Raw genomic sequence first — 115,343 nt, 5'->3', positions numbered from 1 at the left:
CGACCAGACCATCGTCTACGCCGTGCATGACAGCATCGGCCACCTTGGCATTTTCGTGTCGGCCAAGGTGGGGCACAAGGAACATCAGAAATTCGCCAGCAATATCGACCTGATCAACCTGCTGCCGGTCGGCATCTACGAAGCGCGGATCGTCGACAAGACGCCCGATACGCCGAACGCGGACCTGGCCAGCGGCGACTACGTGCTGCAGGTCGAGCACCGCGGCATCGACGACGTGCGCGCCATCGTGCAACCGAGCGTGGAAAACGACCGCAAGTTTGCCGCCGCCGCGCGCGTGTCCGAAGTGAACCTGGCCCTGTACCGCACGTTTGCGCAGCCGTGGGTGCGCGCCATGGTCACGCCGCAGACGGCGCGCTTCCTGCAGCTGGCACACCCGCTGCGCGTGTCGTACGAGCGCTGGACCGACCATAATCCGCTGGCCAGGCTGGTGGCCAGGGAGGCGGAAAAAGTGCGCGCCCAACGCCAGCCGGTAGCGCCCGACAACCCGCTGCTGGCCATGCAGGAAGCGATCTCCGGCGCCATCACGGCCGGCTTGAACGGCTGGCGCGACTGGCGCGATACGGTACAGGAAACCACCTTCGACCTGGTGTACGGTTCGCCGCTGGTGCAGGCGCTGACGGGACAAGCGATCGGCGATACGACACCGCCGCGCCCCCATCCCGGCATCTCGCCCGAGCATTGCGAATACGTGCGCTGCGAAACGCGCAAGATGGACGAGGACATGCAGCGGGGCGGCCTGGTGGAAGCGGCCGTGCGCGCGCTGTTCTATATCTACCGCTTCCGCATGATCGCCGACGAGCGCAGGGTCAACCTGGCCCTCAAACTGATCAAGCCGCAATACCGGCAGGACGTCGGCATGGAGGAGTTCCGCGGTATCGTGCGCCAGCAGGCGCGCTTGATGCTGCATGATTTCGACGCGGCCATCGCCGCCTTGCCGGCCTTGCTGTCGCGCGCCGACCCGGACGACATCGGTGCACTGGCCGGGTGGCTGCAACAGGTGCTGCAAGTGCCCGAGGCGCCGACGCCGGACGAGGAAGCGAGCCTGCAGCAGATGCTGGACGTCTTCGACCGGGCGGTCAAGGCGCAAACGAAGGCGCTGCCGCCGGACGCGCGCACATCCGCTCCCGGCCCCAAAGCCAAACCGGCCAAACACATTACCCCTGTATAGAAGACCACGATGACTACTTCCCAAGACGATGAGCTGAATATCGTACGCAACCGCACCTTCGACCAGATCGCCATCGGCGACACGGCCAGTATCACGCGCACCCTGAGCATGGACGATATCGCCCTGTTCGCTGTGATGTCGGGCGATGACAACCCGCAGCACCTCGATACGGAATTTGCCGCCGCCACCCGCTACCAGGGCGTGATCGCGCACGGCATGTGGGGCGCGTCCCTCATTTCCGCCGTGCTGGGCACACGCCTGCCCGGCGCCGGCACCGTCTACACGGGCCAGACCCTGCGCTTTTTGCAACCGGTGCGCGTGGGCGATACGCTGGCCATCAGCGTCACCGTCACGGCGCTGGAACCGCGCAGCCGCCACGTGACCCTGGCTTGCCGCTGCGTCAACCAGCATGGCGCCGTGGTGCTAGAAGGCGAGGCGCAGGTGATCGCGCCCGCCGAGCAGATCGAGCGGGCGCGCGCCACCTTGCCCGAAGTACGCCTGCATAACGGCGACGGTACGCGGCGCCTGCTCGAGCACGCGCGCACTCTGGGACCGATCAGGGTGGCCGTGATCCATCCTTGCGATGAACTGAGCCTGTCCGGCGCGCTCGACGCGCATGCGGCCGGCCTGATCACGCCCGTGCTGGTGGCGCCGCGCGCGCGCCTGGAAGCGGTGGCGGCCGAAGCGGGCCTGAGCCTGGACGGCATTGCCATCGAGGACGTCGAGCATAGCCATGCGGCCGCCGCGCGCGGCGCCGAACTGGCGGGCAAGGGCGAAGTGGAAGCCTTGATGAAGGGCAGCCTGCACACGGATGAACTGATGTCGGCCGTGCTGTCGGCCAGTGCCGGCCTGCGCACCAAGCGGCGCATCAGCCACTGCTTCCTGATGCAGACGCCCGCGTATCCGCGTCCCTTCATCATCACGGATGCGGCCATCAATATCGCGCCCAACCTGGCCATGAAGGCCGACATCGTGCGCAACGCCATTGACCTGGCCCACGTGATCGGCGTGGCCTGTCCGCGCGTGGCCATCCTGGCTGCCGTGGAAACGGTGAATGCGGACATGCCCGCCACCCTGGACGCGGCCGCCCTGTGCAAGATGGCCGACCGTGGCCAGATCACGGGCGCCATCCTCGATGGCCCGCTGGCTTTTGACAATGCCGTGTCGATCGCCGCCGCCACCGTCAAGGGCATCGTCTCGGAAGTGGCGGGCCGCGCCGATATCCTGCTGGTGCCCGACCTGGAAAGCGGCAACATGCTGGCCAAGCAGCTCGAATACATGGGCGACGCGGACAGCGCCGGCATCGTGCTGGGCGCGAAAATTCCCGTCATCCTCACCAGCCGCGCCGACTCGCGCGCCAGCCGCATCGCCTCGTGCGCCATCGCCGTGATGCTGGCCAACCATTACCGGAGCACGCCGCCATGAACGCACCAATCACACATGCCGATGGCGCCCTGATCCTCGTGCTCAATTGCGGTTCGTCGAGCATCAAGTTCGCCCTGTTTGAGCAGGCGGGCGGCGTGCTGCCGCAGCAGGCGCAATGGAGCGGCAAGGTCGAAGGCATCGGCCGCGAAAACGCCACCTACCGCGCCGGCGGCCTGCCTGCCGTCGCCCTGCAGCTCGATCCGCAGCAGCCGCATCATGCGGCGCTCGAATACATCCGTGCACAAGTGGTGGCGCAGCTGGACGGGCGCCCCTTGCGCGCCGTGGCGCACCGCGTGGTGCATGGCGGCAGCAAGTATTTCGCCCCCGTGCGCATCGATTTTGCCGTGCTGGCCGACCTGAAAAGTTATGTGCCGCTCGCGCCCCTGCACCAGCCGTTCGCGCTGGAAGCCATCGAAGTGCTGCTCGAATCGCGGCCCGACATCGCCCAGGTGGCGTGCTTCGACACGGCCTTCCACCACACGGTGCCGCAGGTCGAGCAGATGCTGGCCCTGCCTTACGATGCGTGGGAGCGGGGCTTGCGTCGCTACGGTTTCCACGGCCTGTCATACGAATACCAGTCGCTGGTGCTGGAGCAGCGTTTTGGCGCCGTCGCGCGCGGCAAGGTCATCGTGGCCCACTTGGGCAGCGGCGCCAGCCTGTGCGCGATGGAGAATTTGCACAGCGTGGCCACCACCATGGGCTTTTCGGCGCTCGATGGCCTGATGATGGGCACGCGCTGCGGTTCGCTCGATCCGGGCGCCGTGATCTACCTGATGGAGATCGAAAAACTGTCGCTGGAAAAAGTGGCGCACGTGCTGTACCACGAGTCGGGCTTGCTGGGCGTATCGGGCGTGTCGGCCGACCCGCCGGTCTTGCTGGCGCAGCAGGACCGGCAGGATGCCACGGGCGAGCGCATCCGCGCCGCGCTGGCTTTATATATCCGCCGCATCGTGCGCGAGATCGGCGCCCTGACGGCCGTGCTCGGTGGGCTGGACATGCTGGTGTTTACGGCCGGTATCGGCGAGCACAGCGCCGAGCTGCGCCAGCGCATCTGCGACGAGCTGGGGTTTATCGGCCCCGTGCTTGACGGGGAGGCGAATGCGCGCAGTGCCAGCCGTATCTCCACCGATGCCAGCCGCATCGTCGTGGGTGTGGAGCCTGCCAACGAAGAGTGGGTGGCTGCCCGCCACGCGGCCCTGGCCCTGGCCGTGGGCGCATGAGGAACTGAGACCTGCATCGCACCCAATGGGAAATTTGCTGATTTGCACATATTTTCCGTTGAGTGCGCTAACGCACTGTGTGGTTTGCCGGATATCTTTACTATGAAGTCATGCCATTGCGCTACATCAAGAAACAGCGCGATGCCTGGCAAATTTTGAGCATTTTGCCCGCCTTTAGTAAGAATAAAATTAAACCATATTGAAAGGTCTCATCATGAACAAATTACTCGCCACCCTGATCGCTACCCTGTTTGCCACCGCTGCCATCGCGCAAACGGCGCCAACTACCCCAGCCGTTGCCAGCGCCCAGGCGTCTGCGCAGCATGACATCAACAAGGCTGCCAACAAGGAAGCCAAAGTCGATGCCAAAGCTGACGCCAACGTCGCCAAGGCTGAAATGAAGGCCGACGAAAAGAAAGCCGACGCCCAGCACAAGGCAAATAAAACCAAGGCCAAGGCTCACGACAAAGTGGTCGACGCCGATCCGGAAGACAAGATGAAGGCGCAAGCCAAGGCTGACAAGGCCGCCGCCAAGGCCGATGCGAAAGCGGGTAAAACCGCCGTGAAAGCGGACGCCAAGGTCGCCAAGGAAAAAGTGGAAGCGAACCAAGATAAAGCCATCGCCGCCACCAAGACGGAAGAAGTCAAGGCTAAGGCCGACGCTGAAGTCAAGGCCGCCGCCGCCAAGTAATGCACCGTTTGCAGGCCATGGCCTGCAAGCCAAAAAGACAGCTTCGGCTGTCTTTTTTTTCGTCCGCCACTTTTGCCTGGCACCGCTTGCCAGTCTTGATCTCGCGCAAGTGCTCCTCTTTTCGCCGTGCCATAGTGAATTGGCACATAGACGAAGGAGACATCATGAGCACCGCTAAAACGAAAAAAACGCCGGCCACCAGTTCGGCCGAAAGCATGCCAGCCATGCCGGTCGAGGGCGATGTGCAGGCCGATGCCCAGGCGGCGGATGCCATGCCGGGGTCGCGCCTGGGCGTGTCGTACGCGGACCAGGCGGCGCTCACCCAGGGCGCGGCGGCCGTGGATGCCGGCGCCATGCCGGGCGGCGGCATGCAGCAGCCATCGCAGGGCATGGCGGGCGCCAGTTGCATGCAGGTGGGCGTTGGCGGTGACATGGGTGGCGATGGTGGCGGGAGTGGCGGCATGGGCGGTGATGGAGGACAGGGCGGCGGGCAGGGGGGCGGCACTCCGCAGAAGCGCACCTGCGCCACGATGGACGTGCATCGCCGCCTGCTCACCGAAGATCCGTCGTACGCGAACGTGCGCGCCGATATTGAAAACCTGGCGGGACTGTACGAGGGCGACGCCAGCATTGCCGGGCGTTCCGGCGTGACGCACATTCCGGTGGTGGTGCACGTGGTGTGGAATACGGCCGAGCAGAATATCTCGGATGCGCAGATCGCCAGCCAGATCGATGTGCTCAATCGCGACTTCCGGCGTGTGAATCCCGATGTCAACAGCACGCCGGCGCCATTCCTGCCGCTGACGGCTGATGCGCGCGTGGAGTTTGCGCTGGCCACGACCGATCCGCATGGCGCGGCCACCAGCGGCATCGAGCGGCGCCAGACGACGCTAGCCTCGTTTGGCGCGGACGATGCCGTCAAGTCGCAGGCGACGGGTGGCATGGATGCCTGGCCGGCCGACAGTTACCTGAATATCTGGGTATGCCAGTTGGGTGGCGGCTTGCTCGGTTACGCGCAGTTTCCCGGCGGCCCGGCCGCCACCGATGGCGTGGTGATCCTGCAATCGGCCTTTGGCACGACGGGCACGGCGGCGCCGCCGTTTCACCTGGGCCGCACGGCCACGCATGAAATCGGCCACTGGCTGAATTTGAACCATATCTGGGGCGACGACGGCACCGGATGCTCGGGCACGGACAACGTGGCCGACACGCCGAACCAGGGCGGGCCGAACACGGGCCAGCCTTCGTTTCCCCAGGTGTCGTGCAATAACGGACCGAATGGCGACATGTTCATGAACTACATGGATTACGTCGACGATCCCGCCATGTTCATGTTCACGGCGGGCCAGGTGGCGCGCATGCAGGCTTGCCTCGATGGCCCGCGCGCCAGCATCGGCACGGGCGGTACTGGCGCAGGCGCCACGCCGCGCCAAAGCTCCTCTCCCGTCGTGGCCTGGGGGGCAAGCCGCCTCGATGTCTTCGTCGTTGGCATGGACCGCGCCCTGTATCACAAGGCCTGGAATGGCACGGCCTGGGCGCCATCCGTCAGCGGCTATGAAGCCCAGGGCGGCATTTGCACCAGTGCGCCGCAAGTGGTGTCGTGGGGGCCGAACCGGCTCGACGTGTTCGTCACGGGCACCGACAGCGGCTTGTTCCATAAGTGGTGGAACGGCACGGCATGGGGACCGTCACTGACCGGCTATGAAGCGATGGGCGGCCTGTGCGTGGGCGACCCGCGCGCCGTGGCCTGGGGGCCGAACCGCCTCGACGTGTTTGTCGTCGGCACGGACCGCGGCCTGTATCACAAATGGTGGAACGGATCGGCCTGGGGGCCGTCGCTGACCGGGTACGAAGCCATGGGCGGCATCTGCCTGGGCCAGCCGGAAGCTGTGGCCTGGGGGCCGAACCGCCTCGATGTCTTCGTCGTCGGCATGGACCGGGCCCTGTACCACAAGTGGTGGGACGGCACGGCCTGGGGACCGTCGCTGACGGGCTATGAACGGCTGGGCGGCATCTGCACCTCGTCGCCGAAGGCCGTGGCGTGGGGACCGGACCGCCTCGACGTCTTTGTCACGGGTACCGACGGCGCGCTGTACCATAAATGGTGGGATGGCGCGAAATGGGGGCCTTCCAACGATGGTTTCGAGCGCCTGGGCGGTATCTGCGTGGGCGAGGTGGAAGCCGTGTCGTGGGCGCCGGACCGGCTCGACCTGTTCGTCATCGGCACGGACAGCGCCCTGTATCACAAGGCCTGGAATGGCACGGCCTGGTCGCCTTCCCTGAGCGGCTTTGATAACCTGGGCGGCGTGTGTACTTCGCGTCCGCGCGCCACGGCCTGGGCGTCGGACCGCCTCGACGTGTTTGTCACGGGCACGAATGGCGCGCTGTTCCACAAGGCGTGGAACGGCACGGCCTGGTCGCCCTCCGTGACGGGCTATGAAAACCTGGGCGGCGTGGTATCGTGCTTTTGAGGGAGGGATCGCCATGCATGGCATGACAACGGCACTGCCCAGCGGCAGCTGGACGCACTCGTTCGAGGAGGATGCGGACGGCATCGAGGTGTACCGGCCCACGGCCACGTTCGTCTTTCCTCCCAGCCGCAAGGGGCGCAAGGTGCTCGAATTCGGCGCGCCCGCCGGCGCCATGGCGCAAGGGGCGGCGACCTTGACGCCGATGGCGCCCGGCCCCGACGACCGGCCCCGCGCCGGCCCCGTGACCCGGCTTGTACCCCTGGGCATGGGCCGCTATGCGCTCGGTGATGGCGCCGGGGCACAGGACGTGATCGATATCGTCGAAGCGACGCCCGACGTGCTGCGCCTGTCGCGGCGCTAAGGCTGGCCGCGCAGCTTGTGCGCAAGCGCCGTGCGGTTACCCACGTCCAGCTTCTGATAAATCGCGTGCAGCTGGTTGCGCACGGTGGCCGGCGACTTGCCCAGTTCCCTGGCGATGCTTTTGTAGGGCAAGCCTTCGGCCGCCATGGCCGCGACCAGCCGCTCGGCCGGTGTCAAACGCTGCATGGCGGCCTGCCTGAAACGTTGTTTGTCATCGCTGTTCTCCTGTCCGTGGGCGGCATGCCGGTGGCATGCCTGCAGGGATAACGGGAGCACGGGGCGTATCTGTAAAACTATTTTTCCTGCTTCGATACGCTGCGATAGACGAAAAAAAAGACAGGCGAACCTGTCTTTTCGTGTGGCGCGATGGTGATCAGCCGATGGCCGCCATTGACACCGGTTTCAGCTTGGCCGCCAGCGCCTTGCCTTTCTTGGCGCGCTTGCCGAAGTGGTCGGCCAGGGCCGTGGCGCCCAGCGACGCATCCTGCGGTTTCGACGCCCGGCCGATGCCGGAGACGACCACGCCACGCTGGGTGATCGGCTGCACTGCCAGCAGCTTGTCCTTGGCATCGAGGTCGATCAGCTTGACGCCGGTGCCGCCCTTGGACAGGGTTTTCATTTCATCGAGGCCGAACACCAGCAGGCGCGCGCCTTCCGTCAGGCAGGCCAGGGCGCTGGCCGCTTCGGCGATGACCTTCGGTTCGAGCGGCACGTCGCCGTCATCGAGGGTGATGAAGGCCTTGCCGCCTTTCAGACGGCTGACCATGTCGCCCGCCTTGGCGATGAAGCCGTAGCCGGCGCTCGACGCCAGCAGCAAATTGGTGGCGCCATTGCCCGCAAAGTAGTGCAAGATGCGCACGGCATTGCCCGGGGTACCGCCGCTCAGGTCGCACAAGGTCGTGATCGGCACGCCGTCGCCGCGCGCGTTGGGCAGCGCCGAGACGGGAACCGAGTAAATCTTGCCGTTGTTGCCAAAGCCCAGCAGGGTGTCGACCGTGCGGCATTCGAAGGCGCCATGCAGGCTGTCACCGGCCTTGAACGTGAATTGTGCCGCATCGTGGCCGATGCCGGTACGCGCGCGCACCCAGCCTTTTTCCGAAATGATGACGGTGACCGGTTCATCGACCACCTTCTGTTCCGCCACGGCTTTTTGCGCTTCTTCGATCAGGGTGCGGCGCGCGTCGCCGAACTGCTTGGCATCCGCTTCGATTTCGCGGATGATGGCGCGCTTCATCGAGCCCGGATTGTCGAGCAGGTCTTGCAGAGACTTTTCTTCCTTGCGCAGCTCGGCCAGCTCCTGCTGGATCTTGATCGTTTCCAGGCGCGCCAGCTGGCGCAAGCGGATTTCCAGGATGTCGTCGGCCTGGCGCTCGGACAGCTTGAACGCGTCGATCAGCGCCGCCTTCGGTTCATCCGAATTGCGGATGATCTGGATCACCTTGTCGATATTGAGCAGGATCGCTTCGCGCCCTTCCAGGATATGGATGCGGTCCTTGACCTTGCCCAGTTTGTAGCCGGTGCGGCGCGTGACGGTCTCGAAGCGGAAGTCGATCCACTCGCGCAGGATGTCGCCCAGGCCTTTCTGGCGTGGACGGCCGTCGCCGCCTATCATCACCAGGTTGATCGAGGTCGACGATTCCAGCGACGTGTGCGCCAGCAGCATCAGCATGAATTCCGTCTGGTCCTGGTTCTTCGACTTCGGCTCGAACACGAGGCGCACGGGGGCGGCGCGGCCCGATTCGTCGCGGATGGTGTCGAGCGAATTGAGGATCAGCGCTTTCAGGGCCACCTGGTCCGGCGACAGCGCCTTCTTGCCCAGCTTGATCTTCGGATTCGTCAGCTCCTCGATTTCTTCCAGCACCTTTTGCGAGGAAGTACCGGGTGGCAGTTCCGTCACGACGGCTTGCCACTGGCCGCGCGCCAGCTCTTCGATCTTCCAGCGCGCGCGCACCTTCATGCTGCCACGGCCGCTCGCGTACATGTCCTGGATTTGCGATGGCGGCGTGATGATCTGGCCGCCGCCGGGGAAGTCGGGACCGGGAACGATGGCCATCAGCTCGGCGTGCGTCATCTTCGGATCGCGGATCATGGCGACGGCCGCTTTCGCCACTTCGGCCAGGTTGTGCGACGGGATTTCCGTCGCCAGGCCCACGGCGATGCCGGAGGCGCCGTTCAGCAGCACCATCGGCAGGCGCGCCGGCAGCAGCTTCGGTTCTTCCGTCGAACCGTCGTAGTTGGGCTGGAAATCCACCGTGCCCATGCCGATTTCATCCATCAGCAGCTTGGCGATCGGCGTCAGACGCGCTTCCGTGTAACGCATGGCCGCCGCGCCGTCGCCGTCGCGCGAGCCGAAGTTGCCCTGGCCGTCGATCAGCGGGTAGCGCAGCGAGAAATCCTGCGCCATGCGCACCAGCGCGTCGTACACGGACTGGTCGCCGTGCGGATGCAATTTACCGAGCACGTCGCCGACCACGGCCGCCGATTTGCGCGGCTTCGCCGTGGAGTTCAGGCCCAGCTCATTCATCGCATACAGGATGCGGCGCTGCACGGGCTTCTGGCCGTCGCACACGTCGGGCAGGGCGCGGCCCTTGACGACGGAGATGGCGTAATCGAGATAGGCGCGCTCGGCAAAGGTGGACAGGGTCAGCGCTTCGCCGTCGAATACCGGTTCATCCGGCTCGATCGGCTCAGGCTGGGCATCGTCAAATAAATTCGTTTGTGTGGACATGGCGCTTGTTTCGGTGTTGAGTGGTTGCGGTTGAATTCGTGGGGCTGATTATGACAGCCCGGATTTGGAAAAGGACTTGCCGTACGTCAGATACATATAGCGCAAAGTCAGATACAGCACGGCCAGGGCCAGTTCGACGCTGTGATCCATCATCGGCATGGCGCGGATGGCCGGGGCATGGCCGGCCAGCACGACGCTGGCGAGGGACGGTACCAGCACCACCGGCCAGATCGTCTTCCATTTGAAATCGGTGGGGGAAAACAGCAAGCCGGCGCACGACCAGGCATACAGCGCGGCGCCGACGAGGGCGGCCGGCAGCAATTGCAAATACAGTTGCAACAGCAAGCCCGCGCAGCCGATCAGCCATGCGACGCGCAGGCGGGGCAAGAGCGATTCGCGCCAGCCGCAATCGCCATACAGGCCGGTGGCGCAGCGCAGGGCCAGCGCCGCCAGGCAGAACATCATCGGCATGGCATCGCCGATGGCCAGTGCCGACGGGCCTTTGCCGCTCATGAACATGGCCGCGAACAGCGACAGGCCCAGACACAGGAGCAGCAGCATGCCATGCAGCAGCTGGCGGTTCATCGCATACGCGAGCAGGGCCGACGCGCACAAGCCTGCCGCAGTGACTAGGCGCATGGTCTCGCTGCGCTCGGGCAGGAACAGCAGCAAGGCCAGTACAAGGTAGGGCGCGATCCAGCCCAGTTGCCGCAAGCCGGGCCGCTGCCACAGCATGGGCAGGCGTTCCTGCAGCGCTTCCTGCAGCGAGTCGAGCCGCGTGAACAGGGACGCCGACCAGCGCAAGGCATGCATGGCCAGCAGGGAAAAGGCCAGCGCCTGGAAGCCCAGCAGGCTGGCATAGGCCGCCGTGTCGCCGAGCTTGAAGCCGGCCGCATCGAGCACGCCCGCGAGCATGAAGTGCAGCACGAAACCGAGGCCGCCCGAGGCCAGTGCCGTCTGCTTGAAGTAGCGCTTCGCATGGACGGCGTGTTCCCACCGTTCGAACAAGTCCGTATCGAGTTTGTAAGCGAGCATCTCGCCGTGCTGCCAGCGTATCGTTTGCAGCAGTTCGCGCAGCTGCAGCGTAAATTTTTGGTCGAACAGCTGGCGCGCGTAGGCCGAAGGCGGCTGCTGCGACATGATGCAATCGAGGCCCGGGTAGCTGTCGCGGTTGTCGCTGAAGTGGGCGAACGAGCGGTCGGCCCGGTAGCGCTGCACGGCGCTGCGCACCAGATCCCCATGGCTGCGCGCCAGGTAGGAAAAATCGCGGTCCCAGCCCAGTTGCTCGAACAGGGCCTGGCGCAGCGCCAGGTCATAGCCGGCGCTGGCGCAGTAGCGCAGCGCGCACAGGTCGAATTCCTCGCGCACGTCGAGGTTGAGCATGGCGTCGTCCTGCAGGATGCCGGCCAGTACCTCGCTGGCATCCGCATGCCGCGACTGTTCCAGGAATGCCTGCCACAGGCTGGCCGCTTCCTGTGCCGGATCGATGGCGACCACACCCCATAGTTCCTGCGGCGGTGCGGGCTCCTGGGCAATGACGCCCCACAGTTCCGCAGGCGGTTCCTGCGCTTCCTGCGCGGGTTCGTCGATCACGCCCCACAGCTCGGCCGCTTCGATGGCCGGCGCTTCTGGCGCTTCGACCTCTTGCGCTTCCGGAAACTCCTCGGCAAACAGGTGCGCATGGCGCAGCGCGTATTCATATGCGTCGCGCAGCTCCTGGAAGGCGGCAGGATCGTCTTCGGGGCGCGTCACCTTCAGGCGCTTCGCATACGCGCGTTTGAGCGCGCGCTCGTCGCCCGTCGGCTCCGTGCCCAGGATTGTCCACAGGCTGCGCTGTCCCTTGTCCATGCCGCCGTCCATTTACAGGAAGCTCTCGCTCTCGACCTGGCGCAACACGTCATCCAATGCCTGGCGGGCCTTGCGGATGGTGTTCGGGTCCTGCGTTTCCAGCGCGGCCTGGAAGTTGGCCGTGTGCGCAGCCAGATACTGGCGCACGTCGCCCAGCGACTGTTCGTACAGGCGGTCGGCGCGCGTGACCAGGGTGCGGTTTTCCAGCTGCTCGCGCGGGTGGATCTTCAGGTCGGCCAGTTCCGCAAAGCGCTGCTCGATCTGTTCCGGCGTCATCACGCCCGCGTTGTCGCTGATGATCATCTTGTGGCGTTCCTGCGTGGCCAGCACCGTCACTTCCGCTTCCAGCACGCCGCTGATGTCATAGGTGAAGCGCACGTCGATGCCGATCTCGCCCGCTTTTTTCGCGGGGATCGGGAAGCTGATCTTGCCGAGGAAGACGTTGTCGGCCACCAGGCGCGATTCGCCCTGGAAGATCGCCACGTTGATTTCCTTCTGGTTGTCGTAGATGGTGGTGATGTTTTCCGTGCGCGAGACGGGTACCACGGAGTTGCGCTCGATGATGGGCAGGTAATGGCCGCCTTCATACTGGTTCGCACCGACCTGGCGCGAAATGGAAATGCCCAGCGAGTATGGCGCCACGTCCGTCATGACCACTTCGTCGAGGGCCGCGTCGCGCATTTTCAGGCCCGCCTGCACGGCGGCGCCCAGCGCCACGGCTTCGTCCGGGTCCAGGTGGATGGCGGGGAAGCGGCCGAACATGCGCGACACGAGTTTGCGCACCAGCGGCATGCGCGTGGCGCCGCCAGCCAGCACCACTTCATTCAATTCCGCGGCGCGGATGGTGGCGTCGCGCAGCGCCCGTTCCACTGGCAGGCGCAGGCGGGCCAGCAGGGGCTCGCACAATTGCGCCAGCTTGTCTTCGCCGATCTCCCAGCTGTATTCTTTGTCCTGGTAGCGCGTGGCCATGCGCACGGACGGCTGCTCCGACAGCAAACGCTTGACGCGCTCGGCCTCATCGCGCAGCAGCTGTTGCTGGCGCGGGTCGAGCAGGCGGCTGCCGACGGCGTCGCGCAGGCCGCTGCCTTCGAGGAAGGCGTCGACCAGCACGGTGACGAAGTCTTCACCGCCGAGGAAATTGTCGCCGGCCGAGGCGCGCACTTCCATCACGCCTTCGAACAGCTCGAGGATCGACACGTCGAACGTGCCGCCGCCCAGGTCGAAGACGAGGAATTTGCTTTCCTGTTCCTTGTCGCGGATGCCATAGGCCAGCGCGGCGGCCGTCGGCTCGTTGAGCAGGCGTTCCACGCGCAAGCCCGCGAGCTGGCCCGCGATGCGCGTGGCCTTGCGCTGCGCATCGCTGAAATACGCGGGCACGGTGATGATGGCTTCCTCGACTTTGTGGCCTAGGAAGGCTTCGGCATCTTCCTTCAGCGCGCGCAGCACCATCGACGACAGTTCTTCCGGGCGGAATTGCTGCGTGCCGAGGGCGATCTTCTTTTCACTGCCCATGTAGCGCTTGAAGACGGCCGCCGTCAGCTGCGGGTGCGTCTGCAGGCGCTCGCGCGCCGCGCGGCCCACGAGCACAGTGCCGTCGTCATCGATGCTCACGCATGATGGCGTCAGGTGTTCACCGAGCGCATTCGGGATGATGGAAGCCTTGCCGTCGCGCCAGATGGCGACCAGGCTGTTGGTGGTGCCCAGGTCGATGCCGATGATCATCAGATATCCGCCTCCGCCTCATTGCCGTGTTCTTCGATCCAGGCGCGGCGTCCGGCCGCTTCGCCCTTGCCCATCAACATATTGAAGCGCAAGGCCGAAGCCATGTGATCGACTTCACCCAAGGTCACGGGCAGCAAACGGCGCGTGTCCGGGTTCATCGTCGTTTCCCACAGCTGCTCGGCGTTCATCTCGCCCAGGCCCTTGAAGCGCGAGATCGACCAGGCGCCCTGTTTCACGCCTTCCTTGCGCAGCTTGTCTTCGATGGCCACCAGCTCGCCGTCGTCGAGCGCGTAGATTTTCTGGATCGGCTTCTTGCCGCGCGCGGGCGCATCGACCCGGTACAAAGGCGGGCGGGCGATGCAGATGTGGCCCTTGTTGATCAGGACCGGGAAGTGCTTGAAGAACAAGGTCAGCAGCAATACCTGGATGTGCGAGCCATCCACGTCCGCATCGGACAGGATGCAGATCTTGCCGTAGCGCAGGCCGGACAGGTCGGGTGTATCGCCCACGCTGTGCGGATCGACGCCGATGGCCACGGCGATATCGTGGATTTCGTTATTGGCGAACAGGCGGTCGCGGTCCGTCTCCCACGAGTTCAAGACCTTGCCGCGCAGGGGCAGAATCGCCTGGAATTCCTTGTCGCGGCCCATTTTGGCCGAACCGCCCGCCGAGTCACCCTCGACGAGGAACAGTTCATTGCGCGCGATGTCCGACGATTCGCAGTCGGTCAGCTTCCCGGGCAGGACGGCGACGCCCGACGATTTTTTCTTTTCCACTTTTTGCAGCGAACGCTGGCGCGACTGCGCCTGTTTGATCACGAGTTCGGCCAGCTTCTTGCCGTAGTCGACGTGCTGGTTCAGCCACAGTTCCAGCGGCGGCTTGGTGAAGGTCGACACGAGGCGCACGGCGTCGCGCGAGTTCAGGCGTTCCTTGATCTGGCCCTGGAATTGCGGGTCCAGCACCTTGGCCGACAGCACGAACGAAGCGCGCGCGAACACGTCTTCCGGCAGCAGCTTCACGCCTTTCGGCAGCAGCGAGTGCATTTCGACGAAGTTTTTCACGGCGCCGAACAGGCCGTCGCGCAAGCCCGATTCGTGCGTGCCGCCATTCGAGGTGGGGATCAGATTGACGTACGATTCACGCACGATGGCGCCTTCTTCCGTCCACGCCACCACCCAGGCCGCGCCTTCGCCTTCGGCAAAGCCTTCCGAATCCGGGCCCGCGTACTGCGCGCCCTCGAACAGGGGAATCAGGGTTTCGCCATTCGATACCTGCGCCAGCGTTTCGGTCAGGTAGCCGCGCAAGCCTTCCGCGTACTGCCACGTCTGCGTGTCGCCCGTTTTCGCGTTGGTGAGGGTGACGGTGACGCCCGGCAGCAGCACGGCTTTCGAGCGCAGCAGGCGTTGCAGCTCCGTTTGCGAGATGTTCGGCGAATCAAAGTATTTTGCATCGGGCCAGGCCGTGACGCGCGTGCCCGACTTCTTGCCGTCGCGCGGGGCGGGGCGGGAATTCAATGGCTCGATCACGTCGCCATTCGCAAACACCATGTGGTGCAAGCCGTTGCCGTCGCTTTCCTTGCGCCAGACGGTGATCTCCAGGCGCGTCGACAGCGCATTGGTGACGGACACGCCGACACCGTGCAAGCCGCCCGAGAACGCGTAGGCGCCGCCCGAACCCTTGTCGAACTTGCCGCCCGCGTGCAGCCTTGTAAACACGATTTCCACGGTCGGCACGCCTTCTTCCGGGTGCAGGCCGACGGGAATGCCGCGGCCATTGTCTTCCACGGTGATGCTGCCATCCGTGTTTTGCGTGACGGCGATGTGCGTGCAATGACCGCCCAGCGCCTCATCGGAGGCATTGTCGATCACTTCCTGAATGATGTGCAGCGGATTTTCAGTGCGGGTGTACATCCCCGGGCGCTGCTTGACGGGTTCCAGTCCCTTCAGGACACGGATGGATGATTCGCTGTAGTCGGATGCTGGTTTTTTAGTGGCCATACGTGTTCAAGCTAAGTAAAGACAGTGGTTGGAACGCCAGGCCAGGGCACTGCGGGCGCAATGACAGCGGCGGCGATAACTGTATGAATATACAGTATATCCCGTCCAGCGTCACTGGGGGAGGGCAGTGCGGCAGGCCAGGCGTCCTTGTGCGGACGCTCGCGCATTCTATCTTGTCCCGCGAGCAATAGCGCTACTCCAGGGCAACAACAGTGCGCCTCAGGCGTGGTTTTGCGCCAATTGTGCTGGATTTTATGCGGTAAAGCCCCCGTTTTTACATCTTGTTTACATGCACCTCCCCAGTCTTTACGAATTTTTTAGACCCTTTTGGCTAATCTGCTCACTATCAAAACAAACCTGAATGAGGGTGGGAATGGATCTCGTGTATCTCGGCTTGATTGCCGTGTTTTTCGTCCTGGCGGCCGGCTTCGCCGTCGCCTGCGACAAATTAGGGAGCGTCAAATGAACGCGTTTTATGTGCTGGGCGCCATCGTCTCGGCTGGTTTGCTCGTGTACCTGCTGGTGGCGCTGCTGAAGGCGGAGGAACTGTGATGACGACGCAATCGATACTGTTATTGGTGGCTTTCCTGGCCGTGCTGCTGGCCGCCTGCTATCCGCTGGGCCTGTACATGGCCAAGGTGGCCGGCGATGCGCCCGTGCGCGGCCTGGGCTGGCTGCAAAAGCTGGAAAACCTGCTGTACCGCTGGTCCGGCCTGCCCGCCGACAAGGCCATGGGCTGGAAAAGCTATGCCATCGCCCTGATCGTCTTCAATACCGTGGGCGCCGTCTTCGTCTACGGCCTGCAGCGCCTGCAGGGCTTCTTGCCGTTGAATCCACAGGGCCTGGGCGCCGTCAGCCCCGATTCCTCGTTCAATACCACCGTCAGCTTCGTCGCCAATACCAACTGGCAGGGCTACGGCGGCGAACAGACCATGAGCTACCTGACCCAGATGTTGGGCATGGCATGCCAGAACTTCTTTTCGGCTGCCACCGGCATCGCCGTGATCTTCGCGCTGGTGCGCGGCTTCGCCTCGCGCTCGGGCAAATCGATCGGCAATTTCTGGGTCGACCTCGTGCGCTCGACCCTGTACATCCTGCTGCCGCTGTCGCTGGCCCTGTCCGTCGTCTTCATGGGCGAAGGCATGATCCAGAATTTTTCCGCCTACAAGGAAGTGACCCTGCTCGATCACGTGGCGTATGAAACGCCGAAGGTGACAGCCGACGGCCAGCCCGTGCTGGATGCGGCCGGCAAGCCCGTGATGGAAGCGCAAGTGGCGGCGACGCAGACGATCGCAATGGGCCCCGTCGCGTCGCAGGAATCGATCAAGCTGCTGGGCACGAATGGCGGCGGCTTCTTCAACGCCAATTCCTCGCACCCGTATGAAAACCCGACCGTCCTGTCGAACTTCCTGCAGATGCTGGCCATCTTCATCATTCCCGCCGGCCTGTGCTTCACCTTCGGCCGCATGGTGGGCGACCTGCGCCAGGGCTGGGCAGTGCTGGCCGCCATGACTGTGATCTTCGTCCTCATGACGGCCGGCGTGATGAGCGCCGAGCAGCAAGCCAATCCATCCTTGCAAGCGCTGGGCGTGGACCAGCAGGCCAGCAGCCTGCAATCGGGCGGCAATATGGAAGGCAAGGAAACGCGCTTCGGCATCAGCTCCTCGACCCTGTTCGCGGCGGTGACGACGGCCGCATCGTGCGGCGCCGTCAACTCCATGCACGACTCCTACATGCCTTTGGGCGGGATGGTGCCGCTGCTGCTGATGCAGTTCGGCGAAGTGATTTTCGGCGGCGTGGGCACGGGTCTGTACGGCATGCTGATGTTCGCCATCCTGGCCGTCTTCATCGCCGGCCTGATGATAGGCCGCACGCCTGAATACCTGGGCAAGAAAATCCAGGCCTATGAAATGAAGATGGTCTCGCTGGCCATCCTGATCACGCCAGCCCTGGTGCTGACGGGCACGGCGATCGCCGTGATGGTCGAACCGGGCAAGATCGGCGTGGCCAACCCGGGCGCGCATGGTTTTTCCGAAATCCTGTACGCGTTCACATCGGCCGCCAACAACAACGGCAGCGCGTTTGCCGGCCTGTCCGCCAACACGCCGTTCTACAACGTGATGCTGGCGATCGCCATGTGGTTTGGCCGCTTCGGCGTGATCGTGCCCGTGCTGGCGGTGGCCGGTTCGCTGGCAGGCAAGCAGCGCCTGTCGGCCAATGCCGGCACCATGCCCACGCACGGCCCCATGTTCATCGGCCTGCTGATCGGCGTTGTCGTGCTCGTCGGTGTATTGAATTACGTTCCCGCGCTGGCCCTGGGCCCGATCGTCGAACACCTGCAACTTTTCATCAAATAAGAGGCTACCATGTCACGCACAAGCCTGACTTTGTTCGATTCCGCACTGATCGGCCCCGCCGTCGTCGATGCGTTCAAAAAACTCGACCCGCGCACGCAGTGGCGCAGCCCCGTGATGTTCGTCGTCTACGTGGGCAGCATCATCACGACCCTGCTGGCCATCCAGGCCGGGATCAGCGGCGGCCAGGGTGAAGCGCCATTCGGCTTCATCGTCGCCGTCGCCGTGTGGCTGTGGTTTACCGTGCTGTTCGCGAACTTCGCCGAAGCGCTGGCCGAAGGCCGCAGCAAGGCGCAGGCGGCCTCGCTGCGCGCCCTCAAGCAGACGGTGATGGCAAAGAAAATGCAAACGCCGAAATACGGCACCTCCTGGCTGCCCACGCCGGCCACCGACCTGCGCAAGGGCATGACGGTGCTGGTCGAAGCCGGTGACGTGATTCCCGCCGACGGCGAAGTGACGGCCGGCGTGGCTTCCGTCGATGAAAGCGCCATCACGGGCGAATCGGCGCCCGTCATCCGCGAGTCGGGCGGCGACTTTTCCGCCGTGACGGGCGGCACCCGCGTGCTGTCGGACTGGCTGCTGGTGCGCGTTTCCGTCAACCCCGGTGAAGCCTTCATCGACCGCATGATCGCCATGGTCGAAGGAGCCAAGCGCCAGAAGACGCCGAACGAGATCGCCCTGACGATTCTGCTCGTGGCCCTGTCGATTGTCTTCCTGATCGTCACCGTGACCCTGTTGCCATACTCGCTGTTTTCCGTGGCGGCGGCTGGCACTGGCACGCCCGTGACGATCACGGTGCTGATCGCGCTGCTCGTGTGCCTGATTCCGACCACCATCGGCGGTTTGCTGTCCGCCATCGGCGTGGCCGGCATGAGCCGCATGATGCAGGCCAATGTGATCGCCACGTCGGGCCGCGCCGTGGAAGCGGCCGGCGACGTGGACGTGCTGCTGCTCGATAAAACGGGCACCATCACCCTGGGCAACCGCCAGGCGTCGAGCTTCGTGCCTGCGCCCGGCGTGACGGAGCAGCAACTGGCCGACGCGGCGCAACTGGCCTCGCTGGCCGATGAAACGCCGGAAGGGCGCAGCATCGTCGTGCTGGCCAAGCAGAAGTTCAATATCCGCGAACGCGAGATGGCCAGCCTGCACGCAACCTTCGTACCGTTCACGGCGCAAACGCGCATGAGCGGCGTCGATATCGCGGGCGAACAGCAGGTGCGCCAGTTGCGCAAGGGCGCGGCCGATTCCATGAAAAAGTATGTGGAAGCGCTGGGCCAGCCGTATCCCGATGAAGTGGCGCGTGCCGTCGACGACATCGCGCGCCGCGGCAGCACGCCGCTGGTGGTGGTCGACGATGGCAAGGTCATGGGCGCCGTGGAACTCAAGGATATCGTCAAGGGCGGCATCAAGGAGCGCTTCGCGGAATTGCGCCGCATGGGTATCAAGACCGTCATGATCACGGGCGACAACAAGCTGACGGCTGCCGCGATTGCGGCCGAGGCGGGCGTGGACGATTTCCTCGCCGAAGCGACGCCGGAAGACAAGCTCAAACTGATCCGCAGCTACCAGTCCGAAGGCCGCCTGGTGGCGATGACGGGCGACGGCACCAACGATGCGCCAGCGCTGGCGCAGGCCGACGTGGCCGTGGCCATGAATTCGGGCACGCAGGCGGCGAAAGAGGCGGGCAATATGGTCGACCTGGACTCGAATCCGACCAAGCTGCTGGAAATCGTTGAAATCGGCAAGCAGATGCTGATGACGCGCGGCTCGCTGACGACGTTCTCGATTTCGAACGACATCGCCAAGTACTTCGCCATCATCCCGGCCGCCTTCGTGGGCACCTATCCACAGCTGAAGGCGCTGGACATCATGCACCTGGCCAGCCCCGCGTCGGCCATCATGTCGGCCGTGATCTTCAATGCCCTGATCATCGTCGTGCTGATTCCGCTGGCGCTCAAAGGCGTGCAATACCGGGCCATCGGCGCTGCCAGCCTGTTGCGCCGCAATCTGCTGATCTACGGCTTGGGCGGCATCGTCCTGCCCTTCATCGGCATCAAGCTGATCGACATGCTGCTGTCCGCACTCAATTTAGTCTAAAGGAACCATCATGAGCACCATCGTACGTCCCGCCCTGGTCCTGTTTGCCGCGCTGACAGTGATCTGCGGCGTCGTCTATCCATTCGCCACGGCCGGCATCGGCCAGCTGGCTTTCAGCGATGAAGTCAACGGCAGCATCGTCGAACGTGGCGGAAAACCCGTCGGCTCGACCCTGATCGGCCAGTCCTTCACCTCGCCCAAGTATTTCTGGGGCCGTCCATCGGCCACCGCGCCGATGGCCAATAACGGCGCCGGTTCGGGCGGCTCGAACCAGGGGCCGACCAATCCGGCCCTGGCGGACGCCGTCAAGGCGCGCATCGCCGCCCTGAAGGAAGCGGATCCCGGCAACACGCGCGCCATTCCCGTCGACCTGGTAACGGCGTCGGGCAGCGGTCTGGATCCGGAAATCAGCCTGGCCGGCGCCCTGTACCAGGCGCCGCGCGTGGCCCGCGTGCGCGCCATGCCGCTGGCGCAGGTGGAAAACGCCATCGCCAAGGTGCAGAAAACCGCGTATATCGGCTTTTTCGGTGAACCGCGCGTGAATGTGCTGGAACTGAACCTGGCGCTCGATGCGATGGCGAAGTAAGCTGGCGAAGATGCGTAGGTCGGCGTAGGTCGGCTTGGCGCAGCGTAAGCCGACACCACCACCAGCCAGGCCAACAATGTCGTCGGATTACGCGCAAGCGCTAATCCGACCTACGTGCTTACGTCGCCGCTTGACGCCACGGCAAAATAACAAGATAGCATTACGCAAGAAGATTAAAATACAACATGCTCCCCAACGACAGCCAACGCCCCGACCCTGATGCCCTGCTGGCGCAAGTGCAGGCGCAGGAAAAGAAAGCCGCGCGCGGCCGGCTGCGCATCTATTTTGGCGCCTCGGCTGGCGTCGGCAAGACCTATGCGATGCTGGCGGCCGCGCGCAAATTGCTGGCCGATGGCCAGGACTTGCTGGTGGGCGTGGTGGAGACGCATGGGCGCCAGGATACGGCGGCCCAGCTTGACGGGCTGCCCGTGCTGCCCCTGAAGGCCATCGAGTACCGGGGCAAGACCTTGTACGAGTTCGACCTCGACGAAGCGCTGCGCCGCGCGCCGTCTTTGATACTGATGGATGAACTGGCCCACTCGAACGTGGCCGGATCGCGCCATCCGAAGCGCTGGCAGGATGTCGAGGAATTGCTGGCCGCCGGCATCGACGTGCTGTCGACCGTCAACGTGCAGCACCTGGAAAGCCTCAATGACGTGGTGGGGGGGATCACGGGCGTGCGCGTGGCCGAAACCCTGCCCGACACGGTGTTCGACCGCGCCGACGAAGTGGTGCTCGTCGATATCCCCGCCGATGAACTGCTGCGCCGCCTGAAGCAGGGCAAGGTGTATCAGCCGTTGCAGGCCGAGCGGGCGTCGCAGCATTTTTTCCGCAAGGGCAATCTGATCGCCCTGCGCGAACTGGCCTTGCGCCGCACGGCGGACCGGGTGCAGGACGACGTGCAGGCCTACCGCGTCGAGAAATCGATCAACCCCGTATGGAAGACGGGCGCCGCGCTGCTGGCCTGCGTGGGACCGCACGCGGGGGGCGAACACGTAATCCGCAGCACGGCGCGACTGGCAAGCCAGCTGAATGCGGAATGGCATGCGCTGTACGTGGAAACGCCGCGTTTGCAGCGCCTGCCGGCGGGCCAGCGCGAGCGTATTTTGAAAACCCTGAAACTGGCGCAGGACCTGGGCGCGCGCACGGCCATTGTGCCGTCCGCCGACATCGCCGGCGCCGTGGTCGAGTATGCGCGCAGCGCGAATATCTCGAAAGTCATCGTGGGCCGCGGCCGCGCCAATGCGCTGGCGCGCCTGCGGCAGGCGCCGCCGGCCGCGCGCATGGCCAGCCTGGCACCCGATATCGATCTGATCGAAGTGGGCTTGCCGCCAGCCGATGCGGCGCCCCGGCGCGCAAGCTGCGACGATGCGGAAGCGCCGCGCCGGTCCTCGCGCCATTGGCGCTACATCGTGGCCGCCGGCGTCAGCCTGGCCACGGCCCTCGCCTCGGTTCCATTGCAACCGTACCTGGACCTGGCCAATATCGCCATGCTGTCCCTGCTGACGGTGGTGCTGGTGGCCGTGCGCCTGGGGCGCGGGCCTGCGGCGCTGGCCAGCCTGGTGGGCGTGGCCAGCTTCGATTTCATCTTCGTGCCGCCCCGTTTCTCGTTTGCCGTGGGCGATTTCCAGTATGTGATCACGTTTGGCGTGATGCTGGCCGTGGGCCTGATCACGGGCCACCTGACGGCCGGCCTGCGCTTCCAGGCCCGCGTGGCTTCGCACCGCGAGGCGCGCGCCCGCGCCCTGTACGAATTTTCGCGCGAGCTGTCCGGCGTGCTGCAGACGGAGCAGATTTTCGACATCACGAAAAGCGCCATCGAGCGGGCTTTCCGCGCGCGCGCCACCTTGCTGTTGCCCGATGACGAAGGCAGCTTGCAAGTCCCTAACGGCGGCGAGGCGCTCGATATCGGCATCGCCCAGTGGGCCTTCGACCATGCGCAGGCGGCGGGAACGGGCACCGACACCTTGCCGGCGTCGCCCATTTTCTATCTGCCGCTGATCGCGCCGATGCGCACGCGCGGCGTGCTGGCGCTGCTGCCGCTCGAGGGCGCGCAGCGCGGACGCTGGCTGCTGGTGCCGGAACAGCGCCAGCACCTCGATACCTTTGCCGCTCTGGCGGCCATCGCCCTCGAGCGCGTGCACTACATCGACGTGGCCCAGGGCGCGCTGCTGCAGATGGAGTCCGAGCGGCTGCGCAATTCGCTGCTGGCGGCCTTGTCGCACGATTTGCGCACGCCGTTGACGTCGCTGGTGGGCCTGGCAGAATCGCTGGCCTTGTCCCGGCCCGCGCTGTCGCCCGCGCAGCTGGACATGGCGCGCTCGCTGCAGTCCGAAACCGTGCGCATGAGCGCCCTGGTGGCGAACTTGCTGGACATGGCGCGCATCGAGAGCGGCCAGGTGCGGCTGAACCTGCAATGGCAGGCGCTGGAAGAAGTGGTGGGCAGCGCGCTGCGCGCCAGCTGTCCGCAATTGCAGCAGCATGCCGTGCAGACGCAGCTGGCGCCGGACTTGCCGCTGGTGCGCTACGACGCCGTGCTGGTCGAACGCGTGCTGTGCAACCTGCTGGAAAACGCGGCCAAGTACACGCCGCCCGGCAGCACCATCACGGTCGCGGCCGGGGTGCACGGCCAGTTCCTGCAGGTGACGGTGCTGGACGATGGCCCGGGCTTGCCGCCGGGCCGCGAAGAAGCCATCTTTGAAAAATTTACGCGAGGCGAGCGCGAATCGAACAAGCCGGGTGTCGGCCTGGGGCTGGCCATTTGCCGCGCCATCGTCGAAGCCCACGGCGGTACCATCCACGCGCAGCCGCATGTGCCGGGACAGGGTGCCGCCATCGTCTTCAGCCTGCCGCTGGGCACGCCGCCGGCGCCGCCGGAGCTCGAGCTCGAGCTCGATGACGCCAACGATCATGAAACAGGAAAACCAATATGAACGAACCTTCCGCCACCGCCTTGCTGGTCGAGGATGAGCCGCAAATCCGCCGCTTCGTGCGCGCCGCGCTGGAAGACGAGGGCTGGCAGATTTTCGAGTCCGCCACCATGCAGCGGGGCTTGATCGATGCGGGCACGCGCCGGCCCGACCTGATCGTGCTGGACCTGGGACTGCCCGATGGTGACGGCATCGATTTCATCGCCGACATCCGCAAATGGTCGGCCGTGCCCATCATCGTGCTGTCGGCGCGGGTCGACGAGCAGGACAAGATCCGCGCGCTCGACGCGGGCGCCGATGACTACTTGACCAAGCCGTTCGGCGTGGGCGAATTGCTGGCCCGCGTGCGCGCCACCTTGCGCCGCCAGCGCCAGCCCGCCGCCAGCGACGATGGCGTGGTGCAGTTCGGCGACGTGCGCGTCGACCTGAAGGATCGGCTGGTGACGCGCAACAAGCAACTGGTGCACATGACGCCGACGGAATTCCGCTTGCTGTCCGTGCTCGTGAAGAACGCGGGCAGGGTGGTCACCAATCCGCAGCTGCTGCGTGAAGTGTGGGGGCCGTCGAACAGCGAAAACGGCCACTACCTGCGTATCTACATGGGCCATCTGCGCCAGAAGCTGGAAGCCGATCCGGCCCAGCCGCAGTACCTGCTGACGGAAACGGCCGTCGGCTACCGGCTGCTGCTGCCGCTCTAGCCAACTTTATATCCCCTGTTTGAAAACAGGCGCCGCGCGCGCCAGGGGGACGCTTTACTTAAAATTTTTGCAGCGATTTTTTGCAGCGGCGGGCCAGCTGCGCCATGTTGGCAAAGGCCCATACCACCGATGAAGAAGAACAACCATGAACAAAATGCTACTTGCACTTGCCGTCGCCACAGCCTTGACGGGCAGCCTGGCCCACGCGGACGAGGCCAAGCCCGATAATGAAGTGAGCTTCAACGTGGCCGGCGTATCCGACTACCGTTACCGCGGCATCTCGCAGACGCGCTTGAAACCGGCGCTGCAGGGCGGCGTCGACTATGTCAACAACCCCACTGGCCTGTACGCGGGCGCCTGGGCCTCCACCATCAAGTGGACCAAGGACGCGGGCGGCAGCGGCGACGTGGAAGTGGACCTGTATGCGGGCAAGCGCGGCCAGTTGGGCAGCGATGTTGGCTATGACGTGGGCGTGCTCGCCTATGTGTATGCGGACAACGGCTTGAAGCACGTCGCCGGCCTGGCCGACGCGGACACGCAGGAAGTCTACGGCCAGCTGTCGTATGGCCCCGCCTATATCAAGTATTCGCACGCCGTTTCGAACCTGTTCGGCATCGTCAACAGCAAGAACAGCGGCTACCTGGACATCGGCGCGAATATCGACCTGACGAACGGCTGGACCGGCAACCTGCACGCGGGCCACCAGAAGGTCAAGAACAATGATGCATCGAGCTACACGGACTGGAAAGTGGGCGTCACGCGCGACTTCGGCATTGTTTCGGGCGCGCTGGCCGTGATCGGTACGAACGCGGGCAAATCGGCCTATGCCTCGCCCGTGAATGGCAAATTCATGGGCAAGACGGCGCTGCAGCTGACGGTCAGCAAGACGTTTTAATTGACAGAGAAGAGAGGCGGCGCATGCGCCGCCTTTTTTTGCGTGCTTAAGAGCGCCTAACAGAACCGTAGCGAGCGGCAGTGAGGCTCGGCGCCCCCGTTGGCCTGAGACGCGCAGCTGTGCAAATGCACAGTGAGCATCGGAGGCCGCAAATCGCGACGCGCAGTAGCTTATGTTAGGTGCTCTAGGCGGGCAGGTTGAAAACGGCGCAGTACAACTGCCCCAGGCTGACCACGCGGGCGGCCGGGATCTGCGCGGCCAGGGCATGGGCGGGCGCCGCTTGCGTGTCCGTTGCCAGCAGCACGCGCAGGCCCGGATTGATGCTGCGCGCATGTGCGATGCGGCGCGCCAGGCCCGATTGCGCGGCGGCGTTGACGACACCGTCGAGCGGCACCACCAGTACGCGCGCGGCGGCCAGGGCCGAACGGCTGCCCATGGAGTCGCGGCCTTCGCTGTCGATGACGATGTCGTGGTAGCAGTGCACCAGGTGTTCCAGCTCCGGCTGCAAACCCTTGGCGCTGATGGCGCGCGCCATCAGGCGCGGCCGCGTCAGGCTGCCGTGCATGGCGCCGTCGTGCATATTCCTCGCCTGCGCCATGGCGCCCTGGCGCGGATCGGCGTCGAGCAGCAATACCTTGCGCCCGGCCAGCGCGCGCGACGCGGCCAGCCGCCCGGCCAGGATGGATTTCTCCATCCCTCCGCGTTCATCCGTGATGGCGATGATCATCTTGGCGCACGGCTGGCATGATGTTGGCAGGGGAAACCAGCTGCAGCAGGCAGCCTTCGCGCGGCGCATCCCTGTCGCTGGCCGTCCATACGGGCAGTTCCAGCAGGGGCTCGAGTGCCGCGGCCAGGGCGGCCTGGCCGGCGGCCGACATCGGCGTCATCGGCAGGCGCAAGGCGTTGCGCACCTTGCCCTGTATGGCCAGCGCTGCTTTGACGGGAGCGGGATTCGGTTCGGCAAACAGCAGGCGGATGACGGGCAGCATGGTCTTGAACAGGGCGCCGGCGGCGCCGTGGCGGCCCTGCCTGACGAGGTGGTACAGCTGCGCATACAGGTCGGGGCGCACCTGGGCGGCGGCCGACATGGCGCCGTGGCCGCCCATGGACAGGCTGGCCAGCAGCAGGGCATCGTCGCCGCACAGCACGTCCAGGCGCGTGTCGAGCAGCAGTTCGCCCAGCTGCTGCAGCTTGCCGCCCGCTTCCTTGATGGCGACGAAGTGCGAGTCGCGCGCCAGCAGGGCGGCCGTCTGCGGTTCGATATTGACGCCGGTGCGGGCCGGCACGTTGTACAGCACGATGGACTGGTCGGTGACGCCGGCGATGGCCTGGAAGTGGCGCACGATGCCCTCCTGCGACGGGCGCACATAGGCGGGGGCGGAGACCAGCAGACCGGCCAGCGGATGGTCGTTGTAGCGCTGAACCGTGGCGACGACATTGCGCGTATCGCTGCCGCCTATTCCCATCACGACGGGGAAGCGTGGACCGACGGCTTCGAGCACGCTGTCTAACAGCATGGTCTGTTCGGCGGCGCTCAGCATGGCCGCTTCGCCCGTGGTGCCGCACACCACGAGGCCGTCGATGCCGCTGGCGGCCAGCTCGCACGCGAGCTGCTGGGCCGCGTCGAAGTCGATGTCGCCGTCGTCATCCCGGAAGGGCGTGACCATCGGCACCCAGATGCCCTGGAAGTGCGTGGTGATGCGCATCGAGGACATCGCCTGCTCGCACGAATACTGGTTCATAGCGATTTCCCCTGGCTGATGCGGCCAAATTCCGCCGCCGGCAGCAGGCGCATGACGGCGTCCATCGTCAGGCGCAGGGCCGGTTCCGTCACGCACAGCCAGACTTTCATGCGCTCGGCGTGGTCGACCGCCTCGACGCGCATGAACGACAGCATGCCGCCGCACGTCCTGACGACCAGGTGGCGCAGCTCGGCCAGGCAGGCTTTGTCGACCGTGATATGCATGAGGAAAGTGGGCAGGCGCGGGTGGCGGTGGGGCAGGGCTTGATGTGCGGACAGGCGTGAATGGGGTTCCATGGTGGCTTTGCAGCGGTGGTTGAGGTACGTTCAAGATTAGCAGCGGGGGCGTAAAGATTCTCTAAAAAGCGGGGCCGCCGGCGTAAACGGGGCGTATGCGTTTGCCGCCGGCGTGTTGCGTGGATGCCCCGCAGGTATGCTTTTGTTACAAAATTGAATCGTGCTTTTGAAGGCAGGGGTTTATATTGAAACCGTTCTCCGCTTTCAGTCAGCCCCGCCATGTCAGACGAAAAAGATCCCCAGCAGCCCCCGTCCACCGACCCAGCGCCGCCAGAGCCAGCACCGGCGCGGCCCGACCGGGTCGGCCGCCGGGCACCCGATGACGAGCACCGCGCGCGCGACGCCGCCCCCCGCTACCTGAAGGATAACGACACGCCGCTGGCGCTGGCCTGGCGGGTGATCTCGTCGCGCTACCGCTCCATGCGCGACAAGGCCAGCCGCGATTTCATGCGGCGCACCCTGCGCATCGGCATCTCGGCGCGCATTTTCCACCCCGAGCCGGGCGCCACTGGGCTGCGCAGCAAGAACCTGCAATACCTGGAAGAGTCGATCGCGCAGTGGGTCATGTCGCGCGACGTGCTGGTGTTTATGATCCCGACCGTCAATACCAACGGCCAGCTACACCCGAGTAACATCACCCTGCGCCACTATGCACGCCACCTGGACGGCCTGGTGCTGCAGGGCGGCGCCGACGTCTCGCCGCAGACGTATTCCGAGGCGGCCACGCGGCCGGAATGGAACGGCGACCGCGCGCGCGACCTGTACGAACTGGAACTGCTGCACGAATTCGTCGACGCGGGCAAACCCGTGCTGGGAATTTGCCGCGGCTGCCAACTGATCAACGTGGGTTTTGGCGGCACCCTGTACCAGGACATCGCTTCGGACGTGGAAGGCGCCACCTCGCACGTCAACGACCTGTATGACCGGCACCGCCACACCATCGTCTTCCCGAAAGGCTCGTCGCTGGCCGGCATGTTCCCGAAGGCGGGGGAGGCGCTCGTCAATTCTATCCACCACCAGTCGGTCAAGGACCTGGGGCGCGACGTCACCGTGGAAGCGTATTCGCAAGGGGACAACATCGTCGAAGCCATCCGCTACCAGCGGGCGCGTTTCGTCATGGGCTTGCAGTGGCACCCGGAATTCCATTCGGCGGGCGGCGTCGAGCTGCTCGATTGCACGCCTATCCTCGATAATTTCTTGCGCGCGGCGCGGGAGACGCGGTTTTGAGTAAGCACCTGATGCGCCGGCGCATGGTACTGGCCGGCCTGCTGGCGCTGCCCCTGGCGGGCTTGCGCGCGGCGCCGCGTCCGCATGACGGCCCGCTGCCGTTTGCGTTGACCTCCGCCGCGCGGGCGCGCATGCTCAAGGCGAAGGTGGCGCCGGCCATCGCGGAACAGGTGCTCAAGGCGGCGCGCAAGGATGCGGCGCGGCCCGTGCATCTGATGGCCGAAGTGCGCACGGGCGGCTTGCTGAAGGGCGAGGGCGGGCGCGAGACCAGCCAGCAGGCGCAGGAAGACTGGCGCCAGGCGCGTTTGCAGGCCCTGGCCTGGCGGCTGTCTGGCGAGATGGCGCATTTCGAGGCGGCGCGCCAGCTGCTGCTGGCCTGGAGCGGCAGTTATCAGCCTTCGTTCAGTCCCGTCGACGAGACGGAGCTGGCCAGCTTGCTGATGGGATTTGACCTGGTGCAGGAACGCTTGAACGGCGTCGAACGCGAACAGGTGCAGGCGTTTTGCCGCACCCTGGCGAACGGGTATCTGAATGACCCCATCAAGGTGGGCGGCCCGTCCACGGCGCGCAATAACTGGCACAGCCACCGCATCAAGATCGGCACGGCCGCCGCGTATGTCACGGGCGACGCCTTGCTGATCGCGCGCGCGAAGGAGCGCTTCCTGGCGCACGTGCCGCGCAATATCGGCGCCGGCGGCGTGCCCTTCGACTTCGAGCAGCGCGACGCCCTCCATTACACCACCTACAGCCTGGAGCCGCTGCTGACGACGGCCCTGATGGCGCAGGCGCATGGCGACGACTGGTATGGCGCGCCGGAAGCGAAGCGCCTTGCCGAGGCGCTGGCCTGGCTGTCACCGTATGCGCAGGGTAGAAAGACGCACGAGGAATTCGCGAAAAGCGCCGTGCCCTTCGACCGCAAGCGCGTGGCGGCCGGCGAAAAGGGCTTTACGGGGAATTGGGAACCGAAGGGCGCCGCCAATGTGTATTTGCTGGCGGCGCGCTTCGATCCCGCTTACCTGTCCCTGGCGCTGGAACTGCGTCCGCCAGCCTGGGCGCTGGCGCTGTACGGCAACTGATTAAAACTTCGTGCGCAAGGTCAGCATGACATTGCGCGGTTCGCCGTAAAAGCCCGTCTGGAACAGGCCCAGGCCCGTGAAGTACTTTTTACCCGTCAGGTTGTTCACGTTCAGGCTGGCCGTTGTGTTCTTGCTGATTTCGTAGCGGGCCAACAGGTTGACCAGGGCAAAGCCGCCTTGTTCAATGCGCGCATAGTCATTGGCGGCCGGGTTCCAGATATGGCCGTAGAAGCCGCTTTGCCAGTTGACGCCACCTCCCACGGTGATTTTATTCAGGCTGGCCGGCAGGCGCCATGTCCCCTGCACGCGCAGCAGGTGCGGCGGCTGCGTCGTTTGCAGCATGGTGGAAAACACTTCCTGTCCATCCTTGTCGCGGATACGCGTATAGGTATAGCCGGCGCTCAGTTTCACATCGTTCAGCACTTCGCCGGTCACTTCCATTTCCAGGCCGCGGCTGCTGATGCCGTCGATGCCTTCATACGCTTCCTCGCCATTGACCTCGCCCACATAGTTGGCCACGTTGCTCTGGCGGATCTGGTACAGCGAGGCGCTGGCGTTGACTTTACCTTCCAGGAATTCGGCTTTCACGCCCGCCTCGAAACCCTTGCCGCGCACGGGGGCGAGGAAGTTGCGGTTCCTGTCGCGGTTGCTTTGCGGCGCGAAGATGCTCGTGTAGCTGCCGAAGAGGGAATAGGTTTTGTCCAGGTCATACACGACGCCCGCATACGGCGTGATGACATTGCTTTCGTCGATACGCGAGGTGATGCGCGCTGTGCCGCTGTCGAAGAAGATACGGTCCTGGTCCTGCTTGTAGTTGCTGACGCGCGCGCCGACGATGACGGACAGCGCCTCCAGGGGACGCAGGCGCAGCGCGCCATACAGGCCGCTCTGGCGTGTCTTGTCGTTGTCGTTGCCCAGGCGCGTGAACGCCGGTTCCGCGTACTGGCCGCGCCAGTCGAAGTAGCTGCCTTCCACCGGCGGGTAGACGGATTCGTAGACGGGACCGTCCTGCTTCGCGCTGGAGTGGGAATAGCCGATCATCGCTTCGTGGCGGCGGCCGAAGGCCGTAAATGGTCCGCTGGCGTCGACGTTGACGGTGGTCTGGCGGCGGTTACCCTTGTATTTTCCCATGAAGAAGTAGGCGCCTTCGCCCGTGACGGGATCGGGATTGCCGCCGCTGGCCGAACCGAGCACGCTGTCATGCTTGCTGCGCAGCTGGTTGGCGCTCAATTTCAGTTTCCACTCGTTGGCGAACGTATGTTCGAGCGACGAGAACAGCGTGGTGTTCTGCATGTCGCGGCGGCTCCAGTCCGTGGCCGGGTTCCACGAGGTGGGGAAATCCGTGCGCGAGCCGTCGGCCAGCAGCACGGGGAAACCGGTCCAGGTCGAGCCGCGCGGCTTGTAGTCCTGGTGCGTGAAGCCGGCCGTCAGCAGGGTGACGGGTGTCAGGTCCGCTTCGATGATGCCGTAGGCGATGGACTTCTGCTGCGTGTAGCGGTCCAGGTGGGAATGCTTGTCCTGGTAGGCGCCCACCAGGCGGCCGCGCACCGTGCGGCTGTCGTTGAGCGGGCCGGAAACATCGGCTTCGCCGCGGTAGTTGTCCCAGGATCCCGCGCCCAGGGTGGCCGAGCCCTCGAAGGCTGCGGTAGGGCGCTTGCGCACCATGTTGACGGTGGCCGACGGGTCGCCCGAGCCGCTCATCAAGCCCGTTGCACCCTTGAGCACTTCGATGCGGTCGTAGATGGCCATGTCGCTGTTCGTCGTGCCCCAGTCGTAGACGCCGTCATAGATGGCCGACACGCCGTCATACTGGAAATTGGTGACGGCAAAGCCGCGCGCCCAGAAGCTCCAGCGGTCGCTGTCATAGTTTTGCACGTTGACGCCATTGACGTTCTTCATGACGTCGGAGACGGCATTGCTGTTCTGGTCATCCATCTGCTGGCGCGTGACGATGGTCAGCGATTGCGGCGTTTCGCGCTGCGTCAGGGCCAGGCCCGTGGCGCCGCTGGCGGGGCCGCCCGTATAGCTGCCCGTGCCGCTGGTGACGGCGCTGCGTTCGGCTGCCGCCACCACGGTGACGCCGCCCATGACGGCCACGCCGCGGCTGTTCGCCGAAGGGGCGCCGGCGCTGGCGGGGATTTTCTGCAGCAGGTAGCCGCCATTCGCCTGCGGCACGGCTTGCAGGCCGCTGCCGGCCAGCAGCACGCGGAAACCATCGTGCACGCCATAGCTGCCTTGCAGGCCGGCGCTGCGCAAGCCTTGCGTGGCATCGCTGGAGAACGACAATAAAATGGCGCTGTCGCTGCCGAAGCGCGTCAGCACGTCGCCCAGCGCACCGGCGGGAATGCTGTAGGTGCGCACTTGCCGGGTTTGCGCCTGGGCCGCTGCCGGCAGGGCCAGGGTCATGCCGATCTGCGACAGGGCGCAGGCGAGGACGGTGCGGGTAAGGAGGGAACGCGAAGCGTGGTGCATGGAATAAAACCTTTCGTGGATGCGCAAGATGGAGACTGCCTATCTTCCAGGTCACGCAAGCACGGCGAAACAGCTCACTTTGCAGAAAATATTTTTCAGCGGGCCGCCAGTTCTATCCTGACGACTTGATGGCCCCAGAAGCGCGTGACGGTATGGCGCCGCAGCTGCAGGCTGGCGCCGACGGCGTCGAGGATGGCATCGACATCGGCCAGCGGGTAGGAGCCGGAGACGCGCAGGCCGGCGATGGCGGGCGCGCAGCTCAATGGATGGTCGCTGTAGCGCGACAGCTCGGCGAGGAAATCGGCCAGGCGCATGTCGCGCGCCACCAGCATGCCATTGAGCCACGCGCCGCCATACGGCGCCAGGGCCTGGCGGTGCACGCCCGTGCCGTCGAAATGGGCGCCTTCGCCGGGACGCAGCACCAGGCGCTGCGCGCCATCATCGGCCAGCACGGCGACGGCCCCTTCGAGCACGCCGGCGCTGGTGTATTGCTCGTGCAGGCGCACGGTGAAACGCGTGCCCAGCGCCTGCAGGCTGCCGTGCGGCGTACCGACGAAGAAGGGGCGCTGCACCGCATCCTTGCCGGTGGCGATGAAGATTTCACCGGCCAGCAGTTCGATGCGGCGCTGTGCGCCGTCGTAAGCGATATTGACTGCGCTATTGGTATTGAGTGTGAGCTGCGTGCCGTCATCGAGGGTCACCACGCGGCGCTGGTTGACGGCCGTGCGGTAGTCGGCCATCCAGCCGCGCCATGGGCTGCGGCGTTCGAACGCATACAGCGAGGCACCGCAGGCCAGCAGCAGTGCCAGGGTCTTGACGGCGTGGCGGCGCGGCGCGTTCGCTTGCACGCAGGCGCGCAGCAGGGTCGCGTGCACGGCGGACGGCAGGTGTTCGTGCTGCGTTTGCAGCTGCTGCCACGCCTGCGTGGCGCTGCCGGCGCGCTGCAGATGGCGTTTCACGGTGGCCAGCGAGATGCCGAGCTGGCGCGCGATGTCTTCCTGCGGCAGTTCGTCGAGCTGGCGTAGCAAAAAAGCCCGTTTCACGGGAGGCGGCAAGCCGTCGAGCATGCGGTCGAGTTCAAACACGGTGGCCAGCAGCAGCGCCCGATCCTCGGGCGACGGCGCATGCAGGGGCGGCAGCTGCGCCAGCACGTCGAGATAAGCCTGTTCCAGTTTCTGGCGGCGGTAATGGTTGAACAGCACGCGCTGGGCGACGGTGGCGAGAAAGGCGCGCGGCTCGCGCGCGGCGACGGCGTCTTCGCGGTCGAGCAGGCGCATGAAGGTGTCCTGCGCCACATCGGCCGCGCACGCCGTGCTGCCCAGTTTCTTGCGCAGCCAGCCCTGCAGCCAGCCGTGGTGGTCGGCATACAGTGTCGCGATGTCCTGGCGTTGTAACGGCTTTGCCAGCGGCATCGCATTCCCCTTGCAAGCGTGACCGGGCCAGCCAGATCAATTTAGTTAATAGGAATCATTCTCAACTATTGTAGCAAGCGGGGGATAAGGTGTAAATGTGGGGTGTGGTTTTTTAGCGCGTTGCTGGCGTTGTTTAAACCCCAGAAGCAAGATCTGGGGTCGGACCCTGCAGGGTCCGACCCCGGAAGTTCAGGTGTTGGGTTGGACGGGCTAGTCCTTAGTAGTTCATCGCTTCGCCACGGAAGCAGCGGATCGCCGAATCGACCATGCCCTCGGCGCTGCCCTGCAAGCTGTGCTGCTTGCGCAGATATTGCGCGTCGCTCCATTGCTTGGCCACGTCCGACAGGTGTTTCAGGGCCGGCGTGCTGCCCAGCGCCTCGGCGTGCGGTTCCATCTTGCGCAGGGTGGTCATGATGTCTTCGCGCAGCGACATCGTCTCGTAGGTTTTCGGATGCGTGATGGCGCCATCGAGGCCGAAGCGGCAAGCCTGGAAGCGGTTGTAGTTATACACGAGGTAATCGTCTTCGACCGGCGGCACCTCCTTGCGTTCGAGCAGGTAGCGGCACAGGGCCTGCAGGTAGGCGGCCAGCGCGGCGGCACGCTCCACCGTCAGCGGCGTGTCGCACACGCGCAGTTCGATGGTGCCGAATTCCGGCTTGGGACGGATATCCCAGTAAAAATCCTTCATGCTCTTGATGATGCCCGTGTTCTCCATCTTGGCGAAATACTCGTTGGAGAACTGGTCCCAGCTCAGGGTGAACGGCGCGCGCCCGCTCATGGGAAACGCGAACACGGAGTTCAGGCGGGCCGAGTCGAACAGGGTGTCGCGCCCCTGCACGTAGGGCGAGGAAGCCGACAGGGCGATGAAGTGGGGGATGTAGCGGTTCAGCGAATGCAGCAAAAACATGGCGTCATCGCCCGAGGCGCAGCCGATGTGCACGTGCTGGCCGAAGATGGTGAACTGCTTGGCCAGGTAGCCGTACAGCTCCGAGATTTCCTGGAAGCGGGGCTTGGAAAAGATCTTTTGCGACGACCATTGCTGGAACGGGTGCGTGCCGCCGCCCGCGATGCCGATATTGAGCTTGTCGCCGGCCGTGATCAAGGTGTCACGGATTTCCTGCAACTGCGCCAGCAGGGGGCCGTGATGCGTGTGCACGCTCGAGTTAATCTCGATCATGCTCTCGGTGATTTCCGGCGTGACGTTGCCGGGGAACGGCTTTTTATTCAGCAGATGCAGCAGGTCGGGGCTGGCGGCCGTCAAGTCATAGTCCGACAGGTTCACCAGTTGCAGTTCGAGTTCGACGCCGAAGGTCAGCGCGGCCGATTGGCCAAAGGGTTCCAGCGGCATTTAGCGCTCCTTGATTTCATGGGTTTCTTTGGCCAGCATCAGCACGCGCTGCACCAGCACGGGGCCGACCAGTTCCAGGCCCAGGGTGATGGCGGCCAGGGCGTTCAATTCGTCGCCGAAGTTCACGCCGTGCTGGCGCGCGTGTTCGAGCAGCAGGATGATGAAGACGGAAACGGGCGTCAGCGCCACGCCCGTCAGCACGCCCTTGCGCCAGGAAATGCCGCTCACGTGCGAAAACGCGGCCACGCCGGCGACCTTCGTCAGCAAGCGTCCGCCGACGACGGCCAGGGCCAGGCCCGCGCCGGCCGTCACGCTGGCCCATTCCAGGGTCGAGGCGGCATACACGAACAGCAGCACCGTCAGCAGCTCGCCCATGGCGCCGAAATTGCGCTGCGCCTGGCTGAAGGCGACACGGCGGTGGCGCGCCACCAGGCCGAAGGTGAGCGTGGCCAGCAGCGGCGACAGGCTGGTGGTGTAGGTCAGGGCGACGAGTAGCATCACCGACAGCGCGAACGCCACGGTGGCGTCCTGCGCCATATTGCCCAGGCGGCGCAGCATGGCCGGCACGACAATGCCGAAGACGGTGCCGGCGGCCACCGAGGCGGCCAGCACGGCGGCGCTGCTGCTGCTCGCCTCGATCAAATCGGTGGAGCTCTGGAACATCCAGAAGCCGACGATGATGTTGAACGTGAAGACGGCCAGCACGCAATTCAAGGCCGTGAGGTGGACGATGCGTTCCGTGACCTGGCCCGAGCTGCGTTCCTCGTTGATGACGCGCATGATGGTGGCCGGCGAGGTGGACATGGCCAGCGACGCAAGCAGCAGCGCCGTCATCGAAGTGCTGCCGAATTCGATGCCGATGAAGTAGACGACGGTAAAGGTCAGCAGGGACTCGACCAAGCCCGTGACGGCGATCCACGGGTTGTTCTTCAGCCACCGCAGGTTGATGCGGTAGCCCACCTCGAACAGGATCAGGCCGAAGGCCACGTCGGCCAGCACCAGCATGGGGCCGGCGTCCGTCTGCGGCAGGATGCCCACCTGCGTCTGCGCGAGGACGAAGCCGATCACGCCGTAAAAACTGATGCGCGGCAGGCCCGTCCAGCGGTGGCCGAATTCGCCCACTACCCAGGCCAGGGTAATGGCGAACGGCCAGGACAGGTCGGCGGCGATCGAGATCAGACTTTGCATGCTCATTCCTTTGAAAATGGCGCTGGCACCGGCCGGCAGCACGGGGGCTGGCGCGGCAATGTCGTGGTGCAGCGATGGTGCATTGTTTGCGCAGAGCGATGCGCCGATTCTACCGGAGCAGAAGGCGCGCACGATGTGCGCAATCGAACAGTGTCGCGGCCATGGCGGCCGCGCACAGGATGCAGCAGGGTAGGGCAGGACTGGTACCAGCGTATGGTACCCGCCCGCGGCGGAGATGCTCCGCACGGTAGTGCCGTGTCGCAGTGTACGGCATGGCGGCCCCCTGCCGCCATGGACTTTTTGTTAGGCGCTTTTATTTACTGAGCAGGCGCATGCCCCGCTCCAGCCCGTCGATCGACAGGGGGAACATGCGGTTGTTCATCAACTGCCGCATCACGCCGATCGACTGGCGGTACTGCCACAAGCCCTCGGACTCGGGATTGAGCCAGATGAATTTCGGGAACGCCTGGGTAAAGCGCGCCAGCCACGTCGACCCCGCTTCCTCGTTGTTGTATTCGACACTGCCGCCCGGCTGCAGGATTTCATAGGGACTCATGGTGGCGTCGCCGACGAAGATCAGCTTGGTGTCGGGCGGGTATTTGCGCAGCACGTCCCAGGTGGGGAAACGCTCGGCGTTGCGGCGCCGGTTGTTCTTCCACAGGTAATCGTAGACGCAGTTATGGAAGTAAAAGAACTCCATGTTCTTGAATTCCGTCTTCGCCGCCGAAAACAGTTCCTCGGTGCGCTCGATATGGTCATCCATGCTGCCGCCCACGTCGAGCAGCATCAGCACCTTGATGCGGTTCTTGCGCTCGGGCCGCATTCTGATGTCGAGGTAGCCCGCGTTGTTCGCCGTGGCGGCGATGGTGGCGTCCAGCGCCAGTTCGTCTTCCGCGCCTTCGCGCGCGAACTTGCGCAGGCGGCGCAGCGCCACCTTGATGTTGCGCGTGCCCAGTTCGCGCTCGCCGTCGTAATCCTTGTAGCTGCGCGCTTCCCATACCTTGACGGCCGTGCGGTTGCCGCCCTTGCCGCCGATGCGGATGCCTTCCGGGTTCGTGCCGCCATTGCCGAACGGCGAGGTGCCACCCGTGCCTATCCACTTGCTGCCGCCCTCGTGGCGCTCCTTCTGCTCCTTCAGCAGTTCATTGAGGCGATCCATCAGCTTGTCGTAGCCGAATTTTTCCAGCTGCGCCTTCTGCTCCTCGGACAGCTCGCGCTGCATGCGCTTGAGCAGCCAGTCGAGCGGTATTGCCGCGTTCGTGTCGAAGGCCGCGTTGACGCCCTTGAAATACTGGGCAAACGCGCGGTCGAACTTGTCGAAATGGGCTTCATCCTTGACCAGGGTCAGGCGCGACAGATAGTAAAAATCATCCATCGAGGCGTCGATGACGTTCTTTTGCAGCGCCTCGAGCAAGGTCAAAAATTCCTTGATCGAGACAGGAATCTTCGCATCCTTGAGCGTGAAGAAGAAATCGATCAGCATGGCGACCGCTCTCCCGCGCGCGGCAGTGCGGCGATGGGGCGCTGCGCCAGCTTGTAGCGCAGATGGGCGGCAATCTCGGGCCACTCGCCGCGCGTGATGCTGTACATGACCGTGTCGCGCACGGTGCCGTCGCGGCGCAGCGCATGGTGGCGCAGCACGCCATCCTTTTTCGCGCCCAGGCGTTCGATGGCCGCCTGCGAGGCGTGGTTGAAATTATCGGTGCGCAGGCCCACCAGCGCGCAGCCCAGCGTGTCGAAGGCGTGCGCCAGCAGCAGCAATTTGCAGGTGGTGTTGACGTGGCTGCGCTGGCAGCGCTTCGCGTACCAGGTGTAGCCGATTTCCAGCCGTTTGATCTCGGGCACCACGTCGTGGTAGCTGGTGGTGCCCAGCACCTCGCCGCTGGCCGCGTCGATGACGGCAAAGGCGAAGCGCGTGGGGCGCATCTCGATGCCCTTGAAAATGTACTGGTCCACCTGATCCGGTTCGGGCACGGAGGTGACGCGCAGATTCCACAGTTCGCCATCCATGGCCGCCGCGCGCAGGCCGGCCGCATGGTGCGGCGCCAGCGCTTCGAGGCGGATGCCGTGCAGTTCCAGGGGGACGAAGACCTTGTCGGGGCTGATGTCGTTCACCGGCGCTCCTTAGCGGTTGGTGCGCGACATGAACATCAGGCGCTCGAACAGGTGCACGTCCTGCTCGTTCTTCAGCAGCGCCCCGTGCAGCGGCGGCACGACGGCCTTGTTGTCCTTGCTGCGCAAGGCTTCGGCCGGGATGTCCTCGGCCAGCAGGAGTTTCAGCCAGTCGAGGAATTCCGACGTCGACGGTTTTTTCTTCAGGCCCGGCACGTCGCGCACTTCATAGAAGGTTTGCAGCGCCTGCGCCAGCAATTCCTGTTTCAGGTGCGGGTAGTGGACGGCGACGATCTGCTCCATCGTGTCCTTGTCCGGGAATTTGATGTAGTGGAAGAAGCAGCGGCGCAAAAAGGCGTCCGGCAATTCCTTCTCGTTGTTCGAGGTGATGATGACGAGCGGGCGGTGGCGCGCCGTGACCATTTCGCGCGTTTCATACACATAGAATTCCATGCGGTCCAGTTCGCGCAGCAGGTCGTTCGGAAATTCAATGTCGGCCTTGTCGATTTCATCGATCAGGAGCACCACCGGTTCGGGCGCCGTGAACGCCTGCCACAGCACGCCCTTGACGATGTAGTTCTGGATGTCGCGCACGCGCTCGTCGCCCAGCTGCGAATCGCGCAGGCGCGACACGGCGTCGTATTCGTACAGGCCCTGCTGCGCCTTGGTGGTCGATTTGATATGCCATTGCATCAGCGGCATGTTCAGCGCGGCGGCCACTTCCTCGGCCAGCATGGTCTTGCCCGTGCCCGGTTCGCCCTTGATCAGCAGCGGGCGTTGCAGGGTCAGCGCCGCATTCACGGCCAGTTTCAGGTCGGCGGTGGCGACGTAGCTGTCGGAACCTTCGAAGCGTTGGCCTTGCTGGGTGTGCTGTGCTTGCATGAGCGGTCTGCCAAAGTGGGGAAATGGTGAGTATAAACAGAACTGTGGCCCAGCGTCACGCGGACGGCCTGTGCCTGCGTGCCTACAATGCGGGTTTTATAGGTGGACTTGCAAGAATATCTTGGCTAGAATCGGCAAGCAGCAGATTAATTGGCAACCTTAATTGTCAACACATAAAATCAAAAAAACCAGCTCTGGCGTTTCTCCGATTACCTTTGTTCACATTGCCACTATGAAAAAAATATTTGCACTTCTCGTGCTTGCCGGCATAGCAAATGCCGTCACAGCGGCTGACATTGTAGGAAACGCCAAGGCAGCCCCTGCCAAGGTGGAAATGTGTATCGGCTGCCACGGCATTCCCGGTTACAAGGCAACCTTTCCTGAAGTATTCCAGGTGCCGATGATCGGCGGCCAGCCGGCAAAATATATCGAGAATGCGCTGCAAGCCTACAAGAAGGGCGACCGCAAGCACCCCAGCATGAAGGGCATCGCCAGCAGCCTGTCGGACCAGGATATCGCCGATGTCGCCGCGTATTATGCGCAACAAGCCAAGACGAACTGAGGACCAGCCTGATGAAAAAACTACTCGCCGCCCTCGTTTGCGCCACCGTCTCGTTTTCCGCCAGCGCCGCCGGCAATATCAATACAGGCAAGGCCCTGGCCGAAAAATACAGCTGCGCCACCTGCCACGGCAAGGATTACAGTTCGCCCATCGACCCGTCGTACCCAAAACTGGCGGGCCAGCACAAGGATTACCTGGAACATGCGTTGACCGCGTATAAACGGGGCGACAAGGCCAACGGCCGCAACAACGCCATCATGACGGGCCAGGTAAAACCGCTGAGCAACCAGGACATCAAGGACCTGGCCGCTTACCTGCACAGCTTGCCGAGCAGCCTGGTCACTCATCGCTGAGCGGTAACGCCGGCTCAGGCTTTCAAGCCGACGCGGCGCGCCAGCTTGTGCAAGTTACTGGCGTCGAGCCCCAACTGGCGCGCCGCAGCGGCCCAGTTATCCTGATGCAGGACCAGCGCTTGCCGGATGGCCTGGCGCTGGCTCGCTTCCACGATCTGATGCATCGATAGCAGCGGCGCCGCCGGCGTGCCGCACGCGGCTGGCGCCAGCGGCGGCGCGTCCGTGCCGGCCGGCGCTTCCAGCGCATCGAGATCGAGCATATCCGTTTCCAGGGTCACGATGTCCTTGCGGTCCGCGCCGCGTATCACGGCTTTCAGCGCGGCCCGGCTGATCACATGTTCCAATTCGCGCACATTGCCCGGCCAACGGTAATGGCACAAGGCGTTTTCCGCCGCGGCGGACAGGCGCAGGCTGCGCAAGCCCAGGCGCGCGCGGTTCAGTTCCAGGAAACCCCCGGCCAGCAGCAGCACGTCATTGCCCCGCTCGCGCAGCGGCGGAATCGGCACGGGATACACGGATAAACGGTGATACAGGTCGGCGCGGAACGAGCCGTCGCGCACATGTTCGCGCAAGCTGCGGTTGGTGGCGGCGATCACGCGTACGTTGACCCGGCGCGGCCGGTCCGCGCCCAGGCGCTGGATTTCGCCATTTTGCAAGGTGCGCAGCAGCTTGGCCTGTATCGACAATGGCAATTCGCCCACTTCATCGAGAAACAGGGTACCCCCTTCGGCCGCCTCGAAACGCCCGGGCCTGTCGCTGACGGCGCCGGAAAACGCACCGCGCACATGGCCGAATAATTCGCTTTCTGCTAAGGATTCCGGCAAGGCCGCGCAATTGACGTGGATCAAAGGCTTGCCCGCGCGGCGCGACAGCCGGTGCAGGCGGTGCGCGCACAATTCCTTGCCCACGCCCGTCTCTCCCAGCAGCAGCACGGGCAGTTCGGAATCGGCCACCACCTGCAATTCGTGCAGCAAGTGCGTGATGGCGCTGCTCTGGCCCACGAAATCGTGTTCCTCGCGCGGCGCTTGGGCATCGGCCAGCATGGCGCCGCCCGACAGGCGCAGGGCGCGGATTTCCGTTTCCAGCCGCGTGACGCGCACGGCCGCCTCAATGGCGCAGGCCAGTTCGCCCAGGTCGCGCTGCGCCTGCGTATCGAAGGTGCCCACCTGCAGCGCGTCGAGCGTGATCACGCCCCAGCGTTCGCCTTCCAGGTCCAGCGCCATGCCCATGCAGTCGTGCACGGGCAGCGGCTCGCCGGCCCGCTCGGCGATCAGGCCATCGTAGGGATCGGGCAGCGAGCTGTCGTGATGGAAGCACAGCACGCCGCGCCGCTGCAGGATGGCGGCCAGGCGCGGATGGTCGGCGACGGCGAAGCGGCGTCCCAGCGCGTCGTTGGCCAGGCCGGCCATCGCCACGGGGCGCAAATGCTCGCCATCGAGCTTGAGCAAGGCCACGGCCTCGCAGCCGAAGTGGGCGCGCAGGCTGCCGACGAGGCGCTGCAGGCGCACGGCCACGGGCAGGTCGGCGACCAGGTCGGTGAGTAACAGCAGGTGGATGGCGGTGGTGGTCATAAGTACCATGCAGGGTACAACGGACCATGCTTGAACAGGGTCATATCGACCCTGCATTTTTCAAATCGTTGATTTAAAACAAGTTTTTCCTGGCACACGGATTGCCTAGGTAAGGGTGCCGAACCGGCATACAAGACCAAGGAAAGCTTGATGAAAACGACTCCCTCCCTCCGCGCCATCGCCGCCGCCGTCTGCGTACTGGCCATGCCCCTGTCCGTGCAAGCCCAGGTGAGCCTCCCTGCCAGCGCCGCCGCCACCGCCGCCAAACCGGCCGCCGCCGCGGTCAAGCGCTATGAACTGCAAACCAATATCGTCGACGGCAAGATGGTGTTCATCGACGCCAAGGGCCAGGTCAACCCCGTGCTGTCGGCCAAGGTGGGCGACACGGTGGAACTGGTGCTGAAAAGCGGCGAAGGCGCCGAGCACGATCTGCTGATCCCGGAACTGAACGTCGCATCGGCCAAGTTCAGCGCCAACAGCGGCAGCACCACCGTGCGCTTCAAGGTCACGCGCGCCGGCACGTTCACCTATTACTGCTCGATCCCCGGCCACCGCCAGATCGGCATGGAAGGCAAGCTGGAAGTGAGCGGCACTTCGCTGGCCGAGACGGCGGCACCGAAGGCCGCTGGCGCCGGCAGCGCTGCCAGCGAATCGAGCCAGGCCGCCGCGCTGGCCCTGTACACGCCCGCGCCATCGCCGATGCGCGGTCCCGATCCCTCGGCCGTCAGCGTGGCGGCCAATCCGGCCTCCGTGCCGACCGCCATCGGCGCGCGCGCGCCGCAAACCCTGAAATACCGGATGGAGACGGTGGAATTGCCGGGCAAGCTCGATGACGGCACCAGTTTTACCTACTGGACCTTCAACCGGCAAGTGCCCGGCCCCATGCTGCGCGCGAAGGTGGGCGACACGGTGGAACTGACCCTGTTCAACGCCAAGGACAGCAAGATGATCCACTCGATCGACTTGCATGCCGTGACGGGTGGCCATGGCGGCGGACAGCACACGCAGGTGGCGCCTGGCCAGGAAAAAACCGTCACCTTCAAGGCGCTCAATCCCGGCCTGTTCGTGTACCACTGCGCCACGCCGCTGGTGCCGCAGCATATCGCGGCCGGCATGTACGGCATGATCCTGGTCGAACCGGAAGGCGGCTTGTCAAAAGTCGACCGCGAGTATTACGTGATGCAGGGCGAGATGTACACGGGCCGTCCGCACGGCGCACCCGTGCACCAGGAAGCGAACCTGGAAAAAATGGCCAATGAGCTGCCTGACTACTACGTCTTCAACGGCGAAGTGGGCGCCCTGAGCAAAACGCACAAACTGCAGGCGAAAGTCGGCGAGACGGTGCGCATCTATTTCGGCGTCGGCGGCCCGAACAAGATTTCATCGTTCCACATCATCGGCGAGATCTTCGACAAGGTGTACAGCGAAGGCTCGATCAGCAGCCCGAAACACGACGTGCAAACCACCCTGGTGGCACCGGGCGGCGCGACCATCGTCGAACTCAAGGTACAGCATCCTGGCAGCTATCTGCTGGTCGACCATGCGCTGTCGCGCGCAGGCAAGGGCGCCGTGGGCGTGCTGGAAGTGACTGGCGAACCCGTGCCCGGCGTCTATCACGCTGGCGCCCATCAATAAACCCCATTCATCCTCAAGGAACCATTATGGAAATGATCGACCAATCCCTGGGCCAGCTGGCCCGCCGCATCCCTGGCGCCACGCGCCTGTTCGATGCCCACCGCCTGGATTTCTGCTGCGGCGGCAACAAGACCCTGCGCGCGGCGGCCGAAGCGGCCGGCGTGGACACGGCGCCCATCGTCAAGGAACTGCAAGTGCTGGCAGGACGGACTGACGCCAGCGGCGAGCGTGACTGGCAGGAAGCTTCGGCCACCGAGCTGGTGGAACACATCCTGTCGCGCTACCACGCCGTGCACCGCGAGCAGCTGCCCGAGCTGATACGCCTGGCGCGCAAGGTCGAGCAGGTGCATGGCGACCGCGCCGACTGTCCGCACGGGCTGGCGGAACACCTGTCGGCCATGGCGCAGGAACTGGAAAGCCATATGCGCAAGGAAGAAGACGTGCTGTTCCCCATGATAGTGCGTGGCCAGGGCCCCCGGGCCGGCGCGCCCATCAACGTGATGCGCATGGAGCATGACGACCATGGCGTGGCCTTGCGCGCGATGGAGGAAATGACGAACGACATCACCGCGCCGGCCGGCGCCTGCACCACCTGGCGCGCGCTGTACACGGGCTTGCGCACCTTCCGCGAAGACCTAATGGCGCACATCCATACTGAAAACAATATCCTGTTCGAGCGCTTTGCGCCGGCCGTGGTGCACTGACAAAGGAAAGACCCATGGGTCCCTACAAAAAACTCTGGTTCACCCTGATCGGTGTGCTGATCGTGACGTTTTCGCTGCTCGGCTACTACGGCGCCGAAGTGTACCGGCAGGCGCCGCCCATCCCCGCGCAAGTGCTGGCGCAGGATGGCCGGCAGCTGTGCGACCGCGAGGGCATCCTCGACGGCCAGACGGCCTGGCAATCGGTCGGCGGCATGCAGCTCGGCTCCATCTGGGGCCATGGCGCCTACCAGGCGCCCGACTGGACGGCCGACTGGCTGCACCGCGAACTGACGGCCTGGCTGGAACTGGCCGCGCAAGAGCAGCATGGCAAGGCGTACGCGGCGCTCGACGGCCCCGCGCAGGCGGCGCTGCGCGAAGCGCTCAAGCTTGAATACCGCGGGAACCGCACCGATGATGCGCAAGTGCTGCGCCTGTCGCCGCGCCGCGTGGAAGCGATCGCCAACACGGCCCACTATTACGACCAGCTGTTTTCCGACGCGCCGGCGCTGCAAAAAAGCCGCGAGCATTTCGCCATGAAGGAAAACACCCTGCCCAGCGCCGAGCGGCGCGCACAGATGACGCAATTCTTCTTCTGGACGGCATGGGCCGCCGCGACCGAGCGTCCTGGCCAGAAAGTGACCTATACGAACAACTGGCCGCACGAACCGCTGATCGGCAACCAGCCCAGCGGCGAAAACCTCGTCTGGTCGGTTGCCAGCGTGGTGGTGCTGCTGGCCGGCGTGGGCTTCCTCGTCTGGGGCTGGGCCTTCTTGCGCGACCATGACGAAGCGCTGCCGGCGGCCGGTCCGCGCGACCCGCTCACCACTTTCGCGCTGACGCCTTCGCAGCGGGGACTGGGCAAGTACCTGTTCCTCGTGGTGGCGCTGTTCATCTTCCAGGTCTTCATCGGCGGTTTCACGGCGCACTACACGGTGGAAGGGCAGCAGTTCTACGGCATCGACGTGTCGCGCTGGTTCCCGTATGCGCTCACGCGCACCTGGCATATCCAGGCCGCGCTGTTCTGGATCGCCACCGGCTTCCTGGCCGCCGGCCTGTTCCTCGCGCCCCTGATCAATGGCGGCAAGGACCCCAAGTGGCAGCGCCTCGGTGTCGACGTGCTGTTCTGGGCCCTCGTCGCCGTGGTGGTCGGCTCCTTCATCGGCAACTACCTGGCCATTGCGCAAGTGATGCCGCCCGAGTGGAATTTCTGGCTCGGTCACCAGGGTTATGAATATGTGGACCTGGGACGCTTGTGGCAGATCGGTAAATACATCGGCATCCTGCTGTGGCTCGTGCTGATGCTGCGCGGTGTCGTGCCGGCCCTGCGCAAGCCGGGCGGCGACAAGAATTTGCTGGCGCTCTTGACCGCATCCGTGGGCGCCATCGGCCTGTTCTACGGCGCCGGCCTGTTCTACGGCGAGCGCACGCACCTGTCCGTGATGGAGTACTGGCGCTGGTGGGTGGTGCATCTGTGGGTGGAAGGCTTCTTTGAAGTCTTCGCCACGACGGCGCTGGCCTTCATCTTCTCGACCCTGAGCCTGGTGTCGGTGCGCATGGCCACGGCGGCCAGCCTGGCCTCTGCCTCGCTGTTCATGCTGGGCGGGATACCCGGTACTTTCCACCACCTGTACTTCGCCGGCACCACCACGCCCGTGATGGCCATCGGCGCGAGCTTCAGCGCGCTGGAAGTGGTGCCGCTGATCGTGCTGGGACACGAAGCGTGGGAAAACTGGCGTCTGAAGGATCGCGCGCCATGGATGGAAAACCTGCGCTGGCCTCTGATGTGCTTTGTCGCCGTCGCCTTCTGGAACATGCTGGGCGCTGGCGTGCTGGGCTTCATGATCAATCCGCCCGTCGCCCTGTACTACATCCAGGGCCTGAACACGACCCCCGTGCATGCGCATGCTGCGCTGTTCGGCGTGTACGGTTTCCTGGCGCTGGGCTTTACCTTGCTGGTGCTGCGCTATCTGCGTCCCGACTACCGCTTCAGCCCTGCCTTGATGAAGACGGCGTTCTGGGGCTTGAACGTGGGCCTGGTCCTGATGATCTTTACCAGCTTGCTGCCGATTGGCATCATCCAGTTCCACGCCAGCGTGACGGAAGGCCTGTGGTATGCGCGCAGCGAAGCATTCATGCAGCAGCCGCTGCTGCAGAACCTGCGCTGGATACGCACCTTTGGCGACGTGGTCTTCATCGGCGGCGCCATCGCCATGGCGCTGCAGGTGGTGCTGGGGTTGATGGGCAAGGCGCCGAAAGCGCCTGTACTGCAGCCGCAGGCGGTGCAGCCCGGTTAACGGCGGCGCACGCAGTCTATGTAGGCTTCTGTATCCGGCGGCAAGCCCGAGCGCTGCGAAGCCCAGATCATCTGGCCCAGGCATTCCATCACTTCGTGCTGGGCGGCATGGGCCGAATCGAGGCGCTGGGTCAGCTGCTGGACGGCCGGGCGGATGCCGCGCGGCTGGTCCACCTGGACCTGCTCCGTGATCGACAGATGCATGGACAGGTGCAGGAAGGGGTTGGCCTGGCCCCCTTCGACGGAGTAGTCGCGCGCCAGCGCCGCTTCGACGTCGGAGAGCTCGTTTTCATACTCGGGGTGTTCAAGTATCCAGTCGAGCGCGATGGCTTCCATCGGCGTGAGGATTTCATGGGCGCGGTGCTTGCGCAAGGTGTCGCAAAAGAAGCGGCGCACGTCGTCGGAAGAAGGGTTGAACATGGCTGAATGGCTATGGCTAAAGGGCAGCCGGCATTGTACCGCGTACGTCAACGAAGGGCATCGAGGATGCCCTTTTTGCCGTCTGGCGCCCGCTTTCATGACCCGATAGTCACCGAAATTTAATACCCTGCAGTAAGTATTATCCACTACCGCCATGGCCCGGCGGCGCCAAATAACGGTGATAAAATCGCCGCTCTTGATATTTGCTCTGGACACGATGACGATTTTGTTGTCACTCCGTGCTTCCATTGCCCGCACCTTTGCCACCAGAACTTGCTCCTGGTTTATCCCGGAGCGCGGCAGCATGCCTATCACCATCGACATCGAGCTGTCCGGCCGCCCTGGCGTTCCGGCTGGCTGGCTGTTTGCATTCCATACAGCGATGGTGCCGTCACGGTGGCGCGCAAGAATCATCCTTCAGTATTCATAAACGGAGTTACGTATGCGTAAATCGCTATTACTTTTGATGTCGTGCCTGATCCTGGCGGCATGTAACAAGACCCCTCCGGCCTCGTCCGAAAAACCGGTCGACGTGCTGCTGATCGGCGCCGGCACCATGAGCGCCACCCTGGGCAGCATGCTCAAGGAACTCGATCCGTCGCTGACGATGGAAATGGTCGAGCGCCTCGATTCGGTGGCCGCCGAAAGCTCGGACGCGATGAACAACGCCGGCACGGGCCACTCGGCGTTTGCGGAACTGAACTACACGCCGGAAGCGGCCGATGGCAGCATCGAGACCAAGAAAGCCGTTGCCATCAACGAGCAATTCGAAATTTCCAAGCAATTCTGGGCCTATCAGGTCGCCAACAAGCACCTGGGCGCGCCGCAAACCTTCATCAACAATGTGCCGCACATGGCATTTGTGTGGGGCGACGACAATATTTCCTTTTTGAAGAAGCGCTATGCCGCGCTGCAAAAGGAAAACCTGTTCAAGGGCATGCTGTTCTCGGAAGACCAGGCGCAGATCGAGCAGTGGGCGCCGCTCGTCATGCAAGGCCGTGACAAGGGCCAGAAAGTGGCCGCGACGCGCATGGAAATCGGTACCGACGTCAATTTCGGCAACCTCACGCGCGGTCTCGTGAAATACCTGACGGACAGCCACGGCATGACCTTGCACCTGCGCCACCAGGTGGAAGACATCCAGCGCGGCGCCGATGGCGTGTGGAACGTGACGGTGAAAGACTTGAACGCGGGCAAGGAAAAGATCATGCGCGCCAAGTTCGTCTTCATCGGCGCCGGCGGCGGTTCGCTGCCGCTGCTGGAAAAATCGGGCATTCCTGAAGCCAAGGGCTACGGCGGCGTGCCGGTCGGCGGCCAATGGCTGGTGACGACCAATCCGGAACTGGTAGCGGCGCATGCGGCCAAGGTCTACGGCAAGGCGTCCGTCGGTTCGCCGCCGATGTCCGTACCGCATCTGGACACGCGCATCATCGATGGCAAGAAAGCCCTGCTGTTTGGCCCGTTTGCCACCTTCTCGACCAAGTTCCTGAAAAACGGTTCGTGGATCGATTTGCCTGCCTCGATCGGCACGGGCAACGTGAAACCGATGCTGCAAGCCGGCTACGACAATATTCCGCTGACGAAATACCTGGTGGAACAGGTCATGAACTCGCCGGAAGACCGTTTGAAGACCCTGCGCGAATACCTGCCGAACGCCAAGATGGAAGACTGGACCCTGCAAAACGCGGGACAGCGCGTGCAGATCGTCAAGGATGACCCTGTCAAAGGCGGCTTGCTGCAGTTCGGCACGGAAGTCGTCGGCGCCGCCGATGGCAGCATCGTCGCCCTGCTGGGCGCATCGCCAGGCGCCTCGACCGCGCCGCCGATCATGATCAAGGTGCTGCAAACGGCATTCAAGAGCCGTCTGGCCACGCCGGAGTGGCAAGCGAAGATGGTGGAAATGGTGCCGTCGTACGGTCAAAAGCTGAACAACGACCCGGCCCTGGCCAACAAGATCCGCCACTACAGCAGCAATATCCTGGGCCTCAAAGCCATCACCCTGGATGTTCCCGCCGCTGCGCCAGTTGCGGCAGCAAACTAAGTCAGCCTGACCGGCAGGGGAGTTTCCTGCCGGCATGAAAAAAGGGGCAGCCTGTTCAGGCTGCCCCTTTTGCGTGGGAGAGTGCGTTCATTGCGGCGGACTACTCCTTGCCCGGCAGAATCAGCTCCGGCGTACACCCTTCGGCGGTAATGCCGTCGCAAGGCTTGGCCACAGCCGTACCGTCCTGTGCCCGTGGCGCATGGGGCTGGCGCAGGTAGCGCGACGTGTGGCGGTGCGCTTGCTGTGCGTTGCCATGCACGGGCCAGGTCAGGAAGCGGGACAGCTCCTGCAAGGCGCGCTGGTACACATCGCGTTTAAATTCAATGACGACATCGAGCGGGACCCAGTATTCATGCCAGCGCCAGGCGTCGAACTCGGGATGGTCGGTCAGGCGCAGATTGACGTCGTTATCGCGCGCGCACATTCTCAGCAGAAACCAAATCTGCTTCTGGCCACGGTAATGGCCGCGAATCTCGCGCTTGATGAAGTGGTCTGGCACTTCATAGCGCAGCCAGTCGCGGGTGCGGCCGACAATTTTGACGTGTTCCTGTCTGAGTCCGATTTCCTCTTCAAGTTCGCGAAACATGGCTTGTTCCGGTGTTTCGCCATATTTGATACCGCCTTGCGGAAACTGCCATGAGTGCTCGCGCACCCGCTTGCCCCACCACACCTCGTTCTGGGCGTTTAGCAGGATGATGCCGACGTTGGGCCGAAACCCTTCACGGTCGAGCATAATGCACCTCAAACTTTCTGCGACAGTGCGTCCTTTTTTACATAATTACCCACAACTTCGCAAGCCGGTGACCTTTTCGGGGTGCGAAAAGCGCCGGAATCGCACCAATTGAGCGCATTTGTGTAAAGTATGGACGCATCAGCCAGCTAATCCTTTAAAATTAGGTTGATTATAACCCTCTCTTTTTAAAAAGAATTCACCGTTATGCGCGCCTCCCGTTTTTTTATTTCCACACTTAAAGATGCACCTTCTGACGCGGAAATCGTCAGCCACCAATTGATGATGCGTGCAGGCATGATCAAACGCCTCGGTTCCGGCATTTATACCTACATGCCGATGGGCTTGCGCGTGATCCGCAAGGTGGAAGCCATCATCCGTGACGAGATGAACAAAGCCGCCGGTATCGAACTGCTGATGCCGCTCGTGCAGCCGGCCGAACTGTGGCAAGAGACGGGCCGCTGGACCAAGATGGGCGACGAACTGATGCGTGTGAAAGACCGCCACGGCCGCGAATACGCGATCCAGCCGACGTCGGAAGAAGTCATCACGGACGTCGTGCGCACGGAAATCAAGTCCTACCGCCAGTTGCCGTTGAACTTTTATCATATCCAGACCAAGTTCCGCGACGAGCGCCGCCCACGCTTCGGCCTGATGCGCGGCCGCGAATTCACGATGAAGGACGCCTACTCGTTCGACCGCGACCTGGCAGGCATGCAAGCGTCGTACAAGGTCATGTTTGACGCCTACACGCGCATCTTCACGCGTTTCGGCCTGAAATTCCGCGCCGTGGCCGCCGACAACGGCGCCATCGGCGGTTCCGGTTCGCACGAATTCCACGTCATCGCCCACACGGGTGAAGACGCGCTCGTGTACTGCCCGACGTCCGACTACGCGGCCAACATGGAAGCGGCCGAAGCGCTGCCGCCAGCGGGCGAGCGCCCGGCCGCCGCCCAGGCGCTGACGAAAACGGCCACGCCGGACACCGTCAAGTGCGAAACCGTGGCCGCCCTGCTGGGCCTGGAACTGTCGCGCACCGTGAAAACCATCGCCCTGACCGTGGAAACGACGGGCAAGGACGAGAAAGTCACGAAACAGCATTTCATGCTGCTGCTGCGCGGCGACCATGAATTGAACGAGATTAAGGTGGGCAAGGTTGCCGGTCTGGCCGGTCACCGTTTCTCGACGGAAGCGGAAATCCTGGAAGTCTACGGCACGATTCCCGGCTACCTGGGTCCGATCGGCACCAAAGCCCCCGTCACCGTGGTGGCGGACCGCACGGTTGCCCACATGAGCGACTTCGTGTGCGGCGCGAATGAGGCCGGTTTCCACTACACGGGCGCCAACTGGGGCCGCGACGTGGCCGAGCCTGCCATCGTGGCCGACTTGCGCAATGTCGTCGCCGGCGACGCTTCGCCGGACGGCCAGGGCGCACTGGCCATCGAGCGCGGCATCGAAGTGGGCCACGTGTTCCAGCTGGGTACGGCGTACTCGGAAAGCATGAAAGCCACTTTCCTCGATGAAAACGGCAAACCTGCGCCGCTGCAGATGGGCTGCTACGGCATCGGCGTGACGCGCATCCTGGGCGCCGCCATCGAACAGAACTTCGACGACAAGGGCATCATCTGGCCCGCGTCGATCGCGCCATTCGAGGTCGTGCTGTGCCCGATGGGCATGGATCGCAGCGAACTGGTCAAGGAAGAGACGGAGAAGCTGTACGCGGCCCTGCAAGGCGCTGGCGTGGACGTCATCGTCGACGACCGCGGCTTGCGTCCAGGCGCCATGTTCGCCGACTGGGAGCTGATCGGCGTGCCGCACCGCATCGTCATCGGCGAGCGCGGCCTGAAAGAAGGCAAGCTGGAATACCAGGGCCGCCGCGACGCGGAAGCAACTGGCGTGGCGCCGGAAGAGATCGTCGCCTTCATCCAGGGCCAAATGGCGCAGTGAAGCGTCTATCAGTAAGCAAGACGGCTGGCGCGCTCGCGCTGGCCGCCTGCCTGGCCTGCGTCTCTCCGGCGCAGGCCGGCAACCAGAAGGAGGAGGCGCTGGCCGACTCCGTCCGCCTGGCCCTGTCGCACGCGATCCGCGACGAACGCCCGCCGCAACCCAAATTTGCCACTCCCGCCGACTTGCAGCGCTACCAGCAATGGCTGGCGCAGATGTCGTCGCGCCTGCAGCGCAAGCTGCCGGACGCCCAGCTGCGCACGGAATTCCTGGAAACCGTATGGTACGAATCGCGCCGCGCGGGCCTCGAGCCGGCCCTCGTGCTGGGCCTGATCCAGGTCGAGTCGGCCTACCGCAAATACGCCGTCTCGCTGGCCGGCGCGCGCGGCTACATGCAGGTGATGCCATTCTGGACGGGCGTCATCGGCGACCATGACCGCAGCAAGCTGTTTCATATGCAGACGAATCTGCGCTACGGCTGCGCGATCCTGCGCATGTACCTGGACATGGAAAAGGGCGATTTGTACCTGGCGCTGGGGCGGTATAACGGCAGCCGGGGCAGGGCCGAGTATCCGAATGCCGTGCGGGCGGCTTGGCGGCAGTGGGAATTCAAATGAAGGCTGGGGTCAGACCCCCGGCAGCGTTGGCGCAGAGCTCTGTGTTAACGGTGTTGAGGGTCTGACCCCAAAATGCCCAAAAAAAATGCCCCGCTCGCGGATGCGGCGGGGCACTCACACGGCGTAGACGCCCTGTGCGTATCTGATTATTTCAAATGATCGGAGATCAGTTTGGTCATTTCAAACATGGAGACTTGGGCTTTGCCGCCGAAAACTGCTTTCAGCTTGTCGTCCGCATTGATCATGCGGCGGTTGGCCGGATCTTGCAGATCGAGTTTTTTGATGTAATCCCATACCTTTTTGGTCACTTCCGTGCGCGGCAGTGGTGCTGCGCCAACAACGGCGGCCAGATCTTTCGATGGCGTCATTGCTTTCATGAATGCTGCGTTTGGCTTGCGTGGTGTTGCCGGTGCTGCCGCTTTCTTCGCCGCTGCAGGTTTAGCTGCCGCTTTGGCTGCGGGTGCTGCTTTCTTGGCGGCTGCAGGCTTGGCTGCTGCTGCTTTGGCTGGCGCTGCTACTGGGGTTTTTTTGGCTGTTGCCATCTTCGAGCCTCCTTAACAAACACATGGGAAATTGCGCAATTAATCGCACGGCTAATATTGGTGTGGATTTACCTAGTATGCAAGTGTTTTTCACGTTTTCACGAGGAAAAAGCAGGGAAATGGCAATGCTGTCGCCCGGGCGCACCGCTTGGGAGCGCAGAACGGCGTTTTTGCCCGTAAATGGCATGGTTGCTGGCTATGCGGGGAGGGGGACTGCTGAGGGAGGGAACAGTGATGCCGGACACATGAAAATGCAATCCGGCATTATTTAGAACGATGTTTTTACTTGGGTGTGCGGCGCAATGAATGCCGTCGAAATCCCCGCGAGCGGGGATTCTGACTCCTTACCTCATCCCAGGCATCATGCCCTTCATGGAGCGCATCATCTTCATCATGCCGCCGCCCGACAATTTCTTCATCATCGTCTGCATTTGCTCGAATTGCGTCAGCATGCGGTTCACTTCCTGCACCTGCACGCCGGCGCCGGCGGCGATACGGCGCTTGCGCGTGGCCTTGATCAGTTCAGGCTTGGCGCGTTCCTGTGGCGTCATCGAATCGATGATGCCGCACATGCGGCGCACCTGTTTGTCGGCTTGATCCATGTTCTTGCCGCCTGCCGCCTGCTGGAACTGGGCCGGCAGCTTGTCCATCAGGTTGGCCATGCCGCCCATTTTCTTCATCTGGCCCAGTTGCGCCTTGAAGTCGTTCATGTCGAACTTGCCGCCAACCTTGATCTTCTGCGCCAGATCGGCCGCCGCCTTGCTGTCGACGCCCTTGCGCGCTTCTTCCACCAGGGCGAGGATGTCGCCCATGCCCAGGATGCGGTTGGCCATGCGGGTCGGGTCGAACGCTTCCAGTCCGTCGAGTTTTTCCGAGACACCGGCAAACTTGATCGGTTTGCCCGTGATGTGGCGCACGGACAGGGCCGCACCGCCGCGCGCATCGCCATCGAGCTTGGTCAGCACGATACCGGTCAGCGGCAGCGCATCGTTAAAGGCTTTGGCCGTGTTGATGGCGTCCTGGCCCAGCATGGCGTCGACGACAAACAGGGTTTCGATCGGTTTCACGGCGCCGTGGACGGCGGCGATTTCGCGCATCATCTCTTCGTCGATACCGAGACGGCCCGCCGTATCGATGATCAGCACGTCGTGGTAATGCTTTTTCGCCCAGTCCAGCGCGGCCAGGGCGATATCGACCGGCTTGTCCGTGCTGGTGGACGGGAAGAAGTCTGCGCCCACCTGGGCGGTGACCGATTGCAGCTGGGCGATCGCGGCTGGACGGTACACGTCGGCCGAGACGGTCAGCACTTTCTTCTTCTTTTCTTCCTTCAGGTATTTCGCCAGCTTGCCGACGGTGGTGGTTTTACCCACACCCTGCAGACCGGCCATCAGGATGATGGCGGGCGGCTGCTGGGCAAAGCTGATCTGCGACGCTTCCGGTCCCAGGTCGGCGCCCATCAGGGCGGCCAGCTCGCGCTGCACCACGCCCACCAGGGCCTGGCCCGGCGTGAGCGAGGAAATGACATCCTCGCCCATGGCTTTTTCTTTGACTTTGGCGATGAATTCGCGCACGGCGGGCAGGGCGACGTCGGCTTCGAGCAGCGCCAGGCGCACTTCGCGCAGCATGTCGGCGGTGTTCGCTTCGGTCAGGCGCGCCTCGCCGCGCATGGTCTTGACGACTTTGGCAAGCCGTTGGGTGAGATTATCTAACATGATGAACCTGCAATGAAAAGCTTGGGAGTGGGCGGCGCAAGCCGGACGATGGGCGCCATTTTACCTTATCGCGGGTGGCTGGCGGTCCTGCGCTGCATCGCCTGGCGGTTGGCCTGCTTTTGAATTAGTTGGTATTTCTGGCAATGCCGCGATTGCATGAAAGTCAAAATCACGGTTAAAATGAGAATAATTCTTATTTACATTCTCGGGTGCTGCACGCCTGAGCGGAAAGGGATGCCATGTCGGCCGCCGATTTTGCACAGCAACAAGACCTGCACGCGCTCTACAGCAGCCATCACGGCTGGCTGCAGGGCTGGCTGCGGCATAAGCTGGGCAATGCGGGCGACGCGGCGGACCTGGCGCAAGACACCTTCGTCAGCGTGCTGACGGCCGATGCCGCGCCGCAGATCCGCGAAGCGCGGCCTTTTCTTGCCACCATCGCGCGCCGCCTGGTGGCGCACCGCCACCGCCGGCAAGTGCTGGAAGACGCTTATCTGGAGGCGCTGGCCTGTTTGCCGCCCGAAGTGGCGCCCGCGCCCGAAGAACGGCTGCTGGCGCTGGAAGCCTTGCAGGAAATCGACCAGGCCCTCGCTGGCTTGCCCGTGCCCGTGCGCACGGCGTTCCTGCTGGCGCAACTGGAAGGGCTCAGCTATGCCGAGATCGCCGCTCGCCTGGACGTGTCGGCCAGCTCGGTCAAGCAATACCTGACGCGTGCCAACCGCCAGGTGTTTTTCTCGCTGCCGGCATGAGCAAGGTGGGCAATGCTGCGGCCCCGGCGGCCATCCGCGAGGACGTGCAGCAGCAGGCGGCCGAATGGCTGACCATGCTGATGTCGGGCGAGATGGGCGCGGCGCAGCAGGCCGCCTGGCAGCGCTGGCGCGGGGCCGATCCGGAACATGAGCGGGCCTGGCGGCATATCGAAGCCGTGTCGCAGCGCCTCAACGGCCTGCACCGCGGTGCGGCTGCGCAGGCGCTGGCTAGCACGCAGCAGAAAGCCGTCAGCGGCAAGCGGCGCCAGTTGCTGGTGTGGCTGGGCGTGGCGGCCGGCGGCGGCATGCTGGCCGCGCAGACGGATGCCTGGGATGGCGTGCGCGTCCTGCGCGCCGACTACCGCACGGCCACGGGCGAGCGGCGCGAGGTGGCGCTGGACGATGGCAGTGTGCTCAGCCTGAATACGGGATCGGCCGTGAACGTGCGTTTTGATGCCAGCCGCCGCCTGATCGAGCTGCTGGCCGGCGAAATCCTCGTCACCAGCGGCCATGGCGCCGGCAGCGGCGCGCCTTTGGTGGTGGCCACGCGCGAAGGCCTGGTGCGCGCGCTGGGCACGCGCTTTGCCGTGCGCCAGCAGGATGACTACAGTACCGTGGACGTGTTTGACAGCGCCGTTGAAATCCGTCCCCGCGACGGCGGCGCCCCCTTGCTGCTGGCGGCCGGGAGCGGCGTGGCATTTTCCCGCCACGCGCTGGACGCGCCGCACGCCCTCGGTGCGTATGCGGACGCCTGGTCGCGCGGGCAGCTGATCGTCGACGACGTGACCCTCGGCGATTTCCTGGCCGACCTGGCCCGCTACCGCCCCGGCGTGATCGACTGCGCGCCGCAAGTGGCCCAGCTGCGCCTGTCGGGCGTGTTCCCGCTGGCCGACACGCAGCGCATTTTGAACATGCTGCCCAACTCGCTGCCCGTGCAGGTGCGCAGCCGCACGCGGTATTGGGTCAGCGTCGAACCTGCGCCATAGCACGCTGCGCAAAAATATTTAGCCATCCGGCTGCCCGTTTTTTGTTTTCGCGGCACCTACAGAGTAGGGCGCCTGTTTTTCACCGTCTGATGACGCCACTACTATCAGGAACTTGCATGTCTCACGCTTTGAATTTTGCCGGTTTGCCATCTCCTTACTGCGCATTGCGTCCGCTGGCGCAAGCGGCTGCGGCCCTGTGCCTGGCCGTCAGCCTGCCGGCCATCGCGCAGCAGGCGCCAGCCACCCCCGCCGCCGAACAGACCATGCTCGGCGTGTCCGTCACGGCGGGGCGCGATGCGACAACGGAAGGCAGCGGCTCGTATACGACGGGCGTGAGCAACACGGCAACCAAGCTGAACCTGTCGCTGCGCGAAACGCCGCAGTCGGTCAGCGTGCTGACGCGCCAGCAGATCGACGACCTGGGCATCACGACCCTGGACGACGCCGTGCAGTCGATCACGGGGCTGGTCATGCAAAAGGGCAACTTTACGGGCGATTCGGGCAGTTTCAGCGCACGCGGCTTTCCAATCGATAACATCCTGTTTGATGGCTTGCCTACCAGCCTGGGCGCGAACGGCACTTTCAATGGCGACAATGACGACCTGGCCATCTATGACCGCATCGAGGTGGTGCGTGGCGCCACGGGCTTGATGACGGGCAGCGGCACGCCCAGCGCGGCCATCAACATGGTGCGCAAGCGCCCGACGGCCACGCCGCAAGCGTCATTCTCGGCCAGCGTGGGCAGCTGGAGCAACTACCGCCTGGAAGCCGATGCGGCCAACGCGCTCAACGAAGCGAAGACCCTGCGCGGGCGCATCGTCGTGACGGTGCAGGACAAGAAGGATTTTGTCGACGTGCTGCATGGGCGCAACCACCAGCTGTACGGCATCATCGAAGCGGACCTGCGCCCCGACACCACCTTGACGGTGGGCGCCCACTACCGCAAGACGGACAACGACGGCGTCTCGACGGGCGTGGTGACGGCCGCCGACGGCCGCTTTTTGGATTTGCCCCGTTCCACTTACCTGGGCAGTGACTTCGATGGCTGGCGCCAGACGGATAAAACCATTTTCGCGGAACTGGAACACCGCTTTGCCAATGGCTGGAAGGCCAAGCTGGCGGCCACGCGCAAGACGCCCGAGATCGACACGACGTTTTCCGGCATCAGCCGGCGCGGCGACACCCTGCGCTTCAATTCGCAAAGCTACCGCGCCGAGCTGGCCAACACCAGCTATGACGCGTATGCGAGCGGCAGCTACAGCCTGTTCGGCCGCGAGCACGAGCTGACCGTCGGCGCCAGCCACCGCCGTTCGTCGAAAAACAGCTATGGCGGCTGGGCGCCGTACAGCTGGGGCGCGGCGGCGCCGGTGCTCGACCCGTTCCACTGGGATGCGGGCAGCGTGGCGCGCCCCGTCATCAACTACGCGCAGTGGCGCACGGCCAGCATCACCGAGCAAAGCGGCGTGTATGCGGGCACGCGCATGCGCCTGGCCGACCCGCTGTCGCTGGTGCTGGGCGGTCGCGTGAGCTGGTACAAGGACGATGCCGGCTACTCGGTGGCGCGCGAATTCACGCCGTATGCCGGCGTCGTGTATGACCTCGACAAGCAGCATTCCGTGTACGCCAGCTGGACCGAAATCTTCCAGCCGCAGGCGGCCACCGACGCCAATGCGCAGCCATTGAAGCCGATCAGCGGCACCAACTATGAAGCGGGCGTGAAGGGCGAATACTTCGGCGGCGCCCTCAATGCCAGCGCTGCCGTGTTCCAGATCCGACAGCAAAACCGCGGCGTGGACGACCTGGCCGGCCCGAGTCCCTGCCCCGGCAGCACGTGGGGCTATTGCCAGCGCGCGTCGGGCGAAGTGCGCAGCGAAGGCGTGGAACTGGACGTGGCGGGCGCGCTGACGCCCGACTGGCAGCTGTCGGCCGGTTTTACCTATGTGAAGGCGCAATTCAAGCGCGACAGCGATCCGGCCAATATCGGCAAGGATTTCAACAGCCGCTATCCGCGCCAGCAGCTCAAGCTGGCCACCAGCTACCGCCTGTCCGGCGCAGCGCAGGGCTGGCGCGTCGGCGCCTCAGTGTACGGGCAGGGCGCGACCGAATCAAACGACGGCACCTACCATCTGCGCCAGGGCCGCTACGCGATCGTGGGCTTGAACGCGGCGTGGCAGATCGACAGCCACGCCGAGCTGCGCCTGAACGTGAACAATGCGCTCGACAAGCACTATTACCAGAGCATCTATTCCGATGTCTTCGGCAACATGGTGGGAGCGCCGCGCAACCTGATGCTGACCTTGAACTACAAACTGTAAATAACCGCTTTTGAATGATCTATCTTGATGAAGGATGCATGGCTTATGGAAGTGCAGTTGAATCTGGCCCGCGACGGTGTGAGCCAGCGTATGCCACAGGGAGCGCCGCGATGATGAAATCGGCCCACATGATGTTGTTCTCGCGCGTGCTCGCCGCCATCTTTGGCGGCTATGCACTGACGTCCGGCGTGGCCGTGTTGCTGGCGGCCGTGCTGCCGCTGTCGCGCGCCGAAGCCGTGCTGACGGCTACCCTGAGCGCCTTCGTCGTCTATACCTGCGCCGTCATCTGGGTCTTTGCCGTGCAGGACCTGCGCCGCGCCTGGCTCGGCATGCTGCTGCCGGCCATCGCCTGCGGCGGCATCGGCATGCTGCTGTCGCGGGGTGCCGCATGAACGCCGTCAAGGTAGACAAAGTGGTCAAGACGCCGCAGCAGGGCGGCTTGCGCCAGGCCATGGCCTGGCTGCATACGTGGAGCGGGCTGTGGATTTCCTGGCTACTGTTCGCCATTTTCCTCACCGGCACCCTGGCCGTCTTCGACGAACCGATCACCCACTGGATGACGCCCGAACATGCACTGGAAGAGGCGGCCCATGCGAACGATCCGCCGCTGCCGAAGGTGACGGACCGTGGGCACCGCCTGGAACTGGCGCTCGACTTCATGGCGAAGGAACACCCGAAGGCGGACATGTGGGAAATCTGGCCCGTGCAGCGTCCCGGCCACGGCCTGTCCGCCTACTGGTTCCAGCCCGCCGGCGGCTATGGCTCGGCGGACCTCGATCCGCTGACGGGCGCCGTCATCGAACATGCGCGCGAGGCAACGCAGCGCGAAACCATCGGCGGCCACCATTTCGTCGATTTTCATTACGAGCTGCACGCGGGACGCATCGGCGTGTGGGTCGTCGCCATCACCACCATGATCATGCTGGTGGCGCTGGTGAGCGGCGTCATCACGCACAAGCGCATCTTCAAGGATTTCTTCACCTTCCGCCCGGCCAAGGGCCAGCGTTCGTGGCTCGACGCGCACAACGCGGTGGCCGTGCTGACCTTGCCGTTCCAGTTCATGATCGCCTACACGGGCCTGGCCTTCTTCAGCGATGACTATGTGCCGGCCCCCGTGGTGGCGCAATACGGCATGGACAATGCCAAGAAGGCCTTCCTGGCCGACTGGAACGATGTGGGCAAGCCCGCGAAGACAGGCCAGCCGCTGGCCATTCCCGCGCTGGAATCGTTCGCGCTGCGCGCCGAGCAGGCCATTGGCCAGGAAATCCGCGCCGTGGTGCTGGACAACCCGAATGACGCCTCGATGCGCGTGTGCATGTATGGCTGGAATGAAGAGACGGACACGATGGAACGCATCAGCGCCAACACGGGCAGGGCTTGCTATGCGCTGGCCACCGGTGAGCAGGTCGCCATGCGCCGTCCCGGCGAGTCGGATACGGGCGGCGCGGGCCTGACGCGCGCCGTCATGTCGAACCTGCACATGGTGGGCTTCGGCGGCACGCCGATGCGCTGGCTGTACTTCTTCTGCGGTCTGGCCGGCACGGCCATGATGGGCACGGGCGCCATCCTGTTCATGGTCAAGCGCCGCCAGAAGTCCGGCGGCGAGTTCGGCGCCTATACGCAGCGCGTGTACCGCACCGTCGCCTGCCTGAACGTGGCGGCGATTGCCGGCCTGTCCATCGCCTGCGTGGGCTTCCTTTGGGCCAACCGCCTGATTCCCGTCGGCGTCGAACACCGCGCCGGCTGGGAATTGCGCGCCTTCTTCGGCGTGTGGTTTGTGATGCTGGTGCACGCCTGCCTGCGCGCGGAAAAGCGCGCGTGGATCGAGCAGCTGGGCTTGCTGGCGACTCTGTGCCTGCTGCTGCCGGTGCTGAATGTACTGAGCACGGGCGACAACCTGGCGGCGCAGATCGCGCGCGGCGACTGGGAAAGCGCCGGCGTGGAACTGGGCAGCATGGCCTTCGGCCTGCTGGCCGCCTGGGGTGCGTGGAAAGTCCACAAGCGCAAGGAAAAACCGGCCAGCAGGGCCGCCGCCAGGGAAAGCGCCGCGCCCTCGGCCAGCCTGCATGTCACTACGGAAGGACAGTCATGATCCCTACCATCCTGTGCGCGCTGGGCCTGTCGTATGCGGGCATGGCCAGCCTCTCCTTGGCGATGGACCGCCACCATGGCCAGGTCTGGGGCAGGGATGCGGCGCCGAACGTGCGGCGCGCGCTGCAGCTGGCGGGCGCGGTGTTGCTGGCGCTGGCCATCTGGCCCTGCGTGGCCGGCTGGAGTGCCACCGTCGGCGTCGTCGCCTGGCTCGGTTTCATATCGGCTGGCGCGCTGCTGGTGGCCATGCTGCTGCCGTATGCGCCCCGCTTGCTGTTTCGTAGTTCCCTGCTGGCAGCCGTCGCCGCGCTGGCAGGTCTTGTGACGTTCCTGCGGTGATATTCACCGCCATTTTCAAGGATAGACCGATGCACTTTTCACGTTTGGCGACACCGATTGATGTTGTGACTATATTGAAAGCGGCTGCCTGATGGCGGCCCGCCTGCCTTCCCGCCGCGCCCGCATCCTGGGCGGCGTGGTCTTGCTGGCGCTGTTCGGCGCCGGCGCCCTGTGGGCCACGCGCGGCCCGAGCACCGTGTTCGACACGGCGCCCGTCAAGCGCGGCAACATCGAAGCGAGCGTCACGGCCATCGGCACCCTGCAGCCGCAAACCTATGTCGACGTGGGCGCGCAGGTGTCGGGCCAGATCACGCGTTTGCACGTGCAGCCGGGCAGCGACGTCGATAAAGGCCAGCTGCTGGCCGAGATCGACCCCAGCGTGCAGCAAGCCACGGTCGATGCGGGCCGCGCCGCGCTGGCGGGCTTGCGCGCGCAGCTGGCCGACCAGCAGGCGCAGCACCGCCTGGCGGGCCAGCAGCACGTGCGCCAGAAGCAGATGGCCAAGTTCGACTCGACACCGCTGGCCGACCTGGAAACGGCCGAAGCCACCCTGGCCTCGGCCGGTGCCAAGATTGACCACCTGAAGGCGCAGATCGACCAGACCCAGGCCAGCCTGAAGGCGGACGAGGCGCGCCTCGGCTACACGCGCATCTATGCGCCGATGGCCGGCAAGGTGGTGGGCCTGGACGCGAAGGAAGGGCAAACCCTGAACGCCACGTACCAGACGCCGAACATCCTGCGCATCGCTGATTTGTCGGCCATGACGGTGTGGACGGAAGTCTCGGAAGCGGACGTGCGCCGCGTGCGCCCGGACATGCCCGTGTACTTCACCACCCTGGGCGGCGACCAGCGGCGCTGGAGCGGCAAGGTGCGCCAAGTGCTGCCGGCGCCGCCGGTGCCCGGCGGTTCCGCCGCCGGCACGGCCCTGGCGCCGTCGACCAGCAAGGTGATCTTGTATACAGTGCTGTTCGACGTCGATAACGCCGATGGCGAACTGATGCCGCAGATGACGGCGCAAGTGGTGTTCGTCACGGCCGCGGCGAACAATGTGCTGGCCGTGCCCTTGCCGGCCCTGAAACCGTCAACGGAAGAAGGCGCCAAGCCGGGGCAGTTCACGGCCCGCGTGATGGATGCGGACGGCAAGGTCGATACGCGCGCCGTCACCGTCGGCGTGCGCAACCGCCTCAGCGCGGAAGTGTTGCAAGGCTTGCGCGAAGGCGAATTGCTGGTCACGGGCGAGCAGCCGGCGGGCAGCGGCGCCAGCAGGTTCCAGCTGTGAGCGCGATGAGCGAGGCCAGGTCGCTGGGACAAGCAGGAGAGCCTGGCCAGCCGGCGCCTTTGATTAAGCTGCAAGGCATTCGCAAGCGCTACGGCGGCCACGACGGCGCGCCGGCCGTGGAAGTGCTGCGCGGGCTGACCTTGTCGATTGGCGCCGGCGAATTCGTTGCCATCGTCGGCGCGTCCGGTTCCGGCAAGTCGACCCTGATGCATTTGCTCGGGTGCCTGGACCGCCCCAGCGACGGCACGTACCGCTTTGCCGGCCAGGACGTGGCCAGCCTGAATCCCGATGAACTGGCGTGGCTGCGGCGCGAAGCGTTCGGCTTCGTCTTCCAGGGTTATCACCTGATCGCCACGGAATCGGCGCGCGAGAACGTGGAAGTGCCGGCCCTGTACGCGGGCATGCCGGCGGCGGCCCGCCATGCGCGCTCGGAAGCGCTGCTCAAGCGCCTGGGCCTCGGTGAACGTTTGGATCACCGGCCGAACCAATTGTCGGGCGGGCAGCAGCAGCGTGTGTCGATCGCGCGCGCCCTGATGAATGGCGGGCGCATCATCCTCGCCGATGAACCGACGGGGGCGTTAGATAGCAGCAGCGGCGCCGAAGTCATGGCCCTGCTGGGCGAACTGGCCGACGCGGGCCACACCATCATCCTCATTACGCATGACCGCAAGGTGGCAGCCCAGGCGCGCCGCGTGATCGAGATCAGCGATGGCGAAATCGTCGAAGACTCGGGCGCCATCGCCATTCCCGCCACGTCGACGGCCCTGCCGCCGCTGGACATGTCGCGCGCCGCCCACGACAAGGGCGCTTCGCTGGGCACGGAATTGCTCGACGCGGCCCGCGCGGCCTGGCGCGTGCTCTGGATCAACCGCTTCCGCACGGGATTGACCTTGCTCGGTATCGTCATCGGCGTCGCTTCCGTGATCGTCATGCTGGCCATCGGCCTGGGCACGCGCCAGCAAGTGATGGCGCAATTGGGCGCGTTCGGCTCGAATCTGCTGTACATGGCGTCGCGCGGCGAAAGCTCGCGCATCCCGGGGCGCAGCATTACCCTGGCCGACCTCGATGCGCTCAAGGACGTCCCGGGCATTTCCCACGTGCTGCCGAATGTCACGGGCAACAAGGTGATACGCCACGGCAACCTCGACGTGCAGACCTATGTGCGCGGCACTGGGCCGGCCCTGCCGCAGATCCAGACCTGGCCCGTGGCCAAGGGCGGCTTCTTTACCGAGGAAGACGAGCGCGAGATGGCCACGGTGGCCGTGCTGGGCGCGCACCTGGCGGAAAAGCTGATGCCCGACGTGCCCAACCCCGTGGGGCAGAGCATCCTGATCGGCAACGTGCCGTTCCAGGTGATCGGCGTGATGAGCGCGAAGGGCGCGCTGACGGGCGAGAAGGATGAAGACGACGTGCTGCTGCTGCCGTTTTCCACGGCCGGCATCCGCGTCTTCGGCCAGCGCGAGCCCACCTACACGGTGATGGCGGTGGACGACGTCAAGCGCGTGGCGGAGGTGGAGGCGGCAGTCGACGCCACCATGTTCGAGCGCCACCGCATCCGCGATTACGGCATCAGCAACGCGGCCGCGTCGATCGCCGCCGAAGCGAAGACGCAGGACAACATGACCATGATGCTCAGCCTGATCGCAGCCGTCTCGCTGGTGGTGGGCGGCATCGGCGTCATGAACGTGATGTTGATGACGGTGCGCGAGCGCACGCGCGAAATCGGCATCCGCATGGCGACGGGCGCGCGCCGGCGCGACATCCTGCGCCAGTTCCTCACGGAAGCCGTGCTGGTGTCGGTGGTGGGCGGCGTGGCCGGCATCGTGGTCGGCGTGACGGTGGCCGGCTTGCTGCTGGTGTGGGACGTGCCCGTGATCTTTTCCCTGAGCGCCATCGCCGGCGCGTTTGCCTGCGCCGTGGTGACGGGGCTGGTGTTTGGCTTCATGCCGGCGCGTAAGGCGTCGGGGCTCGACCCGGTCGTGGCACTGGCGGGCCAGTAAGCCGGCTGTTGTAAAAACGCCGGCGCAGTGCCTGCCATCGCGGCCAGGCATTGCGCCGGCGCCAAGGGCGGGCTGCGGGGCCGCAGGTATCAACCTTCGCTTCAACTCCTGCTTGCCAGCGCCTTGTTCATGGCGAAGACTGTCGCCAGCAACGAGACGGCGAGAAATCCGATAACGGTCCATGCGAACGACGCCACGTCTGAGCGATCCAGCAAAATGCCGCCGACAACGCCGCCGCTGGCCACCGCCGTGTTCCAGCCCGTCGTGTACATCGATTGCGCCACATCAACCGACTCGCCGGCAAAGCGGGACAATGCCGTTTGAGTGATCGTGGCAAAGCCGCCCACAGCGAGGCCCCATACCGCCACGGAGGGGTAGACCACCTGCGAAAGGTCGCCCCAAAGACCCAGCAGCAGGGATGCGACGGCGAAAACCATGACGCTTGCCACGGCAAGAAACTGCAGCCGCCGATCGACCATGGCACCGACGACCCATAGGCCGATGATCGAACCGAGTCCGAAGACGAACAGGACGGTCTCCACATTCGCCGACAAGCCCGAGGGCGCGAGCAATGGCTCGATATAGATGTAGAGAATATTGTGGGCGACAACGAAGGTGAAGACCACGAACAGCACGGCGCGAATGCCGGTCTTGAAAAATATGCTGGAAAGAGCTTGGCGCTGCCCCTTGCTCTGGCCAGGGAAGTCGGGAACGATGGCAATGACCCACAGCATGAGCAAGAGTGCCAGGGCACTCATCAGGCCAAACGCGCCTTGCCAGCCGATGGCGCGGCCGAGCAGCGCTCCGAGCGGTACACCGAGCACCAAGGCGATGGTCGCGCCGGCACCGGATATCGCAATCGCCCGTCCGCCGAGATGCGACGGCGACATGCGCACCGCATAGCCAGCCAGCAGCGTCCAGACGATTCCGCCGAAGACACCGGCGAAGAAGCGCGCCACCAGAGAGACGCCATAGCTATCGGACAGCGCGGTGACGAGATTGACAAGCGCAAAGCCGAAGATCGCCGTCAATAGCAATGGACGCCGCCGTATGCCTTGCGTAAGCATGGTGACCGGAATAGCGGCGACCAGTGCACCGACTGCGTAGGCGGTAATAAACTGGCCCGCCAGGCTTTCAGATACGCTCAAGCCTTGCGCAATGGAAGAAAGCAAGCCGGCCGGCATGATCTCGGTCAGCAGGGTGACAAAGGCTGCCATTGCCAAGGCAAGCAGCCCACCCAAGGGCAATCGCTCGGCGCTCTTGTGTCGAGCAGATGTTGTTGTCTGATGCATAAACTAAGTTCCTCAAGTTGAAGTCGTTCTGGTGTGGAGTATCAGTACGTATGCTGCCTGCTGACCAACAAAAGAAAAATAGGCTACAGTGAACAATATATGTGACATAGCAGTCATTAATCGACGGGCTTCAATGGAAAATCTTGGTTCTCTCGACCTCTTTGTACGCGCGGGGGAGGCCCGCAGCTTCACTGCGGCCGGGCAGCAGCTGGGCATTTCCGCATCTGCCGTCAGCAAGGCTATCGCGCGGCTGGAAGAACGCCTGGGGGTTCGTCTGTTCCACCGCTCCACGCGCACCATCAGCCTGACATCGGAAGGCACGTTGTTCCTGGAGCGCTGCCGCCGTATCCTTTGCGAGGTGGAGCTGGCCGAAGCCGAACTCTTGCAAACGCAAAGCGCCCCGCATGGCAAGCTGCGCATCAGTCTGCCATCGCTCGGCACCTTGTTCATGCCCAAGCTGGCGGCCTTTCAGCGGTGCTATCCCGCTGTCGCGCTGGACATCGACTGCTCGGATCGCCTGGTGGACGTGATCGAAGAAGGCTTCGATGCCGTGATCCGTACCGGAGAGCCCAGCGATTCCCGCTTGATGGCACGCACGCTGGGCGCTTATCGACGAGTCATCGTCGGTGCTCCCAGCTACTTCCAACGGGCTGGACTTCCGCAGCACCCTGAAGACTTGGCCAGCCACGCCTGCCTGCTGTACCGCTATCCCACGACGGGCAAAATGGACGCATGGCCGTTGAGCAGGAACGGTCAGCCCCTCTCCATGGATCTGCCGGGCAGCATGGTCACGAATTCGCTGGACCCGCAGATCTGCTTTGCCGAACAAGGTCTCGGTATTGCCTGTGTGCCTGACATTGCCGTGCGTCGTCAGCTGGACGACGGCCGGCTCGTCACTGTGTTGGACGAATACAACCAGGACTGCACCACATTCCGCATATTGTGGCCCTCCAGCAAACATCTGTCGCCGAAGCTCAGGGTGTTCGTGGACTTCATCGCGCAGAACTTGTTTCCGCTTTGACGGTGGCATTGCGTGATGTGCAGTGTTTTATGTATGTCGTCATACTGGGCATATGGTGCATCGTGAAATAAAAAAGATTGCTCCTGGCTCAACACACGGTACTATCTTCCCATAATAAAAAAGCAGTGTTTCGCGTGCCCTTGCGGGCACACACCAACCACCACAGGAGAACCCGATGCAGAAAAAATCAACTTTGAAGACCGGTATCGCCGCCGCCCTCATGCTGGCCTTCGGCATGGGCGCCGTGCAGGCGCAGGAAGTCGTGCGCCTGGGCAATTTGAAATTCGCCCATTACGGTGCCGTGTCCTACATCAAGGAAATCGCGCCCAAGTGCGGCATCAAGGTCGAAGAGCATATCTTCGCCAAGGGCCTCGACGTGATGCAGGCGATTATCGCGGGCGAGCTGGACGTGGGCGCGACGGCGTCCGAGGCGGCCATTTCCGGTCGCGCCGGCGGTGCGCCGATCTACGTGGTGGCCGGCTTTGCCAAGGGCGGCGCGCGCCTGGTGGGCGGGGCGGGGCAAAAGATCACCAGCGTCAAGGAACTCAAAGGCAAGCGTGTGGGCGTGACGCGCGGCGGCATCCAGGAAGTGCTGCTGCTGGCCGAGCTGTCGCAGGCGGGCCTGACGTATTCGGAAACCAAGGGCAAGGACGTGCAACTGGTGTTCCTCGCCTACGCCGACTTGAACCAGGCGCTGATGGGCAAGAATATCGACGCCATGATGCAGTCCGAGCCGCAATCGTCGCAGGCGATCAACAAGGGTTTCGGCACCGAAGTCATCAAACCGTACGACACGCCGATCGGTGAGCCCGTGCGGACCATGGTGATGACGGAAAAGTTCTACAAGGAACGCCGTCCCGTGGCGGAAAAATTCATGCGCTGCTTCGTTGAAGCGACCAAGACCTTTATCGACAACAAGGCGACGGCGGAAAAGTATGTGCGCGAAGTCGTGTTCCGCGGCCAGATCACGAAGGATGACTTCGACGACGCGATCAGCAATTCGCCGTACTCGTATGACATCTCGCCCGAGCATATCCAGATCACCACGGACGTGATGGTGAAAACGGGCGTGGGCCGCATGACGAAACCGCCCGTGGCCAAGGACTGGGTCAAGACGGACTTGCTGGAGCAGGCGAAAAAGAGCCTGAACGTGAAGTAAATCAGGCTGCCATGAAAAAAACCTCCGCACCAGCGATGGCGCGGAGGTTTTTTTTATGGCAGGGTGGCCTTAGCGGGCGTTAAAACCCATCCAACCCTTCTCCGTCTGGCGGAAGCTCAGCGTGTAGATGCGGGTCAGCTCATCGCCTTTCTTCAGCTGGCGGCTGATGATGGCGCCGTAATTGTCTTGCACGAGCTGGTCCGACCATTGCATCAGGTTATCGAAACGCTCGGCCGTCATCGCCGCCTGGCGCGCCAGCAGCGGCGCGGGAATCGCCTTCTTTTCCAGTTGCTGCACCCAGAATTCGCGGAAGACCTTGTTCTCTCCGCCCATGCCGCGCGCCATCAGGCCCAGGCCCATGGTCATGCCCACGGTGCCGTCCGTTTTCGCCTCAGCCTCGAGCTTGTCGGCCACGTCGGCCAGCAATTCCAGGTAGCCCACCTTGGCGCGCAGCACGGCCGAGCCCTTGATTTCATATTGTTCGTTCTCTTTCCAGCCGTTCAGCTTTTCCAGCTTCGCGATGTCGAAGTACTCCTTGTACAGGTCATAGCTTTGGATGGACGTGCGGAAATACTCCTCGTACGTGGATTGCGAGGGCGCGTCTTTCATGCAGCCGCTTAATACGGTGCAGGCGGCCAACAGGAGAAAGGTCCAGGAAATTTTTTTGAAAGAAAACATGGCGGTGGGGGGCGAGTGGCGAAAAGTGAAAGATTGTTGCTCTATGGACATAATTATAGGGCTGGCTCATCCAGATGGCAACGTGGCTGCGGCGCGGCGACCGTGCGCCGCAGGAAAGATTGCTGAAATCTTGAGGGTGCGCCACCCCGCCGCGCCCGAGGCGCGATATCATGGCAGGCTTGCGGTGTCGGCTGGCGGCGAATTGCCTGCAGCCCATACTGTCGCTTGAATCGCGCTTGCCGGCTATGGTGTAAACTTAAACTATGCAGATCTATTTCTTTTTCATCGCCGCCCTGTTGTATGCGGCGTGCGCGGTGCTTCCCTCGTCCCGTGCCCGGCTCATTGCCGGCCTGACCGGCGTCGCCTGGCTGGCGCACGCCGCCACCCTGTGGTTCGACCTGATGGCGCCGGGCACCTTGCGCTTCGGTTTTTCCGCCATGCTGTCGGCCGCGCTGTGGGTTTCCGTGGGCGCCTACTGGATAGAGAACCGCAATTTCAGCCTGGACGGACTGCGCCGCATGGTCATGCCCAGCGCCGTCCTCGCCATCGGCCTGGCCTGGGCCTTTCCTGGCAGCCAGGTCAGCATGGAAGGCAAGTCGGCCGTCTTCGGCTGGCATATTGCCGTGGCCGTGCTCGCCTACAGCACCCTGACGATTGCCGCTTTTCACGCCGTGCTGATGGCGTTGCAGGAATCGCGTTTGCATACGCGCAGCGAAAGCCGCGGCTTCATCGGCACGGCGCTGGACCAGCTGCCAGCCCTGCTGACGATGGAAAAGCTGCTGTTCCGCATGATCGGCCTGGGTTTTATTTTGCTCAGCCTGACCGTGCTGTCGGGCATCGTGTTTTCTGAGCAACTGTTTGGCAAGGCCCTCAACTGGGATCACAAATCCGTGTTTACCATGCTGTCGTGGCTGCTGTTTGCCTCGCTGCTGGCAGGTCGGCGCTTTCGCGGCTGGCGCGGCAAGACGGCCCTGAGCTTTACCCTGGCCGGTTTCGCCACCTTGCTGCTGGCCTATGTCGGCAGCCGTTTTGTACTGGAAGTGGTTTTACACCGAGGATTCGCATGACACGTGTTTTATTCTGGCTGGCGCTGGTGTTCCTGGTGCTGTTTGCGATCCGCAGCAAGATCCGTGGCATGCAGCAGCGCGCCCGCGCGCAGCAGCAACAGCAGCCGAACCCGTTTGCGCCGCCCGGCCGGCCGCAGGAATTGCCTGATGCCGAGCTGATGCTGTGCTGCGCCCACTGCGGCGTGTACTACCCGGCCTCCGAAAACGTGCAGGCCAAGGGCCACGATTACTGCAGCCACGCGCACGCCACCTTGTAAGGGCAGGCCCGCAGGTGCGCTCGCGTTGCTCATCCGTATCGTAACGTCCTCCGGCCTCCGTCCGGCGTAGCATCTGCATGAGGCGGTTCGCCGCCGCCATTGCGGAAAGGCGCGCTTCCATGTCCCGTCCCAATCTTGGTCCGGATACCGTGACCGCCACCGGCATGCCGCCGGCGCCGCAACTGAGCGGCAACTCGCTGCCCATGCAGGCGCTGCGCGCGCAGATCGGCCGCATCGCCCGCTGTGGCGCGCCGGTGGCCATCCGCGGCGAATCGGGCACGGGCAAGGAACTGGCGGCGCGCGCCATCCATGCCCAGGGCGCGCGCGCCAGCTTCCCGTTTATCGCCGTCAACTGCGGCGCCATTCCCGAAGCGCTGATGGAGGCGGAATTCTTCGGCTGCCGCCCGGGCGCTTATACGGGCGCGCGGCACGAACGCCAGGGTTTGTTCCAGGCGGCCCATGGCGGCAGCCTGTTGCTCGATGAAGTCGACGACCTGCCGCTGGCCATGCAGGTAAAGCTGTTGCGCGTGCTGCAGGAGCGCCGCGTGCGCAAGCTGGGCGGCAGTAATGACGAAGCCGTCGACGTGCGCATCCTGTGCGCGAGCCAGCATGGCCTGGCGCGCGGCGTGGCCGCCGGCACGTTCCGCCAGGACCTGTTTTACCGGCTCAACGTGATCGAGTTGGCGTTGCCGCCGCTGCGCGAGCGGCGCGGCGATCTGCAGGTATTATGTGAGGTGATCCTCGCGCGCCTGTCGCCACGCCGGACCGTGAGCCTGGCGCCGCCGGTGCTGGCGGCCCTGGGTGCGTATGCGTTTCCCGGCAATGTGCGTGAACTGGAAAACGTGCTGGAGCGGGCGCTGGCGTTTGCCGACGGCGGCGTGATCGCGCTCGACGGGCTGGCCTTGCCATCCACGGCGGGCGGCATGCCCTTGCGGGCGGCGCCGGCACTGCCGGCACTGCCGGACTTGCCGGAGCGGCAACTGTGCCTGCCCGGCATGGCCGCGCATGGCGTGGCCCTCGTCCTGCCGCTCGACGTGTATTTGCGCCAGGCCGAGCGCGACATGATCATGCTGGCGCTGGCACAGGCGCGCTACCACCGCGCAAGGGCGGCGCGCCAGCTGGGCTTGAGCGTGCGCCAGTTGCGTTACCGCATGCAGAAATTGACGATACAGGAAGCTTTACTTGATGAGCGGATGGACGATAGATGAAGACGGCTGGTGCGATGGCGCGCTGCGCTATGACTCGCCGCACCACGATGCGCGCCCGGACGGTGCACAAGTCGACTTGCTGGTGATCCATAACATCAGCTTGCCTGGCGGCCACTTTGGCGGGCCGCATGTGTCGGACTTGTTTACGGGCCGGGTAGATTATAATGCCCATCCTTCTTTCGCCGACCTGCGTGGCGTGCAGGTGTCGGCGCACTTTTTTGTGCGGCGCGATGGTGCGTTGTTGCAATATGTTTCTACTGATCAACGTGCCTGGCATGCGGGCGCGTCCATGTTCGAAGGACGCCCGCAGTGCAATGGCTATTCCATCGGTATCGAAATGGAAGGCGCGGACGATGTGCCCTTCCAGCGGCGGCAATACCATGTGCTGGCGGCGCTGACGGCTGCGCTGGTGGCGCGCTACGGGCTGTCGCAAGTGCGCGGCCACGAGCATATCGCACCGGGGAGGAAGACGGATCCGGGGCCGTTTTTTGACTGGCATTTTTATCAAAAATGCTGGCTGGAAACCTTGCACGGGCAGCCTGCGTTAGCGCTTACTTCGCGGGGATTGGGCTTTCCATCCACACCCTGAAAAGTCAACCGAAATCGTATATGAAAATACAAAAAATTACGCCGGCGGATGCCGGAAAACTATTGCATCACCCTCCGATGGGTACTACAATTAGTGCAGAAGTTGGATGTAAAGACTATATCTAGTGCCATCACAGACGTTTTCAGAATTATTGTCAAAGCTACCCGGATTGCTGATAAAGCACTGGAACTGGCGGTTTATCACCCTTGATCGTGTTTCGCGCCAGCCGGGCAGTACGGTGTGGCGATATGGCTTCTGACTCTGTTTTATGCATTAAGAATTTACTATTTAGCAACAAATACCTGAAGAAACCCTGACCATCGGGCGTTCTATTCAACAACACACGCGGCAGCAAAACTGCAGGCTGACTTTAGCTGACAACGGGAGCTTCAATGCAATCACCACAAGATATTTCCATCCATCCAACGCCAGTATCGCCAGCGCCAGGCGCGGCCAACAGCGTGGCGAGCACGGGCGCGGCATTGGGCGACTATCGCATCATCCGCCGCAACGGTGCGGTGGTGGCATTTGAGCCTTCGAAGATCGCGATCGCCATGACCAAGGCGTTTTTGGCCGTTAACGGCGGCCAGGGCGCAGCCTCGGCACGCATCCGCGAACTGGTGGAACAGCTGACCGACGGCGTCGTCGCCGCGCTGGTGCGCCGCCATCCGGGCGGCGGCACCTTCCATATCGAAGACGTGCAAGACCAGGTGGAACTGTCGCTGATGCGTTCGGGCGAGCACGACGTGGCGCGTGCCTACGTGCTGTACCGCGCCAAGCACATGGAAGAGCGCCGCCTGCAGAAGGAAGCGCAAGGCGCGTCCGCCCAAGTGACCGCGCCCCAGCTGAACGTCACCGACAACGGCGTGCGCCGCCTGCTGGACATGCAGGAAGTGCGCGACCTGATCAACGCCGCCTGCGCCGGCCTGGAAAAGCACGTCGATGCCGACGCCATCCTGGCTGAAACGGTGAAAAACCTGTACGACGGCGTGCCTGTCGAAGAGCTGCACAAGTCGGCCATCCTGGCGGCGCGCGCGCTGATGGAAAAAGATCCGGCCTACAGCCAGGTCACGGCCCGCATCCTGCTGCACACGGTGCGCAAGGAAGTGTTCGGCAAGGAAGTGCCGCAAGCGGCCGCTGCCGCCGAATACCTGACGTATTTCCCGCAATACATTGCCAAGGGTATCGCCGCTGAGCTGCTGAACCCGGTACTCGCCAGTTTCGACCTGGAGCGCCTGGCGAAAGCCATCGTGGCCGACCGCGACTTGCAATTCGGCTATATCGGTCTGCAAACCCTGTATGACCGCTACTTCCTGCACATCCAGGATGTGCGCATCGAAATGCCGCAGGCGTTCTACATGCGCGTGGCCATGGGCCTGGCGCTGAACGAAGCGGACCGCGAAGCGTGCGCCATCGAGTTCTACAGCCTGCTGTCCTCGTTCGACTTCATGAGCTCGACGCCGACCCTGTTCAACTCGGGCACCCTGCGCTCGCAGCTGTCGTCGTGCTACCTGAGCACCGTCTCCGATGACCTGGAAGGCATCTACGACGCCATCAAGGACAATGCGCTGCTGGCCAAGTTCGCCGGCGGCCTGGGCAACGACTGGACGCCAGTGCGCGCCCTGGGCGCCCACATCAAGGGCACCAACGGCAAGTCGCAAGGCGTGGTACCGTTCCTGAAAGTGGTCAACGACACGGCCGTGGCAGTCAACCAGGGCGGCAAACGCAAGGGCGCCGTCTGCGCCTACCTGGAAACCTGGCACATGGACATCGAGGAATTCCTCGACCTGCGCAAGAACACGGGCGACGACCGCCGCCGCACGCACGACATGAACACGGCGAACTGGATTCCCGACATGTTCATGAAGCGCGTCATGGAAAAAGGCGACTGGACCCTGTTCTCGCCATCGGACACGCCAGACCTGCACGACAAGGTCGGCAAGGCCTTTGAACAGGCTTACCTGGGCTACGAAGCCAAGGCCGCCGCCGGCGAAATCCGCGTCTTCAAGAAGATCGCCGCGCTGGACCTGTGGCGCAAGATGCTGTCGATGCTGTTTGAAACGGGCCACCCATGGATCACGTTCAAGGATCCTTGCAACATCCGCAGCCCGCAGTCGCACGTCGGCGTCGTCCACAGCTCGAACCTGTGCACGGAAATCACGCTGAACACGGGTCCTGACGAAATCGCCGTCTGCAACCTCGGTTCCGTCAACATGCCGGCGCACATGAAGGAAGGCAAGCTCGATCACGTCAAGCTGGCCAAGACCATCCGCACCGCCATGCGCATGCTCGACAACGTCATCGACATCAATTACTACGCCGTCGACAAGGCGCGCAATTCGAACATGCGCCACCGTCCGGTCGGCATGGGCGTGATGGGCTTCCAGGACTGCCTGCACATGATGCGCGTGCCGTTCGCCTCGGACGCCGCCGTATCGTTTGCCGACACCTCGATGGAAGCCGTCTGCTACTACGCCTACCTGGCGTCGACGGAACTGGCCGAAGAGCGCGGCCGCTATGAGTCGTACGCCGGCTCGCTGTGGGACCGCGGCATCCTGCCGCAAGACTCGGTCAAACTGCTGGCCGAAGAGCGCGGCGGCTACCTGGAAGTTGATTCCTCGTCGGCCATGGACTGGACGCCGGTGCGCGAACGCATCGCCAAGTTCGGCATGCGCAACTCGAACTGCGTGGCGATCGCCCCGACGGCGACGATCTCGAACATCATCGGCGTGTCGGCCTGTATCGAGCCGACGTTCCAGAACCTGTACGTGAAATCGAACCTGTCGGGCGAATTCACCGAGATCAACGGCTACCTGGTGCGCGACCTGAAGGCGCGCGACCTGTGGGATGAAGTCATGATCTCCGACCTGAAGTACTTCGACGGCTCGCTGGTGAAGATCGACCGCATCCCGCAAGACCTGCGCGATATCTACGCCACGGCCTTTGAAGTGTCGCCAAGCTGGCTGGTGGAAGCGGCTTCGCGTCGCCAGAAGTGGATCGACCAGGCCCAGTCGCTGAACATCTACATGGCTGGCGCATCGGGCAAGAAACTGGACGAAACCTACAAGCTGGCATGGCTGCGTGGCCTGAAAACCACGTACTACCTGCGTACCATCGCCGCTACCCACATGGAGAAATCGACCTCCAAGACGGGCGCCCTGAACGCCGTGGCAGTCGACGGCGGCATGTCGGCCAGCGCACAAAGCGCCCAGGCAGCGGTCGTGGCGGCAGCAGCGGTGGCCGTGGCACCAGTGGTGGCGGCGGCAGCGGACGACGCCGATGGCGAAGCCTGCTACCTGCGCCCAGGTGATGACGGCTTTGAAGAGTGCGAAGCCTGCCAGTAAGATTTTAGTTGTCAGCCCAGAGCGTCTGGGCTGATTCAATGTTGTCAATATCCGCATTGTCCGATTCAACGGGCCTGTTGCGGATCGCCGGCTCGCCGGCATGGAAAGGAAGAAGAATATGTCGTTGTCCTGGGATGATGAAACCACGTCGGCAGCTGTGCCGCGTCCGGCGCAGCAAGCGCCATTGGGAAATACCGAATTGAACCTGCCGGCAGGTGCCGAGCCGTCCGAAGCGAACGCCGAGCAAGTGGCGCGCCGCGTGAATGCCGACGACAAGCGCATCATCAATGGCAAGACGGACGTCAACCAGCTGGTGCCGTTCAAGTACAAATGGGCATGGGACAAATACCTGGCCGGCTGCGCCAACCACTGGATGCCGCAGGAAGTGAACATGCAGCGCGATATCGAGCTGTGGAAGAATCCGAACGGCCTGACGGACGACGAGCGCCGCCTGGTCAAGCGCAACCTGGGCTTCTTCGTGACGGCCGACTCGCTGGCCGCCAACAATATCGTGCTGGGCACCTACCGCCACATCACGGCGCCCGAGTGCCGCCAGTACCTGCTGCGCCAGGCGTTCGAGGAAGCGATCCACACGCACGCCTACCAGTACATCGTCGAATCGCTGGGCCTGGACGAAGGCGAGATCTTCAACGCCTACAACGAAGTCAAGTCGATCCGCGACAAGGATGAATTCCTGATCCCGTTCATCAACACCCTGACCGACCCTGCGTTCGTCACCGGCACGGTGGAAAACGATCAGAAGCTGCTCAAATCCCTGATCGTGTTTGCCTGCCTGATGGAAGGCTTGTTCTTCTACGTCGGCTTCACGCAGATCCTGGCGTTGGGCCGCCAGAACAAGATGATGGGCGCGGCCGAGCAGTACCAGTACATCCTGCGCGACGAATCGATGCACTGCAACTTCGGCATCGACTTGATCAACACGATCAAGATGGAAAACCCGCAGCTGTGGACGGCCGAATTCCGCGAAGAGATTAAAGTGTTGTTCATGCAGGCCGTGGAACTGGAATACGCATACGCGGAAGACACCATGCCGCGCGGCGTGCTGGGTCTGAACGCGCCGATGTTCAAGGGCTATTTGCGCTTCATCGCCAACCGCCGCGCGCAGCAGATCGGCATCGAGCCGCTGTTCGCCCAGGAAGAAAATCCATTCCCGTGGATGAGCGAAATGATCGACATGAAGAAGGAACGCAACTTCTTCGAGACGCGCGTGACGGAATACCAGACCGGCGGCGCGCTGAACTGGGAATAAGCCAGCCGATAGCGTCACAAGTCATGTATGTAACAAAGGCCTCGCAAATGCGGGGCCTTTTGCTATCTGGAGAGCTTATTGCATCGGGCTCACACGGTCGGGATGGTGCCGCCCGTGATCAGCACGCGCTTGTCCTTGAAATCGGTATTCATGCGCCGATTTCCAGGGCCTGGATGCGATTGCTGGCGAGCGTGAAGACAAAGCGCAGCGCCAGCGGGCTGCCGGGGAAACTGCCGCTGACGCTGCCGGTGACCACGCAGCGCACGCCCTGGGTGTCGGCCGAGATGGGGCTGACGGTGGCGCCGTACTGCTGGCTGCCAGCTTCTTTCCAGGCCTGGATGGCGGCATGGCCCGCGTGGGTCCGGCCTTCATCGTGAACGACGCCATCGGCGGCGAAGCACTGCGCCACGGCCTTGCTATCGTGATGCTTGTCGGCGCTAAAGTAGTCGCCGACGATGGCCGGCATGAGGAGAGACATGGTGCTTCCTTTCAATGGAGAGGCAGGGAGCGACCATCATATGGCGTTCAATTGCAGAGAAATAGTAGCGTAGGGGTGATAGGCTTTACACTTCAGGTTCATTATTGGCGGCGTGATCGCGCATGAAAACGAACTCTCTCGATGGCATCCGTACCTTTCTCGCGGTCGCCGAGCGCAAAAGTTTCAGCGCCGCGGCACTGCAGCTTGGCGTGACGGTGACGGCCGTCAGCAAGGCGGTCAAGGTGATGGAGCGCCAGCATGGCGTGCTGCTCTTCAAGCGCAATACGCGCAATGTCGCCTTTACCGAAGCCGGCGCGGGCCTGTACGCCAGCCTGGCCGGCGCCACCCGGCAGATCGATGACGCCTTCGCCGCGCTGACCATGTTTCGCGACCGGCCCGCCGGCCATTTGCGGCTGACGGTGCCGCGCGCGCTGGGCGCGCTGGTGATGCGCGCATTGATACCGCGTTTTCGCGGCAGCTATCCTGACGTGACCATCGACCTGTCGCTCGACGATGGCGCGGTCGATCTGCTGGCGCACGGTTACGACGCCGGCATTCGCCTGGGACAGTCGGTGGAGCAGGAGATGGTGGCCGTACGCCTGACGGGGGACTTGCGCTGGTCCGTGGTTGGCGCGCCCGGCTACTTCGAGCGGAAAGGGCGGCCGCTGATTCCGGAAGACCTGATGCGCCACGATACGCTGGCCTATCGCTTCCATACTTCCGGCGCCTTGCACCGCTGGCGCTTCGTGCGCGATGGCGAGGAATTTCTGGTGGAAACGGGCGCACCCGTGGTCGTCAACGACACCACGCTGATCGCCGATTTCGCGCGCTCGGGTCTGGGCCTGGCGTATATGCCCGATGTGGAAATCGAAGCTGACCTGGCCAGCGGCAGCTTGCTGCGGGTGCTGGAAAACTACGTGCCGCCGACGAGCGGATTGTTCCTGTATTTTCCCGCCCGTACCCAAAGCCAGCCCAAACTGCGCGCCTTCATCGATACGGCGCTGGCGCTTTCCCGGCCTGCGTCTTCCGGCGACACGCGCTAGCCTCGCCTGCTTTTTCCAGCCTGCCGCCATCATCCTGGAGACCGGCTGCGGCATCGCCTGCCGCGTTTTTTTCGCACTGCTTTTTCATGGCGCGCAGTGGCGCGGCGGCGCAGAAAAGTGCGGCCATTTTTTTGCCGCATCGCGCACGCCGCGACGCATTTTTTTGATGGCGCCAATGCGCGCGGGGCGGGGTGTAAATATCGTTTCCGCACACGCTGGCGGCGGCATTTGCCGCGCGATTGTGCGATAGCACGCGTATCGTGCAAAAAAGCGGACGAAAACGTGTCGTGCCGGTTGCGCATTGACAAGGTTTTCGTGTACTTTATGAGATTGCAAATGCGAGCGTTAGAATGCGGGGTTTTTTAACCAGCGCGGTAGCGGAAAAACCTCGCAAAACAGGGATACAGATTTACACGGATATGCACAAAACCACACCGTTTTCGTCTGCCGCCGTGCCCGAATTTTTTCAGGCATGGCGGTTTTTTATTTGACGCATCGGTGTTGTGGCGAGCGCGATGCGAGGAGCGAAAAAACGCACGGCATCGAAAACGAATGACCGAATTCAGACTTTGCCACCAGCTGCGAGATAAAGCAGGGTGGCACCGACGATGGCTGAAGTGCTGCAAACGTGAGGAGTTGCAGCAGTTCAGCTGGTGCCGAATTCATTAGCGCAAACGACCGTTTGCGCCGATGAATAATTCGCCTGGCCTATCCCTGTGGTGGGTCGGACGGGTTTAAATCTTGTAGCTTAAATTTCTCATCTCAGATGAAGGAGAGACAAATGGCAACAGCCGCTAAGAAATCAGAAGTAAAGAAACCAGCCGCCAAGGCTGCTCCTGCCGCGAAGAAGCCGGCAGCCGCAGCGAAGACGGTTGCCGCTAAACCAGCTGCCAAAGCCGCAGCGAAACCAGCAGCGAAACCAGCCGCCAAAGCCGCAGCCAAGCCTGCAGCAAAAGTGGCTGCCAAGCCAGTAGCGAAAGCCGCAGCGAAACCAGCGGCCAAGGCAGCAGCGAAACCGGCCGCCAAACCGGCAGCCAAGCCAGCAGCGAAAGCCGCAGCGAAACCGGCCGCCAAGGCAGCAGCCAAGCCTGTCGCGAAAAAAGCCGCAGCCAAACCGGCCGCCAAGCCAGCGGCAAAAGCCGCAGCAAAACCAGCCGCCAAAGCAGCAGCCAAGCCAGCAGTGAAAAAAGCCGCAGCGAAACCAGCCGCCAAGGCAGCAGCCAAACCTGCCGCCAAGGCAGCAGTCAAGCCAGCAGCGAAAAAAGCCGCAGCAAAACCGGCAGCCAAGCCGGCCGCCAAAGCAGCAGCGAAGCCAGCAGCAAAAGCTGCAGCCAAGCCAGCAGTGAAAAAAGCCGCAGCGAAACCTGCAGCCAAGGCAGCAGCGAAACCGGCCGCCAAAGCGGCAGCCAAACCAGCAGCGAAAAAAGTCGTCGCCAAGGCAGCAGCGAAGCCAGCAGCCAAAGCGGCAGCCAAGCCAGCAGCAAAAGCTGCAGCGAAGCCAGCGGCCAAAGCGGCAGCCAAGCCGGCAGCCAAGGTAGCAGCCAAGCCAGCAACTAAGGCGGCAGCCAAGCCAGCGGCCAAGGTAGCAGCGAAGCCGGCAGCAAAAGCAGCAGCGAAGCCAGCGGCAAAGGCAGCAGCGAAGCCAGCAGCCAAGGTAGCAGCGAAGCCAGCAGCAAAAGCGGCAGCCAAGCCAGCAGCGAAACCTGCTGCCAAGGTCGCAGCAAAACCGGCAGCCAAGCCAGCAGCAAAAGCTGCAGCGAAGCCAGCCGCCAAGCCTGCAGCAAAGCCAGCCGCCAAGGTCGCAGCAAAGCCGGCAGCGAAAGCAGCAGCGAAACCTGCCGCTAAGCCAGCCGCAGCGCCAGTCGTGCCAGCCGCACCAGCAGCAGCGCCGGTAGCAGCTCCAGCGGCACCAGCCGCCGTGGCCGCCAAGCCAGCCGCCAAGAAGGCCGCGCCTAAAAAGGCCGCGCCGAAGAAGGCAGCTCCTGTCGCCAAACCATCGGCACCTATCGCACCTGTAGCAAAAACCGTGTTGGCACCGGCTGCAGCCTGGCCATTCCCAACCAGCACCCGCCCATCGTAATTTCCACGATACGGGTGCCTGGATGAGGCAACACGCCGCTGTGTGACTCAATCACACAGCGGTTTTTTTTTGGAGAATTAGTCGTGCTGATCGTTATCCTTACATTGATCGTTGATACCATCGCTACCTTGCTGGGCGGCGTGTTGCTGCTGCGCTTCTGGATGCAGGCGGTGCGCGTGCGGCCGCCCTCATCGGTGGCGCAATTCACGTTTCAATTGTCCGACTGGCTGGTGCGCCCCCTGCGCCGCGTGGTGCCGGGCGTGGGCGGGTATGACTGGGCCAGTCTGATCGGCGCCTTCCTGATCGTGCTGCTGGCCAGCTCGGTGCTGTTTATTTCCGGCTATCCCGTCGAAGTGGTGCTGCTCAAGTCGCTGCAACGCTTCCTGCAATGGATACTCTACGGTTTCATGGCCTTGCTGATTATCGAAGCCATCTTCAGCTGGGTCAACCCGCATGCGCCTCTGGCGCCGTTCGTGCGGGCCCTGAACGAGCCGCTGCTGCGTCCGATCCGCAAGGTCGTGCCGTTGATCGGCAGCCTGGATTTGTCGTTGCTGGTCGCGCTGATCCTGTTGCAGATCGCGCAGGTGCTGGTGGGGATGATTATTGTGGTGCGATGATGGTGGCGTAGGTCGGGTTAGCGTAGCGTAACCCGGCATCAGCACTTGCCATGCCAATGATGTTGCCGGATGACGCGCGGCCGCGCCGCGCACATCCGACCTGCATATTAATAGCGGTAACCGAACGCCGCTTCGAACTGGTCGGCGATGCTCTCTGGCGTAAACACGTGGTTTTGCGCGCCCTGGGTGGCGATCTTGATGGCGCCCAGCAGGCTGGCCAGACGGCCGCTGGTTTCCCAGCCCAGGTCGTTGGTGATGCCGAACAGCAAGCCGGCACGGTAGGCATCGCCGCAGCCGGTCGGGTCCAGCACTTCCTTGGCGGTCACGACAGGAATGTCGATGCGCTTGCCGTCCGTATAGATTTCCGACCCTTTTTCACCGCGCGTGACGATCAGCGCTTCCAGGCGGCTGGCGATGTCCGGCAGGGTCAAGCCCGTGCGTTCCATCAACATTTCCATTTCATAATCGTTGGCCGACACATACGTGGCTTTGTTGATGAAGTCGATCAACTGTTCGCCATTGAAACGTGGCAACTGCTGTCCCGGGTCGAACATGAAGGGGATGCCCAGCTCGGCCAAGTCGGCGGCGTGCTTGAGCATGCCCTGGTCGCCGTCCGGCGAAATGATGGCGACCTTGGCCGGGCCCGCATTGGCGATCGGGTTTTCATGCGCAAACGACATGGCGCCCGGGTGGAAGGCGTTGATCTGGTTATTGTCCGCGTCGGCCGTGACGAAGCACTGCGCGTTGTAGCTGTCGGCCTTGATCAGGATGTTGGCGGTGGAAATGCCCAGCTTTTGCAGGCGCTCCAGGTAGGCGGCGCTGTCTTGCCCCATGACGCCGACGATGCGCGGGTCGCCGCCCAGCATTTTCAGGCTGTAGGCGATATTGCCCGAGCAGCCGCCGAACTCCGTGCGCATGGTGGGCACGAGGAAGGACACGTTTACCTTGTGCAACTGGTCGGCCAGCAGCGATTCGCCGAAGCGGCCGGGGAATTGCATGATGGTGTCGGTGGCAAGCGAGCCGCAGATCAGCGATGTTTTGGTCATGATAGTGTCTGTTAAGGGTAAAAGATGGCGATATGGTAGCCAGACGCCGTGAGCTGGTCTAATGCAAAATACAGTTTGATGGCTTGTTCCGAGCGCGCCGCAAAGCCCTTGCTCACGTCGATATTGGCTGGCAGGTAGTCGCGCGGCGCGATCACGCGGCGCAAGACGGGCTTGTCGTTGGCGTCGTTGAGGATCAGTTCGATGCTGGGCCAGGCTTGCACGCTGCGGCTTTGGTTGCGCAGCAGCGAGACATAGGAAAAGGTGTGGTCCTTCAAGGTCTGCAACTCGCCTTGCTCGATGGCCAGCGCCTCGATCTGCGCCGGCAAGTCGACCTGGCAGCCGCTGAGCTTGCACAGAGCCACCAGGGTTGGCTTCCACTGCGGAAATTGCGCCGCCAGCGGGTTGCGGAAGGTGGTCATTACTTGCAGGAATAATAGCAGCAGCAGTACTGCCGAGCCGGCGGCCATGGCCATGCGCAAGGCCTTGCCGCTCTGTTCGCGGCGCCGTCCCAAGGTTACAAAGGCCGGCTCGTCGTCGGCTGGCGGCAGGACAGGTTCTTCCTGCGCTTCGGCTGGTTCCGGCGCGACGGGCGCGGCGGGCAGCGCTTCGAACGAGTGGTCGGCCAGCGTCGGTTCACGGCGCGCGGGCGCGGGCTTGTCCAGGCTGACTTTTTCGGCTGGGGCTATTGGGGCTGCCGCTGCTTCCAGGTTTGGTTCGCGGCGGCTGTCGCGCAAATACGTGGCGAAGGCGGGCGCGTCATCGACCTGGCGGCGCTTGAAAGGCGCCATCGGCTGGGGCAGGCGCTGTTCGGGCAGTTCCGCCGGTGTTTCCTCAGGTTCAGGTATATCGAGCGGTATGTCGAGCGGTGCGGCGGCCGGTACCTCTTCGGGCAGGGCCACGTCGAGGTCCAGCTCGATGTGCTCGCCATCGTCTTCATCGTCCTTGAGCTGCGCCGTTTCCGGCAAGATGCCGAACGGGTCGAACGAGGTGTCGAAGTCGAGGGAATAGATGGGTTCGTCGTCCGTGGCGGACGGCAAGCTGTTGTCGGCAGGGTAACTGTCTGGCAGCGGGGCGGCAGTGCCGGGGGCCGATGTTAAAAACGGCGATGCCGCAGCTGGATCGACCAGCGCGGCATTGCCGTCAAACACTTCTCTGCACGTGCCACAGCGCACGATGCCCCCACGTAACTTCAATTGGTCAGCAGCGACCCGAAATATCGTGTTGCAATGGGGGCATTTGGTGGCGAGGGCCATTGCTGTGCTTATGCACCTTCCGCACGGGGCGCAGGCGCTTGCGTGCTGCCCAGGCGGCCATGCAGCGCCACCCAGCCGTCTTGCTCGGCCCACACACCGAGCTCGATGAACGGTGCGTACGCAGCGGCCACTTCTTCGGCCTGGCGTGCCAGCACGCCGGACAGGATCAGCGCGCCGCCATCGGCGACACGGCCCGACAGCATCGGCGCCATCAGCTTCAATGGGCTCGACAGGATGTTGGCGACGACGATGTCAAACTTGGCCGTGGCGTGTGCCGACGTGGCAAACGTGTCTGGCAAGAAATATTCGATGTCGCACTGGTTGCGTTCGGCATTGTCGCGCGCCGATTCGATCGCCTGCGGGTCGATGTCGACGCCGGCCACCGTTTGTGCGCCCAGTTTCTTGGCCACCATGGCCAGGATGCCGGAGCCGCAACCGTAGTCGAGCACGGTCTTGCCAGGGGCAGGGTTCGCTTCCAGCCATTCCATGCACAGACGCGTGGTCGGATGGCTGCCCGTGCCGAAGGCCAGGCCAGGGTCCAGTTCCAGGATCAGACCGTCAGGATCCGGTGCCTCGTGCCAGCTGGGCACGACCCAGATATTCTTGCCGATGTGAATCGGTGCGAATTGCGATTGGGTCAGGCGCACCCAGTCCTGCTCTTCCACGGGGCGCATGGTAAAGGCGGGCACTTCCGTCATGCCGACAGCCTGGGCTGCGGCGGCCACGATGGCGGCCTGGTCGGCATCGACGTCGGTCAGCGCCACCACGCGGCTGCGTTCCCACGCCGCTTCCTTCGGTTCCATGCCGGGCTCGCCAAACAGGGGCTGCTCGGCATCCGTGCCTTCATCGGCGTCTTCCACCGACACCGACAGGGCGCCCGCTTCCATCAACGCGTCGGACATGGCCTCGGCGTTGTCACGGGCGATTTCGATGACGATTTCCGTCCAGCTCATGCGCCCGCCTTGATTTCGGACTTCTTGGCGATGCTGGGGCTGCCTCCATTCAGGTTCTTGCCCAGATCCGGCATGTCGGCCAGTTTCTGTTCCAGATAGTGAATGTTGGTGCCGCCTTCGATGAAGCGCGCGTCGATCATCAGTTCGCGGTGCAGGGCGATGTTCGTGTTGATGCCTTCGACCACCATTTCGGACAGGGCGATCTGCATGCGGCGGATCGCTTGTTCGCGCGTGGCGCCGTAAGCGATCACTTTGCCGATCATCGAGTCGTAGTGCGGCGGCACGTAGTAGCCGGCGTAGGCGTGCGAATCGACGCGGATGCCAGGGCCACCCGGTGCATGCCACGACACGATCTTGCCTGGCGATGGCGTGAACTTGAATGGATCTTCGGCGTTGATGCGGCACTCGATGGCGTGGCCAGACAGCAAGACGTCGCGCTGGCGGAAACGCAGTTTTTCGCCGGCGGCGATGCGGATCTGCTCTTGCACGATGTCGATGCCGGTGATCATCTCGGTGACCGGATGTTCCACCTGCACGCGGGTATTCATTTCAATGAAATAGAACTCGCCGTTTTCGTACAGGAACTCAAACGTGCCGGCGCCGCGGTAGCCGATCTTGCGGCAAGCTTCGGCGCAACGGTCGCCAATTTTCTCGATCAGCTTGCGCGGGATGCCCGGCGCTGGTGCTTCTTCGATCACTTTCTGGTGGCGGCGCTGCATGGAGCAGTCGCGCTCGCCCAGCCAGACGGCGTTCTTGTGTTCGTCGGCGAGGATCTGGATTTCCACGTGGCGCGGATTTTCCAGGTACTTCTCCATATACACTTCAGGGTTGCCGAAAGCCGTGCCGGCTTCCGTCTTGGTCATCGCCACGGCGTTGATCAGGGCCGCTTCCGTGTGCACGACGCGCATGCCGCGTCCGCCACCGCCACCGGCGGCCTTGATGATGACTGGGTAGCCGATTTTGCGGGCAATTTGCACGATCGCTTTCGGATCGTCGGGCAACGCGCCTTCCGAGCCCGGTACGCACGGTACGCCAGCCTTGATCATGGTTTGCTTGGCCGATACTTTATCGCCCATCAAACGGATCGATTCGGAGCGGGGGCCGATGAAGACGAAGCCCGATTTCTCGACGCGTTCGGCGAAGTCGGCATTTTCCGACAGGAAGCCATAGCCTGGGTGAATCGCTTGCGCATCCGTCACTTCAGCGGCGCTGATGATGGCGGGCATGTTCAGGTAGCTCAGGGACGACTGTGCCGGGCCGATACAAACGGATTCGTCGGCCAGCTTGACGTATTTCGCGTCCTTGTCGGCTTCGGAGTGGACTACAACCGTTTTAATGCCCATTTCGCGGCAGGCGCGCTGAATACGGAGGGCAATTTCACCACGGTTGGCAATCAGGATTTTTTCAAACATGGTAGGTTCGCGTATGTCTGTGAGAGCCGGCGAGCCGGCGAAACAACAAGTGTGAGGGGCTAAAACTGCAAACGGCCGTTGCCGGCCGTGTGGACTGGGTTTTAGCCGATCACAAACAAGGGTTGACCGAATTCGACCGGTTGGCCGTTTTCGACCAGGATCTGGGTCACGACACCGGCTTTGTCGGAGTCGATTTCATTCAGGAGCTTCATCGCTTCGATGATGCACAGGGTATCACCTTCCTTGACGGTAGCGCCCACTTCAACATAGGCGGCGCTGCCAGGAGCGGACGAGCGGTAGAAGGTACCGACCATCGGCGACTTGACCACATAGCCCGTTGGCTCGGCGGCGACCACGACGGCGGCTGCCGCAGCGGGAGCGGCGGCTGGCGCGGCTGGCTGGTATTGGGCTTGCATGCCTTGCGGCTGCATCATGACCATCTGGTTTTGCGGCATGGCCGACGATTTGACGATGCGAACCTTGCTTTCGCCTTCGGTAACTTCCAGCTCTGCGATATCCGATTCGGCGACCAGGTCGATCAAGGTCTTGAGTTTTCGTAGATCCATGTAAAACCCCTAGGAATGTAGTTTGTTTTTTGAGTGATGCGGTGATGTCCAAGAACCTATCGCCGCGCTAAATGCGTGCAGATCGCGTAGATTAACGTTTTTTAAGCGCAAAGTCGATGGCAAACCGATATCCATCGATACCCAGCCCGCAGATCGTCCCCTGCGCGATCGCGCTGAGAAATGAGTGATGTCGAAACGTCTCGCGTTGATAAATATTCGAGATATGGACTTCCACGAACGGGATGGCGACCCCGGCCAGCGCATCGCGCAAGGCAACGCTGGTATGGGTCAGGCCGCCCGGATTGATGACGATGGCATCGATCCCTTCCGCTCGCGCGGCATGGATGCGGTCGATCAGCGCGCCTTCGTGGTTGCTTTGAAAGCAGACCAGGTCGGCGCCGGCCGCCATGGCTTGCGCCATTGCTGCCTGTTCGATATCGGCCAAGGTGCTGGCGCCGTAGACCTCAGGCTCGCGCGTTCCCAGCAAATTCAGGTTGGGACCGTTGAGCAGAAGGAGGTTTTTTGCCATGTATGGAAGACCGTTTTAGCGAAAGTTCCGCATTTTGCCGCCAAAGATACGCATTGGCAAGAGAAAAAAGCACGCTCCGAATTTACAATTTATCCAGATCGGCGCGCAATTGATCAAATTTCAAGCGGCCAAGATAGGTCTTTTTGACTTCGCCATCGGCGCCGATCAGCACCGTAAAGGGCAAACCGCCCGTGGCATTGCCAAAATGGCGCGACAGGTCGGTACCGCTCATGCCGGAGACATACACGGGATAGGCGATCTTGAACTTGCTGGCAAAGGTGGCAATATTGCTGGCCGAATCGATGCCGATGCCGATCACCTGCAGGTTTTTCGCTGCATAGTGGCCTTGCACTTCGGATAACTCCGGCATTTCTTCCACGCAAGGCGGGCACCACGGCGCCCAGAAATTGACCAGCACATTCTTGCCTTTCCATTGCGACAACGCTTGCGTGGCGCCGGCCGCGTCCGGCAGGGACAGCGCATACAGCTCGGTGACGGGACCCGTCGCGCCCGGCGCGATGGTGCTCGTCAGCGGCCCTGCTGCTTTGGCTTTTTCCTTGCTCAAACCGACGTAAGCGCCCATGCCGCCAAACATCAGCGCCACGATGGCGCACGCGATCCAATTCTTTTTTGTCATAACTTTATCTATATCAATGTTAGTCGGCAGCCGGCATACCATCGGCGAGGCTGGCGGCCAGCAGGCTGCGCAGCCCGGCGATGTCGGTGCGCAGCACCTTGCCATCCGCTTTGGCTTTCAGCGCGCCGCGCATATCGTCGAGCTCATACATGGCCGCGTGCACGCCTTCGTTTTTCCACAAGAAACTGGCGGTCTCGACCGCATCATAACGCGCCCCCTTGAAATGCGGGCTTTCCGACATGTCGAGCACGACATTTTTATTCAGCAGGAAGATGTGGATTTCCTTGGCGCTCTCGGCAAACAGCTGCAAATAGATCTCGTCGTGCGGGCCGGCCGTGCCATTGAGCACGGGACCGCTGAGCAGGGGATGAAATTGTTGCAACGCTTCCATCACCTGCAGCGCGATCGTGCGCAGCTGGAACAGCCGCGCCGGCTGGCTGTCGGCCAGGAACAGGGCATTGTATTGCCGCACCTGCTCCTCGATCATGTCGTTGTCAGGCAGGATGTTGGGCCGGTTCGGCGCGTCGCAGAGGACTTGCCGCGCCGCCTTGCGCTTGGCGCTGCCATAGTCGGCCCCGTCCTGCGCCACGAGGCGCGCGGCAGCGGCGGCGATTTCCAGGCGCAACTGCGCGCTATCGTCAAATGCATCGTTCGTCATGAGCGAGATGATACTCCGAAGCGGAAAAAGTCATGGCGTCAGGTAAAATCCTGCACTTGCTGTTTTTTATCTCACCGTCTTACTTACTTAAGCGTGCGCCTTTCGCACTGATCACATGCATATTCATATTCTCGGCATTTGCGGTACCTTCATGGGCGGCCTGGCTGTCCTGGCCAAGGAAGCCGGCCATAAAGTTACCGGTTGCGATGCCAACGTGTATCCGCCGATGAGCACCCAGCTGGAATCGCAGGGAATCGAACTGATCCAGGGTTTCGATCCGGAACAGACCAAGCTGAACCCGGATTTGTATGTGATTGGCAATGTGGTCTCGCGCGGCAACCCGCTGGTGGAAGAAATCCTTAACCGCAGCCTGCCGTATGTGTCCGGCCCGCAATGGATCGGCGAACACATCTTGCGCAACAAGTGGGTACTGGCCGTGGCCGGCACGCATGGCAAGACAACCACCTCGGCCATGCTGGCCTGGATACTCGAAGACGCGGGTTACGCGCCGGGCTTCCTGATCGGCGGCGTGCCGATGAACTTTGGCATTTCCGCCCGCCTCAGCGGCACAATCGACGGCAAGAGCGCCGATTCCGACTTCTTCGTCATCGAAGCGGACGAATACGACACGGCCTTCTTCGACAAGCGCAGCAAGTTCGTGCATTACCACGCGAAGACGGCCATCATGAATAACCTGGAATATGATCACGCCGACATCTTCCCCGATCTGCACGCGATCGAGACGCAATTCCACCACCTGGTGCGCACCGTGCCCGGCATTGGCCGCCTCGTGTTCAACGGCGATGAAGCATCGCTGCAGCGCGTGCTGGCGCGCGGTTGCTGGAGCGAAAAGGAAAGTTTTGGTCAAGATGCCAACTGGCAACTGCAAGAGCAGGCCGATGGCAGCTTCGACGTGTTCTTCAATGGCAAGCAGGAAGGCCATGTGGCGTGGGCGCTCACGGGCAAGCACAACCGCAGCAATGCGCTGGCGGCCATCGCCGCCGCGCGCCACGTGGGTGTACCGATAGCCCAGGCGTGCGCCTCGCTGGCCACGTTCGAGAGCGTCAAGCGCCGGATGGAAGTGCGCGGCGTCGTCAACGACATCACCGTGTACGACGATTTCGCGCACCACCCGACGGCCATTGCCACCACCGTGGGCGGCCTGCGCCAGAAGGTAGGCAGCGGCACCCGCATTCTGGCCGTGCTGGAACCGCGCTCGAATACGATGAAGCTGGGCGCCATGAAAGATGCGCTGCCGGGCAGTCTCAAGGATGCGGACCTCGTCTTCGGTTTCGGCAGCCAGCAAGCGCTGGGTTGGAGCCTGGGCGACGCGCTGGCGCCGCTGGGCAAGATTGCCAGCGCCTACGAAGACATCGATACCCTGGTGGCGGCCGTGGCGGCCAGCGCGCGTCCCGGCGACCAGATCGTGGTCATGAGCAATGGCGGCTTTGGCGGCGTGCACCAGAAATTGCTGGAGGCCCTGGGCCGATGATTCTGTACCTGCATGGATTCCGCTCGTCGCCCCTGTCGATGAAGTCGCGCCTGCTGGCCGCGCAGATGCAGGCGCTGGGCCGCGAAGCACAGTGGCTGTGCCCGCAATTGCCGGCTTCGCCGAAACTGGCGATTGAGCTGGCCCTGTCGCTGGTCAAGGACGTGGCGGCGGCCGAGCTGACGATAATCGGCTCCTCGCTGGGCGGCTATTACGCCACCTGGCTGGCCGAGCAGCTCGGTTGCCGCGCCGTATTGCTCAATCCTGCCATCGTTCCCCTGATCGACTTGGAACAGCATGTGGGCGTGACGACGGAATTCCATTCGGACAAGCCGTTCGAGTTCAAGCGCGAGTACATCGACGAGCTGCGCACGTTTGCCGTAGAGAAAATTACTGAGCCGCAACGCTATTTCCTGATTGCCGCCACTGGCGATGAAGTACTCGACTACCGCGACATGGTGGCGCATTATCAGGGGGCGCGGCAGTTGGTCATCGACGGCAGCGACCATGGCATCAGCGAATTTGCCGATTATGTGGCGCCCGTGCTGGCCTTTTGCGGCATCGATGCGGACGCTGCCCAGTGAGGCCGGGTTCGCTGCGGCAGGCGCAATGGCATGCGCACGTAAATGCCGTCAATGCGCCGCCGGCCTTGCGCCACTGGCTCACGGGCGGCGGTTCGCTGACGGCCAAGCTGAAAGCGCATAGCCAGGCATTTCGCGTGCAATGTTTGCATCAGGAAACGGCACGTTGCTTGAGCGACGAGGCTGCCATCATTGGTTTGCACCGCGCGGGCCGCGTGTGGGAACGTGAAGTGCTGTTGCGTTGTGATGACAGACCGGCCGTGTTTGGCCATACCGTCGTGCCCATGCAGGCGACGGCCACGGACTGGCCCTTGTTTTCCGCGCTGGGCGAGCGTTCGCTGGGCACGACCCTGTTTGGCGACCGCATGGTGCGCCGCGGCGAACTGGAATTTGCCCGCTTGCGCGCCGGGCACCCGCTGGTGCAGCGGGCGCAGGCGGCGCTGGCGCGGGAAGGGCGGCGCGCCGACGGGCAGGCGCTGTTTTTTGCCCGCCGCTGCCTGTATCAGCGTCACCAGGGATTGCTGCTGGTAACGGAAGTATTTTTGCCGGCGGTGCTGGAGTTGACGTCCGTCACTCGCACCGTTGCAACCGACACATTAATAAACAAAGCATAACAATGAATCTATTTTTTGAAGAATCCGGCGATTTCAAGGTCGGCACGGTCCTGTCGCAAGCGGGTGAAGCGTACCAGGTCGAAATGGCCAGTGGCAAGCGCACCAAGGTCAAGGTCAAGGACGTGCTGCTGCAGTATGAAAAGCCGGCCCCGGCCGAGCTGCTCGAGCAAGCCAAGGCGGTTGCCGCCGAGATCGACCTCGATTTCCTGTGGGAAGTGGCGGGCGAAGACGAGTTCGGCTTTGCCGAGCTGGGCGCCGAGTATTTCGGCCACGCACCGTTGCCGCCGGAAGCGGCCGGCCTGATCCTGGCCCTGCATTCGGCGCCCGTGTATTTCTACAAGAAGGGCCGTGGCCGCTACAAGGCGGCGCCGGAAGCGTCCTTGAAGGCGGCTCTGGCCGGTATCGAAAAGAAAAAGCAGCAGGCGCTGGTGCAGGCAGGCTATGTGGAAGAGCTGAAGCAGAACCGTCTGCCCGCCTCGATGCAGCCCATGGTGCTGCAACTGCTGTTCAAGCCGGACAAGAACACGATTGAATACAAGGCGCTGGAAGCGGCGTGCACGGAATTGCACACGACGCCGCCGCGGCTGATGCTGGCTGTCGGTGGTATTGCTTCGCCAAAAGACTTGCACCTGTCGAAATTCCTGTTCGAAAATTTCCCGAAAGGCGCCGGTTTCCCGAGCGTGCCCGTGCCGTCCGTGACGGCCAAGCTGCCGCTGGCCGACGTGGCCGCCTTCTCGATCGACGACGTGACCACGACCGAGATCGACGATGCCTTCTCCGTGCAGCCGCTGCCCGATGGCACCGTGAAAGTGGGTATACACATCGCCGCACCGGGCCTGGGCATCCGTCCGGAAGACGTGATCGACAAGATGGCGCGCCAGCGCATGTCGACCGTCTACATGCCGGGCGACAAGATCACCATGCTGCCGGACGAAATCGTCAACGCGTTTACGCTGGCGGAAGGCACGACGTGCCCGGCCCTGTCGCTGTACGCGACCCTGGACCCGAAGTCGGACTGGGCCGTGGTCAGCACGCAGACGCGCGCCGAACTGGTGCCGATTGCCAGCAACTTGCGCCATAACCAGCTCGATGATCTGGTCAACGAGGAAACCCTGGCCAGCGGCGAAGGCGAGTACCCGCACAAGGCCGATTTTGCCGTGCTGTGGCAATGGGCGCAGCAGCTGGAACAGGGCCGCATGAAGAAGCGCGAAGCGTTTGGCCTGAAGCCGGAACAGAATAACCGTGTCGATTTCAACTTCTATGTGGAAAACGACATCGTCACCGTGGCGCGCCGCAAGCGTGGCGCGCCGCTCGACAAGATCGTTGCCGAACTGATGATTTTTGCCAACAGTACCTGGGGCAAGATGCTGCACGACCATGGCGTGCCCGGCATCTACCGCAGCCAGGGCGGCGGCAGCGGCAATAGCTGGGCGGCAAAGATGCAGGTGCGCATGGTTACCCATGCGGCGCCGCACCAGGGCCTGGGCGTCGATCAATATGCGTGGAGCACTTCGCCCCTGCGCCGCTATACCGATCTGGTGAACCAGTGGCAAATCATCGCCTGCGCCGAGCATGGCGTGACGGCGCCGCTGGTGGCCCCGTTCAAGCCGCGCGATGCGAATCTGTTCGCCATCGTTTCGGCATTTGACGCCGCGTATGCCGCGTATGGCGATTTCCAGTCGAACATGGAACGCTACTGGTGCTTGCGCTGGTTGCACCAGGAAAACGCGCGCCAGGTCGATGCCGTCGTCCTGAAAGACGAGATCCTGCGCCTGGTCGACATTCCGCTGGTCATCAAGCTGCCGGGCATGCCATCGGTGGCGCGCGGTGCCCAGGTGAAACTGGACTTGCTGCGCTGGGATGAAGTCGACCTGAGCATCGAAGCGCGCCTGCTGGAAATTGCCGCCGTGCCCGATGCGGCGGCCGATGCCGAGCTCGACTACGAAGAAGAGGCGGGCGACGATGCTGCCGACGAGGGCGACGTGGCGGCCGAGCCATCGCCGGAAGCGGCGAACCAGGTCAGCGACGCCGATGCGGAAGTGGCGGAACTGGCCAGCGAAGACGTGGTCAGCGAGCCCGAGCTCAAATAAGGCGCCAGTCAGGCTGCAAAGGCGGTGCTGAAAACTGTTGCCGGCACCGCCTTTGACGTAGAATTCAGCCATCTTGTATGGTGTGCTTGTTGCGAACTGGGTTGCGCGTGAAGTCTTTCCGAGAGAATCGTTTCCTGATGATAGCCGTGGCGGTATCGCTGCTGGCCCACGGCGCCTTGCTGGCGATGCATTTTGTCGCCCCGGCGCCGCAGCGGGCCGTGGCCACCGATCCCGGCCTGGAAGTGATCCTGGTCAACGCCAAGCATGCGAACAAGCCGCTGAAGGCCGACGCCCTGGCGCAAGCCAACCTCGACGGTGGCGGACAAGCCGACAAGGGCCGCGCCAAGTCGCCCTTGCCCGACATGCGCAAGGTGGAAGAGGGCGACAGCGTCAAGGCCAGCGCCCGGCGCATCGCCGAACTGGAACAAAAACAGCAGGAACTGCTGACGCAGGCGGCCAGGCCGACGCCTTACAGCGCCGCGCCCGTCACGGAAAAGGACAAGCCCAATCCCCTGGCCACCGGCTCGGACTTGATGGAAAGCAGCAAGGCCATCGCCCGCATGGCGGCCGAGATCAGCCAGACCGTGGAAGACCAGAACAAGCGCCCGCGCAAGACCTTCATTACACCCAGTACGCAAGAGGTCGGCTATGCCATGTATTACAAGACCTTGCAAAAGCGTATCGAGGAAATCGGCACTCTGAATTTCCCGCAAAAGAATGGCCGCAAGATGTATGGCGAACTGGTCGTCTACATCCCCATCTTCCAGGACGGCACGATTTACCAGAAGGAAGGCGGCGCCCGCGTGGAAAAAAGTTCGGGCAATCCGGCCCTCGATGCGGCGGCCCTGGCCATCGTGCGCCGCGCGGCGCCGTTTGGCCGTTTCCCACCGAACATGTTGTCGAGTGACAAGGATGACCTGTGGGTGGTGATTACCCGCTTCAAATTTACGCGTGAAGAAAAAATGGAAGCTAACCTGACTGGCGGCAGCAATTGAACAAGCAAGCAATGAATCCTGATCAATATTGTGTCTTCGGCAATCCCATCGCCCACAGCAAGTCCCCCCTGATCCACGCCGCGTTTGCCCTGCAGACGGGCGAGCCCATCGTCTATGACCGCCGGCTGGCGCCGCTCGACGGCTTTGCGCTGGCGGCCCGCACGTTTGCCGCCGAGGGCGGCAAGGGCGCGAACGTGACGGTGCCCTTCAAGCTGGACGCGTGCGCGCTGGCCACCGAGCTGACGCCGCGCGCGCAAGCGGCCGGCGCCGTCAATACCCTGCGTTTCGATGGCGACACCATTCTTGGCGACAATACCGATGGCGCGGGCCTGGTGGCCGACATCGTGCGCAACGCGGGCGTGAAGGTCGCCGGCAAGCGCGTCCTGCTGCTGGGCGCGGGCGGTGCCGCGCGCGGCGTCGTGCTGCCCTTGCTGGAACAGGGACCGCAGGAAATCTTCATTGCCAACCGCACCGTGGCCACGGCCGAGGCGCTGGTGGCGCAGTTTGCCGATGCGCTTGCCCACTCCGGCCAGCTGCGCGCCGGCGGCTTCGCGCAGCCCGATGGCGTCTTCGATATCGTCATCAACGCCACCTCGGCCAGCCTGGCGGGCGACTTGCCGCCCGTGCCGCCCGGTATCTTCGACAGCCATACCCTGGCGCTGGACATGATGTATGGCGCCCAGCCCACCGTCTTCATGGACTTTGCCGTACAGCATGGCGCGCAGGTGCGCGACGGCCTGGGCATGCTCGTGGAGCAGGCGGCTGAAGCGTTTTACGTGTGGCGCGGCGTGCGGCCGCAGACGCAGGACTTGCTGGCGCAACTGCGCAGTGCCCTGTGAGCGCCGGCAAGAAGGGCGCCCGCAAAAGCGGCAGCCGCTACGGCTGGATCAAGTGGCTGTTCATCGTCCCCGTGCTGGCCTTTATCGTCGTGCAACTGTATTTCTTCCTGCAAATCTGGTGGTGGGTCGACCATAACCCGTCCAGCACGGCCTTCATGCGCGAACAGTTGTCTGTCTTGCAGGACAAAAATCCCAAGGCCACGATCAAGCACACGTGGGTGCCGTACAACCGCATCTCGAACAACCTGAAACGGGCCATCATCGCTTCGGAAGACGCGAATTTCTCCGAGCACGAAGGCGTGGATTGGGAAGCCTTGCAAAAGGCATATGAAAAGAATAGCAAGAAGCAGAAGGTCGTGGCGGGCGGCTCCACCATCACGCAGCAGCTGGCGAAGAATCTGTTCCTGTCCGGTTCGCGCAGCTATGTGCGCAAGGGCCAGGAACTGATCATCACGTATATGCTGGAAAACCTGATGGAAAAGGAACGCATTTTCGAGATTTATCTGAACGTGGTGGAGTTTGGCACGGGCACCTTTGGCGCCGAAGCGGCCGCGCGCCACTATTACCGGGTCAGCGCGGCGGGCCTGAGCGCGGGACAGGCGGCGAAACTGGCCGTGATGCTGCCGAATCCCCGCTTTTACGACCGTCACCGCGATACGGGCTACCTGAACCGGCGCACGGGCGTGATCCTGCGCCGCATGGGGGCGGCGGAATTGCCTTGATGGCAGCGGGCTTTCTTTTCATAAAGTTAAAGCTGCCTGATTGGCACTATTGCGGCGCAGCATCTTAATCGTCCCCGCTTGGTGCAACGCCGCACTTTTTCCGTGAAAAAGCGGTGCCGGGGGTGGTCGTGAAAAGGCCTTTGCGGGTACACTTGCGCTGTTTTCATTTTTGGCGCCAGCGCCAGCACATCACGATAACCCCACATCCGGCTGAGAGCGCGCATGATCAATGTCTTTGTATTACAGAATGGCCGGCTCAACCAGGTGCCGATCGACAGCCGCGCAGACCTCGAAAATGCCGAACCGGTGTGGGTCGACCTGACCGACCCCACCGATGACGAACGGGCCTGGGTCAAGGCCATCTACAACGTCACCCTGCCGGGCGAAGACGAAGTCAAGGATATCGAAGCGTCGGCCCGCTATTACGAAGCGGAAAACGGCGACTTGCACCTGCGCACGGACTTCCTGCGCGAAGAAGACGACGGCCCGTCGCGCGTCATCACCGTGGCTTTCATCCTGGCCCGCAAGATTTTGTTTTCCATGCATACGGACGACTTGCCCGTGTTCCGCCTGGTGCGCATGCGCGCCCGTTCGCGGCCAGGCTCGATTGCCGACTACATGGACGTGCTGCTCGACCTGTACGCCACCGATGCCGAATATTCGGCCGACGTGCTCGAAGGCATCTACCAGAACCTGGAAGAGGTCAGCACGCGCGTGCTGCAAAAGGAATTTACCGATGCGCACGCGGCCGAAGCGCTGAATGCGATTGCCCATGAGGAAGATTTGAATGGCCGTATCCGCCGCAACATGATGGATACGCGCCGCGCCGTGAGTTTTCTGATGCGCGGCCGCTTGCTCAATTCCGAGCAGTTCGAGGAAGCGCGGCAGATTTTGCGCGACATCGAATCGCTCGATGGCCATACGTCTTTCCTGTTCGACAAGATCAACTTCCTGATGGATGCCACCGTCGGTTTCATCAACATCAACCAGAACAAGATCATCAAGATCTTCTCGGTGGCCAGCGTGGCCTTCCTGCCGCCGACCCTGATCGCCAGCGTGTACGGCATGAACTTCAAGCTGATGCCGGAACTGGAATGGTCATTCGGCTATCCATGGGCCTGGGGCTTGATGATCACCAGCGCCATCGCACCGTTCCTGTACTTCCGCCACCGCGGCTGGCTGAAATAAGCGCTTGTCGCCGGGGTGCTCCGCGCCCCGGTTTCAGAACGAGCGCAGCAATTTCAAAAATCGGCGATAATCACTGGTATTGCGTGGTATTGAATTGGTATTGTGTATTTGCCGATTGATGCCTGCCGCCTGCTGTGCAGAAAAGTATCGTCATTCAGACATTTTTCTGCGTGGTAGCGTCCGCCTGTTCCACCTATGATCGTTACGATGCCGGCCTTGGCCGGCTGGCCGCCGCATTTCCGTCACCATTGCTTTCTGGAGAGTCCATGCCTGATACCGCTACCACCCCACCGCGCTTTACCCATCTGATCAGCGACTGCGATGGCGTGCTGATCGACAGTGAAGCCGTGGCCCTGCAAGCACTGCTGGAATTGCTGGGGCCGCGCCTGCCGAACCTGCCCGAGGGCGTCACCCTGCAAGGCTTGATCGAGCCGCGCCTGGGCCAGCGCCTGGTGCCGCTGATGCAGGATATCTACAAGGAACTGGGCTTGCCGCAATTGCCGGCCGACGAGATCATGGCCATCGGCAACGCTGTCGATGCGGCTTGCGATGCGCAATTGCGCGCCGTGCCCGGCGTGGCGCAGGCGCTGGCCGCCATTCCCCTGCCCAAGGCCGTCGCCTCGAACAGCGTCAGCGCGCGTGTGCTGTCGGCGCTCGAGCGCACTGGCATGGCGCCGCTGTTCGACAAGCGCGTGTTCACACCGGACCTGGTCGGCCACGCCAAGCCGCATCCGGGCGTCTACCTGGCGGCGGCCGCCGCCTTTGGCGTGCCGCCAAGCCAGTGCCTGGTGCTGGAAGACAGCGTCACGGGCGTGACGGCCGCCGTGGCGGCGGGCATGACGGTATTGGGATTCATCGGCGGCGGGCATATCGCGCCCGGCCAGGAAGCGCGCCTGAAGGCGGCCGGCGCGCATGTCGTGTTCAACGACATGGCCAAGTTGCCGGCGCTGGTGGCCGCGGTGATGGACACCGCGACTGTCTGACTGCGTTTATGCTAACTTAGCAAACACCTTGCGCGCGGCGGCGATGGTGGCGTCGATGACGGCATCGTCGTGCTGCGCCGAGACGAAACCCGCTTCGAAGGCGGCGGGCGCGAAGTACACGCCTTCGTCGAGCATGGCGTGGAAGAAGGCGTTGAACTTGCTGCGGTCGCCGGCCATCATTTCCGCGTAGCTGGTCGGTGGCGTTTCGCTGAAATAAATGCCGAACATGCCGCCGATGTAATCGGCGCAGAAGACCACGCCCGCTTCTTTGGCGGCGGCGGTCAGGCCTTCGGCCAGGCGCTTGGCCGTGGCGCCCAGCTGCTCATAGAAGCCCGGCTGCTGGATCAGTTTCAAGGTGGCCATGCCGGCCGCCACGGCGACCGGGTTGCCCGACAAGGTACCGGCCTGGTAGACGGCGCCCAGCGGCGCCATGTTGTGCATCAGCGCCGCGCTGCCGCCGAAGGCCGCCACCGGCATGCCGCCGCCGATCACTTTGCCCAGCGCCGTCAGGTCAGGCTTGATGCCGTACAGCGCCTGCGCGCCGCCCAGGGCCACGCGCAAGCCGCACATGACTTCATCGAAAATGAGCAGGGCGCCGTGTTGCGTGCACAGCTCGCGCATCGCCTGCAGGAATTCCGGCGTCGCTTTCACCAGGTTCATATTGCCGGCCACCGGTTCGACGATGACGCACGCGATGTCCGCGCCGAAGCTGTCGAAGGCGTCTTTCAGCTGCTCGACGTTGTTATAGTCGAGCACCAGGGTGTGCTTGACGAAGTCTTCCGGCACGCCGGCCGACGTCGGGTTGCCGAAGGTGAGCAGGCCGCTGCCCGCTTTCACCAGCAGCGAATCGGCGTGACCGTGGTAGCAGCCTTCGAACTTGACGATCTTGTCGCGTCCCGTGGCGCCGCGCGCCAGGCGCAGGGCGCTCATGGTCGCTTCCGTGCCCGACGACACCAGGCGCACCTGCTCGATCGACGGCACCAAGCGCGTGATTTCCTCGGCCATCAGCACTTCGCCTTCCGTCGGCGCGCCGAACGACAGGCCCAGCGCGGCCGCATCCTGCACCGCTTTCACCACTTCCGGATGGGCGTGGCCGACGATGGCCGGCCCCCAGGAGCCGATGTAGTCGATATAGCGCTTGCCGTCCGCGTCCCAGAAGTACGGGCCTTCGGCGCGCGTGATGAAGCGCGGCGTGCCGCCCACGGAGCGGAAGGCGCGCACGGGCGAATTGACGCCGCCTGGCGTGGTTTTTTGTGCGCGGGCAAACAGGATGTCGTTCTGTGAAGTCGTCGTCATGATAATCGTGCCTTGAAAGTGGATCGTTGTCTGTGTCGTCTGGTCTTATTGTGCGCCGCGCTGGCGCTGCTGCCGGAACAGCCGGTTCGGCACCAGCTTGCCCATGCCGTGGCGCTGCGCGTGGGCCAGCGCGCCGGCCGTGAATTCCTGCGCCGCCACGACCACCTGCGGCACATCGTCTTCGTTTTCCGCCAGGGCCAGCAGGGCGGTGGCCGCCGCCGACAGGGTGCTGCCGGCGCCGTTGAAGATGCCGGGCAGATGCTGCCATTCGTCGTGGCGCACCACGCCGTCTTCGCCGAACAGGGTATTGGCGCGCAACTTGCCTTCGGCCGTGCCGGACTTGCTGGCGTCGGCCGGCATGCCGGTGACGAGCACGTATTCGCAGCCCAGGGCCACCAGGTAGTCGACGTCGTTTTGCAGGGTGTCGTCCGGATCGGCGTCGCGCCAGGTCTCGGCCAGGCGTTCCAGTTCCACCGGCGAGAGCACCAGCAGTGTCGTTTGCGGGATCAGGAGCTGGCGCACGGCCGTGAGGATGTCTTCGTCGTCCATGCCCTGTTCCGGCAGCGCCGAAATGAATGGATCGAGGATCAGTGGCACGTCCGGATAGTCGGAGACGATTTCGGCGATGGCCGTGACGTTTTCCACGCTGCCCAGCGCGCCGATCTTGATGGCGGCCACGGACATGTCTTCCAGCAGCACGCGCGCCTGGTCTGAAACCCAGTCCGGGTCGACCGCCTGCACGTCTTCCACGCGGGCCGTATCGCTGATCAAGAGGCCCGTGGTGACGGACAGGCCGTGGCAGCCGAAGGCTGAAAAGGTGGCCAGGTCGGCCTGGATACCGATCGCGCCGACCGGATCGGACACGCCGAAGCTTAATATGAGGGGAGAAGTTTGGTTTTGCACGGCGGGTAGATTAAGATACCTAATTCAGCATTTTACTTGATTGAAGGGTGGCAGAACGTGAGTAGCAACGAAACAACGCAGCAATTCCAAACGTGGATGTGTCTTATTTGCGGCTGGGTTTATGATGAAGCGGCCGGCTTGCCCGACGAAGACATCGCTCCCGGCACGCGTTGGGCCGATGTTCCGATGAACTGGACCTGCCCTGAATGCGGCGCGCGCAAGGACGATTTCGAGATGGTCGCGCTGTAATCAATCAGGCCCACGGGATGCCGCTGCCGCACACAGGTATCGCGGCTGCCTGTGCTATGGTATAAAAAATTGTCGAATAATCACATGACGCGTCCTTTTTTGCCCGAGACGCCATCCGATGCCGTGTGCGTGAGCGTCACGATACTCGTCATCGACGACAGCGCGACGATACGCAGCGCGGCCGCGAAGATACTCGGCGAGGCCGGCTATCGCGTGGTGGTGGCGGAAAATGGCTTCGAGGCCCTGGCCAAGATCGCCGACTGCCAGCCGGCGCTGATCGTGTGCGACATCGTGATGCCGCGCCTGGACGGCTACCGCACCTGCGCGCTGATCAAGGCCAGCGCCGCGTATCACGCCACGCCGGTGCTGATGCTGTCGTCGAAGGAAGGTTTGTTCGACCGCGCGCGCGGCGCCATGGCAGGCGCCAGCGCCTGCCTGGTCAAGCCGCTGGCGCGCGAGGCGCTGCTGGAGGCCGTGCGGCTGCACCTGGCCGGGCATTTTGAGTAGTGATTTATTGATTGACAACGCAGCAAGGAAGCAGATGGCCATACACACAATTCTGATCGTCGATGACTCGCCGACAGAACGCTACTACCTGAGCGAGATGCTGGTGCGTGCCGGTTATGCCGTCCTCACGGCGCAGGACGGTGCCGACGCGTTGGCGCAGCTGAAGCAGGCCAGGCCCGACCTGATCCTGATGGACGTGGTGATGCCCGGTGCGAATGGCTTCCAGATCACGCGCGCCATCGCCCGCGATCCGGAACTGCAGGACGTGCCGGTGATTATCTGCTCGAGCAAGAGTCAGGAAACAGACCGCATCTGGGGCTTGCGCCAGGGCGCGCGCGATTACCTGGTCAAGCCGGTGGTGGAAGCCGAGCTGCTGGCCAAGATCGCCGCGCTTTCCTGAGCATGCACACGATGCCAGGTCACGGCGTGCCTACAGCGGCCTTTCCGCCCGCCGCTGCCGCCATGCCATCTTTCGAGACGGGCGCGCGGCAGGGGCGCTTGCGCCAGTATCAGCTGCAATTGATCGAGCGGATACAGGCCGCGCGCAGCGGCGCGCTGGCGGCGCGCAAGGAACTGGGCGTGATGCTCGCTGGCCGGCCATGCCTGCTCGACCTGACGCAGCTCGGTGAAATCGTCATTGCCGCCGGTGTGCAGATCCAGGGCGTGCCGCTGGCGCAGGACTGGTACCTGGGCCTGGCGGCCATGCGCGGACGCCTGACGGGGGTCGTCGACCTGGCCCGCTACATGGGCGAACCGGCTTGCACGCCCGGCAATCACTGCCGCATCATCACGTTTTCTCCGCGTCTGGGCCTCAATTGCGCACTGCTGGTCGAGCGCGTACTGGGCTTGCGCCAGCTGCGCGCGATGCAATCGGTGCCCGTTCAGGATGCGGCGCAGAGTGTGCTCCCATCGTGGGCCGCGCAGGCGCTGCGCGACAGCGAGGGGCAGCAGTGGCTGCGCCTGGACCTGGCGCAGCTGGCGCAATCGGAACGCTTCCTCGATGCCGGCTTTGGCGGCCTTGCCGTCCACAAGGATATTGGCTGATGGGCGCCAATTCTCCCATCCTGGCCGCTGGCATGCCCGAAGCGGAGCACGCGCCCGGCGAGCCGGCGTCGGCGGCCGACCTGCCGCTGCGCCTGCGCGATGCGCTGGGACGGCGCAAGTCGCTGGCCAGCGCGCCGGTCAGCGACTTGCGGCTGCCGCTGATCGGCCATTTCCCGCTGCAAAAACAATTGAGCATCCTGTCGACGGTGATGGCCCTGAGCCTGGCCGCCAGCCTGCTGTTCGTCGGTCTCAATACACGCAGCGGCAATATCGCCTCAGCGCAGACGCAGCTGGCCAGCGATGCGCTGATGCATTCGCAGCGCATCGGCAAGGCCGCGCCGAACGCCGTGCAAGGCAATCCGGAAGCGTTCCGCCAGCTCGAGGAAAGCCGCAATGAACTGAACCAGGATTTCCGCCTGATGCTGCGCGGCGGAACGTATCACGGCCGCGATATCGGCGAGTCGCGTGCCGCCCTGCTGGCGGCGGTGGCCGACGCGCGTAAAAAATGGGCCAGCAGCGACCGCGCGGCCAGCACCATCTTGCGCCTGAAGCCGGAGCTGGGCGAATTCGACAAGACCTTGCAGCAATTGAACGCGCTGTCGCCGGCGCTGCTGGCGCAGACCGAGGAAATCGCGGCCCTGAAGGTGCAGCGCGGCGGCAATGCGCGCGACCTGGCCGTCATCGGCCGCCTGATGATGCTGAGCCAGCGCATGAGCCGCAGCGCCAGCGAGTTCCTCTCGTCGGGCAGCATCAGCTCGGAAACGGCGTTTTCGCTGGGGCGCGACACGACGTATTTCCGCACCGCCGTCGAAGGCCTGCTCAACGGCAGCGTGTCGCTGCAGCTGGCGCCCACGCGCGACGCCGAACTGCGCGACCGGATGGTGGCATTGAAAGCCAGTTTCGACACGTACCAGAAGCTGGTGTCGTCGATCCTCGACCGGCTTGACAAATTCAGCTCGGCGAAAAGCGCCGAACAGCTGATCTTCAACGAGAACGAAGACCTGCGCCAGCGTTTGACCTTGCTGCAGCAGATGTACCACGCGAACCAGGAAACCCTGGGCATCGCCTTCTGGATGATGGTCGGCGGCGTGTTGCTGACCCTGATCGCGGCGGCCGGCATTGGCAGGGTGCTGCTGCAGGACTCCGTCAACCGCACGCGCGACGCCGAGCGGCGGCGCCAGGAAGCCGAAATCCGGCGCCTGCAGTCGCAGGAGAAAGAGGAAGTGGCGAAGGCCAGGAATGAGCAGAACCAGGCGGCCATCCTGCGCCTGATGAACGAATTGCAGAAGGTCGCCGACGGCGACCTGACGGTGCAGGCCACCGTGTCGGAAGACATCACGGGCGCCATCGCCGATTCCGTCAACTACACGGTCGAGGAATTGCGCGGCCTGGTGGGGCGGGTGACGGCGACAGCCGAACAGGTCAACCGCGCCTCGACGCAGGCGCAAAGCATCTCGAGCAAGCTGCTGATCGCGTCGCAGCAGCAGTCGCGCGAAATCCAGGGCGTCAGCGCCACCGTCGTCAAGATGGCCAATGCGATTACCGACGTGTCGAAGTCGGCCAGCGTCTCGGCCGACGTGGCGCGCCAGTCGGTGGCGGCGGCGCAGCAGGGTTCGACGGCCGTGGAAAACGCCATCAAGGGCATGCATGAAATCCGCGAGCAGATCCAGGATACGTCCAAGCGCATCAAACGCCTGGGCGAATCGTCGCAGGAAATCGGCGAAATCACCGAGCTCATTTCCGACATCACCGAGCAGACCAACGTGCTGGCGCTGAACGCCGCCATCCAGGCCGCATCGGCCGGCGAGGCGGGGCGCGGCTTTTCCGTCGTGGCCGAGGAAGTGCAGCGCCTGGCCGAACGCTCGGCCGCCGCCGCCAAGCAGATCGGTGCGCTGGTGCGCACCATCCAGGCCGATACGCAGGATGCGACGCGGGCGATGGAAACGTCCACGCAAGGCGTGGTCGAGGGCGCGCGCCTGTCCGACGCGGCCGGCGCGGCCTTGAACGACATCAGCCAGGTGTCGAAACACCTGGCGGAACTGATCCAGGGCATCTCGTTCGCCACCGGCACGCAGGCCGGTTCGGCCAGCGGCGTGGCCTTGAATATCCAGCATATCCTGAGCGTGACGGAGCAGACCCAGGACGGCACGCAGCAAACGGCGCAGTCGATCCACAAGTTGTCGATGCTGGCGCAGGAACTGAAAAACTCGGTGTCGCGCTTCCGCGTCGCCGCCTGAACGCCGCGCCAGTCCAGGGCGAATTCTTTACCGAGGCATGCATGAGCACACCAGATAGTCCACAGCAGTCCAAGCCGTTCGACAGCGAGCCTTTGTCGTGGGTGATGGTGGAAATCCGCGAAGCGCTGGGCCGCTCGAAAACAGCCCTGTTCGAAGCGGGTGGCCGCGAGCGCGAGGAACGCGCCACGGCGCTGCAGCATGCGCGCTCGCACTTGCACCAGGCGCATGGCGCGCTGGTGATGGTGGATGTGGCCGGCGCCAGCCTGCTGACGGACGCGGCGGAACAGGCGCTGGCGCGCTTTCGCGACGGCAGCCTCGAATACACGCTGGATCATGCGCAAGTCGTCGCCGAACTGTACCAGGCCTTGAGCGAATACCTGGAAGACCTGGTGGCCGGCACGCCGCCGCAGCCGGCGCGCTTGTTCCCCTATTACCGCGACCTGCAAACCATGCTGGGCGCCGAGCGCATCCACCCGGCCGACCTGTTTTTCCCGCCAGCGTCGACGCTGGAAGGGCACGCCATCGCGCTGGCGGAATCGCCCCCGGTGCCCGATTACCCGGCCTGGCGCGGGCGCTTTGAAAAGTCTTTGCTGCCCTTCCTGAAGGCGCAGGATGACGCGGCGCGGCGCCAGCATGCGGGCGACTTGCACGCCACCTTGACCCTGGTGGCCGACGCGCAGCAGGAAGCACCGGCGCGCACTTTCTGGTTCGCCATGCAGGCGTTTGCGGGACTGGCGGCCAGCGGCGAGGGCATGGGCACGCTCAACGTCAAGCAGCTGTTCGGCCTGATCAACCTGCAATTGCGCCGCCTGGCGCAGGGCACGGCCAGCCTGCCTGAATCAATGCTGCGCGACGCGCTGTTCTTCATCGCCGCCGCACGCGAGCCGACGCCGGAGGCACGCCAGCTGCGCGCCGCTTTCGCCCTGGAAGGCATGCTGCCCGCCGACGTGGAAACGCGGCGCTACGGCCAGGTCGACCAGGACGCCTTGCAAGGCGCCCGCGCGGCCCTGGCGCAGGCGCGCGCCAGCTGGAGCCGCCTGGCGCAAGCCGACCTCGATCCAGCCCTGGCCACGGATTTCGACGCGTCGCTGCAACAGGTGGCGGCGCATGTAGAGACCTTGAAGCAGCCGGCTCTGGCTCGCCTGCTGCGCGAATGCGCGGCCGTGGCGCGGCAAGCCGTGGCCAGCGGGCGCAGCGCGGCCCTGGAAAATGAAATCGGCATGGCGCTGCTGTTTGCCGACACGGGCCTGGAGCAGCTGCGCCGCCTGCCCGACGATTTCGCGGGCAACGCGGAAACCATCGCCGCGCGCCTGCAGGCGCTGCTGGCTGGCGAAGCGCCGCCGCCTGTCACGGCGGGCGAGCTGTCGCGCCAGATCGAACAGGGCCAGACGGTGGCCGCGCTCGCCGAGGAAATGAAGACGGGCTTGCGCCAGGTGGAAAAGGTGCTCAACGCGTATTACGCGGATGCAGCGGGTGCGGGGACGGGAGCCCTCAATGGCGTCGCGCCCATGCTGGAGCAGTTGCAGCAGCAGTTGGCCGGGCTGGAACAGGAAGATGCGCGCGCCGCCGTGCTGCAGGTCGATGCGGCCGTGCGGCAGCTGGCCGGTGCCGACGCCAAGGCGGATGCCAATGCGGAGGCGCGCGCCGAGGCGCTCGACGAGATCGCGCAAAATGTCAGCGCGCTGGGCTTTTTTGCCGATATGCTGGGCCGCAACGCGCAGGCGGCCAGCGGGCGTTTCCATTTCGATGCGGCCGCCGGCACCTTCCGCGCGCTGCCATTTGAAAAAGTCGCCGCCGCCGGCCCCGTGCCCTTGCTCGACCAGGCACTGGCGCCCGCCGCGCCCGCCGGCATCGATGCTGTGCCGGCGGTGACCGATGTCGACGCGGAGATGCTCGACATCTTCATCGCCGAAGCGCGCGAAGTGCTGGCCTTCATCGACACCACCTTGGCTTTGCCGCGCGAGCAGGCCGCCAGCGGCGACCACCTGGCCATGCTGCGCCGCTCGTTCCATACCCTGAAAGGCAGCAGCCGCATGATCGGCCTGGCGCAGTTTGCCGAAGCGGCCGGCGCCATCGAACGCGTCATGAATACCTGGCTGGCCGAGGCGCGCCCCGTCAGCGACGACTTGTTTACCTTGCTCAATTACGGCTGGTACCAGCTCAGCGAATGGGTGGCCGAACTGGAAGGCGGCGCGGGGCGCGAGCGCGAGGCCGGCATGCTGCTGATGGCGGCCGAGCGCGTGCGCGAAGGCGGCCCGTTCGAACTGCGCAAGCCTCGCCCGGCATCGGCCGCGCCCGTGGCCAGCAATGGCAATGTGATCGGACTTCCCTTGGCCACGGCGCCGACGCTCCACGAAGCGCCTGACGATCACCTCAAGCACGTGGGCGAACTGCGCATCAGCCTTCCCTTGTACAACATCTACCTGGCCGAGACGGATGAACTGCTGCGCGTGCTCACGCGCGACTTCGGCGAATGGCGCCATGAACAGCGCGCCGTCAGCGCCGAGGCGCTGCAAGCCGTGCATACCCTGGCGGGGACGTCCGGCACGGTCGGTTTCCAGTCACTGCGCGACTTGGCGCACGCGCTGGAAACGGTCATCGAAACGGTAGTGCCGCCGCTGGCCGGCTTGCGCGCCGAACAGCACGACGTGCTGGAACAGGCCACGCAGCGCATCGGGCAAATGCTGCAGGCATTCGCGCTGGGCGACCTGGCGCCAACGCAGCCAGACATGATCGAAGCGCTCAACACCCTGTGGCGTGCCTTGACGGCGCCGCCCGGCGAGAGCAAGGAAGACCGGCTCGACGCCCTGTTCGCGGAGGCTTACGCTAGCATCGTCGGCGCGCCGGCGCAGCCTGGCGATCCGCTGGCCGAAGTCCCGCTGCCCCAGCTCGAGACCCTGTTCGAAGCGACGTATGCGAGCATCGTCGCCGATGCGCTGCAGCCGGAGGTTATCGACATGCCGGCGCAGGACAGCGGCGCCAGCGACGACCTGTTCGACGCCGGTTTCGAGCACGCGCCGCCGTTGGAGCATGCGGCGCCGGAAGCGCCGGCGCCCGCCATCATGCCGGCCGATGCGGCCGCGCTGCTGGCGGCCAGCGCCGGCATCAGCGATGAACTCGACCTCGATTTATTGTCCGTCTTCCTGGAGGAGGGCGCCGACTTGCTGCCGCAGATCGGCGAGGCGCTGCGCAGCTGGCAGCAGCAGCCGCACGACAGCGGCCAGGCGCAGATGCTGCTGCGTACCCTGCATACGGTCAAGGGCAGCGCGCGCATGGCCGGCGCCATGCGCCTGGGCCAGCATGCGCATGAAATCGAGACGCATATCGAAAACATGCTGCACGCGGGCACCGCCACGCCGCAGGCCTTCGAGGAATTGCTGGCCCATTACGACCATGCGCTGCACCTGTTCGAGCAGCTGCAGCAACCGTTGCTGCCCTTGCCGGGCATGGAAGACACGCCGCCCGCCGAACCGAAGGCGGCGCTGGTGCGCGTGCGTGCCGATATCCTCGACCGCCTGGTGAACCAGGCCGGCGAAGTGTCGATCACGCGCTCCAAAATGGAAAATGAAGTGGGCGTGCTCGGCGCTTCGCTGTCCGAGTTTTCCGACAATCTGGCGCGCTTGCGGCGCCAGCTGCGCGAAGTGGAAATGCAGGCCGAATCGCAGATCGCCTCGCGCATGGCCGTCGGCAGCGAGCGCGAATTCGACCCGCTCGAATTCGACCGCTTTACGCGCCTGCAGGAACTCACGCGCATGATGGCCGAAAGCGTCAACGACGTGGCTTCGTTCCATGAAAATCTCAGCCACAGCGTCGATGCGGTGACGGACGACCTGGTGCTGCAGGCTCGCCTGACGCGTGAGCTGCAGCGCGACCTGATGCAGATCCGCATGGTGCCGTTTGCCAGCATCGCCGAACGCCTGTTCCGCGTGGCGCGGCAAAGCGCCAAGGAAGTCGACAAGCGCGTCAACCTCGACATCCGTGGCGGTGGCGTGGAAATCGACCGCAGCGTGCTCGAACGCATGGCGGCGCCGTTCGAGCATTTGCTGCGCAACGCCATCGTGCATGGCGTCGAGCCGCGCGACGCGCGCCTGGCCGCGGGCAAGAGCGAGACGGGCGAGCTGCTGGTGCAGGTCAGCCAGCAGGGCAATGAAGTGGCGATCGCCTTTTCCGACGATGGCGCGGGCCTGGACCTGGAACGCATCCGCGCCAAGGCGCATGGCGCCGGCCTGGTGGCGACGGATGCGCCATTGACCGACGCGCAGGCGGCCGAACTGATTTTCACGCCCGGGTTTTCCACGGCCGACAGCTTGACGGAACTGGCCGGGCGCGGTTTTGGCATGGATATCGTGCGCTCCGAAGCGCTGGCCCTGGGCGGAAGAGTGGAAACGCTGACGCAGGCAGGCCTGGGCATGCGCTTCACCATTCACCTGCCGCTGACCCTGGCCGTCACGCAAGTGGTGCTGCTGGCGGCGAACGGCAAGACGTATGCCTTGCCATCTGTGCTGGTGGAGCAGGTGCTGCACCTGAAAGGCGAACAGCTGGAGCAGGTGCGGGCGGCCGGGCGCATCGAGTCGCACGGACAGTCGCTGGCGCTGCACCACCTGTCGGCCATGCTGGGCGAGACGCCGGCGGCGCAGGCCACGCAGCGTTATGCGCCCGTGCTGTTGCTGAGGAATGGCAATGACAGGCTGGCGCTGCAGGTCGATGACGTGGTGGGCAACCGCGAAGTCGTGGTCAAGCACGTGGGCCCGCAACTGGCGCGCATGCCGGGCATCGCCGGCGCTACGGTGCTGGGCACGGGCGATATCGTGCTGATCCTGAACCCGGTGGCGCTGGCGCAGCACTTGGAACACCATCCGGAACTGCTGTCGCAGTATGCGTTGGCCAGCAGCGAGCAGCATGCCGCTTCCAGCGCGCTGGCCACGCCGGCCGTGCGCGTGATGGTGGTCGACGATTCGCTGACGGTGCGCCGCGTGATGCAGCGCCTGTTCGAGCGCGAAGGCTACCAGGTGCTGCTGGCCAAGGATGGCCTCGATGCGCTGGAACAGCTGCATGCGCTGGAACCGGCCGCCATGCCGGCCCTGCTGCTGGTCGACGTGGAAATGCCGCGCATGGATGGTTTCGATTTGACGCGCAATGTGCGCAGCGACGACAAGACGCGCGCCATCCCCGTCATCATGATCACCTCGCGCAGCGCCGATAAGCACCGCGCGCACGCGTTCGAGCTGGGCGTGAATGCGTATTTCGGCAAGCCGTTCCAGGAGGAGGAATTGCTGGCGGAGGTGGGGCTGTTGTTGGGCGGTGGCGTGGCGTGACGCAATGTCAACGCCATGGCCAACAATGTTGTCGGATTACGCGGGGCTTTGCCCCGCTAATCCGACCTACGTCTGTTGACCGACGGTGTATGTCGTGTAGGTCGGGTTAGCGCGCAGCGCGTAACCCGACGCCACCAGCGGCCCGATTACGCCACCACCTTCACCACCGCATAGCGCTCCAGGGTCTCCTTGCGGGCCTCGTCGTGCTGCACCAGCGGTTCCGGATAATCGCGTCCCAGCACGATGTTTTTTTGATCGAGCAGCATGCGCGGCACCAGCCAGGGCGCGTGGATTTCCTTGTCGCCCAGCGCCTTCAACTGCGGCAGGTAGCGGCGGATGAAGCGCCCGCTGGCATCGAATTTTTCCGACTGCGTGACGGGATTGAAGATGCGGAAGTAGGGCTGCGCGTCGCAGCCCGACGACGAAGCCCATTGCCAGCCGCCGTTGTTCGAGGCCAGGTCGAAGTCGTTCAGGTGCAGCGCGAAATACGCTTCGCCGCGGCGCCAGTCGATACCCAGGTCCTTGATCAAAAAACAGGCCGTGACCATGCGCAGGCGGTTGTGCATATAGCCCGTCTGGTTCAGCTGCGCCATGGCCGCGTCCACCAGCGGATAGCCGGTGCGCCCTTCGCACCAGGCGGCAAACGCGGCATCGGCGTCAGGCCCCGTTTCCCAGGCGATGGCATCGTAGGCCGGTTTGAAGGCGCCGCCTTCCACGTGCGGGTTCTGGTACAAAATCATGGCGTAGAAATCGCGCCAGATCAGTTCGGCCAGCCACACGGGCGCGCCATCGCCGCCACCGCCCCGGTCCATCAGGTCGACGATGGTGCGGACCAGGTAGCGCAGCGAGACGGTGCCGAAGCGCAGATGCATGGACAAATACGACGGTCCCTTCAGGGCGGGAAAATCGCGCGCCACGTCATAGCGGTCCACGCGCGGCAGGAAATCCTCGAACAGTTGGCTGGCACCCGACATGCCGGTGGGGATGGCCAGTTCGGCCAGGTTGCTGGCCTCGAAACCTAGTTCGTCCAAGGTGGGCAGGGGCGCGGGCGTGCCGGCGCGCGGCGGCGCCAGGCTGGCCGCATGCGGCTCGATATCGAACGGCGCCAGGCAGGCGGGTTCCGCGCGCATTTTCTTCAGCCAGGCATTCTTGTACGGCGTGTAGACGGTGTACGGCTTGGCCGACAAGGTCAGCACCTCGTTCTTTTCAAAGATCACCTGGTCCTTGAAGCTGAACCACAGGCGTGCGTCATGCGTGAGCGCTGCGGCCACGGTGGCGTCGCGGGCGATCGCTTGCGGCTCGTAGTCGTGGTTGGCAAAGACGGCGTCGGCGTTCAATTCGGCGGCCAGGCGCGGGATGGCTTCGGCCGCGTCCGCATGCAGCACGATCAGGTCGCCGCCGAGCTGGCGCAGCTCGGCGGCCAGCTCGGCCACGCTGGCATGGATGAAATCGACCCGCCGGTCTCGGCGCGGCAGCGCAGCCAGGATGGCGGTGTCGTAGACGAAGACGCAATGCACGGCCTGACTCTGGCGCAGGGCGTGATGCAGTGCAGCATGGTCAAACGCGCGCAGATCGCGCCGGAACCACACCAGGGAAGTCTTGATTGTCATTATTTCGCGTGTTCAGGGTCAAAGATAGGCGATTTTTTGCCGCCAACAGGGCTTTATGGCCGCTCGCGTCGCGCCTTTGGCGTCGCTGCGGCGGCAATTCAGTGTAAACTACCGGGTATGTTCGCGGTACTTTATGTGCGACAGCGATTTTGCAATCAATTTTACAATTGGCATTGAAATGCGCCGGCAGGCAAAGCGAATTGATCATTAATTTATAAGATAACAAGAATAACGCCTGGCACCACGGTGCGCGCCGCCCAAGATTCGCGGCAGCTTGCGCCAGGCGTACGATAGCGGGGTAAGCGAGACTTGCCAGCAAGCCCACAGAGAGAGCATCGCGTATGAAAAAGAGTAAAATCGACCAGACTCTACCAGGACATCGTCTGATGCAGGGTGTGGGAGAACCGGCCGCGACCGGTTCCTCCACCCTGAATCTGGCCAACCATTTCCTCATTGCGATGCCGGCCATGCAAGATCCGATCTTCGGCGGCACGGTCGTGTACGTGTGTGAACACAATGAAAACGGCGTGCTCGGCGTCGTCATCAACAAGCCCACCGACATGACCATGGAAGTGCTGTTCGACCGCATCGACCTGAAACTGGCGGCCGGCAGCGACACGCCCATCATCAATGAACCGATCATGTTCGGCGGCCCCGTGCAGGATGACCGCGGCTTCGTGCTGCATACGCCGGGCGCGCGCTATTCCTCGTCGCTGACGGTGACCGATGAAGTGGCGTTTACCACCTCGATCGACGTGCTCGAAGCCGTCGCCAAGGGCGATGGTCCCGAGCGCATGCTCGTCTCGATCGGCTACTCGGGCTGGAGCCCGGGCCAGCTGGAAGACGAGATCGGCCGCAACGGCTGGCTGACGGTGGGCGCCTCGGCCGATATCCTGTTCGATTTCCCCATCGAGCAGCGCTACGTGGCGGCCATCAAGCTGCTCGGTATCGATCCCCTCATGCTGGCGAGCGAGGCTGGCCACGCATGAGCGGTGACGCCATCGACACCATCCTCGCCTTCGATTTCGGCTTGAAACGCATCGGCGTGGCCATCGGCAATACCATGATTTGCCAGGCCAAGCCGCTCAGCGTGATCACGGCCACGGCGAACGAGCCGAAGTTTGCCGCCATCGATAGCCTGATCAAGGAGTGGGGCGCCAGCCGCATCGTGGTGGGCTTGCCCAGCCATCCCGATGGCACGGAACACGAGATGAGCGCGCGCTGCCGCCGTTTCGCCAACCAGGTGCATGGCCGCTTCAACCTGCCCGTGGAGCTGGTCGACGAGCGCTATTCCTCGGCCGTCATCGCCGCCAAGCGCGGCGAAGTCATCGACGACCGCGCCGCCGCCATCATCCTGCAACAGTATTTCGACGCGAATTATTAATCTGACCCTAGACTCCCTCCCTGAATGATTAAGAACTCTATGCCGCATCCTACGAATCCATCCCAACTCGACGCCGAGGCCCTGTACGGGGTCTTGCTGCAGCAAGTGCAAAGCGGCCTGGCGGGCATCCCCAACGTGGCCATCGTCGGCATCCATTCGGGCGGCGCCTGGCTGGCCGAACGCCTGGCGCGCGACCTGAATCTGCTCGACCGCCTGGGCGTGCTCGACGTCTCGTTCTACCGCGACGACTTCGCCCAGAAGGGCCTGCATGCGGACGTCAAGCCGACGCAGATCAGCTTTGACGTGGCCGGCGCCACCATCCTGCTGGTCGACGACGTGCTGTACACGGGCCGCACGACGCGCGCGGCCATCAATGAATTGTTCGACTATGGCCGCCCGGCCAAGATCATGCTGGCCGCCCTGGTCGACCGCGGCGAACGCCAGTTGCCGGTGGCCGCCGATTTCGTGGCCGCCTTCACTGCCGTGCCGCCGGGCCAGGCCCTGGTCCTGAAGCAAGCCGACGATGGAAAATTCACGCTCACCATAGATACCCACCATGCTTAATCCGCAACTGAATAAACACGGCGAACTGCAACATCTGCTGACGATTGAAGGCTTGCCGAAGTCTATCGTCAACCACATTCTCGACACGGCTTCCTCGTTCGTCGGCATTTCCGACCGCGACGTGAAAAAGGTGCCGCTGATGCGCGGCAAAAGCGTTTTCAACCTGTTCTTTGAAAACTCCACGCGCACCCGCACCACCTTCGAGATCGCCTCGAAGCGCCTGTCGGCCGACGTCATCAACCTGAACATCCAGGCCTCGTCGGCCAGCAAGGGCGAGTCGCTGCTCGACACCATCGACAACCTGTCGGCCATGCATGCCGACATGTTCGTCGTGCGCCACGCGCAGTCGGGCGCGCCCTACCTGATCGCCAAGCACCTGATCGACACCAAGCAGCCGCACGTCCACGTCGTCAACGCGGGCGACGGACGCCATGCGCACCCGACCCAGGGCTTGCTCGACATGTACACGATCCGCCACTACAAGAAGGATTTCACCAACCTGACGGTGGCCATCGTGGGCGACATCCTGCACAGCCGCGTGGCCCGTTCCGACATCCACGCGCTGACCACTCTGGGCGTGCCGGAAGTGCGCGCCATCGGCCCGCACACCTTGCTGCCGGGCGGCCTGGAACAGATGGGCGTACGCACCTTCACCAACATGGATGAAGGCTTGAAAGGCGTCGATGTGATCATCATGCTGCGCCTGCAAAATGAACGCATGAGCGGCGCGCTGCTGCCGTCGGCGCAGGAATATTTCAAGAGCTACGGCTTGACGCCCGAGCGCCTGGCGCTGGCGAAACCGGACGCCATCGTCATGCATCCGGGCCCGATGAACCGCGGCGTGGAAATCGATTCGGCCGTGGCCGACGGTCCGCAGGCGGTGATCTTGCCGCAGGTGACGTTCGGTATCGCCGTGCGCATGGCGGTGATGAGTATTTTGGCTGGTAATCAGGGCTGATAGCCCAAGGACGAGTAAGCGAGCATGACGACACTACATATCAAGAACGGCCACCTGATCGACCCTGCCAACGGCATCGATGGCTTGCAAGACCTGTTTATCGCCGATGGCAAGGTGCTGGCCGTGGGCAGCGCCCCGGCCGGCTTCAAGGCCGACACGACGTTCGACGCGGCCGGCCTGGTGGTTTCCCCCGGCCTGGTCGACCTGTCCGCGCGCCTGCGCGAGCCGGGCTACGAATACAAGGCGACCCTGGAATCGGAACTGCAGGCGGCGCTGCAAGGCGGCGTCACGAGCCTGGTCTGCCCGCCCGACACCGATCCCGTGCTGGACGAGCCGGGCCTGGTGGAGATGCTGAAATACCGCGCCAAGACGCAGAACAAGGCCCACGTGCATCCGCTGGGCGCACTGACCATGGGCTTGAAGGGCAAGTCGCTGACGGAAATGGCGGAACTGACGGAAGCGGGCTGCATCGGCTTCGCGCAGGCGGAGGAGCCGATCGAAGACACGACCGTGCTGCTGCGCGCCATGCAGTACGCGAACACCTTCGGCTACACGGTCTGGCTGCGCCCGCAAGACCCGCACATCGGCCGTGGCGGCATCGCCCACAGCGGCCCGCTGGCCTCGCGTCTGGGCTTGTCCGGCGTGCCCGTGATGTCCGAAACCATCGCCCTGCACACGATTTTCGAACTGATGCGTGCCAGCCGCGCGCGCGTGCACCTGTGCCGCATCTCGTCGGCGGCGGGCCTGGAACTGATCCGCGCGGCGAAAGCCGAAGGCTTGCCCGTCACCTGCGACGTGGGCGTGCACCATGTGCACCTGACGGATGCCGACATCGGCTTCTTCGACCCGAACGCCAGGGTCACGCCGCCATTCCGCAGCCAGCGCGACCGCGATGCGATCCGTGCCGGCCTGTTTGATGGCACGGTTGACGCCATGTGCTCGGACCATACGCCCGTCGACGACGATGAAAAACTGCTGCCGTTCGGCGAAGCGTCGCCCGGCGCCACGGGCCTGGAACTGCTGCTGTCGCTGGCCCTGAAATGGGCCGACGACTACGCATTGGAGCAGCCGCAAGCGGGCGCACGTCCGCTGGCGCGCGCCGTGGCCAAGGTCACGTCCGACGCGGCCCGTGTCGCCGGCATCCCGGCCGGCAGCCTGGCCGTGGGCGAAGCGGCCGACATCTGCGTCTTCGATCCCGCTGCGCGCTGGACCGTGTCGTCGGCGTCGCTGGCCAGCCAGGGCAAGCACACGCCTTTCCTCGGCTATGAGCTGAGCGGCATCGTCAAGGCGACCATCGTTGCCGGACAGGTGGCGTTTCAGCGTTAATTTTTTGTACTGGAGTGAAACTCCAGCATACTGCCGGGGTCAGACCCGCCGGGTCTGACCCCAGAATTTGCTGTGGGTTTGCTTCTTTATCTGGTGTCATTTGAAACTTCTGCTTACCTACCGCCTCGCGCGCATTGCCATTCACCTGGGCTGCGGCATGGCCAAGAGCGCCGTGCTCTTTCCCTGGCTGGACCTGGAGGGACGCAACCGGCGCATCCGCCGCTGGTCGACGCAGCTGCTCGACATTTGCGGCGTGCACGTGGCGCAGCCGGCCGACAGCGTGCCGGCCCTCGACCATGCGATGGTGGTGGCGAACCACGTTTCGTGGCTCGACATCTTCGTCATCAATGCCGTCCACCCCTGCCGTTTCGTCGCCAAGGCGGAAATCCGCGCCTGGCCGATCCTCGGCTGGCTGGCGGGGCGCGCCGGCACCATCTTCATTTCGCGCGGCAGCAAGCGCGACCTGCGCTTGATCTTCCAGGGACTGGTGGACAAATTGACGGCGGGCGAGCGCATCGCGTTCTTCCCCGAAGGCACGACCGCCGCGCAAGGTCAGATCCTGCCGTTCCATGCCAACCTGTTCGAGGCGGCCATCGACGCGCAAGTGCCGGTGCAGCCGTTTGCGCTCGTGTATGTGGATGACAAGGGGGCCTTGCATCACGCCGTCGATTTCATCGGCGACATGAGCTTTGCGCAAAGCATGGTGGCGATCTTGAGCGGCCCGCCCATCACGGCGCGCCTGACCTGCCTGGCGCCAGTGGCGACGCTGGACGCGCACCGCCGCGAACTGGCGGCGGCAACGCAGGCGGCCGTGGCCGCTACGCTGCCGCTGGAGAAGGCCGCTTAATTCTTCACATGCAGCCAGCGCGCGTGCGCGGCGCGGGCCAGGTAGTCGAGGATAAAGCCTAAAATCCCGATCAGCACGATGGCGGCCATCAGCTCCGAATACGCGAGGCGGTCGCGCGTATCGAGGATGAAGTAGCCGAGGCCCGCCGATACGCCCAGCATTTCCGCCGGCACCAGCACGATCCAGATGATGCCGATGGCCAGGCGCACGCCCGTCAAAATGTCGGCCGTGATGCCCGGCAAAATCACCTTGAAGACGATTTCGCTGCGCGTGGCCGACAGGCTGCGCGCCAGCAGCAGCCAGTTCGGATCGAGCCGCGCCACGCCGGCCGCCGTATTGAGCAAAATCGGCCAGACGGCCGCAAACGCCAGCAGGAAGTATACGGGCGCGTCACCGACGCCGAGCACCATCACGGCGATTGGCATCCACGACAGCGGCGAAATCATGCGCAGCAGCTGGAACAGCGGCATGGCCGCGCCGGAAAAGCTCTTCGACATGGCCACCAGCACACCGAGCGGCACGCCGATGACGATGGCCAGTCCCAGGCCCACGGCCACCCGTTGCAGGCTCAGGACCACGTGCAGCCAGATATCCGC

General features: G+C 63.8%; 99 protein-coding genes and 1 pseudogene (2 of these 100 cut by a window edge). 63 read left to right on the top strand and 37 right to left on the bottom strand.

From position 1 onward, the window contains the following. The 6 genes from AC54AG_RS04095 to AC54AG_RS04070 all read left to right on the top strand — a co-directional run. Window positions 1-1,189: the 3' portion of a DUF3141 domain-containing protein gene (locus AC54AG_RS04095; RefSeq protein ID WP_496629714.1), read on the top strand. Its footprint begins 965 nt before the window's first position; the window shows 1,189 of its 2,154 coding nt (coding positions 966-2,154); the start codon falls outside the window, past its left edge; the stop codon is at window positions 1,187-1,189. A 9-nt stretch (window positions 1,190-1,198) separates the two neighbouring features. Continuing rightward, a complete protein-coding gene (locus tag AC54AG_RS04090; RefSeq protein ID WP_319990669.1) occupies window positions 1,199-2,614 on the top strand; it encodes a bifunctional enoyl-CoA hydratase/phosphate acetyltransferase in 1,416 nt (471 codons plus the stop codon). Beyond that, a complete protein-coding gene (locus AC54AG_RS04085) occupies window positions 2,611-3,834 on the top strand; it encodes an acetate/propionate family kinase (protein WP_496629551.1) in 1,224 nt (407 codons plus the stop codon). Before AC54AG_RS04090 ends, AC54AG_RS04085 begins: the two co-directional genes overlap by 4 nt. Window positions 3,835-4,048: 214 nt before the next feature. Next, entirely contained in the window at window positions 4,049-4,525 is a 477-nt protein-coding gene (locus tag AC54AG_RS04080) for a hypothetical protein (protein WP_070301165.1), read from the top strand. 164 nt (window positions 4,526-4,689) lie between these two features. Beyond that, the gene (locus AC54AG_RS04075; protein ID WP_496629550.1) at window positions 4,690-6,996 is read left to right on the top strand and encodes a DUF8189 domain-containing protein; all 2,307 of its coding nucleotides are present in this window, start codon (window positions 4,690-4,692) and stop codon (window positions 6,994-6,996) included. 13 nt (window positions 6,997-7,009) lie between these two features. Continuing rightward, a complete protein-coding gene (locus tag AC54AG_RS04070; RefSeq protein WP_034746469.1) occupies window positions 7,010-7,357 on the top strand; it encodes a hypothetical protein in 348 nt (115 codons plus the stop codon). Here the strand turns inward: AC54AG_RS04070 and AC54AG_RS04065 are convergent. From AC54AG_RS04065 to AC54AG_RS04045, 5 genes are all read right to left on the bottom strand, one after another. After that, window positions 7,354-7,542 carry a helix-turn-helix domain-containing protein gene (locus AC54AG_RS04065; protein WP_034746472.1) on the bottom strand — a complete coding sequence of 63 codons (189 nt, stop codon included), beginning with the start codon at window positions 7,540-7,542 and terminating at the stop codon, window positions 7,354-7,356. The genes AC54AG_RS04070 and AC54AG_RS04065 overlap by 4 nt on opposite strands. 187 nt (window positions 7,543-7,729) lie before the next feature. Further along, window positions 7,730-10,084, bottom strand: a complete 2,355-nt coding sequence (parC, locus tag AC54AG_RS04060; protein ID WP_496629549.1) for a DNA topoisomerase IV subunit A — start codon at window positions 10,082-10,084, stop codon at window positions 7,730-7,732. Window positions 10,085-10,132: 48 nt separating this feature from the next. Then, complete coding sequence (locus AC54AG_RS04055; protein ID WP_496629548.1) at window positions 10,133-11,932, bottom strand: hypothetical protein; 1,800 nt, start codon at window positions 11,930-11,932, stop codon at window positions 10,133-10,135. A gap of 12 nt (window positions 11,933-11,944) precedes the next feature. Then, window positions 11,945-13,654, bottom strand: a complete 1,710-nt coding sequence (locus AC54AG_RS04050; RefSeq protein ID WP_072455025.1) for a molecular chaperone HscC — start codon at window positions 13,652-13,654, stop codon at window positions 11,945-11,947. After that, window positions 13,654-15,651, bottom strand: a complete 1,998-nt coding sequence (locus AC54AG_RS04045) for a DNA topoisomerase IV subunit B (protein WP_034746481.1) — start codon at window positions 15,649-15,651, stop codon at window positions 13,654-13,656. The genes AC54AG_RS04050 and AC54AG_RS04045 overlap by 1 nt, the downstream gene beginning before the upstream one ends. A gap of 462 nt (window positions 15,652-16,113) precedes the next feature. Here AC54AG_RS04045 and kdpF point away from each other — a divergent pair, with 462 nt between their 5' ends. The 7 genes from kdpF (at window position 16,114) to AC54AG_RS04010 (ending at window position 25,211) form a co-directional block, all read left to right on the top strand. After that, a complete protein-coding gene (gene kdpF, locus AC54AG_RS04040; protein WP_496629547.1) occupies window positions 16,114-16,203 on the top strand; it encodes a K(+)-transporting ATPase subunit F in 90 nt (29 codons plus the stop codon). Further along, window positions 16,203-18,008 (top strand): potassium-transporting ATPase subunit KdpA, encoded by a 1,806-nt coding sequence (kdpA, locus tag AC54AG_RS04035; protein ID WP_496629546.1) that lies wholly within the window; start codon window positions 16,203-16,205, stop codon window positions 18,006-18,008. The genes kdpF and kdpA overlap by 1 nt, the downstream gene beginning before the upstream one ends. Window positions 18,009-18,017: 9 nt before the next feature. After that, window positions 18,018-20,102 (top strand): potassium-transporting ATPase subunit KdpB, encoded by a 2,085-nt coding sequence (gene kdpB, locus AC54AG_RS04030; RefSeq protein ID WP_496629545.1) that lies wholly within the window; start codon window positions 18,018-18,020, stop codon window positions 20,100-20,102. 10 nt (window positions 20,103-20,112) lie between these two features. After that, a complete protein-coding gene (gene kdpC / locus AC54AG_RS04025) occupies window positions 20,113-20,688 on the top strand; it encodes a potassium-transporting ATPase subunit KdpC (RefSeq protein ID WP_331777126.1) in 576 nt (191 codons plus the stop codon). Window positions 20,689-20,873: 185 nt separating this feature from the next. Then, window positions 20,874-23,621, top strand: a complete 2,748-nt coding sequence (locus AC54AG_RS04020) for a DUF4118 domain-containing protein (protein ID WP_496629544.1) — start codon at window positions 20,874-20,876, stop codon at window positions 23,619-23,621. After that, window positions 23,618-24,316: a two-component system response regulator KdpE gene (gene kdpE, locus AC54AG_RS04015; RefSeq protein ID WP_034746496.1), complete on the top strand. Its 699-nt coding sequence runs from the start codon at window positions 23,618-23,620 to the stop codon at window positions 24,314-24,316. The genes AC54AG_RS04020 and kdpE overlap by 4 nt, the downstream gene beginning before the upstream one ends. Before the next feature lie 145 nt (window positions 24,317-24,461). Then, window positions 24,462-25,211 (top strand): TorF family putative porin, encoded by a 750-nt coding sequence (locus AC54AG_RS04010; protein ID WP_496629543.1) that lies wholly within the window; start codon window positions 24,462-24,464, stop codon window positions 25,209-25,211. Between the two features lie 184 nt (window positions 25,212-25,395). Here the strand turns inward: AC54AG_RS04010 and AC54AG_RS04005 are convergent, their stop codons facing one another. Genes AC54AG_RS04005 through AC54AG_RS03995 form a run of 3 tightly spaced genes read right to left on the bottom strand, consistent with a single transcriptional unit; the run spans window position 25,396 to window position 27,249 of the window. Then, window positions 25,396-25,938 carry a division plane positioning ATPase MipZ gene (locus AC54AG_RS04005; RefSeq protein ID WP_496629542.1) on the bottom strand — a complete coding sequence of 181 codons (543 nt, stop codon included), beginning with the start codon at window positions 25,936-25,938 and terminating at the stop codon, window positions 25,396-25,398. After that, entirely contained in the window at window positions 25,916-26,953 is a 1,038-nt protein-coding gene (dapA, locus tag AC54AG_RS04000; protein WP_496629541.1) for a 4-hydroxy-tetrahydrodipicolinate synthase, read from the bottom strand. Before dapA ends, AC54AG_RS04005 begins: the two co-directional genes overlap by 23 nt. Continuing rightward, window positions 26,950-27,249, bottom strand: a complete 300-nt coding sequence (locus tag AC54AG_RS03995; protein ID WP_257620216.1) for a hypothetical protein — start codon at window positions 27,247-27,249, stop codon at window positions 26,950-26,952. The genes dapA and AC54AG_RS03995 overlap by 4 nt, the downstream gene beginning before the upstream one ends. Before the next feature lie 219 nt (window positions 27,250-27,468). On the opposite strand from AC54AG_RS03995, the gene AC54AG_RS03990 reads away from it, so the two are divergent. Both AC54AG_RS03990 and AC54AG_RS03985 read left to right on the top strand, forming a co-directional pair. Further along, window positions 27,469-28,476 (top strand): gamma-glutamyl-gamma-aminobutyrate hydrolase family protein, encoded by a 1,008-nt coding sequence (locus tag AC54AG_RS03990; protein ID WP_070301177.1) that lies wholly within the window; start codon window positions 27,469-27,471, stop codon window positions 28,474-28,476. Next, a complete protein-coding gene (locus AC54AG_RS03985) occupies window positions 28,473-29,552 on the top strand; it encodes an alginate lyase family protein (protein ID WP_331777119.1) in 1,080 nt (359 codons plus the stop codon). The genes AC54AG_RS03990 and AC54AG_RS03985 overlap by 4 nt, the downstream gene beginning before the upstream one ends. Here the strand turns inward: AC54AG_RS03985 and AC54AG_RS03980 are convergent, their stop codons facing one another. The 8 genes and pseudogenes from AC54AG_RS03980 to AC54AG_RS03945 form a co-directional block, all read right to left on the bottom strand. Beyond that, entirely contained in the window at window positions 29,553-32,024 is a 2,472-nt protein-coding gene (locus tag AC54AG_RS03980; RefSeq protein ID WP_331777118.1) for a TonB-dependent siderophore receptor, read from the bottom strand. It lies immediately after the preceding gene. A gap of 95 nt (window positions 32,025-32,119) precedes the next feature. Continuing rightward, window positions 32,120-32,764, bottom strand: coding sequence for a FecR domain-containing protein (locus AC54AG_RS03975; RefSeq protein ID WP_331777342.1), 645 nt, complete (start codon window positions 32,762-32,764; stop codon window positions 32,120-32,122). 189 nt (window positions 32,765-32,953) lie between these two features. Next, window positions 32,954-33,436, bottom strand: a pseudogene (locus AC54AG_RS03970) (sigma-70 family RNA polymerase sigma factor); the annotation flags it as partial. Window positions 33,437-33,653: 217 nt separating this feature from the next. Next, a complete protein-coding gene (locus AC54AG_RS03965; RefSeq protein WP_070301178.1) occupies window positions 33,654-34,784 on the bottom strand; it encodes a YbdK family carboxylate-amine ligase in 1,131 nt (376 codons plus the stop codon). Further along, on the bottom strand, window positions 34,785-35,972 hold the full coding sequence (locus AC54AG_RS03960; RefSeq protein WP_034746513.1) for a cation:proton antiporter: 1,188 nt from the start codon (window positions 35,970-35,972) through the stop codon (window positions 34,785-34,787). Window positions 35,973-36,285: 313 nt separating this feature from the next. Continuing rightward, complete coding sequence (locus tag AC54AG_RS03955; protein WP_034746518.1) at window positions 36,286-37,455, bottom strand: vWA domain-containing protein; 1,170 nt, start codon at window positions 37,453-37,455, stop codon at window positions 36,286-36,288. Beyond that, complete coding sequence (locus AC54AG_RS03950; RefSeq protein ID WP_496629540.1) at window positions 37,449-38,087, bottom strand: GNAT family N-acetyltransferase; 639 nt, start codon at window positions 38,085-38,087, stop codon at window positions 37,449-37,451. The genes AC54AG_RS03955 and AC54AG_RS03950 overlap by 7 nt, the downstream gene beginning before the upstream one ends. A gap of 9 nt (window positions 38,088-38,096) precedes the next feature. Continuing rightward, complete coding sequence (locus AC54AG_RS03945; RefSeq protein WP_034746522.1) at window positions 38,097-38,966, bottom strand: AAA family ATPase; 870 nt, start codon at window positions 38,964-38,966, stop codon at window positions 38,097-38,099. Between the two features lie 232 nt (window positions 38,967-39,198). Here AC54AG_RS03945 and AC54AG_RS03940 point away from each other — a divergent pair, with 232 nt between their 5' ends. Together AC54AG_RS03940 and AC54AG_RS03935 are read left to right on the top strand one after the other, a co-directional pair. Further along, window positions 39,199-39,528 (top strand): c-type cytochrome, encoded by a 330-nt coding sequence (locus AC54AG_RS03940; RefSeq protein ID WP_034746524.1) that lies wholly within the window; start codon window positions 39,199-39,201, stop codon window positions 39,526-39,528. Window positions 39,529-39,539: 11 nt separating this feature from the next. Next, the gene (locus AC54AG_RS03935; protein WP_034746527.1) at window positions 39,540-39,881 is read left to right on the top strand and encodes a c-type cytochrome; all 342 of its coding nucleotides are present in this window, start codon (window positions 39,540-39,542) and stop codon (window positions 39,879-39,881) included. A gap of 14 nt (window positions 39,882-39,895) precedes the next feature. Here the strand turns inward: AC54AG_RS03935 and norR are convergent, their stop codons facing one another. Next, on the bottom strand, window positions 39,896-41,452 hold the full coding sequence (gene norR / locus AC54AG_RS03930) for a nitric oxide reductase transcriptional regulator NorR (RefSeq protein WP_034746530.1): 1,557 nt from the start codon (window positions 41,450-41,452) through the stop codon (window positions 39,896-39,898). A gap of 150 nt (window positions 41,453-41,602) precedes the next feature. Between norR and nirK the strand changes: the two genes are divergently transcribed. From nirK to AC54AG_RS03915, 3 genes are read left to right on the top strand one after another with little or no spacing between them, the layout of a single operon-like run. Then, window positions 41,603-43,087, top strand: a complete 1,485-nt coding sequence (nirK, locus tag AC54AG_RS03925) for a copper-containing nitrite reductase (protein WP_496629539.1) — start codon at window positions 41,603-41,605, stop codon at window positions 43,085-43,087. Between the two features lie 26 nt (window positions 43,088-43,113). Then, window positions 43,114-43,791 (top strand): iron-sulfur cluster repair protein YtfE, encoded by a 678-nt coding sequence (gene ytfE, locus AC54AG_RS03920; protein WP_034746535.1) that lies wholly within the window; start codon window positions 43,114-43,116, stop codon window positions 43,789-43,791. Between the two features lie 14 nt (window positions 43,792-43,805). Continuing rightward, on the top strand, window positions 43,806-46,085 hold the full coding sequence (locus AC54AG_RS03915) for a nitric-oxide reductase large subunit (protein ID WP_496629538.1): 2,280 nt from the start codon (window positions 43,806-43,808) through the stop codon (window positions 46,083-46,085). Here the strand turns inward: AC54AG_RS03915 and AC54AG_RS03910 are convergent. Further along, entirely contained in the window at window positions 46,082-46,504 is a 423-nt protein-coding gene (locus tag AC54AG_RS03910) for a DUF1841 family protein (protein ID WP_034746547.1), read from the bottom strand. The two genes, AC54AG_RS03915 and AC54AG_RS03910, sit on opposite strands and share 4 nt — an antisense overlap. A 442-nt stretch (window positions 46,505-46,946) precedes the next feature. Between AC54AG_RS03910 and mqo the strand changes: the two genes are divergently transcribed. Further along, a complete protein-coding gene (gene mqo / locus AC54AG_RS03905) occupies window positions 46,947-48,545 on the top strand; it encodes a malate dehydrogenase (quinone) (protein WP_496629537.1) in 1,599 nt (532 codons plus the stop codon). A 100-nt stretch (window positions 48,546-48,645) separates the two neighbouring features. On the opposite strand, the gene AC54AG_RS03900 is transcribed toward mqo, so the two are convergent. Then, entirely contained in the window at window positions 48,646-49,278 is a 633-nt protein-coding gene (locus AC54AG_RS03900) for an RNA pyrophosphohydrolase (protein ID WP_219327926.1), read from the bottom strand. Between the two features lie 204 nt (window positions 49,279-49,482). Between AC54AG_RS03900 and AC54AG_RS03895 the strand changes: the two genes are divergently transcribed. Next, window positions 49,483-51,222: a proline--tRNA ligase gene (locus tag AC54AG_RS03895; protein WP_496629536.1), complete on the top strand. Its 1,740-nt coding sequence runs from the start codon at window positions 49,483-49,485 to the stop codon at window positions 51,220-51,222. Continuing rightward, window positions 51,219-51,836 carry a lytic transglycosylase domain-containing protein gene (locus AC54AG_RS03890; RefSeq protein ID WP_070301185.1) on the top strand — a complete coding sequence of 206 codons (618 nt, stop codon included), beginning with the start codon at window positions 51,219-51,221 and terminating at the stop codon, window positions 51,834-51,836. The genes AC54AG_RS03895 and AC54AG_RS03890 overlap by 4 nt, the downstream gene beginning before the upstream one ends. A gap of 146 nt (window positions 51,837-51,982) precedes the next feature. Here the strand turns inward: AC54AG_RS03890 and AC54AG_RS03885 are convergent, their stop codons facing one another. Then, window positions 51,983-52,378 (bottom strand): SWIB/MDM2 domain-containing protein, encoded by a 396-nt coding sequence (locus tag AC54AG_RS03885; RefSeq protein ID WP_071650146.1) that lies wholly within the window; start codon window positions 52,376-52,378, stop codon window positions 51,983-51,985. Window positions 52,379-52,722: 344 nt separating this feature from the next. Continuing rightward, a complete protein-coding gene (ffh, locus tag AC54AG_RS03880) occupies window positions 52,723-54,090 on the bottom strand; it encodes a signal recognition particle protein (RefSeq protein WP_034746567.1) in 1,368 nt (455 codons plus the stop codon). 239 nt (window positions 54,091-54,329) lie between these two features. Here ffh and AC54AG_RS03875 point away from each other — a divergent pair, with 239 nt between their 5' ends. The 8 genes from AC54AG_RS03875 (at window position 54,330) to AC54AG_RS03840 (ending at window position 63,849) form a co-directional block, all read left to right on the top strand. Next, on the top strand, window positions 54,330-54,839 hold the full coding sequence (locus AC54AG_RS03875) for a sigma-70 family RNA polymerase sigma factor (RefSeq protein WP_496629535.1): 510 nt from the start codon (window positions 54,330-54,332) through the stop codon (window positions 54,837-54,839). After that, window positions 54,836-55,825 carry a FecR domain-containing protein gene (locus tag AC54AG_RS03870; RefSeq protein ID WP_496629534.1) on the top strand — a complete coding sequence of 330 codons (990 nt, stop codon included), beginning with the start codon at window positions 54,836-54,838 and terminating at the stop codon, window positions 55,823-55,825. Before AC54AG_RS03875 ends, AC54AG_RS03870 begins: the two co-directional genes overlap by 4 nt. A gap of 116 nt (window positions 55,826-55,941) precedes the next feature. Next, window positions 55,942-58,140: a TonB-dependent siderophore receptor gene (locus AC54AG_RS03865; RefSeq protein WP_496629533.1), complete on the top strand. Its 2,199-nt coding sequence runs from the start codon at window positions 55,942-55,944 to the stop codon at window positions 58,138-58,140. Between the two features lie 110 nt (window positions 58,141-58,250). Continuing rightward, entirely contained in the window at window positions 58,251-58,532 is a 282-nt protein-coding gene (locus tag AC54AG_RS03860; protein ID WP_496629532.1) for a hypothetical protein, read from the top strand. Continuing rightward, window positions 58,529-60,232 carry a PepSY-associated TM helix domain-containing protein gene (locus AC54AG_RS03855; protein ID WP_496629531.1) on the top strand — a complete coding sequence of 568 codons (1,704 nt, stop codon included), beginning with the start codon at window positions 58,529-58,531 and terminating at the stop codon, window positions 60,230-60,232. The genes AC54AG_RS03860 and AC54AG_RS03855 overlap by 4 nt, the downstream gene beginning before the upstream one ends. Then, on the top strand, window positions 60,229-60,570 hold the full coding sequence (locus AC54AG_RS03850) for a DUF3325 domain-containing protein (protein ID WP_139090746.1): 342 nt from the start codon (window positions 60,229-60,231) through the stop codon (window positions 60,568-60,570). The genes AC54AG_RS03855 and AC54AG_RS03850 overlap by 4 nt, the downstream gene beginning before the upstream one ends. Before the next feature lie 91 nt (window positions 60,571-60,661). Next, a complete protein-coding gene (locus AC54AG_RS03845; RefSeq protein WP_496629530.1) occupies window positions 60,662-61,849 on the top strand; it encodes an efflux RND transporter periplasmic adaptor subunit in 1,188 nt (395 codons plus the stop codon). A gap of 5 nt (window positions 61,850-61,854) precedes the next feature. After that, window positions 61,855-63,849, top strand: coding sequence for a MacB family efflux pump subunit (locus AC54AG_RS03840; RefSeq protein ID WP_496629529.1), 1,995 nt, complete (start codon window positions 61,855-61,857; stop codon window positions 63,847-63,849). 101 nt (window positions 63,850-63,950) lie between these two features. Here AC54AG_RS03840 and AC54AG_RS03835 read toward each other — a convergent pair whose 3' ends face one another. Further along, the gene (locus AC54AG_RS03835; RefSeq protein WP_496629528.1) at window positions 63,951-65,141 is read right to left on the bottom strand and encodes an MFS transporter; all 1,191 of its coding nucleotides are present in this window, start codon (window positions 65,139-65,141) and stop codon (window positions 63,951-63,953) included. 133 nt (window positions 65,142-65,274) lie between these two features. Between AC54AG_RS03835 and AC54AG_RS03830 the strand changes: the two genes are divergently transcribed. Then, window positions 65,275-66,162 carry a LysR family transcriptional regulator gene (locus tag AC54AG_RS03830; RefSeq protein WP_331777104.1) on the top strand — a complete coding sequence of 296 codons (888 nt, stop codon included), beginning with the start codon at window positions 65,275-65,277 and terminating at the stop codon, window positions 66,160-66,162. Window positions 66,163-66,337: 175 nt separating this feature from the next. After that, the gene (locus AC54AG_RS03825) at window positions 66,338-67,321 is read left to right on the top strand and encodes an ABC transporter substrate-binding protein (protein ID WP_034746579.1); all 984 of its coding nucleotides are present in this window, start codon (window positions 66,338-66,340) and stop codon (window positions 67,319-67,321) included. Between the two features lie 69 nt (window positions 67,322-67,390). Here the strand turns inward: AC54AG_RS03825 and AC54AG_RS03820 are convergent, their stop codons facing one another. After that, the gene (locus AC54AG_RS03820) at window positions 67,391-67,930 is read right to left on the bottom strand and encodes a hypothetical protein (RefSeq protein WP_128141910.1); all 540 of its coding nucleotides are present in this window, start codon (window positions 67,928-67,930) and stop codon (window positions 67,391-67,393) included. Between AC54AG_RS03820 and AC54AG_RS03815 the strand changes: the two genes are divergently transcribed. The 7 genes from AC54AG_RS03815 (at window position 67,929) to AC54AG_RS03785 (ending at window position 75,734) form a co-directional block, all read left to right on the top strand. After that, window positions 67,929-68,228: a hypothetical protein gene (locus tag AC54AG_RS03815; protein ID WP_496629527.1), complete on the top strand. Its 300-nt coding sequence runs from the start codon at window positions 67,929-67,931 to the stop codon at window positions 68,226-68,228. The two genes, AC54AG_RS03820 and AC54AG_RS03815, sit on opposite strands and share 2 nt — an antisense overlap. Before the next feature lie 34 nt (window positions 68,229-68,262). Next, window positions 68,263-69,066 (top strand): cytochrome C assembly family protein, encoded by an 804-nt coding sequence (locus tag AC54AG_RS03810; protein ID WP_046684240.1) that lies wholly within the window; start codon window positions 68,263-68,265, stop codon window positions 69,064-69,066. Continuing rightward, window positions 69,063-69,323: a PP0621 family protein gene (locus AC54AG_RS03805; RefSeq protein ID WP_034746591.1), complete on the top strand. Its 261-nt coding sequence runs from the start codon at window positions 69,063-69,065 to the stop codon at window positions 69,321-69,323. Before AC54AG_RS03810 ends, AC54AG_RS03805 begins: the two co-directional genes overlap by 4 nt. A 119-nt stretch (window positions 69,324-69,442) precedes the next feature. Further along, window positions 69,443-70,531: a sigma 54-interacting transcriptional regulator gene (locus AC54AG_RS03800; RefSeq protein WP_496629526.1), complete on the top strand. Its 1,089-nt coding sequence runs from the start codon at window positions 69,443-69,445 to the stop codon at window positions 70,529-70,531. Further along, the gene (ampD, locus tag AC54AG_RS03795; protein WP_496629525.1) at window positions 70,509-71,120 is read left to right on the top strand and encodes a 1,6-anhydro-N-acetylmuramyl-L-alanine amidase AmpD; all 612 of its coding nucleotides are present in this window, start codon (window positions 70,509-70,511) and stop codon (window positions 71,118-71,120) included. The genes AC54AG_RS03800 and ampD overlap by 23 nt, the downstream gene beginning before the upstream one ends. A gap of 392 nt (window positions 71,121-71,512) precedes the next feature. Continuing rightward, window positions 71,513-74,464 (top strand): ribonucleoside-diphosphate reductase subunit alpha, encoded by a 2,952-nt coding sequence (locus AC54AG_RS03790; protein WP_496629524.1) that lies wholly within the window; start codon window positions 71,513-71,515, stop codon window positions 74,462-74,464. Between the two features lie 118 nt (window positions 74,465-74,582). Next, window positions 74,583-75,734 (top strand): ribonucleotide-diphosphate reductase subunit beta, encoded by a 1,152-nt coding sequence (locus AC54AG_RS03785; RefSeq protein ID WP_034746600.1) that lies wholly within the window; start codon window positions 74,583-74,585, stop codon window positions 75,732-75,734. Window positions 75,735-75,882: 148 nt separating this feature from the next. Here the strand turns inward: AC54AG_RS03785 and AC54AG_RS03780 are convergent, their stop codons facing one another. Next, the gene (locus tag AC54AG_RS03780; RefSeq protein WP_496629523.1) at window positions 75,883-76,212 is read right to left on the bottom strand and encodes a nuclear transport factor 2 family protein; all 330 of its coding nucleotides are present in this window, start codon (window positions 76,210-76,212) and stop codon (window positions 75,883-75,885) included. 122 nt (window positions 76,213-76,334) lie between these two features. On the opposite strand from AC54AG_RS03780, the gene AC54AG_RS03775 reads away from it, so the two are divergent. Continuing rightward, complete coding sequence (locus AC54AG_RS03775) at window positions 76,335-77,255, top strand: LysR family transcriptional regulator (RefSeq protein WP_496629522.1); 921 nt, start codon at window positions 76,335-76,337, stop codon at window positions 77,253-77,255. 762 nt (window positions 77,256-78,017) lie between these two features. Here the strand turns inward: AC54AG_RS03775 and AC54AG_RS03770 are convergent. Beyond that, window positions 78,018-78,992: a hypothetical protein gene (locus AC54AG_RS03770; protein WP_496629521.1), complete on the bottom strand. Its 975-nt coding sequence runs from the start codon at window positions 78,990-78,992 to the stop codon at window positions 78,018-78,020. Window positions 78,993-79,418: 426 nt separating this feature from the next. Here AC54AG_RS03770 and AC54AG_RS03765 point away from each other — a divergent pair, with 426 nt between their 5' ends. Continuing rightward, complete coding sequence (locus tag AC54AG_RS03765; RefSeq protein WP_034746613.1) at window positions 79,419-79,952, top strand: YggT family protein; 534 nt, start codon at window positions 79,419-79,421, stop codon at window positions 79,950-79,952. 107 nt (window positions 79,953-80,059) lie between these two features. Here the strand turns inward: AC54AG_RS03765 and AC54AG_RS03760 are convergent, their stop codons facing one another. The 8 genes from AC54AG_RS03760 to AC54AG_RS03725 all read right to left on the bottom strand — a co-directional run bounded on the left by AC54AG_RS03760 (window position 80,060) and on the right by AC54AG_RS03725 (window position 87,006). Beyond that, entirely contained in the window at window positions 80,060-80,998 is a 939-nt protein-coding gene (locus AC54AG_RS03760; protein ID WP_034746615.1) for a carbohydrate kinase family protein, read from the bottom strand. 11 nt (window positions 80,999-81,009) lie between these two features. Further along, window positions 81,010-82,251, bottom strand: a complete 1,242-nt coding sequence (locus AC54AG_RS03755) for a DUF3426 domain-containing protein (RefSeq protein WP_496629520.1) — start codon at window positions 82,249-82,251, stop codon at window positions 81,010-81,012. An 8-nt stretch (window positions 82,252-82,259) separates the two neighbouring features. After that, window positions 82,260-83,204, bottom strand: a complete 945-nt coding sequence (gene prmA / locus AC54AG_RS03750; RefSeq protein ID WP_058048306.1) for a 50S ribosomal protein L11 methyltransferase — start codon at window positions 83,202-83,204, stop codon at window positions 82,260-82,262. Then, window positions 83,201-84,616: an acetyl-CoA carboxylase biotin carboxylase subunit gene (gene accC / locus AC54AG_RS03745; RefSeq protein WP_034746622.1), complete on the bottom strand. Its 1,416-nt coding sequence runs from the start codon at window positions 84,614-84,616 to the stop codon at window positions 83,201-83,203. Before accC ends, prmA begins: the two co-directional genes overlap by 4 nt. A gap of 101 nt (window positions 84,617-84,717) precedes the next feature. Beyond that, a complete protein-coding gene (gene accB, locus AC54AG_RS03740) occupies window positions 84,718-85,182 on the bottom strand; it encodes an acetyl-CoA carboxylase biotin carboxyl carrier protein (RefSeq protein ID WP_034746625.1) in 465 nt (154 codons plus the stop codon). Window positions 85,183-85,273: 91 nt separating this feature from the next. Further along, window positions 85,274-85,711, bottom strand: coding sequence for a type II 3-dehydroquinate dehydratase (gene aroQ / locus AC54AG_RS03735; protein ID WP_034746628.1), 438 nt, complete (start codon window positions 85,709-85,711; stop codon window positions 85,274-85,276). 82 nt (window positions 85,712-85,793) lie between these two features. Next, window positions 85,794-86,348, bottom strand: coding sequence for a TlpA family protein disulfide reductase (locus tag AC54AG_RS03730; protein ID WP_496629519.1), 555 nt, complete (start codon window positions 86,346-86,348; stop codon window positions 85,794-85,796). Between the two features lie 19 nt (window positions 86,349-86,367). Further along, a complete protein-coding gene (locus AC54AG_RS03725; RefSeq protein WP_496629518.1) occupies window positions 86,368-87,006 on the bottom strand; it encodes a hypothetical protein in 639 nt (212 codons plus the stop codon). A 115-nt stretch (window positions 87,007-87,121) separates the two neighbouring features. Between AC54AG_RS03725 and mpl the strand changes: the two genes are divergently transcribed. The 9 genes from mpl to AC54AG_RS03680 all read left to right on the top strand — a co-directional run bounded on the left by mpl (window position 87,122) and on the right by AC54AG_RS03680 (window position 96,507). Beyond that, a complete protein-coding gene (gene mpl / locus AC54AG_RS03720) occupies window positions 87,122-88,498 on the top strand; it encodes a UDP-N-acetylmuramate:L-alanyl-gamma-D-glutamyl-meso-diaminopimelate ligase (protein ID WP_128141925.1) in 1,377 nt (458 codons plus the stop codon). Then, entirely contained in the window at window positions 88,495-89,079 is a 585-nt protein-coding gene (locus tag AC54AG_RS03715) for a YqiA/YcfP family alpha/beta fold hydrolase (RefSeq protein WP_034746640.1), read from the top strand. Before mpl ends, AC54AG_RS03715 begins: the two co-directional genes overlap by 4 nt. Further along, the gene (locus AC54AG_RS03710; protein ID WP_070301202.1) at window positions 89,076-89,690 is read left to right on the top strand and encodes a chorismate--pyruvate lyase family protein; all 615 of its coding nucleotides are present in this window, start codon (window positions 89,076-89,078) and stop codon (window positions 89,688-89,690) included. Before AC54AG_RS03715 ends, AC54AG_RS03710 begins: the two co-directional genes overlap by 4 nt. Before the next feature lie 2 nt (window positions 89,691-89,692). Then, the gene (locus AC54AG_RS03705) at window positions 89,693-91,780 is read left to right on the top strand and encodes a ribonuclease catalytic domain-containing protein (RefSeq protein ID WP_496629517.1); all 2,088 of its coding nucleotides are present in this window, start codon (window positions 89,693-89,695) and stop codon (window positions 91,778-91,780) included. A gap of 137 nt (window positions 91,781-91,917) precedes the next feature. Beyond that, the gene (locus AC54AG_RS03700; protein ID WP_034746649.1) at window positions 91,918-92,775 is read left to right on the top strand and encodes an energy transducer TonB family protein; all 858 of its coding nucleotides are present in this window, start codon (window positions 91,918-91,920) and stop codon (window positions 92,773-92,775) included. An 11-nt stretch (window positions 92,776-92,786) separates the two neighbouring features. Then, window positions 92,787-93,614: a shikimate dehydrogenase gene (aroE, locus tag AC54AG_RS03695; protein ID WP_034746652.1), complete on the top strand. Its 828-nt coding sequence runs from the start codon at window positions 92,787-92,789 to the stop codon at window positions 93,612-93,614. Further along, window positions 93,611-94,336, top strand: coding sequence for a monofunctional biosynthetic peptidoglycan transglycosylase (mtgA, locus tag AC54AG_RS03690; RefSeq protein WP_034746655.1), 726 nt, complete (start codon window positions 93,611-93,613; stop codon window positions 94,334-94,336). The genes aroE and mtgA overlap by 4 nt, the downstream gene beginning before the upstream one ends. A gap of 222 nt (window positions 94,337-94,558) precedes the next feature. Next, the gene (corA, locus tag AC54AG_RS03685; RefSeq protein WP_034746658.1) at window positions 94,559-95,524 is read left to right on the top strand and encodes a magnesium/cobalt transporter CorA; all 966 of its coding nucleotides are present in this window, start codon (window positions 94,559-94,561) and stop codon (window positions 95,522-95,524) included. Window positions 95,525-95,790: 266 nt separating this feature from the next. Then, window positions 95,791-96,507, top strand: a complete 717-nt coding sequence (locus AC54AG_RS03680; protein ID WP_034746666.1) for an HAD family hydrolase — start codon at window positions 95,791-95,793, stop codon at window positions 96,505-96,507. Window positions 96,508-96,513: 6 nt separating this feature from the next. Here AC54AG_RS03680 and hemL read toward each other — a convergent pair whose 3' ends face one another. Together hemL and thiD are read right to left on the bottom strand one after the other, a co-directional pair. Continuing rightward, window positions 96,514-97,803: a glutamate-1-semialdehyde 2,1-aminomutase gene (hemL, locus tag AC54AG_RS03675; RefSeq protein ID WP_072455063.1), complete on the bottom strand. Its 1,290-nt coding sequence runs from the start codon at window positions 97,801-97,803 to the stop codon at window positions 96,514-96,516. A 45-nt stretch (window positions 97,804-97,848) separates the two neighbouring features. Further along, a complete protein-coding gene (gene thiD, locus AC54AG_RS03670; RefSeq protein ID WP_034746671.1) occupies window positions 97,849-98,706 on the bottom strand; it encodes a bifunctional hydroxymethylpyrimidine kinase/phosphomethylpyrimidine kinase in 858 nt (285 codons plus the stop codon). A 96-nt stretch (window positions 98,707-98,802) separates the two neighbouring features. Here thiD and AC54AG_RS03665 point away from each other — a divergent pair, with 96 nt between their 5' ends. The 6 genes from AC54AG_RS03665 (at window position 98,803) to AC54AG_RS03640 (ending at window position 108,058) form a co-directional block, all read left to right on the top strand. Further along, window positions 98,803-98,955, top strand: a complete 153-nt coding sequence (locus AC54AG_RS03665) for a rubredoxin (protein ID WP_010401308.1) — start codon at window positions 98,803-98,805, stop codon at window positions 98,953-98,955. 84 nt (window positions 98,956-99,039) lie between these two features. Further along, on the top strand, window positions 99,040-99,462 hold the full coding sequence (locus AC54AG_RS03660; protein ID WP_070301208.1) for a response regulator: 423 nt from the start codon (window positions 99,040-99,042) through the stop codon (window positions 99,460-99,462). Window positions 99,463-99,496: 34 nt separating this feature from the next. Continuing rightward, window positions 99,497-99,862, top strand: coding sequence for a response regulator transcription factor (locus tag AC54AG_RS03655; RefSeq protein ID WP_034746677.1), 366 nt, complete (start codon window positions 99,497-99,499; stop codon window positions 99,860-99,862). A gap of 26 nt (window positions 99,863-99,888) precedes the next feature. Beyond that, the gene (locus AC54AG_RS03650; RefSeq protein WP_496629516.1) at window positions 99,889-100,506 is read left to right on the top strand and encodes a chemotaxis protein CheW; all 618 of its coding nucleotides are present in this window, start codon (window positions 99,889-99,891) and stop codon (window positions 100,504-100,506) included. After that, window positions 100,506-102,743 (top strand): methyl-accepting chemotaxis protein, encoded by a 2,238-nt coding sequence (locus AC54AG_RS03645; protein WP_070301209.1) that lies wholly within the window; start codon window positions 100,506-100,508, stop codon window positions 102,741-102,743. Before AC54AG_RS03650 ends, AC54AG_RS03645 begins: the two co-directional genes overlap by 1 nt. A 41-nt stretch (window positions 102,744-102,784) precedes the next feature. Then, on the top strand, window positions 102,785-108,058 hold the full coding sequence (locus tag AC54AG_RS03640) for an Hpt domain-containing protein (protein WP_496629515.1): 5,274 nt from the start codon (window positions 102,785-102,787) through the stop codon (window positions 108,056-108,058). A 146-nt stretch (window positions 108,059-108,204) separates the two neighbouring features. Here the strand turns inward: AC54AG_RS03640 and AC54AG_RS03635 are convergent, their stop codons facing one another. Continuing rightward, a complete protein-coding gene (locus AC54AG_RS03635; RefSeq protein WP_496629514.1) occupies window positions 108,205-109,668 on the bottom strand; it encodes a cryptochrome/photolyase family protein in 1,464 nt (487 codons plus the stop codon). Window positions 109,669-110,054: 386 nt separating this feature from the next. Between AC54AG_RS03635 and AC54AG_RS03630 the strand changes: the two genes are divergently transcribed. From AC54AG_RS03630 to AC54AG_RS03605, 6 genes are all read left to right on the top strand, one after another. Then, the gene (locus AC54AG_RS03630) at window positions 110,055-110,657 is read left to right on the top strand and encodes a YqgE/AlgH family protein (protein WP_034746689.1); all 603 of its coding nucleotides are present in this window, start codon (window positions 110,055-110,057) and stop codon (window positions 110,655-110,657) included. Then, entirely contained in the window at window positions 110,654-111,052 is a 399-nt protein-coding gene (gene ruvX, locus AC54AG_RS03625) for a Holliday junction resolvase RuvX (RefSeq protein ID WP_223278885.1), read from the top strand. The genes AC54AG_RS03630 and ruvX overlap by 4 nt, the downstream gene beginning before the upstream one ends. 39 nt (window positions 111,053-111,091) lie before the next feature. Further along, the gene (gene pyrR, locus AC54AG_RS03620; RefSeq protein WP_034746692.1) at window positions 111,092-111,616 is read left to right on the top strand and encodes a bifunctional pyr operon transcriptional regulator/uracil phosphoribosyltransferase PyrR; all 525 of its coding nucleotides are present in this window, start codon (window positions 111,092-111,094) and stop codon (window positions 111,614-111,616) included. After that, window positions 111,609-112,574: an aspartate carbamoyltransferase catalytic subunit gene (locus AC54AG_RS03615; protein WP_034746695.1), complete on the top strand. Its 966-nt coding sequence runs from the start codon at window positions 111,609-111,611 to the stop codon at window positions 112,572-112,574. Before pyrR ends, AC54AG_RS03615 begins: the two co-directional genes overlap by 8 nt. 24 nt (window positions 112,575-112,598) lie before the next feature. Further along, a complete protein-coding gene (locus tag AC54AG_RS03610) occupies window positions 112,599-113,900 on the top strand; it encodes a dihydroorotase (protein WP_034746698.1) in 1,302 nt (433 codons plus the stop codon). A 100-nt stretch (window positions 113,901-114,000) separates the two neighbouring features. Further along, window positions 114,001-114,747: a lysophospholipid acyltransferase family protein gene (locus AC54AG_RS03605; RefSeq protein WP_338679716.1), complete on the top strand. Its 747-nt coding sequence runs from the start codon at window positions 114,001-114,003 to the stop codon at window positions 114,745-114,747. On the opposite strand, the gene AC54AG_RS03600 is transcribed toward AC54AG_RS03605, so the two are convergent. After that, window positions 114,744-115,343, bottom strand: the 3' portion of a protein-coding gene (locus AC54AG_RS03600; RefSeq protein WP_035822080.1) for an ABC transporter permease. 165 nt of this gene lie beyond the right edge of the window; only the last 600 of its 765 coding nucleotides appear in the window; its start codon lies off the right edge, out of view; the stop codon is at window positions 114,744-114,746. The genes AC54AG_RS03605 and AC54AG_RS03600 overlap by 4 nt on opposite strands.

Source organism: Janthinobacterium sp. BCJ23, assembly GCF_059617945.1.
Note: the sequence above shows the minus strand (reverse complement) of the source record. Positions and strands in the feature narration are given on the sequence as shown.

Bases quoted from the DNA above. Each gene is read 5' to 3' on its own strand.
- AC54AG_RS03975 (WP_331777342.1), bottom strand. From the start codon at position 32,764: ATGGCCGACTACCGCACGGCCGTCAACCAGCGCCGCGTGGTGACCCTC.
- AC54AG_RS03780 (WP_496629523.1), bottom strand. From the start codon at position 76,212: ATGTCTCTCCTCATGCCGGCCATCGTCGGCGACTACTTTAGCGCCGAC.
- parC (WP_496629549.1), bottom strand. From the start codon at position 10,084: ATGTCCACACAAACGAATTTATTTGACGATGCCCAGCCTGAGCCGATC.
- AC54AG_RS03790 (WP_496629524.1), top strand. From the start codon at position 71,513: ATGCAATCACCACAAGATATTTCCATCCATCCAACGCCAGTATCGCCA.
- AC54AG_RS04045 (WP_034746481.1), bottom strand. From the start codon at position 15,651: ATGGCCACTAAAAAACCAGCATCCGACTACAGCGAATCATCCATCCGT.
- aroE (WP_034746652.1), top strand. From the start codon at position 92,787: ATGAATCCTGATCAATATTGTGTCTTCGGCAATCCCATCGCCCACAGC.
- AC54AG_RS03655 (WP_034746677.1), top strand. From the start codon at position 99,497: ATGGCCATACACACAATTCTGATCGTCGATGACTCGCCGACAGAACGC.
- AC54AG_RS03800 (WP_496629526.1), top strand. From the start codon at position 69,443: ATGTCCCGTCCCAATCTTGGTCCGGATACCGTGACCGCCACCGGCATG.
- AC54AG_RS03815 (WP_496629527.1), top strand. From the start codon at position 67,929: ATGCAGCCGCTTAATACGGTGCAGGCGGCCAACAGGAGAAAGGTCCAG.
- AC54AG_RS03615 (WP_034746695.1), top strand. From the start codon at position 111,609: ATGCTTAATCCGCAACTGAATAAACACGGCGAACTGCAACATCTGCTG.
- AC54AG_RS03960 (WP_034746513.1), bottom strand. From the start codon at position 35,972: ATGCAAAGTCTGATCTCGATCGCCGCCGACCTGTCCTGGCCGTTCGCC.
- accC (WP_034746622.1), bottom strand. From the start codon at position 84,616: ATGTTTGAAAAAATCCTGATTGCCAACCGTGGTGAAATTGCCCTCCGT.
- AC54AG_RS03965 (WP_070301178.1), bottom strand. From the start codon at position 34,784: ATGCCGCTGGAACCCTTTGGCCAATCGGCCGCGCTGACCTTCGGCGTC.
- AC54AG_RS03630 (WP_034746689.1), top strand. From the start codon at position 110,055: ATGCAGGGTGTGGGAGAACCGGCCGCGACCGGTTCCTCCACCCTGAAT.
- AC54AG_RS04050 (WP_072455025.1), bottom strand. From the start codon at position 13,654: ATGATCATCGGCATCGACCTGGGCACCACCAACAGCCTGGTCGCCATC.
- accB (WP_034746625.1), bottom strand. From the start codon at position 85,182: ATGGATCTACGAAAACTCAAGACCTTGATCGACCTGGTCGCCGAATCG.
- nirK (WP_496629539.1), top strand. From the start codon at position 41,603: ATGAAAACGACTCCCTCCCTCCGCGCCATCGCCGCCGCCGTCTGCGTA.
- AC54AG_RS04010 (WP_496629543.1), top strand. From the start codon at position 24,462: ATGAACAAAATGCTACTTGCACTTGCCGTCGCCACAGCCTTGACGGGC.
- AC54AG_RS03980 (WP_331777118.1), bottom strand. From the start codon at position 32,024: ATGCACCACGCTTCGCGTTCCCTCCTTACCCGCACCGTCCTCGCCTGC.
- AC54AG_RS03995 (WP_257620216.1), bottom strand. From the start codon at position 27,249: ATGGAACCCCATTCACGCCTGTCCGCACATCAAGCCCTGCCCCACCGC.
- AC54AG_RS03820 (WP_128141910.1), bottom strand. From the start codon at position 67,930: ATGAAAGACGCGCCCTCGCAATCCACGTACGAGGAGTATTTCCGCACG.
- AC54AG_RS03910 (WP_034746547.1), bottom strand. From the start codon at position 46,504: ATGTTCAACCCTTCTTCCGACGACGTGCGCCGCTTCTTTTGCGACACC.
- AC54AG_RS03805 (WP_034746591.1), top strand. From the start codon at position 69,063: ATGACACGTGTTTTATTCTGGCTGGCGCTGGTGTTCCTGGTGCTGTTT.
- AC54AG_RS04070 (WP_034746469.1), top strand. From the start codon at position 7,010: ATGCATGGCATGACAACGGCACTGCCCAGCGGCAGCTGGACGCACTCG.
- AC54AG_RS04080 (WP_070301165.1), top strand. From the start codon at position 4,049: ATGAACAAATTACTCGCCACCCTGATCGCTACCCTGTTTGCCACCGCT.
- AC54AG_RS03840 (WP_496629529.1), top strand. From the start codon at position 61,855: ATGAGCGAGGCCAGGTCGCTGGGACAAGCAGGAGAGCCTGGCCAGCCG.
- AC54AG_RS03845 (WP_496629530.1), top strand. From the start codon at position 60,662: ATGGCGGCCCGCCTGCCTTCCCGCCGCGCCCGCATCCTGGGCGGCGTG.
- AC54AG_RS03775 (WP_496629522.1), top strand. From the start codon at position 76,335: ATGAAAACGAACTCTCTCGATGGCATCCGTACCTTTCTCGCGGTCGCC.
- corA (WP_034746658.1), top strand. From the start codon at position 94,559: ATGATCAATGTCTTTGTATTACAGAATGGCCGGCTCAACCAGGTGCCG.
- AC54AG_RS03830 (WP_331777104.1), top strand. From the start codon at position 65,275: ATGGAAAATCTTGGTTCTCTCGACCTCTTTGTACGCGCGGGGGAGGCC.
- kdpA (WP_496629546.1), top strand. From the start codon at position 16,203: ATGACGACGCAATCGATACTGTTATTGGTGGCTTTCCTGGCCGTGCTG.
- kdpB (WP_496629545.1), top strand. From the start codon at position 18,018: ATGTCACGCACAAGCCTGACTTTGTTCGATTCCGCACTGATCGGCCCC.
- AC54AG_RS03945 (WP_034746522.1), bottom strand. From the start codon at position 38,966: ATGCAAGCACAGCACACCCAGCAAGGCCAACGCTTCGAAGGTTCCGAC.
- AC54AG_RS03810 (WP_046684240.1), top strand. From the start codon at position 68,263: ATGCAGATCTATTTCTTTTTCATCGCCGCCCTGTTGTATGCGGCGTGC.
- prmA (WP_058048306.1), bottom strand. From the start codon at position 83,204: ATGAGCTGGACGGAAATCGTCATCGAAATCGCCCGTGACAACGCCGAG.
- AC54AG_RS03660 (WP_070301208.1), top strand. From the start codon at position 99,040: ATGACGCGTCCTTTTTTGCCCGAGACGCCATCCGATGCCGTGTGCGTG.
- aroQ (WP_034746628.1), bottom strand. From the start codon at position 85,711: ATGGCAAAAAACCTCCTTCTGCTCAACGGTCCCAACCTGAATTTGCTG.
- AC54AG_RS03955 (WP_034746518.1), bottom strand. From the start codon at position 37,455: ATGCTGATCGATTTCTTCTTCACGCTCAAGGATGCGAAGATTCCTGTC.
- mpl (WP_128141925.1), top strand. From the start codon at position 87,122: ATGCATATTCATATTCTCGGCATTTGCGGTACCTTCATGGGCGGCCTG.
- AC54AG_RS03895 (WP_496629536.1), top strand. From the start codon at position 49,483: ATGCGCGCCTCCCGTTTTTTTATTTCCACACTTAAAGATGCACCTTCT.
- pyrR (WP_034746692.1), top strand. From the start codon at position 111,092: ATGCCGCATCCTACGAATCCATCCCAACTCGACGCCGAGGCCCTGTAC.
- AC54AG_RS03725 (WP_496629518.1), bottom strand. From the start codon at position 87,006: ATGACGAACGATGCATTTGACGATAGCGCGCAGTTGCGCCTGGAAATC.
- AC54AG_RS03730 (WP_496629519.1), bottom strand. From the start codon at position 86,348: ATGACAAAAAAGAATTGGATCGCGTGCGCCATCGTGGCGCTGATGTTT.
- AC54AG_RS03640 (WP_496629515.1), top strand. From the start codon at position 102,785: ATGAGCACACCAGATAGTCCACAGCAGTCCAAGCCGTTCGACAGCGAG.
- AC54AG_RS03865 (WP_496629533.1), top strand. From the start codon at position 55,942: ATGTCTCACGCTTTGAATTTTGCCGGTTTGCCATCTCCTTACTGCGCA.
- AC54AG_RS03635 (WP_496629514.1), bottom strand. From the start codon at position 109,668: ATGACAATCAAGACTTCCCTGGTGTGGTTCCGGCGCGATCTGCGCGCG.
- AC54AG_RS03700 (WP_034746649.1), top strand. From the start codon at position 91,918: ATGATAGCCGTGGCGGTATCGCTGCTGGCCCACGGCGCCTTGCTGGCG.
- AC54AG_RS03835 (WP_496629528.1), bottom strand. From the start codon at position 65,141: ATGCATCAGACAACAACATCTGCTCGACACAAGAGCGCCGAGCGATTG.
- kdpC (WP_331777126.1), top strand. From the start codon at position 20,113: ATGAGCACCATCGTACGTCCCGCCCTGGTCCTGTTTGCCGCGCTGACA.
- AC54AG_RS03900 (WP_219327926.1), bottom strand. From the start codon at position 49,278: ATGCTCGACCGTGAAGGGTTTCGGCCCAACGTCGGCATCATCCTGCTA.
- AC54AG_RS04005 (WP_496629542.1), bottom strand. From the start codon at position 25,938: ATGATCATCGCCATCACGGATGAACGCGGAGGGATGGAGAAATCCATC.
- AC54AG_RS03915 (WP_496629538.1), top strand. From the start codon at position 43,806: ATGGGTCCCTACAAAAAACTCTGGTTCACCCTGATCGGTGTGCTGATC.
- dapA (WP_496629541.1), bottom strand. From the start codon at position 26,953: ATGAACCAGTATTCGTGCGAGCAGGCGATGTCCTCGATGCGCATCACC.
- kdpE (WP_034746496.1), top strand. From the start codon at position 23,618: ATGAACGAACCTTCCGCCACCGCCTTGCTGGTCGAGGATGAGCCGCAA.
- AC54AG_RS04055 (WP_496629548.1), bottom strand. From the start codon at position 11,932: ATGGACAAGGGACAGCGCAGCCTGTGGACAATCCTGGGCACGGAGCCG.
- AC54AG_RS04075 (WP_496629550.1), top strand. From the start codon at position 4,690: ATGAGCACCGCTAAAACGAAAAAAACGCCGGCCACCAGTTCGGCCGAA.
- AC54AG_RS03665 (WP_010401308.1), top strand. From the start codon at position 98,803: ATGTGTCTTATTTGCGGCTGGGTTTATGATGAAGCGGCCGGCTTGCCC.
- AC54AG_RS03760 (WP_034746615.1), bottom strand. From the start codon at position 80,998: ATGACCAAAACATCGCTGATCTGCGGCTCGCTTGCCACCGACACCATC.
- AC54AG_RS03860 (WP_496629532.1), top strand. From the start codon at position 58,251: ATGATGAAATCGGCCCACATGATGTTGTTCTCGCGCGTGCTCGCCGCC.
- ytfE (WP_034746535.1), top strand. From the start codon at position 43,114: ATGGAAATGATCGACCAATCCCTGGGCCAGCTGGCCCGCCGCATCCCT.
- ffh (WP_034746567.1), bottom strand. From the start codon at position 54,090: ATGTTAGATAATCTCACCCAACGGCTTGCCAAAGTCGTCAAGACCATG.
- AC54AG_RS04090 (WP_319990669.1), top strand. From the start codon at position 1,199: ATGACTACTTCCCAAGACGATGAGCTGAATATCGTACGCAACCGCACC.
- AC54AG_RS04085 (WP_496629551.1), top strand. From the start codon at position 2,611: ATGAACGCACCAATCACACATGCCGATGGCGCCCTGATCCTCGTGCTC.
- AC54AG_RS04020 (WP_496629544.1), top strand. From the start codon at position 20,874: ATGCTCCCCAACGACAGCCAACGCCCCGACCCTGATGCCCTGCTGGCG.
- AC54AG_RS03885 (WP_071650146.1), bottom strand. From the start codon at position 52,378: ATGGCAACAGCCAAAAAAACCCCAGTAGCAGCGCCAGCCAAAGCAGCA.
- AC54AG_RS03940 (WP_034746524.1), top strand. From the start codon at position 39,199: ATGAAAAAAATATTTGCACTTCTCGTGCTTGCCGGCATAGCAAATGCC.
- AC54AG_RS03610 (WP_034746698.1), top strand. From the start codon at position 112,599: ATGACGACACTACATATCAAGAACGGCCACCTGATCGACCCTGCCAAC.
- AC54AG_RS03875 (WP_496629535.1), top strand. From the start codon at position 54,330: ATGTCGGCCGCCGATTTTGCACAGCAACAAGACCTGCACGCGCTCTAC.
- AC54AG_RS03755 (WP_496629520.1), bottom strand. From the start codon at position 82,251: ATGGCCCTCGCCACCAAATGCCCCCATTGCAACACGATATTTCGGGTC.
- AC54AG_RS04065 (WP_034746472.1), bottom strand. From the start codon at position 7,542: ATGCAGCGTTTGACACCGGCCGAGCGGCTGGTCGCGGCCATGGCGGCC.
- mqo (WP_496629537.1), top strand. From the start codon at position 46,947: ATGCGTAAATCGCTATTACTTTTGATGTCGTGCCTGATCCTGGCGGCA.
- AC54AG_RS03855 (WP_496629531.1), top strand. From the start codon at position 58,529: ATGAACGCCGTCAAGGTAGACAAAGTGGTCAAGACGCCGCAGCAGGGC.
- AC54AG_RS03645 (WP_070301209.1), top strand. From the start codon at position 100,506: ATGGGCGCCAATTCTCCCATCCTGGCCGCTGGCATGCCCGAAGCGGAG.
- AC54AG_RS03680 (WP_034746666.1), top strand. From the start codon at position 95,791: ATGCCTGATACCGCTACCACCCCACCGCGCTTTACCCATCTGATCAGC.
- ruvX (WP_223278885.1), top strand. From the start codon at position 110,654: ATGAGCGGTGACGCCATCGACACCATCCTCGCCTTCGATTTCGGCTTG.
- AC54AG_RS03785 (WP_034746600.1), top strand. From the start codon at position 74,583: ATGTCGTTGTCCTGGGATGATGAAACCACGTCGGCAGCTGTGCCGCGT.
- ampD (WP_496629525.1), top strand. From the start codon at position 70,509: ATGAGCGGATGGACGATAGATGAAGACGGCTGGTGCGATGGCGCGCTG.
- AC54AG_RS03990 (WP_070301177.1), top strand. From the start codon at position 27,469: ATGTCAGACGAAAAAGATCCCCAGCAGCCCCCGTCCACCGACCCAGCG.
- AC54AG_RS03715 (WP_034746640.1), top strand. From the start codon at position 88,495: ATGATTCTGTACCTGCATGGATTCCGCTCGTCGCCCCTGTCGATGAAG.
- kdpF (WP_496629547.1), top strand. From the start codon at position 16,114: ATGAACGCGTTTTATGTGCTGGGCGCCATCGTCTCGGCTGGTTTGCTC.
- AC54AG_RS03825 (WP_034746579.1), top strand. From the start codon at position 66,338: ATGCAGAAAAAATCAACTTTGAAGACCGGTATCGCCGCCGCCCTCATG.
- AC54AG_RS03850 (WP_139090746.1), top strand. From the start codon at position 60,229: ATGATCCCTACCATCCTGTGCGCGCTGGGCCTGTCGTATGCGGGCATG.
- hemL (WP_072455063.1), bottom strand. From the start codon at position 97,803: ATGACGACGACTTCACAGAACGACATCCTGTTTGCCCGCGCACAAAAA.
- norR (WP_034746530.1), bottom strand. From the start codon at position 41,452: ATGACCACCACCGCCATCCACCTGCTGTTACTCACCGACCTGGTCGCC.
- AC54AG_RS03870 (WP_496629534.1), top strand. From the start codon at position 54,836: ATGAGCAAGGTGGGCAATGCTGCGGCCCCGGCGGCCATCCGCGAGGAC.
- AC54AG_RS03935 (WP_034746527.1), top strand. From the start codon at position 39,540: ATGAAAAAACTACTCGCCGCCCTCGTTTGCGCCACCGTCTCGTTTTCC.
- AC54AG_RS03705 (WP_496629517.1), top strand. From the start codon at position 89,693: ATGAATCTATTTTTTGAAGAATCCGGCGATTTCAAGGTCGGCACGGTC.